Source organism: Streptomyces sp. NPDC015346, assembly GCF_043078785.1.
In the GTDB taxonomy this organism is placed as follows: domain Bacteria; phylum Actinomycetota; class Actinomycetes; order Streptomycetales; family Streptomycetaceae; genus Streptomyces.
On sequence record NZ_JBIBTW010000002.1, the window covers coordinates 282,527 to 397,869 of the forward strand.

93 protein-coding genes, 2 tRNA genes and 2 pseudogenes (2 of these 97 running past the window's edge) are annotated in these 115,343 nt (G+C 71.6%); 44 read left to right on the plus strand and 53 right to left on the minus strand.

The annotated features are described in order from the left end of the window. Positions 1-374 carry the 5' portion of an antibiotic biosynthesis monooxygenase gene (locus tag ACF06X_RS07275; protein WP_392286231.1) on the minus strand. The gene continues 202 nt to the left of window position 1, outside the view, so the window shows 374 of its 576 coding nt (coding positions 1-374); its start codon is at positions 372-374; the stop codon falls past the left edge of the window. Between the two features lie 203 nt (positions 375-577). Between ACF06X_RS07275 and ACF06X_RS07280 the strand changes: the two genes are divergently transcribed. Beyond that, positions 578-994: a CBS domain-containing protein gene (locus ACF06X_RS07280; protein ID WP_392286232.1), complete on the plus strand. Its 417-nt coding sequence runs from the start codon at positions 578-580 to the stop codon at positions 992-994. Between the two features lie 98 nt (positions 995-1,092). Here ACF06X_RS07280 and ACF06X_RS07285 read toward each other — a convergent pair whose 3' ends face one another. Further along, the gene (locus ACF06X_RS07285; protein ID WP_392286233.1) at positions 1,093-2,241 is read right to left on the minus strand and encodes a hypothetical protein; all 1,149 of its coding nucleotides are present in this window, start codon (positions 2,239-2,241) and stop codon (positions 1,093-1,095) included. Between the two features lie 783 nt (positions 2,242-3,024). Between ACF06X_RS07285 and ACF06X_RS07290 the strand changes: the two genes are divergently transcribed. The 5 genes from ACF06X_RS07290 (at position 3,025) to ACF06X_RS07310 (ending at position 9,924) form a co-directional block, all read left to right on the plus strand. Continuing rightward, complete coding sequence (locus ACF06X_RS07290) at positions 3,025-3,276, plus strand: hypothetical protein (protein ID WP_392286234.1); 252 nt, start codon at positions 3,025-3,027, stop codon at positions 3,274-3,276. Positions 3,277-3,427: 151 nt separating this feature from the next. Further along, a complete protein-coding gene (locus ACF06X_RS07295; protein WP_392286235.1) occupies positions 3,428-4,234 on the plus strand; it encodes an HlyD family efflux transporter periplasmic adaptor subunit in 807 nt (268 codons plus the stop codon). A 242-nt stretch (positions 4,235-4,476) separates the two neighbouring features. Next, positions 4,477-6,603: an NHLP family bacteriocin export ABC transporter peptidase/permease/ATPase subunit gene (locus ACF06X_RS07300; protein WP_392286236.1), complete on the plus strand. Its 2,127-nt coding sequence runs from the start codon at positions 4,477-4,479 to the stop codon at positions 6,601-6,603. Positions 6,604-6,616: 13 nt separating this feature from the next. Then, positions 6,617-9,646, plus strand: coding sequence for an NHLP bacteriocin export ABC transporter permease/ATPase subunit (locus tag ACF06X_RS07305; protein ID WP_392286877.1), 3,030 nt, complete (start codon positions 6,617-6,619; stop codon positions 9,644-9,646). A 140-nt stretch (positions 9,647-9,786) separates the two neighbouring features. Continuing rightward, on the plus strand, positions 9,787-9,924 hold the full coding sequence (locus ACF06X_RS07310; protein WP_392286237.1) for a hypothetical protein: 138 nt from the start codon (positions 9,787-9,789) through the stop codon (positions 9,922-9,924). 78 nt (positions 9,925-10,002) lie between these two features. Here ACF06X_RS07310 and ACF06X_RS07315 read toward each other — a convergent pair whose 3' ends face one another. The 3 genes from ACF06X_RS07315 to ACF06X_RS07325 form a co-directional block, all read right to left on the minus strand. After that, positions 10,003-10,512: an Hsp20/alpha crystallin family protein gene (locus ACF06X_RS07315; protein ID WP_392286238.1), complete on the minus strand. Its 510-nt coding sequence runs from the start codon at positions 10,510-10,512 to the stop codon at positions 10,003-10,005. A gap of 150 nt (positions 10,513-10,662) precedes the next feature. Further along, a complete protein-coding gene (locus tag ACF06X_RS07320; RefSeq protein WP_392286239.1) occupies positions 10,663-11,079 on the minus strand; it encodes a DsrE family protein in 417 nt (138 codons plus the stop codon). Positions 11,080-11,178: 99 nt separating this feature from the next. Then, positions 11,179-14,055, minus strand: coding sequence for a helix-turn-helix transcriptional regulator (locus ACF06X_RS07325; protein WP_392286240.1), 2,877 nt, complete (start codon positions 14,053-14,055; stop codon positions 11,179-11,181). Positions 14,056-14,311: 256 nt separating this feature from the next. On the opposite strand from ACF06X_RS07325, the gene ACF06X_RS07330 reads away from it, so the two are divergent. Then, a complete protein-coding gene (locus ACF06X_RS07330; protein WP_392286241.1) occupies positions 14,312-14,965 on the plus strand; it encodes a DUF1326 domain-containing protein in 654 nt (217 codons plus the stop codon). 41 nt (positions 14,966-15,006) lie between these two features. Next, positions 15,007-15,627 (plus strand): DUF1326 domain-containing protein, encoded by a 621-nt coding sequence (locus ACF06X_RS07335; RefSeq protein WP_392286242.1) that lies wholly within the window; start codon positions 15,007-15,009, stop codon positions 15,625-15,627. Between the two features lie 72 nt (positions 15,628-15,699). On the opposite strand, the gene ACF06X_RS07340 is transcribed toward ACF06X_RS07335, so the two are convergent. The 3 genes from ACF06X_RS07340 to ACF06X_RS07350 all read right to left on the minus strand — a co-directional run bounded on the left by ACF06X_RS07340 (position 15,700) and on the right by ACF06X_RS07350 (position 19,072). Next, positions 15,700-16,524 carry a DUF2182 domain-containing protein gene (locus tag ACF06X_RS07340; RefSeq protein WP_392286243.1) on the minus strand — a complete coding sequence of 275 codons (825 nt, stop codon included), beginning with the start codon at positions 16,522-16,524 and terminating at the stop codon, positions 15,700-15,702. A gap of 253 nt (positions 16,525-16,777) precedes the next feature. Beyond that, a complete protein-coding gene (locus ACF06X_RS07345) occupies positions 16,778-17,890 on the minus strand; it encodes a lytic polysaccharide monooxygenase (protein ID WP_392286244.1) in 1,113 nt (370 codons plus the stop codon). Between the two features lie 45 nt (positions 17,891-17,935). Further along, positions 17,936-19,072, minus strand: a complete 1,137-nt coding sequence (locus ACF06X_RS07350) for a cellulose binding domain-containing protein (RefSeq protein ID WP_392286245.1) — start codon at positions 19,070-19,072, stop codon at positions 17,936-17,938. Between the two features lie 284 nt (positions 19,073-19,356). Here ACF06X_RS07350 and ACF06X_RS07355 point away from each other — a divergent pair, with 284 nt between their 5' ends. Together ACF06X_RS07355 and ACF06X_RS07360 are read left to right on the plus strand one after the other, a co-directional pair. Next, positions 19,357-21,597, plus strand: a complete 2,241-nt coding sequence (locus ACF06X_RS07355) for a glycoside hydrolase family 9 protein (RefSeq protein ID WP_392286246.1) — start codon at positions 19,357-19,359, stop codon at positions 21,595-21,597. Between the two features lie 142 nt (positions 21,598-21,739). After that, the gene (locus ACF06X_RS07360; RefSeq protein WP_392286247.1) at positions 21,740-22,147 is read left to right on the plus strand and encodes an FKBP-type peptidyl-prolyl cis-trans isomerase; all 408 of its coding nucleotides are present in this window, start codon (positions 21,740-21,742) and stop codon (positions 22,145-22,147) included. A 51-nt stretch (positions 22,148-22,198) separates the two neighbouring features. Here ACF06X_RS07360 and ACF06X_RS07365 read toward each other — a convergent pair whose 3' ends face one another. Both ACF06X_RS07365 and ACF06X_RS07370 read right to left on the minus strand, forming a co-directional pair. Then, positions 22,199-23,050 (minus strand): DUF72 domain-containing protein, encoded by an 852-nt coding sequence (locus ACF06X_RS07365; RefSeq protein WP_392286248.1) that lies wholly within the window; start codon positions 23,048-23,050, stop codon positions 22,199-22,201. Between the two features lie 104 nt (positions 23,051-23,154). Next, positions 23,155-23,631, minus strand: a complete 477-nt coding sequence (locus ACF06X_RS07370; protein ID WP_392286249.1) for a hypothetical protein — start codon at positions 23,629-23,631, stop codon at positions 23,155-23,157. A gap of 374 nt (positions 23,632-24,005) precedes the next feature. On the opposite strand from ACF06X_RS07370, the gene ACF06X_RS07375 reads away from it, so the two are divergent. From ACF06X_RS07375 to ACF06X_RS07385, 3 genes and pseudogenes are all read left to right on the plus strand, one after another. Then, entirely contained in the window at positions 24,006-25,160 is a 1,155-nt protein-coding gene (locus ACF06X_RS07375; protein ID WP_392286250.1) for an oxygenase MpaB family protein, read from the plus strand. A gap of 1,630 nt (positions 25,161-26,790) precedes the next feature. Further along, on the plus strand, positions 26,791-27,174 hold the full coding sequence (locus ACF06X_RS07380) for a hypothetical protein (RefSeq protein WP_392286251.1): 384 nt from the start codon (positions 26,791-26,793) through the stop codon (positions 27,172-27,174). A 94-nt stretch (positions 27,175-27,268) separates the two neighbouring features. Further along, positions 27,269-28,028: pseudogene (locus tag ACF06X_RS07385) on the plus strand (transposase). Between the two features lie 762 nt (positions 28,029-28,790). Here the strand turns inward: ACF06X_RS07385 and ACF06X_RS07390 are convergent. Then, a complete protein-coding gene (locus ACF06X_RS07390; RefSeq protein ID WP_392286252.1) occupies positions 28,791-29,597 on the minus strand; it encodes a hypothetical protein in 807 nt (268 codons plus the stop codon). A gap of 107 nt (positions 29,598-29,704) precedes the next feature. Here ACF06X_RS07390 and ACF06X_RS07395 point away from each other — a divergent pair, with 107 nt between their 5' ends. The 4 genes from ACF06X_RS07395 (at position 29,705) to ACF06X_RS07410 (ending at position 32,863) form a co-directional block, all read left to right on the plus strand. Then, complete coding sequence (locus tag ACF06X_RS07395; protein WP_392286253.1) at positions 29,705-30,130, plus strand: hypothetical protein; 426 nt, start codon at positions 29,705-29,707, stop codon at positions 30,128-30,130. 213 nt (positions 30,131-30,343) lie between these two features. Continuing rightward, entirely contained in the window at positions 30,344-31,450 is a 1,107-nt protein-coding gene (locus ACF06X_RS07400) for a hypothetical protein (protein ID WP_392286254.1), read from the plus strand. A gap of 594 nt (positions 31,451-32,044) precedes the next feature. Further along, entirely contained in the window at positions 32,045-32,455 is a 411-nt protein-coding gene (locus ACF06X_RS07405; protein WP_392286255.1) for a RidA family protein, read from the plus strand. A 210-nt stretch (positions 32,456-32,665) separates the two neighbouring features. Further along, positions 32,666-32,863: a hypothetical protein gene (locus tag ACF06X_RS07410; RefSeq protein WP_392286256.1), complete on the plus strand. Its 198-nt coding sequence runs from the start codon at positions 32,666-32,668 to the stop codon at positions 32,861-32,863. Here the strand turns inward: ACF06X_RS07410 and ACF06X_RS07415 are convergent. The 6 genes and pseudogenes from ACF06X_RS07415 to ACF06X_RS07440 all read right to left on the minus strand — a co-directional run bounded on the left by ACF06X_RS07415 (position 32,840) and on the right by ACF06X_RS07440 (position 37,934). After that, positions 32,840-32,995 (minus strand): hypothetical protein, encoded by a 156-nt coding sequence (locus ACF06X_RS07415; protein ID WP_392286257.1) that lies wholly within the window; start codon positions 32,993-32,995, stop codon positions 32,840-32,842. The two genes, ACF06X_RS07410 and ACF06X_RS07415, sit on opposite strands and share 24 nt — an antisense overlap. Before the next feature lie 142 nt (positions 32,996-33,137). Further along, entirely contained in the window at positions 33,138-34,529 is a 1,392-nt protein-coding gene (locus ACF06X_RS07420; RefSeq protein ID WP_392286258.1) for a prolyl oligopeptidase family serine peptidase, read from the minus strand. Then, a complete protein-coding gene (locus ACF06X_RS07425; RefSeq protein ID WP_392286259.1) occupies positions 34,526-36,019 on the minus strand; it encodes an MFS transporter in 1,494 nt (497 codons plus the stop codon). Before ACF06X_RS07425 ends, ACF06X_RS07420 begins: the two co-directional genes overlap by 4 nt. 274 nt (positions 36,020-36,293) lie before the next feature. After that, a complete protein-coding gene (locus tag ACF06X_RS07430) occupies positions 36,294-37,097 on the minus strand; it encodes a PaaX family transcriptional regulator C-terminal domain-containing protein (protein ID WP_392286878.1) in 804 nt (267 codons plus the stop codon). A gap of 98 nt (positions 37,098-37,195) precedes the next feature. Then, positions 37,196-37,348 (minus strand): annotated as a pseudogene (locus tag ACF06X_RS07435) (chloramphenicol phosphotransferase); the annotation flags it as partial. Between the two features lie 34 nt (positions 37,349-37,382). Next, positions 37,383-37,934, minus strand: coding sequence for a PadR family transcriptional regulator (locus ACF06X_RS07440; RefSeq protein WP_392286260.1), 552 nt, complete (start codon positions 37,932-37,934; stop codon positions 37,383-37,385). Positions 37,935-38,034: 100 nt separating this feature from the next. Here ACF06X_RS07440 and ACF06X_RS07445 point away from each other — a divergent pair, with 100 nt between their 5' ends. Both ACF06X_RS07445 and ACF06X_RS07450 read left to right on the plus strand, forming a co-directional pair. Further along, positions 38,035-39,675 carry a carboxylesterase/lipase family protein gene (locus ACF06X_RS07445; RefSeq protein WP_392286261.1) on the plus strand — a complete coding sequence of 547 codons (1,641 nt, stop codon included), beginning with the start codon at positions 38,035-38,037 and terminating at the stop codon, positions 39,673-39,675. Between the two features lie 159 nt (positions 39,676-39,834). Beyond that, on the plus strand, positions 39,835-41,079 hold the full coding sequence (locus ACF06X_RS07450) for a PucR family transcriptional regulator (RefSeq protein ID WP_392286262.1): 1,245 nt from the start codon (positions 39,835-39,837) through the stop codon (positions 41,077-41,079). A 29-nt stretch (positions 41,080-41,108) separates the two neighbouring features. Here ACF06X_RS07450 and ACF06X_RS07455 read toward each other — a convergent pair whose 3' ends face one another. From ACF06X_RS07455 to ACF06X_RS07475, 5 genes are all read right to left on the minus strand, one after another. Continuing rightward, the gene (locus ACF06X_RS07455) at positions 41,109-42,068 is read right to left on the minus strand and encodes an esterase/lipase family protein (protein WP_392286263.1); all 960 of its coding nucleotides are present in this window, start codon (positions 42,066-42,068) and stop codon (positions 41,109-41,111) included. Positions 42,069-42,082: 14 nt separating this feature from the next. Further along, positions 42,083-42,940 (minus strand): SGNH/GDSL hydrolase family protein, encoded by an 858-nt coding sequence (locus ACF06X_RS07460; RefSeq protein WP_392286264.1) that lies wholly within the window; start codon positions 42,938-42,940, stop codon positions 42,083-42,085. Positions 42,941-43,063: 123 nt separating this feature from the next. Then, entirely contained in the window at positions 43,064-43,615 is a 552-nt protein-coding gene (locus ACF06X_RS07465; RefSeq protein ID WP_392286265.1) for a hypothetical protein, read from the minus strand. Then, a complete protein-coding gene (locus ACF06X_RS07470; protein ID WP_392286266.1) occupies positions 43,612-45,099 on the minus strand; it encodes a sensor histidine kinase in 1,488 nt (495 codons plus the stop codon). The genes ACF06X_RS07465 and ACF06X_RS07470 overlap by 4 nt, the downstream gene beginning before the upstream one ends. After that, the gene (locus ACF06X_RS07475) at positions 45,096-45,800 is read right to left on the minus strand and encodes a response regulator (RefSeq protein ID WP_392286267.1); all 705 of its coding nucleotides are present in this window, start codon (positions 45,798-45,800) and stop codon (positions 45,096-45,098) included. Before ACF06X_RS07475 ends, ACF06X_RS07470 begins: the two co-directional genes overlap by 4 nt. A gap of 379 nt (positions 45,801-46,179) precedes the next feature. Between ACF06X_RS07475 and ACF06X_RS07480 the strand changes: the two genes are divergently transcribed. The 3 genes from ACF06X_RS07480 (at position 46,180) to ACF06X_RS07490 (ending at position 50,041) form a co-directional block, all read left to right on the plus strand. Next, a complete protein-coding gene (locus tag ACF06X_RS07480) occupies positions 46,180-46,989 on the plus strand; it encodes an SGNH/GDSL hydrolase family protein (RefSeq protein ID WP_392286268.1) in 810 nt (269 codons plus the stop codon). Between the two features lie 104 nt (positions 46,990-47,093). After that, a complete protein-coding gene (locus tag ACF06X_RS07485) occupies positions 47,094-48,368 on the plus strand; it encodes an acyltransferase family protein (protein ID WP_392286269.1) in 1,275 nt (424 codons plus the stop codon). A gap of 1,121 nt (positions 48,369-49,489) precedes the next feature. Further along, on the plus strand, positions 49,490-50,041 hold the full coding sequence (locus tag ACF06X_RS07490) for a tellurite resistance TerB family protein (RefSeq protein WP_392286270.1): 552 nt from the start codon (positions 49,490-49,492) through the stop codon (positions 50,039-50,041). 303 nt (positions 50,042-50,344) lie between these two features. Here ACF06X_RS07490 and ACF06X_RS07495 read toward each other — a convergent pair. After that, positions 50,345-50,418: transfer RNA gene (locus ACF06X_RS07495), tRNA-Pro, on the minus strand. A 165-nt stretch (positions 50,419-50,583) separates the two neighbouring features. Here ACF06X_RS07495 and ACF06X_RS07500 point away from each other — a divergent pair. After that, entirely contained in the window at positions 50,584-51,054 is a 471-nt protein-coding gene (locus tag ACF06X_RS07500) for a DUF309 domain-containing protein (protein WP_392286271.1), read from the plus strand. A gap of 6 nt (positions 51,055-51,060) precedes the next feature. Here the strand turns inward: ACF06X_RS07500 and ACF06X_RS07505 are convergent, their stop codons facing one another. The 3 genes from ACF06X_RS07505 to ACF06X_RS07515 all read right to left on the minus strand — a co-directional run bounded on the left by ACF06X_RS07505 (position 51,061) and on the right by ACF06X_RS07515 (position 53,460). After that, positions 51,061-52,317 carry a cytochrome P450 gene (locus ACF06X_RS07505; RefSeq protein ID WP_392286272.1) on the minus strand — a complete coding sequence of 419 codons (1,257 nt, stop codon included), beginning with the start codon at positions 52,315-52,317 and terminating at the stop codon, positions 51,061-51,063. A 136-nt stretch (positions 52,318-52,453) separates the two neighbouring features. After that, a complete protein-coding gene (locus ACF06X_RS07510; protein WP_392286273.1) occupies positions 52,454-52,828 on the minus strand; it encodes a DUF488 domain-containing protein in 375 nt (124 codons plus the stop codon). 29 nt (positions 52,829-52,857) lie between these two features. After that, a complete protein-coding gene (locus ACF06X_RS07515) occupies positions 52,858-53,460 on the minus strand; it encodes a TetR/AcrR family transcriptional regulator (RefSeq protein ID WP_392286274.1) in 603 nt (200 codons plus the stop codon). A gap of 165 nt (positions 53,461-53,625) precedes the next feature. Between ACF06X_RS07515 and ACF06X_RS07520 the strand changes: the two genes are divergently transcribed. The 4 genes from ACF06X_RS07520 to ACF06X_RS07535 all read left to right on the plus strand — a co-directional run bounded on the left by ACF06X_RS07520 (position 53,626) and on the right by ACF06X_RS07535 (position 58,059). Next, positions 53,626-54,486: a phosphatase PAP2 family protein gene (locus tag ACF06X_RS07520; protein ID WP_392286275.1), complete on the plus strand. Its 861-nt coding sequence runs from the start codon at positions 53,626-53,628 to the stop codon at positions 54,484-54,486. A gap of 8 nt (positions 54,487-54,494) precedes the next feature. After that, entirely contained in the window at positions 54,495-55,622 is a 1,128-nt protein-coding gene (locus tag ACF06X_RS07525) for a DMT family transporter (protein ID WP_392286276.1), read from the plus strand. A gap of 464 nt (positions 55,623-56,086) precedes the next feature. Next, on the plus strand, positions 56,087-57,094 hold the full coding sequence (locus ACF06X_RS07530) for an SPFH domain-containing protein (protein ID WP_392286277.1): 1,008 nt from the start codon (positions 56,087-56,089) through the stop codon (positions 57,092-57,094). Further along, positions 57,091-58,059, plus strand: a complete 969-nt coding sequence (locus ACF06X_RS07535; RefSeq protein ID WP_392286278.1) for a hypothetical protein — start codon at positions 57,091-57,093, stop codon at positions 58,057-58,059. The genes ACF06X_RS07530 and ACF06X_RS07535 overlap by 4 nt, the downstream gene beginning before the upstream one ends. 115 nt (positions 58,060-58,174) lie before the next feature. Here ACF06X_RS07535 and ACF06X_RS07540 read toward each other — a convergent pair whose 3' ends face one another. Beyond that, on the minus strand, positions 58,175-58,996 hold the full coding sequence (locus ACF06X_RS07540) for a hypothetical protein (protein ID WP_392286279.1): 822 nt from the start codon (positions 58,994-58,996) through the stop codon (positions 58,175-58,177). A gap of 501 nt (positions 58,997-59,497) precedes the next feature. Here ACF06X_RS07540 and ACF06X_RS07545 point away from each other — a divergent pair. Both ACF06X_RS07545 and ACF06X_RS07550 read left to right on the plus strand, forming a co-directional pair. Further along, positions 59,498-61,198: a S8 family serine peptidase gene (locus ACF06X_RS07545; protein ID WP_392286879.1), complete on the plus strand. Its 1,701-nt coding sequence runs from the start codon at positions 59,498-59,500 to the stop codon at positions 61,196-61,198. 205 nt (positions 61,199-61,403) lie between these two features. After that, positions 61,404-64,319 carry an AAA family ATPase gene (locus ACF06X_RS07550; protein ID WP_392286280.1) on the plus strand — a complete coding sequence of 972 codons (2,916 nt, stop codon included), beginning with the start codon at positions 61,404-61,406 and terminating at the stop codon, positions 64,317-64,319. A gap of 57 nt (positions 64,320-64,376) precedes the next feature. On the opposite strand, the gene ACF06X_RS07555 is transcribed toward ACF06X_RS07550, so the two are convergent. Continuing rightward, positions 64,377-65,222 carry a caspase domain-containing protein gene (locus ACF06X_RS07555; protein WP_392286281.1) on the minus strand — a complete coding sequence of 282 codons (846 nt, stop codon included), beginning with the start codon at positions 65,220-65,222 and terminating at the stop codon, positions 64,377-64,379. A 139-nt stretch (positions 65,223-65,361) separates the two neighbouring features. Between ACF06X_RS07555 and ACF06X_RS07560 the strand changes: the two genes are divergently transcribed. The 8 genes from ACF06X_RS07560 (at position 65,362) to ACF06X_RS07595 (ending at position 80,513) form a co-directional block, all read left to right on the plus strand. Next, on the plus strand, positions 65,362-66,255 hold the full coding sequence (locus ACF06X_RS07560; RefSeq protein ID WP_392286282.1) for a DNA/RNA non-specific endonuclease: 894 nt from the start codon (positions 65,362-65,364) through the stop codon (positions 66,253-66,255). Positions 66,256-66,348: 93 nt separating this feature from the next. Beyond that, complete coding sequence (locus ACF06X_RS07565; RefSeq protein ID WP_392286283.1) at positions 66,349-71,823, plus strand: trypsin-like peptidase domain-containing protein; 5,475 nt, start codon at positions 66,349-66,351, stop codon at positions 71,821-71,823. Between the two features lie 25 nt (positions 71,824-71,848). Continuing rightward, entirely contained in the window at positions 71,849-73,006 is a 1,158-nt protein-coding gene (locus ACF06X_RS07570) for a trypsin-like serine peptidase (protein ID WP_392286284.1), read from the plus strand. A 109-nt stretch (positions 73,007-73,115) separates the two neighbouring features. Further along, entirely contained in the window at positions 73,116-73,535 is a 420-nt protein-coding gene (locus tag ACF06X_RS07575) for an SseB family protein (protein WP_392286285.1), read from the plus strand. Next, positions 73,535-74,185, plus strand: a complete 651-nt coding sequence (locus ACF06X_RS07580) for a hypothetical protein (RefSeq protein ID WP_392286286.1) — start codon at positions 73,535-73,537, stop codon at positions 74,183-74,185. The genes ACF06X_RS07575 and ACF06X_RS07580 overlap by 1 nt, the downstream gene beginning before the upstream one ends. A gap of 3 nt (positions 74,186-74,188) precedes the next feature. Next, positions 74,189-78,922 (plus strand): putative T7SS-secreted protein, encoded by a 4,734-nt coding sequence (locus tag ACF06X_RS07585; protein ID WP_392286287.1) that lies wholly within the window; start codon positions 74,189-74,191, stop codon positions 78,920-78,922. A gap of 29 nt (positions 78,923-78,951) precedes the next feature. Further along, complete coding sequence (locus ACF06X_RS07590; protein ID WP_392286288.1) at positions 78,952-79,596, plus strand: pentapeptide repeat-containing protein; 645 nt, start codon at positions 78,952-78,954, stop codon at positions 79,594-79,596. An 83-nt stretch (positions 79,597-79,679) separates the two neighbouring features. Further along, on the plus strand, positions 79,680-80,513 hold the full coding sequence (locus tag ACF06X_RS07595) for a class II glutamine amidotransferase (RefSeq protein WP_392286289.1): 834 nt from the start codon (positions 79,680-79,682) through the stop codon (positions 80,511-80,513). A gap of 17 nt (positions 80,514-80,530) precedes the next feature. Here the strand turns inward: ACF06X_RS07595 and ACF06X_RS07600 are convergent, their stop codons facing one another. The 18 genes from ACF06X_RS07600 to ACF06X_RS07685 form a co-directional block, all read right to left on the minus strand. Continuing rightward, positions 80,531-81,217, minus strand: coding sequence for a hypothetical protein (locus ACF06X_RS07600; RefSeq protein ID WP_392286290.1), 687 nt, complete (start codon positions 81,215-81,217; stop codon positions 80,531-80,533). 13 nt (positions 81,218-81,230) lie between these two features. Beyond that, the gene (locus ACF06X_RS07605) at positions 81,231-81,746 is read right to left on the minus strand and encodes a hypothetical protein (protein ID WP_392286291.1); all 516 of its coding nucleotides are present in this window, start codon (positions 81,744-81,746) and stop codon (positions 81,231-81,233) included. Positions 81,747-81,751: 5 nt separating this feature from the next. Then, on the minus strand, positions 81,752-82,951 hold the full coding sequence (locus tag ACF06X_RS07610) for an MCE family protein (protein WP_392286292.1): 1,200 nt from the start codon (positions 82,949-82,951) through the stop codon (positions 81,752-81,754). Continuing rightward, entirely contained in the window at positions 82,948-84,279 is a 1,332-nt protein-coding gene (locus ACF06X_RS07615) for an MCE family protein (RefSeq protein ID WP_392286293.1), read from the minus strand. Before ACF06X_RS07615 ends, ACF06X_RS07610 begins: the two co-directional genes overlap by 4 nt. After that, entirely contained in the window at positions 84,276-85,433 is a 1,158-nt protein-coding gene (locus ACF06X_RS07620; protein ID WP_392286294.1) for an MCE family protein, read from the minus strand. The genes ACF06X_RS07615 and ACF06X_RS07620 overlap by 4 nt, the downstream gene beginning before the upstream one ends. Next, complete coding sequence (locus ACF06X_RS07625; protein WP_392286295.1) at positions 85,430-86,413, minus strand: MCE family protein; 984 nt, start codon at positions 86,411-86,413, stop codon at positions 85,430-85,432. Before ACF06X_RS07625 ends, ACF06X_RS07620 begins: the two co-directional genes overlap by 4 nt. Further along, complete coding sequence (locus ACF06X_RS07630) at positions 86,410-87,438, minus strand: MCE family protein (RefSeq protein WP_392286296.1); 1,029 nt, start codon at positions 87,436-87,438, stop codon at positions 86,410-86,412. Before ACF06X_RS07630 ends, ACF06X_RS07625 begins: the two co-directional genes overlap by 4 nt. Beyond that, positions 87,435-88,688, minus strand: a complete 1,254-nt coding sequence (locus ACF06X_RS07635; protein WP_392286297.1) for an MCE family protein — start codon at positions 88,686-88,688, stop codon at positions 87,435-87,437. The genes ACF06X_RS07630 and ACF06X_RS07635 overlap by 4 nt, the downstream gene beginning before the upstream one ends. Positions 88,689-88,693: 5 nt before the next feature. Next, complete coding sequence (locus ACF06X_RS07640) at positions 88,694-89,512, minus strand: MlaE family ABC transporter permease (RefSeq protein WP_392286298.1); 819 nt, start codon at positions 89,510-89,512, stop codon at positions 88,694-88,696. A gap of 3 nt (positions 89,513-89,515) precedes the next feature. Then, positions 89,516-90,286, minus strand: a complete 771-nt coding sequence (locus ACF06X_RS07645) for an MlaE family ABC transporter permease (protein ID WP_392286299.1) — start codon at positions 90,284-90,286, stop codon at positions 89,516-89,518. Further along, a complete protein-coding gene (locus tag ACF06X_RS07650) occupies positions 90,283-91,215 on the minus strand; it encodes an ABC transporter ATP-binding protein (RefSeq protein WP_392286300.1) in 933 nt (310 codons plus the stop codon). Before ACF06X_RS07650 ends, ACF06X_RS07645 begins: the two co-directional genes overlap by 4 nt. A gap of 99 nt (positions 91,216-91,314) precedes the next feature. Beyond that, positions 91,315-92,394, minus strand: a complete 1,080-nt coding sequence (locus tag ACF06X_RS07655; RefSeq protein ID WP_392286301.1) for an RNA polymerase sigma factor — start codon at positions 92,392-92,394, stop codon at positions 91,315-91,317. A 60-nt stretch (positions 92,395-92,454) separates the two neighbouring features. Next, a complete protein-coding gene (locus tag ACF06X_RS07660; RefSeq protein WP_392286302.1) occupies positions 92,455-93,528 on the minus strand; it encodes a lytic transglycosylase domain-containing protein in 1,074 nt (357 codons plus the stop codon). A gap of 250 nt (positions 93,529-93,778) precedes the next feature. Continuing rightward, positions 93,779-94,348 carry a HutD family protein gene (locus tag ACF06X_RS07665; protein ID WP_392286303.1) on the minus strand — a complete coding sequence of 190 codons (570 nt, stop codon included), beginning with the start codon at positions 94,346-94,348 and terminating at the stop codon, positions 93,779-93,781. Positions 94,349-94,391: 43 nt separating this feature from the next. After that, positions 94,392-95,810 (minus strand): Re/Si-specific NAD(P)(+) transhydrogenase subunit beta, encoded by a 1,419-nt coding sequence (pntB, locus tag ACF06X_RS07670; protein WP_392286304.1) that lies wholly within the window; start codon positions 95,808-95,810, stop codon positions 94,392-94,394. A 1-nt stretch (position 95,811) separates the two neighbouring features. Continuing rightward, positions 95,812-97,338 carry a Re/Si-specific NAD(P)(+) transhydrogenase subunit alpha gene (locus tag ACF06X_RS07675; RefSeq protein ID WP_392286305.1) on the minus strand — a complete coding sequence of 509 codons (1,527 nt, stop codon included), beginning with the start codon at positions 97,336-97,338 and terminating at the stop codon, positions 95,812-95,814. Between the two features lie 208 nt (positions 97,339-97,546). Further along, the gene (locus ACF06X_RS07680; protein ID WP_392286306.1) at positions 97,547-99,055 is read right to left on the minus strand and encodes a DUF4246 domain-containing protein; all 1,509 of its coding nucleotides are present in this window, start codon (positions 99,053-99,055) and stop codon (positions 97,547-97,549) included. A 45-nt stretch (positions 99,056-99,100) separates the two neighbouring features. Then, entirely contained in the window at positions 99,101-100,030 is a 930-nt protein-coding gene (locus tag ACF06X_RS07685) for an ROK family protein (RefSeq protein ID WP_392286307.1), read from the minus strand. Between the two features lie 159 nt (positions 100,031-100,189). On the opposite strand from ACF06X_RS07685, the gene ACF06X_RS07690 reads away from it, so the two are divergent. Next, positions 100,190-100,975, plus strand: a complete 786-nt coding sequence (locus tag ACF06X_RS07690) for a DeoR/GlpR family DNA-binding transcription regulator (RefSeq protein WP_392286308.1) — start codon at positions 100,190-100,192, stop codon at positions 100,973-100,975. Between the two features lie 29 nt (positions 100,976-101,004). Here the strand turns inward: ACF06X_RS07690 and ACF06X_RS07695 are convergent, their stop codons facing one another. Genes ACF06X_RS07695 through ACF06X_RS07705 form a run of 3 tightly spaced genes read right to left on the minus strand, consistent with a single transcriptional unit; the run spans position 101,005 to position 104,011 of the window. Beyond that, entirely contained in the window at positions 101,005-101,844 is an 840-nt protein-coding gene (locus ACF06X_RS07695) for a carbohydrate ABC transporter permease (protein ID WP_392286309.1), read from the minus strand. After that, positions 101,841-102,719, minus strand: a complete 879-nt coding sequence (locus ACF06X_RS07700; RefSeq protein WP_392286310.1) for a carbohydrate ABC transporter permease — start codon at positions 102,717-102,719, stop codon at positions 101,841-101,843. The genes ACF06X_RS07695 and ACF06X_RS07700 overlap by 4 nt, the downstream gene beginning before the upstream one ends. Positions 102,720-102,754: 35 nt before the next feature. Then, the gene (locus ACF06X_RS07705) at positions 102,755-104,011 is read right to left on the minus strand and encodes an extracellular solute-binding protein (protein ID WP_392286311.1); all 1,257 of its coding nucleotides are present in this window, start codon (positions 104,009-104,011) and stop codon (positions 102,755-102,757) included. Positions 104,012-104,354: 343 nt separating this feature from the next. On the opposite strand from ACF06X_RS07705, the gene ACF06X_RS07710 reads away from it, so the two are divergent. Together ACF06X_RS07710 and ACF06X_RS07715 are read left to right on the plus strand one after the other, a co-directional pair. Further along, on the plus strand, positions 104,355-107,462 hold the full coding sequence (locus ACF06X_RS07710) for a TIM-barrel domain-containing protein (RefSeq protein WP_392286312.1): 3,108 nt from the start codon (positions 104,355-104,357) through the stop codon (positions 107,460-107,462). A gap of 166 nt (positions 107,463-107,628) precedes the next feature. Beyond that, complete coding sequence (locus ACF06X_RS07715; protein ID WP_392286313.1) at positions 107,629-108,141, plus strand: ATP-binding protein; 513 nt, start codon at positions 107,629-107,631, stop codon at positions 108,139-108,141. 10 nt (positions 108,142-108,151) lie between these two features. Here ACF06X_RS07715 and ACF06X_RS07720 read toward each other — a convergent pair whose 3' ends face one another. Continuing rightward, positions 108,152-108,784 (minus strand): TetR/AcrR family transcriptional regulator, encoded by a 633-nt coding sequence (locus ACF06X_RS07720; protein WP_392286314.1) that lies wholly within the window; start codon positions 108,782-108,784, stop codon positions 108,152-108,154. A gap of 220 nt (positions 108,785-109,004) precedes the next feature. Here ACF06X_RS07720 and ACF06X_RS07725 point away from each other — a divergent pair, with 220 nt between their 5' ends. Continuing rightward, a complete protein-coding gene (locus ACF06X_RS07725; RefSeq protein ID WP_392286315.1) occupies positions 109,005-111,224 on the plus strand; it encodes a SpoIIE family protein phosphatase in 2,220 nt (739 codons plus the stop codon). Between the two features lie 14 nt (positions 111,225-111,238). On the opposite strand, the gene ACF06X_RS07730 is transcribed toward ACF06X_RS07725, so the two are convergent. Beyond that, complete coding sequence (locus tag ACF06X_RS07730; RefSeq protein ID WP_392286316.1) at positions 111,239-111,706, minus strand: TetR/AcrR family transcriptional regulator; 468 nt, start codon at positions 111,704-111,706, stop codon at positions 111,239-111,241. A gap of 175 nt (positions 111,707-111,881) precedes the next feature. Here ACF06X_RS07730 and ACF06X_RS07735 point away from each other — a divergent pair, with 175 nt between their 5' ends. Next, a complete protein-coding gene (locus ACF06X_RS07735) occupies positions 111,882-112,409 on the plus strand; it encodes a VOC family protein (protein WP_392286317.1) in 528 nt (175 codons plus the stop codon). A 288-nt stretch (positions 112,410-112,697) separates the two neighbouring features. Here ACF06X_RS07735 and ACF06X_RS07740 read toward each other — a convergent pair whose 3' ends face one another. Beyond that, complete coding sequence (locus tag ACF06X_RS07740; protein WP_392286318.1) at positions 112,698-113,918, minus strand: alpha/beta hydrolase family protein; 1,221 nt, start codon at positions 113,916-113,918, stop codon at positions 112,698-112,700. A gap of 303 nt (positions 113,919-114,221) precedes the next feature. On the opposite strand from ACF06X_RS07740, the gene ACF06X_RS07745 reads away from it, so the two are divergent. Next, the gene (locus tag ACF06X_RS07745; RefSeq protein ID WP_392286319.1) at positions 114,222-114,773 is read left to right on the plus strand and encodes a lytic polysaccharide monooxygenase auxiliary activity family 9 protein; all 552 of its coding nucleotides are present in this window, start codon (positions 114,222-114,224) and stop codon (positions 114,771-114,773) included. 119 nt (positions 114,774-114,892) lie between these two features. On the opposite strand, the gene ACF06X_RS07750 is transcribed toward ACF06X_RS07745, so the two are convergent. Then, positions 114,893-114,966, minus strand: a tRNA-Pro gene (locus ACF06X_RS07750). Between the two features lie 126 nt (positions 114,967-115,092). Between ACF06X_RS07750 and ACF06X_RS07755 the strand changes: the two genes are divergently transcribed. Next, positions 115,093-115,343: the 5' portion of a transketolase gene (locus ACF06X_RS07755; RefSeq protein ID WP_392286320.1), read on the plus strand. The gene runs 511 nt beyond the window's last position; only the first 251 of its 762 coding nucleotides appear in the window; the start codon lies at positions 115,093-115,095; its stop codon lies beyond the right edge, outside the window.

Consider the following 115,343-nt stretch of genomic DNA (forward strand, 5'->3'; position numbering starts at 1 on the left):
GGCGCCGGCCGGGTCGAGCCCGGCTTGGCGAACCAGGTCTCCATTCCGGTCAGTTCACGCCGCGCGATCTCGGTGTGGTGATGCCCCTCGCAGTCGGCGAACCACGCCGCCCGCTCCGGCGACTCCTGCCAGGCCCGGCAGGCCGCCGCGTCGCGGAAGCGATGGACGAGGAACCAGGGGGCGTCCCCGCCGGAGGAGCGGAAGAGCCCGTAACCGAGATGGCCGGGGAATTTCGCCGCGCTGTCGAGGATGCCCTTCGCCCACCCCTCGAAGGCGGCTTCATGGCCGGGCTCCACCCGACGGGCTATCAGCAGCGTCACCTCACCGGAATCGGCGGGGACGGTGTTTTCATGCTCAAGGCTCACCGCAGTCACGAACTCGTACTCCTCATGATCACGCCGCGCCGCTGTCCACTGTACGCGGCCGCCTCCGTGCCGCCTCCGCGCCGCCATCGCGCCGCCATCGCGTAGGCCTCCGGCTCGGACATGCTCCGTTCGCGGTGGATTGTCCGGCGGAAGACCGGGCACGCGCCCCTCAGGGCCACCCCCCACACGCCGAGAACGAGCAGGGAGATCTCATGACCACAGCACGCGACATCATGACGCCGGACGCCACGTGCGTCCGCTGGAACGAGACCATCCTCGACGCCGCGAAGAAGATGACCGAGCTGGGCGTCGGAGCGCTGCCGATCTGCGGCCCGGACGAGAGGCTCAAGGGCATGCTGACCGACCGCGACATCGTCGTGAAGGTGCTCGGCGAGGGCAAGGACCCGGCTTCCTGTCAGGCCGGCGACCTCGCCCAGGGCGAGGTGATCACGATCGGCGCGGACGACGACGTCACGGAGATCCTGCGCACCATGAGCGAGCACAAGGTCCGTCGGCTGCCCGTCATCGACGGCCACACCCTGGTCGGGATCGTCGCCCAGGCCGATGTGGCGCGGGCTGTGCCGGACCCCCAGGTCGGAGACCTGCTCGAGTCGCTGTCCTCCGACTGAACGGCGACTGAACGGACGGACGCACGCACGTACGGTCGTACAGCTGACGTCTCGGGCCCGCGGCGAGAAGCCGCGGGCCCGACGCTGCTTGCAGGGACTCACGCGGCGGTGTACCGCACCAGGACCGCCAGGCCGTTCTCCAGCTCCAGCCGGTTCCGGCGTACGACGATCAACTCGGCGTGCGTCCCGACGGCCGCCCGGATCAAGGCGGCGCCGGCGGTCCGTTCCTCCCAGTAGTCCGCCAGTCCGAACGCGTTCAGGTCTTCGCCGGAGAGCGCGAGATGGGTGGGCGCGGTGCCGACCCACAGGGGGTCGGAGAGGTCCACCGGCTCGTTGAGGATCAGCGTGCGGGCCTGGCCCCGCTGGAGGGCGGAGACCGTGGCCGCGAGGCCCTCGGCGTGCTCGACGTGCCGGGCGCGGCGGCCGAGGTAGGCCTCGACCTGGGTCGTGTCGTGCGCGGACAGCCGGTCGGCGAACAGGGCGCCGAGCTCCTCCTCCAGCAGTGCGCGGCCGGGCTCCGGTCGCCGGCCGTGACCGTCCTTGAGCTTGACGAAGTGGCCGTGGGGGTGGTGCGGGGCGTGTCCCATGAGGGTGTTGACCGCCCAGGGGTCACCGCAGAGCACGATCGTCTCGGGGCGTTCGGCGCGCACGCCGTCCGTGAGCCGGGTGAGGAGCCGGCCCGCCTCCTTCGGCCACTCGTGCACCGGCATACGACGGTGGGACCGGTGCCCGGAGGCGACGCGGCTCGTCGGCCATCTGCCGGGCTCGTACGTGAGCTCCAGTTCGTCCTCTGCCCCGCCCGGCTCCGCGCCGGGGCCGTGTTCCCGGTGGCCGTGTTCCCGGTGGCCGTGTTCGCGGTGGCCGTGCGTGCGGCGCAGGACGACGGCCGCGTACGGGATGTCCGGGGCGCGCTGAAGGGCGAGGGGCAGGGCGTCGGGCAGCATCCCGTACCGGGCGCTGTCCCGGGCCGGCGGTTCGGGCAGGCGCTCGGACAGGAGGAGGCGCCCTCCGGCGGCGAAGATCGCCCGTCCGTGGCGGCCGGCCACCTCGGTGTCCGCGTCGATCGCCTCGTCGACGGCGTCGACGGTCGGCTCGTCGGCGTCGTGCGCGAGCAGACCGCGCCGCAACCGGCCCCATCGCAGGTCGATGGCTCGGGCGGGGTCACCCACGTCCTGGGAGGTGTCGAGGTAGACGGAGGCGACGGGGCCCGGCTGCTCGTAGAGCGGGGCGAGGAACTGCAGCTTCACGGCTTCCTCCGGGGTCCGCGTCAGATGACGGGTTCGGGGGCCGGGACGGGCCCGGGCAGGGGGCCGGGCTTCGGGCCGGGTTCGGGCCGTGGGGCAGGGGGCGGCTCGGGATCGGGCTCGGGCTGCGGCGGCCCGGGCGGCACCGGATCGGGCCCGCCCGGCCCAGGCACGGGCCCAGGCACCGGCCCCGGCTCCGGCCCGGGACCCGGCCCGGGCGCCGGGGTAGGACTCGGGGGTACGGGATCGTTCGGTGGGGTCCCCAGGTTCGGAGGGCTGCCCATGGTCGCCTCCTGACACGTCGGGCCGGACCTCGCAGAGGGCGGCTACCCGTGCGCGCTCCCCTGACACGGAGGCCGCCGGGCGCACCCCGCACCGCCACGGCCACTCCCCGTCACCGCACCACACCTGACGAAAACCTGCACATTGTGCGGGCAACGCGGAACGCCCTCCTCCGGCCTTCCTCGATCAGCTCCGCCGAACCCGCCCATTTCTTACCGATTCAGCCCGCTATCGTCCCCCCGCGCGACGGACCCGCCGTAAGTGTTACTCCGTCTTGAGGAGAAGCTGTCACCATCCGGTGAAATTAGCCGTCGGCCGGTCATCCGAGGTACACATTCACCCCCCGAGAAACGTCAACCGAATTAGCCGGGTCACCCGTTCGCATGCTTTGATCTTGCGCACTGCGACGGTCGAGAGAACAGCGGCCGATTTCGGGCCCGACGGCCGCCGGACCTTCGCAGGAATGGATTCCCCCTCCCCCCAAACACACGAAGGGTGCGCATCATGCGTGACAACCTCGAGACCCGTGAGATCGCCGACGCCGAGCTGGACGCCGTTTCCGGCGGTCTCGTCAGCGTCTCCGGCGGTCTCGCCGGCGCCGCGACCAGCGATGTCACCAACGTCCTGGGCGCCGTCGGCTCCCTCCAGACCGTCCAGGGCGTCGAGGGCCTCGCCGCCGGCGCCCCCGGCCTGGCCATGGGCATCACCGGCGTTTCGGTGAACACCTCCGCCGTCGCCGGTATCGCCGGTCTCTGAGTGGAACACGACCATGAACCCCGGAGCATTCCCAGCTCCGGGGTTCATGGTCACGCCCGTGTCCGACCTCGGCAAATGCTCCTCATTGCGGCTCATCCGGCACATGCAGCCGATGCGGCCGATGCGGCCAATGCAGCAGAAGGAATAGTCCGTGCAGTTCCGCCAAAAGGCACTTTCCAAGCTGCAGTCCCCCGAAGAACTCGACGTGCCCGTGCGCTTCGCACGCCCGCAGGGCCGCCTCGTGCTCGCCGTCACCCTCGTCGTCATGGCCGCCGCGACTTACTGGGCCTTCGCCGGCACGGTGTCCTCCAAGCTGAGCACCCCCGGCGTCCTCACCCACGCCGAGGGCAGCTATCTGCTGCAGAGCCCCGTCGCCGGACAGGTGACCGAGGTCCTCGTCGAGGAGGGCCGGCAGGTGGCCGCCGGTGCGCCGCTCCTCACGATCCGTACCGAGCAGGGCGACCGGCCCGTGCGCGCGGTCGCGGGCGGCCGGGTGACCACCCTCTTCGCCAGGATGGGCGCGGTCGTCAGAACCGGCGCCGACGTGGCGACCGTCGAGCGCGTGACCCGTCCCGACGACCCCCTGATGGCCGTGTTGTACGTACCGGGCGGCAGCGCGTCGACGGTCCCGGTCGGCGCCGCGGTCGACCTGACCGTGCAGTCCGTCCCCCGCGACCAGTTCGGTGTGCTGCGCGGCCGGGTGAAGGCCGTGGGCCGTGCGCACCAGACGGAGGCGCAGATCGCCGGCTTCCTCGGCGACAGCGGGCTCGCCGCGCAATTCACCCGCCAGGGCAATCCGGTGGCGGTGCTCGTGACGTTGGAGCGTTCCGCCTCCACGAAGTCCGGCTACGCCTGGTCCTCCGCGGACGGACCCCCGCACGCCGTCGACTCCGGTACGCCGGTCACCGGCTCCGTCCATCTCTCCGCGCAACGCCCCGTCGACTGGCTGCTCCCGTGACCGCTCCCCACGAACCCGCCCCGGCCCACGTCCCGGCGCCCGCGCCTTCCCCCGCCCCCGCGCCTTCCCCCGCCCCCGCGCCTTCCCCCGCCCCCGCGCCTTCCCCCGCCCCCGCTCCCACCCCGTCCCGGGCGGCGGCCCGCCGCGTCCCGCCCGCCGGCAGCCGGCGCCGCCGGCCCGCTCCCCGAGACCGCCGCCCCGCTCCCCGAGGCCGCAGGCCCCGTACCGTACGCACCCCCACCGTGCTGCAGATGGAGGCGGTGGAGTGCGGCGCCGCCGCGCTCGCCATGGTGCTCGGGCACTACGGCAGCTTCGTCCCCCTCGAAGAGCTGCGCATCGCCTGCGGCGTCTCCCGCGACGGCTCCCGGGCCAGCAACCTCCTGAAGGCGGCCCGTGGTTACGGCCTCCAGGCCAAGGGCATGCAGATGGACCTCGCGGCACTTGCCGAGGTCAGCGCCCCCGCGATCCTGTTCTGGGAGTTCAACCACTACGTCGTCTACGACGGCATGGGGCGCCGGTTCGGGCGCAGGGGCGTGTACGTCAACGACCCGGGCAAGGGCCGCCGTTTCGTCCCCATGGACGAGTTCGACACCAGCTTCACCGGCATCGTGCTCACCTTCGAGCCCGGCGCGGACTTCCGGCGCAGCGGCCGCAAGCCCAGCGTCCTGGGCGCCATGCCGGCCCGCCTGCGGGGCACTTCGGGCACCATGGCCGCCGCCGTGATCTCCAGCCTCCTCCTGGTGGCCGTCGGCGCGTCGGTGCCCGCGCTGAGCCGTACGTACATCGACATGTTCCTCATCGGCGGGCAGACGTCCCTGCTCGGCGTGCTCTTCACCGCCATGGCGACGACGCTGGTGCTCACCGCGACGCTCACCGCGCTGCAGCAGACCAATCTGCTGCGCGGACGCGTCATCTCCTCCACCCTCGGCAGCGCCCGGTTCCTGCGGCACCTCCTCAGACTTCCCGTCACCTTCTACGCCCAGCGCAATCCGGCCGACCTCGTCCAGCGACTCCGGTCCAACGACGCGGTCGCCGAGACCCTCGCCCGCGATCTGTCCGCCGCCGGCGTGGACGCCGTCGTGGTCGTGCTCTACGCCGTACTGCTGTGGACGTACGACCCGCAGCTCGCCGTCCTCGGCGTGCTGGTCGCGCTGCTCAACGTGGTGGCGATGCGGATCGTGATCCAGGTGAGGGCCACCGACACCAGGAAACTGCGGGCGGAGAGCGCCCGGCTGACCAACACCTCGTACAGCGGCCTCCAGCTCATCGAGACGATGAAGGCCACCGGTGGTGAGAACGGTTTCTTCCGGCGCTGGGCCGGACAGCACGCGGTCACCCTCGACGTACAGCAGCGGCTCGGCGTGCCCAGCGCGTGGCTGGCGATCGTCGCGCCCACCCTCGCCGCGCTCAACAGCGCGCTGATCCTGATGATCGGCGGCCTGCGGGCGGTCGAGGGGCATCTCACCGTCGGTCTGCTCGTCGCCTTCCAGGCCCTCGTGACCAGCTTCACCGCGCCGATCACGCGCCTCAACGGCGTGGCCGGCCGGATCCAGGACTTCGCGGCCGACGTCGCACGGCTCAAGGACGTGGAGAACTTCCCCGTCGATCCCGTCCACACCCGGCGCGAGCCCGCCGTCGGCAGCCGCCGGCTCTCCGGCCATGTGGAGCTGGACCACATCACCTTCGGCTACAGCCCGCTGGACGCCCCGCTGCTCAAGGACTTCTCGCTGTCGGTCGGTCCCGGGCAGCAGGTGGCCCTCGTGGGTGGCTCCGGCAGCGGCAAGTCCACCGTGTCCCGGCTGATCGCCGGGCTCTACGCCCCCTGGGAGGGCACCATCCGCATCGACGGGATGCGTCTCGACGACATCCCCCGCAGCGCGCTTGCCGCCTCCGTCTCCTTCGTCGACCAGGACGTCTTCCTCTTCGCGGGCACCGTCCGCGACAACGTGGCGCTGTGGGACCCGTCCATCACGGACGAGGCCGTCGTCGCCGCGCTCGAGGACGCGGCCGTGTTCGATGTGGTGTCCCGCCGCCCCGGCGGCATCCACAGCCGCGTCGAGCAGGACGGCCGGAACTTCTCCGGCGGTCAGCGCCAGCGGCTCGAGATCGCCCGGGCGCTGGTGCGCGACCCCAGCGTCATGGTGCTCGACGAGGTGACAAGCGCCCTGGACGCGGTGACCGAGCGGGTCGTCATCGACAACCTGCGGCGTCGCGGCTGCGCCTGCGTGGTCATCGCCCACCGGCTCAGCACCGTGCGCGACAGCGACGAGATCCTCGTGCTCGACCGGGGCGCGGTCGTGGAGCGCGGGCGGCACGAGTATCTGGTGGCCGCCGGGGGCCCGTACGCCCAACTGGTCAAGGAGCACTGAGGTGAGCGCCGAGATGACGCCCTCGCACCCGGTCGTCGCGGCGACGGACCCGGCCGTCGTGCCACACGTGCCCCACGTGCCACAGGACCCGGCCGTCGCGGTCCCGGACCCGGTCGTCGCGGCCCTGGGCCAACTGGGCTCGCCGGTGGACTGCGCGGGCCTGTCCAGCCTCTCCTTGGAGGGCCCGTCCGTGCTGTGGCTCGTCGTCCACGGCGAGCTGGACCTGTTCGCCGTCGACGCCGCACAGCTCGGGAACTGGCACTTCCTGGGCAGGCTGGAGGCGGGCGCCCTGCTCCTCGGCCCCGCCGAGGGCCCCGAGCACACCCTCGTCGGCCGGCCCGCGCGGGGCTGTCTGCTGCGCCGTATCGAGCTGCGCGAGCTCGCCGCCCAGGGACAGCAAGGCCAGTGGTACGACGGGCAGTGGTACGAGGGCCATGGGTCCACCGGTCAGTGGCACGAGGGTCAGTGGCACGAGGGTCAGTGGCACGAGGGCCAGTGGTACGAAGGGCAGTGGTACGCCGACGAGGCGACGTACGGCGGCGGCGCCGCCCAGGGATACCTGAGCCCCCTGGAGACCGCCTTCGCGCGCGGCGTCGGCCGCGGCCTGCGCGTGCTGTACGAGGCCCCGCTGGACGGCGGCGACGGGGGCAGGGGCGCCGCCGGCACAGGACAGGCCGGCTCGGACGACGACATCGTCTGGATCCAGGTCTCCCCCGGCAGCGTGCGGTACGGCGCCGCTTACGCGGCGGAGGCGGCCGGGGCCCTGCTCGTCGACCCGACGCTGTGGCAGACCATGGTCGAGCAGCAGTACCGCCTGCTGTACGCCCTGGGCCGCTGGATCGAGCAGCGCGAACGCGCCCACGAGGACCGTGCGGCGGCCGGCGCCGAGGCCGGCCGGACCGCTCGTACCGAAGCCGATCAGGCTCTGCTGGCCTCCATCGGCAGCACCGGCGCGGGGAGGACGCGCCGGGGCGCGGGCGTCGACGCCACCTTCGCCGCCTGCCGTCTGGTCGCGGAAGAGGCGCGCATCAGCCTGTCCACGCCGACCGAGACGGGCGCCGACGCCGAGCGGACGGACCCCGTCGAACGCATCGCGCTCGCCTCCCGGATCCGTACCCGTGTCATCGGCCTCGGCGGGCGCTGGTGGCGTGAGGACAGCGGGCCCCTGGTCGGCCGGCGCGAGAAGGACGGGGCTCCGGTCGCGCTGCTGTGGCGGCGCGGCGGCTATGTGGCGGTCGACCCGGCGACCGGCGGGCGCGAACGGATCCGGGACGCCGACGACGCCGCCGCCTTCGAGCGGCAGGCCGTGATGCTGTACCGCCCGCTGCCCGACGGCCGGCTGAGCCTGCCGGCGCTGATGCGGTTCAGCGTGCGGGGCACCCGCCGGGAGCTGCGCGGCATCGTCCTGGGCGGCCTTGTCGCGGTGGCCCTCGGCTCCCTCGTCCCCATCACCACCGGCACGGTGCTGGGAACGTACGTCCCCCAGGCCGAGAGCGGCCTCATCGTGCAGGCGGCGATCGCGCTGATCGCGACCAGCGTGGTCTCGGCCGCGTTCATGCTCCTGCAGAACGTCTCCATCCTGCGCATGGAGGGCCGTATCGAGGCCACGCTGCAGCCCGCGGTGTGGGACCGGCTGCTGAGGCTGCCGACCACGTTCTTCGCGGGCCGCTCGACGGGCGAACTGGCCGGCGCGGCCATGGGTATCAGTTCGATCCGCCGCCTGCTGTCCGGCATCGGATCGGTCTGCGTCCAGGCGGGCACGGTCGGCACGATGAACCTCGTCCTGCTGCTCGTCTACAGCGTGCCGCTGGCGATGGCGGCGCTGGCCATGCTGTTCCTGATCGCCGTGGTCTTCCTGGGCCTCGGCATGTGGCAACTGCGCTATCAGCGCCGCCTGATCAAGATCAGCCACCGACTCGACAACCAGGCCTTCCAGACCCTGCGCGGACTGCCGAAACTGCGCGTCGCCGCGGCCGAGAGCTTCGCCTACGCCGCTTGGGCGCGGGAGTTCGCCCGGACACGCGTCCTGCAGCAGCGCGCCGGCCGGCTGCAGAACGTCATCACCGTGCTCAACGCGGTCTATCTGCCGCTGTGCACCCTGGTGATGTTCATGCTGCTGGCCGGACCGGCCCGAGGCACCATGTCCGCCAGTGAGTTCCTCACCTTCAGCACCGCCGTGACGCTGCTGCTCGCCTCGGTCACGCAGGTGACCGGCGCGCTCCTGTCCGCCGCCGCCGTACTGCCCATGTTCGAGGAGGTGAAGCCCATCCTGCGGGAGGTCCCCGAGGTACGCGGCGCCGCCGCCCGGCCGGGCGTACTGAGCGGCGCCGTCGAGGCCCGGCAGCTGTCCTACCGCTACACCGAGGACGGCCCGCTGGTCCTGGACGAGATCGACTTCAAGGTCCGGCCGGGGGATTTCGTCGCGATCGTCGGGGCGAGCGGCTGCGGCAAGTCGACCCTGCTGCGCCTGCTCATCGGCTTCGACAAGCCGACCTCGGGCAGCGTGCTGTACGACGGCCAGGACCTGTCGGCCCTCGACCAGGCGGCCGTGCGCCGGCAGTGCGGCGTCGTCCTGCAGAACGCCCAGCCCCTCACCGGCTCGATACTCGACTGCATCCGCGGCGCCGAGGCGTTCTCTCTGGAGGAGGCGTGGGAGGCGGCGGCGATGGCGGGCCTCGCCGAGGACATCAAGGCCATGCCCATGGGCATGCACACCATGTTGTCCGACGGCGGGGCCACCATCTCGGGCGGCCAGCGCCAGCGGCTGATGATCGCCCAGGCCCTCATCCGCAAGCCCCGCATCCTCTTCTTCGACGAGGCGACGAGCGCGCTGGACAACGAGGCTCAGCGCGTGGTCATCGAGTCGACCCGCGCCCTGGCCGCGACCCGCGTCGTGATCGCCCACCGGCTGTCGACGGTCATGGACGCCGACCGCGTGATCGTCATGTCGGAGGGGCGCATCGTCCAGCAGGGTCCCCCGGCCCATCTGCTTGCCGACACGACCGGCCTCTTCCACGAGCTGGTCCGCCGCCAGCTCCGCTGACCGCCCGGCCGAGGCGATGGCGGTCGATGTGACGAGGATTATGGCGAAAGCTCCCCGCCGGGCGTTGTGGCGGCCGACCCGGCGTGTCCACAATGAACGCCACTCCGCCACTTCGGGGGCTTTCAGAAAGTTATGAGCGCATGGGTGAACATGTACACGTCCGGCTGAAGGCCGACGTGCGGATCTCGGCGAGCGGTGAGCTGAGCGAGCTGTACCGCTGCCGCTGCGGCGAGACCTGGACCAGGACGTACGGCGTGGAGGGCACGGAGCCGGAGTAACAGCGGCCCCGCCCCCCAGCGCGCGGCCCCCAGCGCGCATTCGCCGGTCCTCATTCCCCCGGCTCTATTCCCCGGCTGTCACTCGCCGCCTGCCTGCGGGTCCATCCGTGTGGGCTCGGTCTCGCCCGCGATGGTGCGACGGGTTCCGATCTCGATCTTCCGGCGCTCGGCCCGTTGTTCCCTCTTCGGGACGGTGACGGTGAGGATGCCGTTGTCGAGCTTCGCGTCGCACTGCTCGCTGTCGGCGCCCGGCGGCAGCGTCGTGCGGTACATGAACTTGCCGGTTCTGCGGCTGAGGACCTTCCCCGAGTGCTCCTCGGCCAGCTCACCGCTGATGACCAGTTCGTCCCCCTCGACCTCCAGATCGATGTTCTCCGGCGGGAAGCCGGGCAGCTCTACCTTCACGGTGTAGGCGTTGTCGTCCTCCCGCTCCTCCGCCATGGGCATCCAGGTGCCCCCGCCGGCCGGCGTGGCCGCGCGCTCGAGCATCCTGCCCATCTCGTCCCACATGCTTTCGAAGTCCCGGATCGGGTCCCACATCGCCCCTCGGCTCAGGGCTCCGCCGCCCCGCCGTATCGGCAGTCCCATGGTGGACACCTCCTGCGTCTGTACGTGTCCGGCGGCCGAAGCGGCCCCCGGCGTACGCGCGGCTAACCCACCACGCCGACGGCAAACACCCCCTCGCCGACCGCCGCGAAACGTGACCGCCGACCGCCGACCGCCTCCGAAGTGACCGCCTCAGAAGTACTGGCAGTGGTCCGCCCGGGTCGCCTTCTCCTCCAGGAACCAGGTGGCGTCCACGATGCCCTCCGCCTCGGGAATCAGGTTCGACTCGTCGACGCCGAACGACCCCGCGGCCGCCCGGCACCCGTAGAAGCGCACCTTGCCGGTTCCCTTGAGGTACGTGAGGTAGTCCATGATCTCGGTGGGCTCCCCATCCTTGATCATCTGCTCGCGCAGCGCGCCCTCGTCCGCGGCGTGGCGGCCTTCCACGCGGAGCGAGCCGGCGCCCTCCTTCGTGAGGACCCGGACCGCCCAGAGCACGAAGAGCATGTCCACCTCCACGCCCTTCTCCGCGCAGAGCCAGGCGAACGTGAGGGGCGTGAGGATCTTGTCGTACGCGTCGTCCCTGACGACGATGGCCAGCTTCTCCATGACCGCTGTCTCCTCTCCCGCCCCTTCTGGTTGCCCGCACCCCACGGTAGGGAGCGGAGCGGGAGAGAACATGCGCCGTACTGCCGTATTTCCGGCGGGCTACCGCCGTACTTCCGCCTCTCGCGCGGGGGCCGGGTCGTCGGTCAGGCCCAGCTCGGCGGCGCGGCGGGCCGCCGCCGTCCGCGAGGAGCAGTGGAGCTTGTCGAGCACATGACGGACGTGCATGTCGACCGTGCGGGGGCTGAGGAAGAGCTCCCGGGCGATGTCGCGGTTCGTCAGGCCGTCCACGAGCAGGCGCAGCACCTCCTTCTCGCGGCGGGTGAGACCGGCGGGTTCGAGCGAGCGGGCGGCGAGCCGGCCGAGGCGGCGGTCCACCCGCTCGCCCATCTCCGCGAGCGCCGTCGCGCACTCTCGTTCCAGCGGTCTGGCACCCAGTCGGCGGGCGGTCCGGTACGCGCCGGTCAGCAGGGAGACCGCCGTCTCCCGCTCACCGGCCGCGGCCAGTGCCGCCGCCCGGCGCCGCTGGGTGAGCGCTTTCTCGAACGGCGCCGGGACACCGTGCAGGAGGTCCACGGCCCGGCCGAACCGCGCCGCCGCCCGCCGCGCGTCTCCGTCCACCAGGGCGAGCTCTCCCCCGGTGTGCGCGAGGGCCGCCAGGACCTTGGACGAGCCGGTCCGTGTCGCGGCGGTGGCCAGCAGCCGGTGGCAGCGCGCGAGGCCGTCGTGGTCGCGCCGGTCCGCCAGGAACGTGGCGCTCCAGCGCAGAGCCGGCAGCGCGTAGTGCCCTTCCTCGTTGGTCCGGCAGCGTTCCAGCAGGGTCGTCACGGAGGCGAGTGCCGCGGCCTCGTCCCCGTCGAGGCCGGCGACCACGGCCAGCCCCCAGAGGGCGCCCACCTCCATGCCGAAGATCCCCTGGGCGTGGCCGAAGGCGGCGGCGCGGCGCAGCGGCCCTCTGGCCCGGCGCCGGTCTCCCCGCAGCGCGTGGATGAGTCCCATCTCCTCCTGCGCCACCATGCGCATCGGCTCGGCCGCGTGTTCGTCGGCGAGCGTCGCGGCGCAGATGGCCAGCGAGCGGTCCCAGTCGCCCATGAGCCGTACCACCGGTGACGTACAGGTGAAGCAGACCTGTGCCAGCTCGGTGGCGCCCTGCTCGCGGCAGAGTTCGAAGGCCTTCTGGTAGACGTCCGCCGCCGCCGCGTAGTCGGCCGCGTACTCCAGTGCCTCGGCCAGTTCGTAGTACGTCTCGCCGGTCGACGCTCCCGGCCGGGCTTTCAGGGCCAGTGCCAGACCGGAGCGGGCGAGGGCGACTCCGCGCGGACCGTCTCCCAGTGCGGCGACCAGCGCGCCCCGCAGGGCGAGGGCGTGGGCTCTCAGGTCGCCTCGGTCCGCCGCCTCGGCGTCCTCCGCGGCGGCCACCGCCTGCTCCAGCGCTCTGGTGAAGTGCGCGGCGGACTTCCAGTGGTCGGCGAGGGCGAGACGTTCGCCCGCCGCCTCCCCGCGTCGGCCCGCCGCCGCGAAGGCCTGCGCCGCCGCCTCGCGTGCGGCGACCACGCGGGGCCGGTCGCCCATCAGCCCGGCGGCGTTGGCCAGCCTCCGCTGGGCGGCCGCGGCGCCGGCGAGATCGCCCCGGGCGCGGCGCACCTCCGCGACCCGCGCCCACGCCGTCGCGGCCGGCTCCGGCTCCCCACTGAGCTCGGCGCACTCGGCCAGCAGCTCCAGGGCGGCGATCCGGCCGGCCGGGTCGACGTCCTCGGGCCAGTCGTCCAGGGCCTTACGAGCCGATGCGGCGGCGTCCCGGTAGGCGTGGGCGGCGCGGTGGCGCTCGGCCGCGGCCAGCAGCAGCGGCCTCGCCCGCCGGTGTTCGTGCGCGGCGCTCCAGTGGGCGGCGACCTCCTCGGGCGCCGCTCCACGGGCGCTGAGCTCGGCGGCGACCCGCTGGTGGTGGCCGCGCCGGCGGGCCCACGGGATGGTCCGGTACAGCGCGTCCCGTACGAGCGCGTGCCGGAACACCGCTGATCCGGGGCCCTCTTCGCGCAGCAGCCCGGACTCGAGCAGCTGGTCGACGCCCTGCGGTTCAGCGAGGGCGGCCAGCACCGGGAGATCGACGCGTACGCCGAGGACGGCGGCGAGTTCGACCGCCGTTCCGTGGCGCTGCCGTAGACCCTCCGTACGGAGCAGTACGGCGTCCACGACGCTGTCGGGGACGGCGAGCGGCGCGTCCGGGGCCGGGGCGACGCGGTCGCCCGTGCGGCGCAGGCCGCCGGACTCGGCCAGTGCGGCGGCGAGTTCCTCGACGAAGAAGGGCAGTCCTTCCGCCCGGTCGTGCACCGCCGCGGTCAGTTCCGGGGTGGGTCTGGCGTGCAGGAGTCCGGCGAGCAGTTCCCCGGTCTCTTCGGCGGTCAGCGGCCGCAGCGCGATTTCGGCGAAGTGGCCGGCCCTGCGCAGTTCGGCGCGCAGGCGCCGGACGGGATGGGAGCGTGGGAGGCCTTCGCCGCGGTAGGTGGCCAGGATCAGCACCGGCTCCCTCACCAGCGCCGCAGCGAGGTCCGGGAGCCGGTCGACGGCCGCGGCGCCGGCCCAGTGGAGGTCCTCCAGGACGACGATCGTCGGCCGGCGCCGTCCGAGGGCGCGAAGAGCCCGCCGCATGTTCCCCGCCCATGGCGACCGGTCCGCCACGGCGCCGCTGTCGGCCACGGCACCGCTGTCGGCCGTACCGACTCCGGCGTGCTCCGGTGGCGCCGTGTCGCCGATCTGTTCGCCGAGGGTGCTCCACACGTCGGCCCCGGGGGTGGCCGTGGCCTGCAGCAGACCGCCGTCCCAATCGGCGAGGACCTCCCGGACCAGCCGGCTCTTGCCGACGCCCGCGTCCCCGCTCACCAGGATCAGACCGCCCGCGCCGGCCCGGCACCGCGCGAGCCCCTCTTCCAGCGCTGCCCGCTCGACCACCCGGCCGACCAGCGGCGACTGCGTCACCACACCACAGACGTTACCGCCACGAGCGGTCCGCGGCCCGGGAGGAGGGCTGTAGTTCCGCGCCGGAGAGGCGCATGCTGGACATGAGGCCGCTCCGCCCTCGCGGCCGTCGGGCCCCTGTCGGCGGGCACCCCCTTCCGGGCACCCGCCTGGTGCACCCGCCTGGTGCACCCGCCTCGGGCGCCCGCCTCCGGGCACATCGCGGGACGACCTCGCTTTCCTGAAACCTTCCGGTAGCAGGATCGAGGAGGTCAGCGAGATGACCGAAACAAGCACCGGTCCCGCCTGGCATCTGGTCGGCGACTGGTTCGACACCTGCAAGTGCGCCATCCCTTGCCCGTGCACGTTCGCCCAGCCCCCCACCGAGGGGGACTGCGAGGGCGTCATGGCCTGGCACATACGAGAGGGCCGATACGGGGACGTCCGGCTCGACGGACTGAACGTCCTGATGCTCGCTTCCTTCACCGGCGACGTATGGGCCGGCACGCATACGGACCCCTACGCCGCCGTCTTCGTCGACGAGCGTGCCGACGACGGGCAACGCGCCGCTCTCGGAGCGATCTTCGGCGGTGAGGCAGGAGGCTGGCCGCAGCAGTTCGGTGAGGTCTTCGGCCCCGAGATGCGCGGCATGGACATCACGCCCATCACCATCGAGATCGACGACGACCTCGGGTCGTGGAGCGCCGAGGTCCCGGGCCGCGTCACCGCCCGCGCCGAGGCCCTCACCGGCCCGACCACTCCCGAGGGGGCGAGGGTCCAGGTCCACAACGCTCCCGGCTCGGAGGTCGGTCCCGGCCAGATCGCCACGTGGGGCCGCGCCACCACCGACCGGGCCGACGCGTTCGGCTTCACCTGGGACCGCAGCGGCAGGTCCAGCAAACACTTCCCGTTCGACTGGAGTGGCCCCGACTGACTCCCCGAGCTCGCCGGGACGCTCGCGGAAAGGAGCAGGTCATGACATGGGACATATCCGGTAACTACGTCGCCGGCTGCTCGTGCGCGATCGTGTGCGGGTGCGCCGTCGACGCCAAGCCGCGGGACCCGCAGGGCAAGGAGGGGTGCCTCGGGGTGGGCGTCTTCCACGTGGCCGAGGGCCGACTGGACGAAGTCGACCTGTCCGGTGTGGACTTCGCGCTCTACAACGAGTTCCCCTCGAACCTGACCTCGGGCGACTGGAAGGTCGGGATCGTCGTCGACGAAGGCGCGAGCGACGAGCAGGCCGAGGCGATCGACACCATCGTCTCCGGGCGGGCCGGCGGACCGTTCGGGGACCTCTCGCAGTTCTTCGGTGAGTACCTCGGCGTGGAGCGGGCGGAGGTCTCCCTCTCCGACGGGGAGACTCCCCGGCTCACGGTGGGCGGCCGCAGCGACATCGAGTTCACGCCACTGCGGGGGCCCGACGGCACGCCGACGACGGTCAAGAACGCGCTGTTCGGCTTCTCCCCCGAGTTCACCCTCGGGACCGCCAAGGGCCGTTCCGAAGCCTTCGGGCTCTCCTTCGACAGCACGTACGGCGAGATCGGCGACTTCTCCTTCGCCTCCGAGCAGGCCGAGGGTGCCGCTACCGGCCGCTAGGGGCGTCGACGGGCGCGTCGAACGGCGCGCCCATGGGGCCCATGAGCCCGTGTGGCCCATGGGCCTCATTCATCACATCGGCCCCATCGGCCCCATCGACGGCTCGTCCGCGGCGAGCCCCGGCAGCAACCAGTGCTGGAACGGCGCGAGCACACCGAGCACGAGGAACGTGACGCCGACCGCCCGGGTGAGCCAGGGCCCGTACCTCCACAGCTTCTCCAGGAAGATCACCGCGGCGAGCCCCGCCATGGCCGCCACGTTCATCACACCGAGCGGGATGAGCACGATCATCAGGCCCCAGCAGCAGCCCAGGCAGTACAGCCCGTGATGCGCGCCGACCCTCAGGTCCCGCAGCCAGGGGCGGAAGCGCGCGTACTGCAGCAGCTGCAGCATGGGGGACCGGCAGTGCCGGAGGCACACCCGCTTCAAGGGGCCCAGCTGTTGGAGGCCGGCCAGGACGAACACCCCCGCGCCGATCCACCGCCCGGCGCCGGGGTGGTCCCGCACCGCCTCGCCGGTGAGCGTGAGCAGGCCGTACGCGACGAGGCCGAAGGCCGACCAGACGAGCAGATAGCCTCCGACGAACTCGGTGGTGCGCACCGCGCGCGCCGCCCCGGAGGAGCCGCGCCCGATGGAGCGCGCCCAGGTGAGGGCGACGGGGGCCACCGAGGGGAACATCATCGCCACCATCATGGTGAGCCACAGCAGGAGGAAGAGGGGCAGCGCCAGCCCCATCGTGCCCGGCCCGACGCCCATGCCGCGCGCTTGGCCGACGGTCAGCACCCACGCCAATGCGGCGATGAGCACCATCAACGACCAGGCGACCATCACGTCGCGCCTGAGCGGCGACGCGGGTGGGCGGACGGGTGCCGGGGCGGTGATGTGAAGGAGTTGCATGACGCTCCTCCCGCAAGGTCGCGCGGGATGTCGCTGACACCTCCAGCACACCACAGATGTCGAGCGCCCGTCCCGTGGGGGCGCGTCCCTTGGGGGGCGGCTACGTCGCGTCGCCCAGCATTCCGAGCGCAGCGGTGAGAGTGAAGATCTCCGCCACGGCCTTTTGACTCGGGGCCCGACCTAGTACGCACCAGGGACGACGGGTCGGCGCCGGTTCCCGCGTGATGCGGGGAACCGGCGCCTCCGTCCGCGGCTACGGGCCGACGCAGCCGATCGAGCCGACCGGAAGGTTGTTGCCGGTCGATGTGGCCGTGAACCCGAAGGTGACGCTGCCGTCCGGCGGGATGGTCCGGTTGTAGTCGAGGTTCCTGACCGTGAGCGAGCCGTCGGATCCGGTGGTCAGCGCGCCGTTCCACACACTGCTGACCTTGGTGCCCGCGCCGGGCGTCCACCTGACGGCCCAGCCGTCACGCGCGGCCGTGTTGTGGTTCATGACCTCCACGGAACCCTGGAAGCCGCCGCTCCAGGAGTTGGTCACGCTGTAGACGGCCATGCAGCCGGTGTGGGGGTTGGTCGGCGTGGGGGTGGGTGTGGGAGTCGGGGTTGGCGTGGGAGTCGGGGTCGGGGTGGGGGTCGGGGTGCCGCCCGAGCCTCGGATGCCGGTCACCTCGCCGTTGCCGCCGTCGAAGACGATGTCGGAGCAGGAGAAGAAGTTCTCCTGGCTGTCCGAGCGCACCCACTGGATGAACATCACGGCGTCACCCGAGCGGCCCGAGGGCAGATTCAGACTCCAGTGGTAGTGGCCGCCGTCCGTGCCCGGCGAGCCGCTCTGCGGTGGGTCGGTGACGGTCTGGATCAACTCCAGGTCGTCCCAGCCCAGTTCGGTGCTCGGCAAGTAGCCGGCCTTGGACAGGTACACCCGGAAGGAGCCCGGGTGGGCGGCCCAGTTGCTGTGCTTGATCTGGATCGTCTTCCCGGACGTCAGGTGCGTCCGGGGCCAGTCGGCGCGTGCGGCGTTGTATCCGGTGAAGTTGTACGGCGATCGGTCACCGGCGCTGCACAGCTTCCCGTCCGGGACGTAACCGGGGCCGCGCCCGCCGGCGTTGGAGTCGAGCACGGCGAACCAGTTGTAGAGCGCGGTCGCGCCGCTCTCGGCGAGTGCCGCCTTGCACGCCGGGTTGGTCGGGTCGAGGGCGCCGGTGCTGGTCTTGGCGTCCAGCCAGCAGAGGTAGGTGCGCGATCCGGGCGTCATCGTGACGCCGTGCGCCTGCGCGCTGCCCTGGCCCAGCAGGATCAGGCCGAGCCCACCGAGCAGGGTCGCGAGCACCGCCGCCAGGGAGGCGAGGCGCTTCTCGCGTCCAGCCATCATGTCTCCTGTGTGTTCGTTGGGGTGGTCGTCCGGTCGGTCGGATCACGCGCAGGCGGTGCCGTTGAGCCGGAACCCGGACGGCTGGACGAACGTGCCGCTGTGGGTTCCCTGGAAGCCGAAGGTCTGGCCGGCGCCGGGCGCGATCCGCGCGTTGTGCGCGAGGCCGGTCGCCGTCACGGCCCCGGAGGCCGGCGTGACGGCGGCATTCCACGCGTGGGTGATCCGCTGCCCGGAGGGCAGGGTGAAGGACAGCTTCCAGGGGTCGACAGGGGTCGAACCGGTGTTGGTGACGGTGACGTCGGCGGTGAAGCCGCCGGTCCAGACGTTCGTCGCGTACGTCACCTTGCAGGACGTCGCCGGGGCGGGTTCGCCGGGGCCGGGTTCGCCGGGACCGGGCGTACCGAGGTTCACGGCCGAGGAGAAGGAGTTCACCGTGAGCCCGGCGCCGTTCTGCCACGGCTCGAAGCCGGCCTGGACACTGGTCAGATACCAGTTGTTCTGAGCCATGCCGCGGGAGACGGTCTCCCGGACGAAGTCCATGACGTCGAAACTCCAGCCGGCGATGGCTGACGGGGCGACGAAGGAGATGACGTCGTTGGAGCCGTTGCTGCCCGTCCACACCTGCCAGGCGCGCCCGCCGACGGTGGCGGTGCCGACCTGGGAGCCGATCGGCTGGATCGGGCCGACCTTGTTGAACCAGATCATGATCTCGGTCCGGTTCACCCCGTCGGTCTTGGGCGTGGGGTCCAGCCAGATGTCGTACGAGGCGTTGTAGACCGCGTCGCCGACATAGCCGTACGAGATGCTGCTGGGGGCACTGGCGATGCCGCTGAGCTGCGCGGGGAGGTTGGTTCCCGGCGAACAGTTGGTGTAGTGGCAGCCGTTGAAGACCGAGGGGTACGACTTCGGGGCGCCGTTGGTGGGAACCGAGCCGTCGGCCCGGGTCACCCGGAAGCCGGTGTCGGTGGCGGTGACGCACTGGGGGGCACTCGTACCCCAGCGGTTGTTCTGGACCACGTAGCGGCCCTGGATGGTGGTCGAACCGTACTGTTCGCAGATCAGGGTGTCCGCCCGGGCCGCCGGGGCGGCGGCCAGGAGAGCGGCGACGGTGGCGAGAGCGATGAGCAGCGCGCCGAGCATGCCGCGCGCGGCGAGGGGGCGGTGCGGTGACGCTCGCATGGGGGGAGCCTCTCCGGGAGTGATGGGAGGGATGGGGGGATGACCGGGGGTGCTGATCTAGGTCGGGAGCGCTCCCCGTCACCCACTGTTGGGAGCGCTCCCACGTGCGGTTGCCGGGGACTGTAGGAGTCCCACGGTGTTCTGACAACCCATCGGAACCGAATGAATCGAGCGCGGTCCGGGCCGTTGACGACTCGCCGCTTCAGCCACAAAGATGTCCACGCCTTCATGGGAGCGCTCCCAATAGCTGAGTCGTACCGCACCTGCCGACGAGGAGCCCAGACGTGAACAGACGCAGAACGGCCCTGCTGTGCCTGACGGCCCTGCTGGCGACCGCCCTCACCGCCGTGCCCGCCGGCCCGGCGGGGGCGGACGAGGTCGAGCAGGTCAGGAACGGCACCTTCGACACCACCACCGACTCGTGGTGGACCGACAACGTCACCGCCGGACTGACCGACGGCAGACTGTGCGCCGATGTGCCGGGGGGCACGACGAACCGCTGGGACGCCGCCGTCGGCCAGAACGACATCACGCTCGTCAAGGGAGAGTCGTACCGGTTCAGCTTCCACGCGACGGGCGCCCCCGAGGGCAACTCCGTCCGCGCGATCGTGGGCCTGCAGGTGTCGCCGTACGACACGTACTACGAGGTCACCCCGCAGCTGAGCGTGTCCGGCAAGACCTACACCTACACCTTCGCCTCACCCGTCGACACGACCCAGGGGCAGGTCGGCTTCCAGCTCGGCGGCGCCGCCGAGCCCTGGCGGTTCTGCCTCGACGACGTGTCCCTGCTGGGCGGGGTGCCGCCGGAGGAGTACAAGCCCGACACCGGCCCCCGGGTCCGGGTCAACCAGGTCGCGTACCTGCCCCGCGGGCCGAAGAACGCCACCCTCGTGACCGAGGCGACCGGGCGGCTGCCCTGGCAGCTGAAGAACGCCTCCGGCACCGTCGTGGCGCGCGGCTGGACCGTGCCGCGCGGTGTGGACCCCTCCTCCGGGCAGAACGTCCACTCGATCCACTTCGGTGACCACCGCGCGGCCGGGACGGGTCTCACCCTGGTCGCCGACGGTGAGACCAGCCGCCCCTTCGACATCGGCACCGCCGCCTACGACAAACTCCGCCTGGACGCCGCGAAGTTCTACTACACCCAGCGCAGCGGGGTCGCGATCCGCGACGACCTGCGGCCCGGCTACGGCCGCGCGGCCGGTCACGTCGACGTCGCCCCCAACCAGGGTGACGGGAACGTGCCCTGCCAGCCCGGCGTGTGCGACTACACGCTCGACGTCACCGGCGGCTGGTACGACGCCGGCGACCACGGCAAGTACGTCGTCAACGGCGGCATCTCTGTCTGGCAGCTGCTCAGCACCTACGAGCGCGCCCTGCTCGCCCGCACCGGGCAGGCGGAGAAGCTCGGCGACGGCACGCTGGACATCCCCGAGAGCGGCAACAAGGTGCCGGACATCCTCGACGAGGCCCGCTGGGAGCTGGAGTTCCTGCTCAAGATGCGGGTGCCGGAGGGTCAGCCGCTCGCCGGCATGGTCCACCACAAGATCCACGACGAGAAGTGGACCGGCCTGCCGCTGATGCCCTCCGACGACCCGCAGAAGCGCGAGCTGCACCCGCCGACCACCGCGGCCACCCTGAACCTCGCGGCGACCGCCGCCCAGGCGGCCCGCCTGTACAAGCCGTACGACCCCCGGTTCGCCGCCACCGCGCTCGCGGCGGCCCGGACGGCCTGGGCCGCGGCCGTCGCCCACCCCGACGTCCTCGCCTCCGAGAGCGACGGCATCGGCGGCGGCGCCTACGCCGACCGTGACGTCAGCGACGAGTTCTACTGGGCGGCCACCGAGCTGTACCTGACCACCGGCGGGAAGGAGTTCCAGGACCACATCCTGAACTCCCCCGTCCACACCGCCGACATCTTCGGGCCGATCAGCTTCGACTGGGCGCGCACGGCCGTCCCCGCCCGGCTCGACCTGGCCACCGTCCCGAACCGGCTGCCCGGCCGCGACAAGGTCCGCCAGTCCGTACTCCAGGGCGCCGACCGCTATCTGGCCACGCTCCACGCCCACCCCTACGGCATTCCGTACGCCCCCGAGGGCCACAGGTACGACTGGGGCTCCACGCACCAGATCCTCAACAACGCCGTCGTCCTGGCCACCGCCTACGACCTCACCGGCGGCGCGAAGTACCGCGACGGGGCCGTCCAGAGCATGGACTCGATCCTGGGCCGCAACGCCCTGAACATCTCCTACGTCACCGGCTTCGGCGAGGTCAGCGCGGAGAACCAGCACAGCCGCTGGTACGCCCACCAGCTCGACCCGAAGCTGCCCCGCCCGCCGGCCGGCTCGCTGTCCGGCGGCCCGAACTCCAGCATCCAGGACCCGCTCGCGCAGAGCCGGCTCCAGGGATGCGTCGGTCAGTTCTGCTACATCGACGACATCCAGTCCTGGTCGACCAACGAGCTCACCATCAACTGGAACTCGGCCCTGACCTGGATGGCCTCCTTCGTGGCCGACCAGGGCTGACCGGGTTCACACGGTCCCAGAAACGGACTCGAGGCCGTGTCGAATACTTTCGATACGGCCTCTGACCTGCATAGGCTGCCATGGAGAGTCCGTGTGTCCGGATGGTCCGTGCGGGTCGCCTGCGGAGAGTGATGAGGCTGTGATGGGTGAGCAGACGAAGCCCGAGGTCGACGTTCCGAAGGGTGCCGCTCCCACCGAGCTGACCATCCGCGACCTGATCGTCGGGGACGGGGCCGAGGTGAAGCCGGGCATGGTGGTCCGGGTGCACTACGTAGGGGTGACCTTCGAGTCCGGGACGCAGTTCGACGCTTCCTGGGACCGCGGCGAGCCGTTCAAGTTCGCCCTGGGCGGCGGCAGGGTCATCAAGGGGCTGGACCGGGGTGTGCGGGGGATGAGGGTCGGCGGGCGGCGCGAGATCGTCATCCCTCCGCGTCTCGGCTACGGCAAGGAGGCGCCCTCACCGTTGATCCCGGCGCACTCGACCCTGGTCTTCGTGGTGGACCTGCTCGACTCGTACTCCCGGACCGCCGGGTGGAGCAGCACGTCCTGAGATGGGCCGACTTCCCCGCGACCGGCGCGGCGCGGTGACCGGACCGTCGCTTCAGGAACCTTCCAGCAGACCGCTCAGCGTCTCGGCGGCGCGTACCGCGGCGTCACCGCAGCAGTTGTTGAACAGGACGTGCAGCTGCTCGGTCCGGTCCGCCATAGAGCGCAGGCGCGGCAGCCAGGCGGCCAGTTCCTCCCGCGTGTAGGAATGGCGGAAGCGGTCCTCCTTGCTTCCGGTCCCCCAGGCGGCGCTACGGCCGTGAAAGCGGACCACTGCGAGCCTCGAGGACGTGACGGGTGTGACGGCGGGCATCGAGGTGGGCAGCCCTTGGGCCGTGTCGACGGCCACCGCGGTGGCGTCCAGGTCCCTCAACAGGGCGGCAGTGCGCTCCCGCCGGTCCTCGCGCCACCAGTCGGGATGGCGGAACTCCACGGCCATCGGCCACTGGTACGCCCGTTTCCTGGTGGCATGGAGCACGGTCTCCGCCCGCGCGCCCGGACCGAACCACGGCGGGAACTGGAACAGTACGGCGCCCAGCCGGCCGGACTCGCGAAGGGGCCGCAGGGCCGCCCCGAAACGATGCCAGACCTCGTCGAGCAGCTCCGGGTCGCCGAGGGTGTGGCCGCGCAGGTCGGCGGGGAGGGCGGTCTTGCGGGTCGGGTGGCCGGTGAGGAGGGAGAACGCCTTGACATCGAACCGGAAGCTCGGCGGCGTGCGTTCGCTCCAGAGCAGACTGTTGCGCACGCTGGGGAGTGCGTAGTAGCCGGCGTCGACCTCCACGACGGAGAAGCGTTCGGCGTAGTGCCGCAGCCTCCCCTCCGGGTCACGCCGCCCGGGTGGGTACCATCCGCTGGCCACCAGCGCCTTGTCCGTCCATGAACACGTCCCGATCAACAACTCACCCATACCGGCCGTCCTTTCTTCTCGGCCCCTCTACCCGGGAAAGCGCTCACCGCCCTCTTAACTTGTCGTTCATGGTCCGGCGTCGATCGCGGTCTCCCGTGGGGATGTCAGTCCCACGCGTTGAAGAGCACTCCGCCCAACGTGGTGATGCCGTAGAGGCGCACCTCACGCCACTCGCCCTGTGTGAGCACTGATGTGTCCACGTTGGAGAGTGGTGTGGCGAGCTGTTCACGACCAAGGACCACGAAGCCCGCGTTGGTGAAAGCGTGAGCCCACGGCGGCGGAGCGAGGAACTCCTCTCCGTACCAGTCCCGACGCGACTGGGCGAAGGCGATCCATGGGTGATGAGCGTGACACAGGACGATGTTCTCGCCTGCGCGTGTGACGATCGTTGCGGTGTGGAAGGTCCGGGGGTATGCCTGTTCCTCCACCTCGCCCACTTCGCCTCCGACGACGCGGGCAGCGGCATACAGAGCGGCGCGGAACGCCCGCAGCTCAGTCTTCGGGAGTGGGCCGTCCTTCGGCCGGAAGAAGCCTGTCGCCCCCCGCGGCAGCGTGAAGCCGATGTTCCCCTCGTTGCCCATGCCGCTCATTTTGCCCGGCGCGAGGCGCAGCCGAATCCGCGCGCACGGAGGGACGACGCGGCTGTCCCGGTCAGCCCATGTGGCCTCCGTGAGGCTCGGAACGGCCAAGGGGCACCGATCCGACAGACCGGCCCCAAAAGCCAAGCTTTACGCGCCTTCAGTGCGCGGGGCGCACTCCTGTGTGCCTCGAATGGGGCATCGCGGACTCACCCCGATCAGGGAAGGATCACGGACGGTGATCTTGCTCTAGAGGCGGGTGCTGTGTCGTCCCTGCTCCGTGGGGGCGTGGCACAGCGGGCGGGATTCGCCTGCCGCCCAGCCAGGGACCTGGCTCAGCGGCCCACAGTCCTGCTCGACGAAGGATGGAGTTTGCTGTGCCATTGACGACTGCCAACGCCGCGGCCGAGATGGAAGCCGCAAGCAAGGTCGGTGATCCAGAGGCTGACGCGCTGGTGTCCGACCTGATCGACAACCGGGAGGTCGACGGGGTCAATCATCTGTTCCGTACCATCAACAAGCTGGGCAAGGGGCAGGACTACTCGCAGCTGCCCGAGCGGCTCGCCGAGTTCATGAGCCGGGCCGAGGCTGATCCGCCGGGCTGGAGTCCGGCGGACGTCAAGGCGGCCGAAGGCTTCTTCGCCCACCACCACGGCGAAGTGTCCATGCTCCAGGGCACCGTCGGTTTGATCGGCACCTACCTCGCGCCCACCGGGGCTTTCACCCTGCGCTCCACTGGCCGACTCGGCGGTGTGGAGGGACCGGGCCGACGCCTGTCGCAGTCCTCCCGCCTGTTCGTCGACATGGGCAACAAGGGCGCCATGACGGACGGAACTCTGCGAGCGAGCGTGACCAAGGTGCGCCTGGTGCACGCCTCGGTGCGGCAGCTGCACAAGAAGAGCGGCGAGTGGGACTACGCCAAGTGGGGCGAGCCGGTCTCCCAGAAGTACACCACCGGCGCGGCCTGTGTCTTCTCCACCCAGATCCTCCAGGCCATGCGCAACCTCGGCATCGACGTCTCCAAGGATGACGCCCACGGCTTCATGTGTGCCTGGCACTACGTCAACCACTACCTCGGCACCCCCGAGAAGTGGCTGCTGCCCAAGAACGCCGACGACGTCGAGCAGGTGTGGAACCAGGAGCGGGACAAGGAGTGGAAGAAGACCGACGACGGGCTGTTCATGACCGCGCAGGCCATCAAGTTCTACCGGGAGTTGCTCCCGCCCGCCGTCAGTGACGCGTTCATCGCGGTGATCCGCGTGGGGCTCGGCGACAAGTACGCCGACATGGCCGGTGTGCCGAAGAGCCCCCTGGACCTGGCCGGCAAGCCCCTGGCCGAGGGCCACAAGGTCGTCAGCGGTATCGGCGGCGGCCTGCTCGGCGGCAGCGCCAAGAAGACCGTCGGCGTCAACCCTTACAAGGAAGTCCTCGGGGTCGCTTCCAAGCACTTCAACGCGATCGAGAAGTACGCGCTCACCCACGACAAGGACGACCAGCCTCAGATGCACCAGGAACTGGGCGACAACCGCTGACCGCAGGGCCGGATCCGGCTGCCGTGCTTCCCCGCGAGTGGCCGTCGCGGCGGCGGCTCGGCAGAGCACGACAAGGCGGCCGGGCCCGCGCCTGCAAGCCCGGCCGCCGTCGGGGGGTTCGGTCGTTCAGGCCGCCGTTGTCATCGACGGTCGTGATGACTACACGGCCGACCTCGATGACGGCGGCGTGGGTGTTGTCCAGCAGCACCCAGCCGTCACAAGTTGCCGCTGCCGCTCTGGGCGGTGCCGTCGGCTCCGATGTTGCCGTAGACGATCCGCAGGCCGGTGGGGACATTACCTCCGCCCTGCCGGGGCTGGTGGGGGTGCCGGAGGTGCGGCGCAGGTGGAGGGCGGTGCCGTAGTCGTGACGCAGCCAGATGCGACGGTTGTCGGCGACGCTTTTGAGGACGGGGTTGTCGAAACGTGGGGGTTGTCGCTGTCGGGGTTGACCGTGACCTTGGCCCGGCTCCAGGCACCAGCCGTCGGTGTCGTTCCCGCCGCCCAGGCGGATGCAGACGGGGTACCGGTCGAGGTCGGCGGTATCGAGCCGGGGCTTGCGAGGGTCGTTGTACTCGGCCTGGAGGACGTTGGCGCCCTCGCCCAGGACGAACTCGTCCGTCGTGCCACGATTGAAGTCGTCGCCTGTGGTGTCCAGGTAGGAATCGCGGCCGGCGATGCCGAGGTAGACGTAGTTGTCGGCCCGGTGATGCAGCGTCGGAGGACCGCGTGCCGCGGCCTGCGGTACGCGCGCGGCGGCTCAGGGGGAGCCCTTGGCCACCGCCGACACCACGCCCCAGCGACCACTGTGCGTCTGGCAGGTCATGCCTGAAGCCACAGGCGAAGGGCAGCAACGGTCACGGTGCCGTGGAAGACGTAGGCCCCGCTCGTCGAAGCTCATGGCTTCCATCCGGTTGACCTTCGACTTTCCGATCAGTCGTTCCACTTGGTTCCTGCGGACGTAGCAGACCTCATCGAGGTTGGGGGTCCGGCCGCCTCGGCTGCCGCGTTGGAGGCGGTCGGTCCGCTGGTTCCTCGGATCGAAGATGGTGTGCTTGATCTGTCGGCGGCGCAGGAAGCGGCGGTTGTGCCGAGAACTGTTGGCACGTCGACTGAGTGGCTCGGCTTCGACCGCCCGCACACCCTCACGCCGGCGGCCGGCTTCAGCCGGTGGCCGGCCGGGCCTCTCGCATGTTCCGCCCCATGGCGCAACGACCCCTTCACCTGTGCGAGCGCGGCCGAGCGGCGGCAGCGGCTGAACCTGGGGCGTGAACCCGGCGAGGAGGTCCAGGGCGCGGCGGTGGTCCTCCGGCGACGTGTCCGGCCTGCACCGCACATGCCACAGAGAAAGCCAAGCCCCGGCGCATCGAGATCACCAGCTGACCCCCACCGCGCAGACGCAGGAGGTAACCGGCCCGGCCGCGGGCATGGAGTCCTCCAGGCCCCCCGAAAGTCGGACCTGGCCAAGGCTTGTCCCGTAAACGATCTCCGAGGCGGCGCGGATGTGCGTGGGTCGTGGGCTGAGGTCGAGAAGGGGCTCGACACGTTTTTGCGCACGGCAGCGGCGTCGTGCGACTTCACCCTTCGGATACTGCTACGACAAGACCTTCGACGTGGGCTGAGGCTGATCACCTTGAGCGAATGCAACATCTACGCCGGCCACCGGGAGCAGCAGGTCCCGGGGGTCACCCTCGCGAAGACCCTATGGGCTGACCTCGAAGCGGCCTTCGGCATCAGGTTCTCCGGCGACGCCGATGGTCAGCCCCCCTCCTTCACCTGGGGGAACAACGAGCGCTGGCTGAGCGTCTGGGTTGCGGTACCGCCGGACCTGGACGAGCCGCACCACTCCCACCCGGCAAGGGTCACCGCCAATCAGCCTGACTCGGACGCCTGGGCCCACCGGGTCTTCGACGCCCTGGACGCAACGGGCCGGTACTCGCTGTTCATGATTGAGGACGACCATGACCTGGTCCGGACGAACTCGGAGCTGGCCCGCACCCAGTGGGAAGACCGCTGATCCCCTGACCCGCAACCGAGATCTATGCCCGTCCAGGAAGTGATTGGCTCGCCAGCGCCGGCGGGAACCGTGTGAGGATCTCGCCGTAGCTGGTGTGATCACGCGTCGCAGCCGTCCCGGATAGCCCCGTTCACGGGGCTCAGCACGCGCTGCTTCGGCACGTTGCTGACGATACTGCGGCGTGAAGGCGCGGACGCGGTCCGCAGGGGCCGGCCGTGGAGCCTGCCGCTGGAGGACCGCGTGCTACTGGTCGCCGCTTAATGGCGCACCAACTTGACGCTGCGCCAGCTCGCCCCGTTCTTCGGCGTCTCCAAACCCGCGGCCGACCGCATCATCAACCACCTCGGACCCCTGCTTGCACTTCGGCCCCTCAGGCGGTTCCGCAAGAACACCGTGCTCATCGTGGACGGCACCCTGGTCCCCACCCGTGACCACACAGTGGCTGAGCAATCCAAGAACTACCGCTACTCCACCAACCGTCAGCTCGTCATCGACGCTGGCACCCAGCGCGTTGTCGTGGTCGGTCGACCCTTGCCCGGCAACCGCAACGACTGCAGGGCATGGGAGCCCTCCGGCGCCAAGGACGCCGCCGGCAACACCACCGTGATCGCTGACGGCGGCTACCGCGGCACCGGCTGATCATCCCGCACCGCCGCGAGGGCGGACAGCGTGAACTGCCCGCCTGGAAGGAAGAAACAACACCTCCCACCGCAAGGTCCGCGCCCGCTTCGCAGCACGCCTTCGCCCGCATGAAGATCTGGTAGATCCTCCGCGACTGCCGCTTGAAGGGCGACGGCGTCCATCACGCCATGAGCGGCATTGCCCGTCTGCACAACCTCGCCCTCGCTGGTTGATCGAGCAGCCCGAACCACGACATCCCCACCGGATCAGAGATCGTTTACGGGACACCCCTTAGGCAGACCGGAGCTGTGATCGCACACCCATTTGCGACTGGCCAGCGGCCCGTGACCACGACGCGCAGGGTGTACGGGCGGCCGGTGCTGATCGCCTCTGCCTGCTCCCGGAGATCGGCGGGCGTGAAGCCGAGCAGGGCCCGGTCTGCGGCCGCGCGTAGCAGCGGGAAGCTCTCCGCCGGGGGCCGGCCGCGGTGAGTGTCGGCGAGCTCGGCGAACGTCTGCTGATACGGCGTGCCGTAGGTGCTGGCTGTTCACGCTGATCTCGCCCATGTCCCGCTCCCGTGCTCCGGTAGCCGGCAGGGCCCGGCCCACGCTCACGACGCTACGAGGGGGGTCTGACAGTGAGTTCCGGGCGCACGCCTGCGCCCTCCCGTGGGGAGCCGGGAGGGGCGGCGCGGCCCCGCCAGCTCGGGACAGGCGGGGCCGGGGCGCGGTTCCTCTCCGGGGGGTCGCGAGGACCGCGTGGGCACAGCCTGGCACCGGTGGGCTGTGCGCAATAGGGTCGTGCACGAACCCGAGGCATATGCACAGTGCCCGTCCCCTCTGCTGCCGGGTGGCGGGCACTGGCTCGTGGGCCAGGGGGCGGACGTAGGCCGGACGGCGCAGGATGATGACCTGCCCTCGGCCTGCGCGTCGGCGTCTGCGTCGTTGCCCGCTGGTGGGCGGCCGTGGCGAACAGGATCGACAGAGCGAACGAATTTAGAAGAGCTCGACCACGATGGCGACGCTCACGGCGGTGATGGCGAGGCCGACGAGGAGGATGACCAGCCAGAAGGAGGTGAGCCACACCTTGCGGAGCCACGAGTACACGAAGGTCGATACGCCGGGACGTCCCGGGCGATAGGCGACCTGGACGGTCGGGGCAGTGCTCCTCCCGAGCAGGTCGATCCTGCTGTGGGTCGCGCCCTGCATGTCGGTGTACACGTAGCTCACGCCGTTGCGCTTCGCCTCGACGGTGATGCCATGCCGGGGCAGATACCAGATGTCGTACATGTGCGACAGCAAACCGGCCCCGAACGCGGTGATCCCCACGCCGAACGGGGTGACCAAAAGGAACAGGACCGCCATCTCCATCGGCCCCAGGATCCCGATGACCACGGTCATCGCGACGATCAGGAGGCCGGCGGTCCACGCCCAGAACGTGAATTTGCGGAACCAAGCGTCCTCGTCGGACTCCGTCAGCGTGCTGACGGTGACGAGGGCCGAGCCGTCGGCAGCTTCCGCGGACTCGTCCGCGGACTCGGGCAGGCTCGCGTTGACCGCGTCGGCGAACATCGTGGCCGCCGCCTCGCTCACGCCCCCGACCCGGTGGACGGCCGGGGTCGATCCGGCCGGGGCGGTGAGCTCCACGGCGACGGCACGGCCCTCCGCCTGGACCGTCCGGACGGCCTGGAGCGGGATGCGCGTCTCCTCGCGCCCTCGGGTCAACACGAGGTCGTCCTCCTCGGCTTGGAGGACGACTCCGCCGGAGCCGCGCAGGACGGGTATGGGTGAGCTGATCGACATGGGCATGATCGTAGAGGGCGGCCATCCGATCACCAAGGCCGCTACGGCGTCAGGACCCCGTTCAGGTACGGCTCGACGGTCTTGCTCCAGGCCCTTGGGGGCTCGTAGTGGAGGAGGTGGCCGGCGTCGGGGATCTCCGCGTACGGGCAGAATCCCGGCTGGCAGCGTTGCTTCCCGCCTTCCCGCCTACCGGCCCACGGCCGATGCTGGCGATGGCGGCCGGCTTCTGCGTCGAGCACGGGGCCGATCCGGCCGACTGCGCCGAGCCGATCCTCGGCGGTGTCCACCAGGACCTGCTCGACGCCCTGGAGTTCGCCCGCCGCTGGGCCTCCACCTGCGCGGCGGAGGGGACGGCCGGCTTCGTTCACGAGAATGGGTTCTGGCTCGACTTCTGTGAAACCGGACCCCGGCGCTTCTGCTCAGGTCTTCCGAAGACATCCGGCCTGGGCGATGTCTGGCACTGCGAGCCGAAGGACCACGTCGCCCGCCCGTCACCCCAGAAGTTGAGCCAGAACCCGAGAATGGGCAGCTGATGTTCACCACTTCGGCAGGCGCCACGGGGCACCCGGGAACTCGAGCACTGCGTGAGTCGCTTGCCGTCGTCGGAGGCCGAGGACGAGCACTTGCCCGCGCTGCGTTGATACCCCACGGCGGTGGCAGGTGCCGTTCCCGCGACGGATGAGAAAACAGGTTGGCTTACTGTTGGCGAGCTGCGACGATGCCTCTGTTTCCCAGGCGGAGGGCATTTGTTCGTTTTCGTGTGTGCGGGATGCGGCGCTGAGCTGACTACCCCTCTGTCCCAGGTCTCACTGCCAATCCACGCCCGTCAGAAGTACGGGAACGGTGCCCAGCTTCCGGTGCTCATGGAGTCGGGGACGTTCGCCGTGGACCCGGACCCCTGGGGAGGGCCGTGGCGGATGTGGGACGAGATCGATCCGGGCGAGGCGGAAGCGCGCGGCATCTACGCGCCGGTCTACGCCCTATCCGACAGCACGCCCGGGGCGAGCGTCATCGCGCCCGGCGACACCCGGGGAACCCGGCTGATTCCTGAGAAGCGCGGCGGTGCCTGCTGCGGCCTCGACGGAGCCGACGGGCCCAACATGGCCTGCGAGACGTGCGACCTCCCCGTGGCGACCAGGGTCGACGACTGCTCGCTCTGGCAGCAAGTGCGGCTCAACCCGGAAGCCGTGCACCGCGTCCCCGTCGACGGAGTCCACGCTGCACCCCTCTCCTGGGCGGAGCTGGCAGAGAAGGGGGAGAAAGTGCCCCCGTTCGAGCCGATTGCCACATGGGGAGGACGGTTGTGGTCGGACCACTACTGGTCGTGGAGCCCGCAGTGGGAGGCGGCAGCCGGCCAGGCGCTTGCCCACCTCCTGGTTGCCTCCCAAGGGCAGCCGGTTGAGGTCCCAGGCGGTCTGACCGCGGACGTGTTCCAACGCGCGCTTGACACCCTGCTGCCGGCATGCCCCCCGAAGCGGCGCGCCGTCCTGGCTGGACCGGGACAGCCCTCCCCAGGTGCGGGCGTCGACATCCTCTTTGTACCGGTCCACCCCCAGACAGGTGAGACCTGGACCCCCGTCGGCCCGACTGCGTCTGCATACCCCGTGCCTCTGCCGCTGGGGGTGTGGCTGTGGTTGGTCTCTCCCCAGCCATACCTGCCGGTTCCAGCATCAGGCCGCATACCCAAGGACGTACTCCGCGACGACCCGCTCCCGCCGCTCCCCAACTACTCGTTCCGAGCTGACCGAGGAACGTTCCAGCACACCTTGGTCCGGCTACCAGCCGTTCGCAGCCCTTGGCTACGAACGATCCTCGAGAACCCCACACAGGGCACCTCGGCCGACATCTTCTAACCGTCTGACAATCGAACAGCACCGGACTCCCGTGCCTCCCCTCGACAGCATGGCCCGCGGTGAACGCGACACTCTCGGAGAAGCGGACCTGGTGGCGTGCAGGTCGGTGATCGTCGTACCGCGCTCCTCCGCCAGCAGCCGCAGCCGGTCACGGACAGCCTCACTGATCTTGATACTCGTCGGCTTGCTCATACGGCGATTCTGCCGCCGGTAGATCTCCGTAGTCACGGCTTGCCGTCGCGGCCCCTTCGGCGTCCCGTCAGCTGTTCGGCGAGCGTGGTCACGTTTCGGATGATCTTGTCCCGCGTGTAAGCGCGGCGGACGATCCGGTCCAGTACCAGCACACTCCCGGCGTCCCGGTCCTCGTCCGGCCTCCTTAAGGATCACGTCGAGCATCGCGCTGATCACCCGCAGCAGGCTGTTGCCGTTCCGGGTCCGGACCCAGGTGGAGTCAGTGGGTGATCATCCGGTCCAGGAGTGTCGACCAGAAACGACGGCATTGCCGAGGGGCGGCGCGAAAACGGGAGGCGGGTGCCACCGGGTCGTTGACAGGATGTCCGCGCTCAACTTCCGATGGGAAAGGACCCGACGACCGTGGCTCGTGCCATCACGCTGATCCGCTCCGCCTCCCTGTCCGACATCGCCGAGTATGCCTATGCAGCCACGGCGCCCGCCGATTCCCGCCTGATCTTCCTCGCAGGGGCGTGTCCCCTCAACGACGACGGCTCGACGGCAGCGGTCGGGGACTACGCGGGTCAGGCATTGAAAGCAGTCGAGAACATGCAGGCTGCTCTCGCTGCCTCCGGCGCATCACTCCAGGACGTCATCAGTACCAGGGTTCTCGTCGCATCGGCGCGGCGGGAGGATTTGGTGGCTGCCTGGGGGGTAGTCCGGGACTCGTTCGCTGACCATGACGTTCCCAGCACCTTGATGGGCGTCACCGTGCTCGGTTATGAGGACCAGCTCGTCGAGATCGAGGCCGTGGCCGCCGTGCTCGACTCTTGAGGCCCATTGACACACCGCGGCGACTGAGCTGGCTGGACCGGAAGTACCTGACAGGCACCACGAACGTGAGACCGCTAAGCGGTGTCTTTCGGATCATGCCGTGCCCACAGCGCCCAGCCCCGCCTGGCCGTCTGATCGGGGCGTGGGGTACTGGGGTACCCCGTCGACCGACGCCTCTCTGGGCGTGACCGGCCATGCCATGATCTGCGAATGAGCGAGTACGCCTGGCCCGGGGAGAACGGCAGGCGCACGCCTGACGCGGCCTCGGCCTGGACCGAGACCGTCCGCGTTCTGCCCGTCGGTATCCGCATCACCGGTGAGGTCGTCGGCCGGCAGCCCTTCGGTGTCTTCCTCTCCATCGACGGCCGCCCCGACGCCGTCGGCCTAGCCAGGATGGCGCCGCTGTAGTCCGTAGTCCGCGATCATTTCGAGCGTGGACTCCACCGAGTTGAGCTCGGTGTTCAGGTGCTTGACCCACCGGCCCTTCGGTTGCAGCGCGGCGTGCGGGGCGACGGCCCCCGTGATGAACCGGCGGGACACGGTGAGCTTCTCGCGGATCGCCGCGACCTCGTAGGCCTGCAGCTCGACCAGGTCCGAGCAGAACTTGTAGCCGTCCGCCCAGGACGCTCCTGACGGCCACTGGCACGGTTGGTTCCCGCGCGGAGCGGGCCCGACCGCGCCGTCACTTGCGGGTGTCCCCCGGAGGGGCCAGGTCGTAGGGGCGGGGATAGGCGGTCGGTCGCGCGGAGACGAAGCGGGGATCGGTCCACGGAACCTCCTGCTGGGCATGGGCGTTGAGGTCGGCCGGGGATGTCTTCCAGTGGCCGGTGGTCAGGCGCTCCTCCAGGGTGTGGACGGCTGCGAGGTTCTCCCCCAGGGTGAAGGTGCAGTGTCCGGGTGCGTCGACGTACGCCTGGCGCAGGAGCGCGGCCGATCCGCCGGCGGTCGCGGCCCGGCGGTAGGCGCTCTCGGCCTGGACGGGAATCAGCTCGTCGCCCGTCGTGTGAAGGTTCAACTGCGGGTCGGAGAGCCGCCCGGTGAAGGTGCTGGTACGCCGCATCCAGGCCACCGCCTGCGGGTCGGCGTCGATCCGTGGGGCGCGGTTCAGGGTCGTCACGTCCTGCCGCAACGACAGCCCGGCCTTCTCGTAGAGCTCGGTCACCTCCTTGTACACCGAGGACCGGCGCAGCATCGCGGCGTAGTCGACGTTCGTGTTCCAGGACGGGTTGCCGCCGGCGCGGGACTCGGCCTCCTGCCGCCAGGCGAACGCCGCGGTCTGCAGCAGGCCGGTGACGGCGGCGTACTGGTTGGCCTGCTGCCCTTCCCAGTCCGTCGGAGCGGGCTCGGGCTGTGCGGCGTCGTTGTAACCGGGGATGTTGTGGAGCGCGGCGGCGAGCGCGATCCGGGCGCGGCCCTCGGGGGTCTGCTGGGCGGCCGCCACCTCACGGGTGAGAGCGCGCGCGGCGTTCCTCGCCTCCGTCTGGTCGGCGAAGCCGGTGAGGGGGATGTCCAAGTCGGGCGCCAGCAGCGCCTTGAGGGCGAAGACGGGGTCGAGAGTGTTGTTCCAGTTGGCCACGCCGCCCTGCACCAGCCCGCACAGCGACAGCGACCCGTCGATCCGATCCGGGTGGCGTTCGACGATCGCCGTGGTGACAAGTCCGCCGTACGAGGTGCCCCAGGCGATGGTCCGCCGGGCCGACCCGAACTTCTGGGCGAACAGTTCCAGGGTGGCCAGTTGGTCGGGAACCGCGTCGCTGACGGCCCAGCCGGTCGTGGCGTAGGAGGAGCCGATGAGGGCGTAGCCCTTCTCCAGGAGTCTCCCGCGGGTCTCCTGGTCAGGCGCGTTGCGGGCGGGGTTGGGGGCTCCCGACGGCACGTAGCCGTGGCTGTACAGCAGGACGGTGCCGTTCCAGCGGGCGGGTACGTCCATCGTGTACGCGGCCCCGGATGCCAGCCGCCCCTCCAGGTGCGTGTCGTCGCGGGGCACGGCCGACGCCTGTGCGGGCAGGTTGGTGGTGAGGGCGAGGACGGCGGTGACGGCCAGAGCGGTCTGGGTGCGGTGACGGTGGTTCACGGACGAGTCCCTTCCTGGGCGGGGCCGTTGAGCTCGGGGCCGCTAACCTTGGGGCCGTTGACCTTGGGGCCGTTGACCTTGAGGGCGTTAACCTCGGGGGCGCTGACCTCGGGGCCGTTGACCTCGGGCGCGTTGACGTCGGGCGCGGGCGAGTCGAGCGAGTCGCCGTGCGTCTCGCGCATCCGCCACACGGTGAGCGCGGTGATCAACGCCCCACCGCACAGCAGGAGCGAGATCGGGGTGGAGCTTCCGTCGTACGTCGCCAGCAGGCTGCTCGCGATCATCGGGGAGAAGCCCGCTCCGACGAGGGTCGCCGCTTGGTACCCGAGCGAAGCCCCGGTGTACCGGACACGGGTGCCGAACATCTCGGAGAGCAGCGCTCCGAGGGGCCCGTACATGGTCGACTGCGCGACACCGTGCCCGAGGACGAGGGCGAGGATCAGCAGCCCCGGGGAGCCCGATCCGACGAGCGCGAGCACGGGGAAGGCCAGCGCGGCCGATGCCAGGGCGCCGGCGAGGACGACCGGACGGCGGCCGACGCGGTCGGACAGCGCGGAGGCGGCGGGCAGGACGGCGAGGGCCACGAAGGAGGCGGCGGTCACGGCCGTGAGCACCTGCGGCCGGGTGTAACCCTGCTCCACCGCGTACGAGATCATGAAGCTGGTCAGCAGGGCCTGCGCGGTGAAGGCCCCGATGCCGACGCCGCAGGCGAGCAGCAGGGGCTTGGGGCGGCGCAGGACCTCCGCGACGGGCGGCCGGGACGCCCGGCGAGGCGCCTTCTCCGCGCCCGCCTCAGCGTCCGCCTCAGCCCCCGCCTCCGCTTCCGCGTCCGCCTCCGCTTCCGCTTCCGCGAAGAGCGGGCTCTCCGCCACCTTGAGCCGTACGAAAAGCCCGACGGCGAGCAGAGCCACGCTCAGCAGGAACGGCACGCGCCAGCCCCAGGTGCGGAACTCGTCGTCCGGGAGGGTCGCGACCAGGGTGACGACGCCTGCCGACAGTACGGAGCCGAGCGGTGCGCCGAGTTGGGTGAAGCTCGACCACAGGCCGCGGCGGCGGCCGGCTCCCTGGGTGCGCTCGGCGTGTTCGACGACCATGAGCGTGGCGCCGCCCCACTCCCCGCCGATCGCGATGCCCTGCACCACGCGCAGCGCCACCAGCAGTACGGGGGCCCAGACGCCGATGGCGTCGTAGGTCGGCAGCAGTCCGATGAGGAAACTCCCCGCCCCCATCAGGACCATGGTGAGCAGCATCATCGATTTGCGGCCGATCCGGTCACCGAAGTGGCCGAAGACGATGCCGCCGAGCGGCCGGGCCACGTATCCGGCCGCGAACGTGCCGAACGCTGCGATGGTGCCGACCGCCGGGTCGGCCGTGGGGAAGAACAGTTCCCCGAAGACGAGCGCGGCGACCGTGCCGTACACGAGGAAGTCGTAGAACTCGACGGCGGTGCCGAGCAGTCCGGACAGCGCGACACGGCGCAACTGCCGCATGTCTTGAGCGGGTTGATGGACTGCGGTGCCGGAGGCGGAGGTACGGGATGGCTGCACGGGGAGCTCCCAGACGCGGTGAGGACGGCATCCTGACGGTGCCGATGCCCGGCGAAGTTAGGCATTTATTTCACAGCCGTCAAGATCCTGCACAACATCACGCGACAGAAGCCCCCCGTGGAGAAGCTCCGGGCACCAACCCAGGCCGGTCTTGGCCACCTTCAGCAGCAGGGCGTAGTGGCGCAGGCGGAGTCCGGACCGTCGTGGTCGCTCCGGCTCAGGCGTCCCGCTCCGCCTCCGGCCGTACCGGTACGACGTCGAGCAGCCGCTCCGCCGTCGCGCGCGCCCCCGGGGTGAGGCGCTCGTGCACCGCGCGGAACGTCTTCTCCGCCTGCTCGGCCGGCCAGTCGTCCGGCAGGTGCCCGACCGGCAGCCGGGGGTCCCGCCGGATGATCCGCAGCCACTCGGCGGACAGCCGCGACCGTACCGCCAGCGGGTCGTCGCCGTCGGGGTCAGCCGACTCCGCCGACTGCCACCGGCGTACGAAAAGGCCATACTGATCGGCCAGTTCGGCCAGCTCCCAGGCCTCCTCGATCATCGCGCCGATGTCCATGCCGGCGTCGGCCTGGGCACGGAACACCTTCACGTGCGCGTCGAGGCCCAGCGCCGTGACGATCGGGTCCACGTCGACATGGCCCGGCGCGATCCACACCCCTCCGAACAGCGGACCGAAGCCGCTCCAGGCCAACCGCGAACGCAGATCGTGGCGTTGCCGCTGCCAGCTCTCCGGCAGGGAGAACCCCAGCAGGGTCCACGTACCGTCCCAGTGCCGATTGACCGCGCCGCTCCCCCAGATGCGGCGCTCACCGTCCCGCAGCACCGCCTCCGAGCGCTCGGTGAGCCCGAAGTACATCCGCCGCCCCTCGCGCTGCCGCCGCAGCAGGCCACGCCCGACCATGCGCGTCAGCGTCGAACGGGTCGCCTGCTCACCGACCCCCACCCGACCGAAGAGCTCGATGACGCTCCCCGAGTACACGCACACGTCCCGGCCCAGCACCCAGTCACCCAGGAAGGTGAGCATCAGCTCCTGGGGACGCGGAATGTCATCAACGGTGGCCACGCTCACCACCGTACGCGCCCCTGGGGGCGGGGCCGCCGAGGAGGTCCGGGGCTGGCCCGCAGCTGGTCGGGGGTGAGGTCGTCGCGGCGGGCCCGCAGGGCGTGGAAGACGTCCACCGCGAGGTAGAAGTACAGGTCATCGAGGATCGCGAGCAATTCCCCCGCGATGCTGGACTTCCCAGAGCTTGATGTGCCGTTCAGGAAGGTGATCAGGCCCTGGGAGTGGGTGGCGTAAGGGACTGGTGAGTCATGTCGTCAATTCCTTGAGGATGTCTTCCAGCCAGCGCACGTGGGACAAAAGGGCGCGCCCCTTGCCGTCATGGACGTGGTCCAGGAGACGCACCATGCGGGTGCGGTCGATCCCCGGCAGCCAGGGCTCCTCGCGGATGTCCCGGGCGAGGAAACGCTCGTACTGGGCGCGGCGTGCGTCCAGTTCCGTGCGGACGAGAGCGATCTGCTCTTCCTTGGTGAGGAAGACGGTGAAGAGGTAGCGCATCAGGAACTCGGGGTCGGCCGGGTCCGGGGAAGGGACGTACGGCTCCGCAAGCCGTCGGCGCAGCTCGTGTTCGCCCGCTTCCGTCAGCCGGTAGACCTTGGCGTCCGGGCGCCCCTCGTTGCGCTCCAGGGTGTAGTCGATCCAGCCGTCGGCGCACATCCGGTTCAGGGTCCGGTAGATCTGGCTCTGCTGACCGGGCAGGCCGGTCATGCGGCCCATCTCGCTGGCCAGCCATCGCTTCAGGTCGTAGCCGGTACAGGGACGCATGGCCACGAATCCGAGCAGAACGTGCTCGAGCTTCATTTCCCTTCACCGACTTCCCGCATATGGCACTAGTCACCTATGGCACTAGGCACCTATCCTCTGGCCACGCAACGCCACGCCACGGCCCGGAGGAGACCCTATGCCACTGACCTTGAGACCCCCGCTGCGCGCACGAAGAGCGGCACGCGCAGGTCAGAGCGCGCTGGCGCTGATGCTGGCGCTCGTAGCCACCTGGCTGACCCCGGCCCCATCCCAGGCCGCGACGGATCGGCCGGCGGACCGGTCGCCGATGGTGCACACCGCCAACGGCTGGATCCGCGGCCGGGCCACCGCCGACGGCCACCAGTTCCTGGGCATCCCCTACGCCCAGCCGCCCACCGGTGAACGGCGCTGGACGGCGCCACTGCCCGCGCGAGCCTGGCGCGGCGTACGGGATGCCACCCAGTACGGCGACTATTGCGCGCAGAACACGTACTGGGCCCCCGGCTTCGAGGAACGCCACACCACTGAGGACTGCCTGACAGCCAACGTCTACACCCCGCCCGCCGGTCAGCGGCACGGAGACCGGGGCCGGCTGCCCGTCATGGTCTGGGTACACGGCGGCGGCAACGTAGGCGGCGCCGGTCGTGACATCGTCCCCGATGAGTTCGCCCGCCGTACCGACACAGTGGTCGTCACCTTCAACTACCGCCTCGGCGCCATGGGTTTCCTCACCCTGCCGGACACCTCGGGCAACTTCGCCCTCCTCGACCAGCAGCTGGCCATGCGCTGGGTCCAGAGCAACATCCGCCGCTTCGGGGGTGATCCCCGGCAGGTGACCCTCGCCGGTGAGTCGGCCGGCGGCCGTGCCGTGTGCACTCAGCTGGCCTCGCCGTCCAGCCGGGGCCTGTACCGGGCCGCCATCATCCAGAGCGGCGCCTACGGCGACTGCGCCGGCACCCCGCGGAAGCAGGCCGTCGAAGCCGGCCTGGCCTTCGCCGCCAAGGTGGGGTGCACCGATCCGGGCACCGCGGCCGCCTGCCTGCGCGCCAAGCCCACCGAACAGATCCTGGACGCCCAGCAGGACACGCGCAGCTGGGGCTACACCGTCGGCGGCGCCGGGCTCCCGCGCCAACCCGCCGAAGCCTTCGCCACCAAAGAGGCCGTACGGGTACCCGTCATGAACGGCGCCAACAGCAAGGAGGGACTGGTCTTCGCGTACGACTCCTTCGACCGCTGGGGCAACACCCTGACCGCTGACGCCTACCCGCAGGCCCTCATCGACACCTTCGGGCAGGAGGCCGGCACCCGCGCCCTGGACCGCTACCCGCTCAGCGCCTACGAGCGGCCCGCCTACGCCTACGCCGCCGCCTTCGGTGACCGCCTCTTCGCCTGCCCGGCGCTGCGCGTCAACCCGCTGCTCGCCGAACGCGGACGCGTCTACGGCTACGAGTTCGCCGACCGCACATCACCGCTCTTCGCCTCCCTCCCGCAGAACACCGACTTCGACTTCGGCGCCACCCACGCCGCCGAGCTGAACTACCTCTTCAAGCCCTACGGCCGCAGCGTGGAGTTCAACGCCGAACAGCGTGCCCTGTCCCGGCAGATGACCGCGTACTGGGGCTCCTTCATCCATGGCGACGCCCCCAGCGCCGCCGGCCAGCCCACCATGCCGGAACAGGGTTCCCAGCCCGGCCGCGTGCTTCGCTTGCGTACGAGCGGCGCCGGTGGCAACGCCACCACGGCCGAACTGCCCGGTGAGCACCACTGCGACCTGTGGGGCCCGGAGACATCCGGCTAGGGCCTGTGCCGAATTGAGATCACTGGTTCGCTGTTTCGCCGTCCCGACCGGGCCGGGACGGCATACAGGCGGGATGACCCGGGGCTCGCGACTGTCATGATGTGTCACGTACGACTCGGTCGACCGCCGGCGGGACGCCGGGATCCGGGAGTGAGTGGCGTGGCGGATGACAGGACCGGAGAGTTCCGGATCGGGGGACGGCCGCTGCACGAGCGGCTGACCGCGGATCTGCCCGCCTTCACCCGGCTCGTACTCGGCGAGATCACCGAACGCATCCCCGCCTACGGGGTGCTGCCCTCCGAGGAGCTCGCGGGCGACATCACGCGGGTCATCGAGCAGACCGTGCGGTCCTTCGTCTCCGTGCTGCGCACGAGCTCGCTGCCGCACCGCGAGGAGCTGGAGTTCCTGCGCGAGTCCGCGGCCCGGCGGGCCGAGGAGGGCATCCCGATCGACATCGTGCTCACCGCGTACCACATCGGCGTCCAGGTGGTGTGGCGGTCGCTGACCCCCGAGGTGCGGCCGGAGGAGGTCGGGGACGTGATGGCCGTGAACGCGCTGGCCCTGCGCTATCTGGAGCTGGTCACGCCCGCCGTGGCCGCGGGGTACCTCGACGAACGGCAGACTCGGTACGACGACGAGCGTTCGGCGCGCCACGCCCTGCTGCGGGCGCTGCTCGACGGAGGTCCGGCCGAGGCCGCGGCCGAACGGGCGGGGCTTCGGCTTCCGCCGTGCTACCTGGTACTCGCCGTCGACGTGGGCGCGCATCTCGACGAGACGACGGGAAAGGTCGACAGTGCGGTGGCCGGGCGCCGTAAACTGCGGCGGCTGCGGACGGAGTTGGAGCGGCAGGCGCGCGATACGGTGCTGTTCTCGCTCACCGCGGAGGGCGGCCTGGTGTTGCTGCCGCACCCGGTGACGGCCGACGCGCTCACGCCCGGCGACTGGGCCCGCCTGGAACGCACCGTCGCCGACGTCGGCCGGGCCGCCGGGGCGGTGGTGACCGTGGGAGCCACGGCCGGCGGGCCGCAAGACGTGGCCGGGGCGGCGGAGACGGCTCGGGAGATTCTCGACGTGGCGCTCGACCGCGGCCGCCCGGCCGGCCTCTACCGCCTCGACGACGTCCTGCTGGAGTACCAGCTGTCGCGCCCCGGTGTCGCCCGCGACCGGCTCGCGTCCTTGCTGCTGCCCCTCGACGGCAACGACGAGCTGCTGCGGACCCTGGAGGTCTATCTGCGGTGCGGAAGCCGGCGGCCCACCGCCGCCGACCTGCACGTCCATCCGAACACGGTCGACTACCGGCTCCGCCGGATCGCCGAACTCACCGGTCTGGACCCCACGCGGGTCACGGACGTCGCACTGCTCACCGCCGCCCTGGCGGCCCGCTCGGCGGCGGGCCGCCGCTGACGCTCTTCGACGTCTGCCGACCGATGTGGTCAGCCGCCGAAGACCGGCAGCACCGGGGTGGAGCAGTCCGGGGCGCGGGCGGTGGCCGGGTCGAGGGCGTTGAGCACCTCGCGCAGCGCCACATGATCGAAGGCGAGGGCGAGATGGTCGGCGAAGTCGTTGGCGCACCGCTCCTGAACCGTGATGTTGCGCGCGCCGGGCCCGTCCAGGAACTGTGAGGTGTACGGGGTCACCACCTGGTCGTAGCGGGTGGCGATGGTCGTGTACCGCACGCCCGGGACGGTGTCCGGCACGGAGTTGAGCTTGTTGACGAAGTCCGAGCCGCGCAGTTGCTGGCGCGCCGCCGGATCCGTGGCGTCGGCGATGTCCTCCACCACGGGGAAGACCTGGAACAGCGCGCTGATCCACCGGTCGAGGCCCAGCGCGGTCGACCCGTGGCTGGTGGGGGCGAGGCCCACGAGGTCGTGCACCTTGTCCGCGCCGCCGAGGAACTTCACGTAGTACTGGGCGAGTGTGCCGCCCTGCGAGTGGCCCACCAGGTCGACCTTCGCGGCGCCGGTCCGTTCCCGGACCTGGTCGACGAAGGCGGCCAGCTGGCCGGCGGAGGTGGGGATGTCTCCGGTGCCGCCGACCTGGCCGAGCCTGAGGCCGCCGTAGTTGAGGGCGAAGACGCAGTAGCCGTGGTTCTTCAGCAGGGGGGAGAGCGTGTTCCAGTTGATGAGCATGTTGACGTGCGTGCCGTGCAGCAGGATCACCGGTCGGGGATGGCTCGCGCTGCGGCAGGACCAGTCGTTGGCCCCGGGCGGCGCGGCGCCCGGGTGGGCGAGGGAGGCGAGCACACCGGGGACCGAGTGGTGGACGACGGGCAGCTGCCCGTCGTCCTGCGGCGCGGCGGCGGCCGCGGCCGTGGTGGGCGTGAGTGTGAGTGTGACCAGGAGCGTGGCGAGTACGCCGAGACAGGCGGCGGCGACCCGGGTACGGAGCATCATGGCGGGTCCGTCTCTCAACGCGCCGCTGCGGCGACGGCGTTGCCCACGACGGCCATGCCCTGCTCGTTCGGATGCAGAGGCGCCGCCGCGTGCGCGGGCACGATGCCTTCCAGATAGCGGTCCTCGGGCGCGGCGCAGATGTCATGCCCCACCGTGAGCGCGGCGACGTCGACGAAGCGCGCGCCGTGCTTGGCCGCCTGCTCGCGTGCCGCCGCGCTGATCTTGTTCATCACGCTCTGCAGGTAGTCGCCGTCGCGGGCCCACACCGGCTGGGCGGGGTGGCAGCCACCCGCGCGGATGTACGTCCCGTAGCCGGTGACCACGATCGTCGCCTGTGGGGAGCGCTTCTTGATCTCGGCGAGCGCGGCGCCGAACGTCGGCGCCCACTGCGCCACCGACTCCGCGAGCCGGTCCCGGCCGCCCGACGTGAGCCGGTCGGAGCAGGACAGACCGAAGGGTTCGGGCAGGAAGTTGACGCAGGTCAGTGCCGTCTGGAAGAGCCCGCTGTCGTTCGCGCCGATGGTGACCGAGACCAGGTCGGTGCTCGGCTTGAGCGCGTCGAACTGCGGGGGCAGCACCCCGAGCCTTCTGCTGCCGAAGTCCTCCGTCGTGGCCCCGGAACAGCTCACGTCGGTGAGCTTCGCGCCCAGCGCTTCGGCCGCCACGGCCGGGTAGTTGCGGTCCGAGCGCAGGCAGAGCAGATTGATGTCCTGCTGCGGAATCAGCGGCCCCGCGGCCGCGGAATCGCCCAGGGCCACGTACTCCAGAACCTCCTGGTCCGTCACCGCTTGCGCGGGCCCCGCCGCGGCGGCCACGGCCGCCCCCACCGCCACCATGGCAAGCCCTGCCTTGATCCGTGCGCCCAGTCCCATGGTGCCTCCGTCGTCGTTGTCCGAGGTGCAGCGCCTCACATACTGAAGTGACAGCACGGGGAACGACGCTGGGCGCGTTCCAGAATCACCGGCCACATCTTGTGACGTGTAACAAAGCACCGCCTAGGCGGTCACCGGTGTCACGGTGCCGTTGGGTCCGCAGCGGACGGTCCAGGGGGTCTGGGAGGGGGCGAGGTTCTCGTGGATGCGGATGTCGACCTGGCTGGCGGGGCGGTCGCCGGGGACCTGGGCGTGGGCGGCGGTGCAGGCGAGTTGGGCGACGGCGGTGACGTCGAGGTCGCCGCTGCTGACGGTGCGGGGGACGTAGAGGTCGACGGCGCCTTCCGTGGTGGTGGCGGTGAGCTGGCCGGCCATGGGCGGTACCCGGGTGATCAGGCCCCGTTCGCGTTCGGCGGGGGTGGGGCCTTCCAGGAGGAGGTCGAGGGCCTGCTGGGGGCTGAGGGGGCGGTCGGTGGGACGGTTGACCGCGCGCAGTCCGTACGGGCCGGCGAAGTAGAGCTGGACCCTGCGGGCCTCGGTGCCGGGCTGCTGGATTCCGGACGCGGGGGCTCCGGCCGGGGTGGGGCCGGTGGGCGTGATGCCACAGCCGGCGGCGGTCAGGACGGCGATGGCCGCCGCGAGGACCGCTGCTGAGGCACGGGTACGGGGTGTCATCGGGTTTCCGGCGGGGTGGGGTCGAGCGGGAGGGTGAGGGTGAAGACGGCTCCGCCGCCGGGTGCGTTGGCGGCGGTGAGGGTGCCGTCGTGCAGCAGAGCGTTCTCGCGGGCGAGGGCGAGGCCGAGGCCGCTGCCCTCGGAGCGGGTGCGGGCGGTGTCGGCCTTGTAGAACCGGTCGAAGACGTGGGGCAGGGCATGGGCGGGGATGCCGGGGCCGTGATCGGTCACGGTGAGGACCGCCCGGTCCCCCTCGGTGCGGGCGCGGACGGTGACGGGCGGGTGGCCGTGGCGCAAAGCGTTGCCGACGAGGTTGGCGAGGATGACGTCGATGCGCCGGGGGTCGGCGTGGACGGGGACGGGTCCGGGTCCGGGTCCGGCGAGGTCGGCGGTGACACGCGGATCGGTGTCCCAGCCGCGCAGGTGCAGGGTTTTGGCGATCAGCGTGCGCAGGTCGACGTGCTCGGGCCGTAGGGGTGCGGTCTTGGCGTCGAAGCGCGAGACCTCCATGAGGTCCTCGATCATGCGGGCGAGGGTGCGGGTCTCGTCGCTGATGAGGCGGACGGCGTCGGCGGTGTCGGGCGGCAGGGTGCCGGAGGCGGCGTCCTCGTCCAGGACTTCGGTGACGGCGGTCATCGCCGCGAGGGGGGTGCGTAGTTCGTGGGCGACGTCGGCGGCGAAGCGGCGCGCGCCCGCCTCCATGCGGCGCAGTTCCGCGTCGTCCTTCTGCAGAGTCGCCGCCATGGTGTTGAACGTACGGGTGAGGTCGGCGAGCTCGTCGTGACCGTCGGCTTCGAGGCGGGTGCCGAGTTCGCCGGCGGCGATGCGTTCGGCGCCGTCGTGGAGCCGGCGTACGGGACGCAGGACGCGGCGGGCGGCGAACAGGGCGGGGACGAGAGCAAGGGCGAGGGCCGGGACCGCCCCGGCCTGGGCCGCGGTGCGGAGGGCCGCGATGTCGGCCTGGTCGTCGTCGAGCGGGAAGGAGGCGTAGACGGTCAGCCCGGAAGGCCTGCTCATGCCGTCGGCCGGTGCTCGGTCATCGGCGTACGAGACGGGCATGGCGAGCGCCAGCCAGGGGCGGCCTTCGTGTTCGATGCGCTGGTACGCGGCCTCGCCGTCGTCCCGTACCGCCTGGCGGAGTCGGGACGGGGGCGGCGGGCTGCCGGGAGACGCGGAGACGAGCGGGCCATCCTGGTAGGCGGCGGAGGTGTGCCAGGTGTGGGCGCCGCCGGCCCGGTCGAGCTGGCGGGCCAGGTCGCGCAGGTCCTCGGTGCGGGGCGGGAAGGGCAGGCCGGGGGCGAGGGAGTCGAGCTGGGCGCGCAGGTCGGCGACGGCGTTGTCCTGCGTGCGGTCCAGGAGCGCGGAGCGGGCCTGCAGGAAGGTGAGTCCCGCGGTGAGCAGGGAGCCGAAGGCGACGGCGAGCAGGAAGGCGGCGACGAGCCGTGCTCTCAGGCCGCGCGGGATGATGCGGAGCCGGAGGGTCATGTGACGGGCCCGAAGCGGTAGCCGAAGCCGCGCACGGTCTGCACGTACACAGGGGTACGCGGGTCGTCCTCGATCTTGGCCCGCAGGCGCATCACGCACGCGTCGACGAGGCGGGCGTCGCCGTAGAAGGAGTGCTCCCAGACCTGCTCCAGGAGTTGCGGCCGGCTGTAGACCTGGCCCGGCGTGGCGGAGAGGAACAGCAGGAGCTTCAGTTCGGAGGGGGCGAGGGCGAGTTCGCTGCCGTTCTTCGACACGATGAGCGCCGTACGGTCCACGGCCAGGTCCCCGTACCGCTCCGCTCCCGTCTGCGCGGGCTCGGCGGTCTCACCGCCCTGGGCGGGGGCGACCCTGCGCAGGACGGCCTTGATGCGGGCTTCGAGGACCTCTCCGCTCGCCGGTTTGACGATGTAGTCGTCGGCGCCGGCCTCCAGCCCGACGACCATGTCGATGTCGTCGCCCCGGGCGGAGAGGATGACGATCGGGACCTGCTTGCTCTCGCGGATGCGCCGGCACACCTCCAGGCCGCTCATCCCCGGCAGCATCAGGTCGAGCAGCACCAGGTCGGGACGGTGGCGCTCCAGCGCGAGCAGGCCGGTCTCACCGCTGGCCGCGACCTCCACCTCGTGTCCGCGGCGCTTGAGCGCGAGGGTGACGCCCTTCTGGACGGCGAGGTCGTCTTCGATCAGCAGGACTCGTGCCATGGCGGGGGTGTTCGTCTCCTGTCCACGGGGACTTGGGTGTTCTTCGACCAGGGTGCTCGAAGCGTATGACGGCCGGTTCCGCTTTTCGTGATGAAACGATGACAGCCTGCCGTTCTCGTCGCTCGCGACGGTTCCGTCGAGGGCATGAGCGATGCGCGGCACAGCAGGATCGAGGACAGGAACGGCCGCGGGGCGGCCCGGACGAACGCCTTCGTAGGGCAACCAGGCCCAGTCGATGCAGGCACTGGGGCACTGGGGGCGACTCCTGCCCGGCAGACCGTGACCAGGCCGTACGCCGCTCATGACCGCTCGTCTCGCGACACGTGACGAACCGATGACGAGCCCGCCACCCACCTCCCCGAAAGGCTCCGCTGGAGACATGAACATCACCACCCCTCGCCCCGCCCGCCGCACCGTCGGTCTCGCCCTCGCGGCCACCGCGGCCGTCCTCGGCCTCACCGCCTGCCAGGGATCCACCTCCGGCACCGACACCACCGGTACCCCGGTCGGCGGCCGGAGCCACGCGGCCGGGACCGAGACCGATGACACCAAGCCGCGCAGGCTGCTGTGGATGGGCGACTCCATCGGCGAGGCACAGGCCCCCGCCCTCGGCGCCGCCATCAAGGCGGGCGGCGCCGAATTCGCCTCGATGGCCGCCGCGGGAGGCGGCGGCGTCATCGGCGAGACAGCCGCGCCCACCTGGGAGGAACTCCCGAAGAAGCTCGCCTCGTTCAAGCCGGACGTCGTGGCCTACCAGGTCACCACCTACGACTGGGGCACCGCCGACGAACAGCGTGCCGGATACGAACGCCTGGCCAAGACCGTGAACGACGCCGGCGCCGATCTCCTCATCGTGTCGGCCCCGCCGTTCAAGATCGACGACTTCTACAAGGAGCACGAGGCCGCCATCAAAACGGCCCCCACCTCAGCCCGCGGGGTCGCCGACAAGCACCCGGACACCGTCCACTTCCTCGACGCCACCGCCCTGTGGGGTACTGACAGCACCGCCGCCACGGCACAGCGCAGCAAGGACGGCATCCACTCCTGCCAGCAGGGATCAGCCGCCTTCGCCGCCTGGTTCGGCACGGAGCTGAACAAGCGGTACGCCTTCACGCCCGCCGCCCTGGATCAGTGGGCCGACGGGCCGTGGACCGGCGACAAGGTCTACGGCCGGCTCGGCTGCGCGTAGCACTCGGCACTCGACGCACACCGACGCCCGACCGCGAGGCGGCTCCTCTACTCCCGGACAGCCGGCCCGAGCCGCCTCGCTCCCCCTCCCCCGGGAAAGAACCCTTGGCCACGCAGACATCCACCCCTCACTCCCACCGCCGCCCCCGTACCGCCCCGACACCCGTACGCAAGCACCACATCGCCGCCCTGGACGGCCTGCGCGGGCTGGCGGTCCTCGGTGTGCTGCTCTTTCACGCCGGACACTTCGGTGGCGGATTCCTCGGCGTGGACCTCTTCTTCGTCCTGTCCGGCTTCCTCATCACCGGGCTGCTCTTGAACGAGGCCCGGACCCACGACGGCCGCATCGACCTGGTCGCCTTCTGGGGACGGCGCGCGCGCCGCCTCGCGCCCGCCCTCGCCGTCCTGGTGGCCGGCACCCTGCTCCTCGTCTGGGCTTTCAGCACGGCATCCGTCCTGCGGCAGGCCCTCGACGACACCCCATGGGTCGTGGCCAACCTGGCCAACTGGCACTTCGTCGCCGATCAGGTGGGCTACTGGCAGTCGTCCGACACGCAGGTCTTGAGCCACCTGTGGAGCATCGCCGTCGAAGAGCAGTTCTACCTCGTCTGGCCACTACTGATCGCCGTACTCGCCCGCGGCGGCAGGGCCGGCTCGGCCGACCGGCGCGTCGCGATCGCGGCCGCGACCGGGGCCGTCCTCTCCCTCGCCCTCATGGTCACGCTCGCCGATCCGGTCGACACCACCCGCGTCTACGAAGGCACCGACACCCGCGCCTTCTCCCTTCTCCTCGGCTCCCTCATGGCCACCGAACCGGCCTCGCGGCTCCTCAACCGCGCCGGCGAACGAGCGAGCGGCTGGTGGAGCCTCGCCCTGGCGGCGGGGATCGCGGCGTACTGGATCACCGCCGACGGCCAGAACTCCCCCGGCCTCTTCCACGGCGGACTCTTCCTCCACGCCCTGGCCGCCGCCCTCCTCATCGCCTGCGTCGCCCGCTCCCCGCGCACCCCCCTGGGCCGCGCCCTGGCCACGCCTCCGCTGCGCGGCCTCGGCCAGATCTCCTACAGCCTCTACCTCTGGCACTGGCCGATCTACCTGCTGTTGAACGAAGACCGCCTCGGTCTGACGGGGTGGAGCCGAACGGCCGTGTTGCTCGCCGTGTCCCTCGCCGCCGCCTGGCTCTCCAAGGTCCTGGTGGAAGACCCCGTCCGGTTCCGCGCGCGTTGGGCTCACGGCCGGACCGGCGCCGCCGCCCTCCTCGCCACCGTCGCAGCACTCGCAGCCCTGTGGGCACTCCTACCGCGGCCGGAGCCCGGCGCGGGCTCCGTCGACATCGACCGACTGACCGCCGGCACTCCGCCGCAACCATTCACGCGCTGAGGCGACGTGAATGCGGTGCCCGCCAATGCCGGCGGGCACGCTCATCTCATGCTGCGGCCGTCGGATTGGATGACTCGGCGGCGCGGCGGTATGCGGCGTTGATGCGCTGAGCCTCTGCGGAACGCATGGAGGGGCCCTGGTGCCGTACGGCACCAGGGCCCCGAAGGAACTGCTACACCATCGGCCGACCCTGATCCTGCGTCGGCCTTCTATGTCCGCAGACCCGACCCAATCGCTGTCGGGGGTGCGGGGATCGCGGATGCGTGACCGGAGACCACCTCACTATCGATGTCCTGCGGTACCCGGGCTCAAGGCTTCCGCCCGGGCGATCCTGATGGCGCTCGGCTCCTCCGTTCTTTCCTCTGGATCAATCACCTAACACACGGGAACTGCGTACTGCTGTTACTGCGAACTGCTTGTACTGCTGGTGGCCTCTCACAGCGCCACTTCGGCAGCCAGCCCCGTCGCCCATCCTGCGTCTGCTCCGGCTTAGAACCCCACTGCCGAACCTCCCGGTGCGCGCGCCCGCAGCCGACGCCTTCACCGAGGTACTGCCACTGCGTTGACTGCGGTACTGCTCACGGCGGCCCCTGATCACTGCGGGCCACCCGGTCCGGTCACCAGTCCCGTCGCCGTCATGCAACAACCCTGGCTTCGAAACTCCGTCACCGAACCGTCGTGCGAACTGCAACTGCGGGTACTACTGCCTGGCAGTTCATCTCTGCCAGGCCCTGCTGTCCCTCTGGGCTACGACAGAAACCATAACCGTGACACCACCCAATGTCTACTCTGGCCAACACAGATTTTTGCGTGTTCGACAGTGAGGTAATCGAACCTCGAAGGTCCCCGTTCGTGGTGCGTCGACATGAACCGGCCGATGACTCCTGGACGTTGGCCGAGCCGTTGCCGGCGCCGTGCAAAGGGAGGGCGAAGCACTCGGGCGCTCCTGGGGCGGACTGACCAGCGAGCACCGCCTCGCCTGCGGCGGACACGGGCGGCCCTTGAAGCCTGTAGGGGGCCAGTGCATTTTGTGGAACCTTTACCCGGAGGCGGCCGTTGGCCAGGTGAACGCGCGAGCGGAATCGCGACCGATGACTCAGAGGAATACCGAGGTGGCGTCAATGGCCATGTGGGACCGGCTCAAGGACCAGGCCAAGAACCTGCAGCAGGCCCAGCGCGGGGGCGGTGCAACCCACGGGGGACCCAGCCGCGGCGCAGGCTCCGGCGGTGGTCCACGCGCCCAGCTGGTCAGCGCGTTGAAGACGCAGCTCGGCTCCCTCAAGACCGAGCTGAAGAGCGGTGCGTACCGGGACGCGAGCATGGCGATGTGCGCACTGGTCGCGGCCGCGGACGGGCACGTGGACCCGGCCGAGCGGCAGCACGTCGAGTCGATGATCCTCAGCAATGAGGTGCTGCAGAATTTCCCGTCGGAGCAGTTGCGCCAGCGCTTCAACAAGCATGTGGACCAGCTGACGCACAACTTCCAGCAGGGCAAGGCCGAGGCGATGCAGGACATCGCCAAGACCGCCAAGAAGCCGACCGAGGCGAGGGCGGTGATCCAGATCGGCATCGTCATCGCCGGCGCCGACGGCGATTTCTCCCAGGCCGAGCAAATGATCATCCGGGATGCCTGCACAGTGCTGGGAGTGTCTCCGGCCGAGTTCCAGCTCTGATCTGCCCGCGGTCCGGATCCCCAGGCGGCTGACGCAGGGTCACGCCAGGGGAGCGGACGCCCGGCGTGCCGGCCGATGGCCAGAAGCGGCGCTCGGGAGGCCGATGAGGATGCCGGGCGCCGCTCGCGGCGACCCCGGTCCTGACCATCAACCTGGTCGTCACCGGTTCGCCCGCTGCCCAGCCCGATCGTCGTCGCCCGCTGACCGGGTCAAGGTGAACTGGTCCCCAAGGGGCCCCCAGAAACGATCAAGGGGCCGTTTCAGATTGCTCTGAAATAGCCCCTGACCTGCGACTTCGAAAAGTCGGGACGACAGGATTTGAACCTGCGACCCCTTGACCCCCAGTCAAGTGCGCTACCAAGCTGCGCCACGTCCCGGTGCCCGTCCCGCCGGTTGTTTCCCGGTGGCGGCGTGCAAGAGAACATTACCTCACTCCACGGGGCCGATCGACGCACGGGGTGTCACCGCGGCCGTGTCCTGGCGGTCGGGGCCGCAGGTCGGGGCCGCAGGTGGGGGCGGGGCGGGGTGGGGACAATGGGGGTGTGGACACGACGCCGAGGGACCGGGACGAGGAAGGGCGGGCGCGCAGTGCGCGGCCGCGGGACGGGCTGGGGCGGCCGTTGCCGTACGGGGCCGAGGGGGTGCCGCGGCAGCCCGAGGGGGTGGCGCGGACGCCGGCGGAGACGCTCCGTGAGGCGCAGCGGCTGCTGGACGCGGGGATGCCGTTCCACGCGCACGAGGTCTTCGAGGACGCCTGGAAGACCGGTCCCGGCGAGGAGCGCGATCTGTGGCAGGGGCTCGCCCAGCTGGCGGTCGGGCTCACCCATGCCGCCCGGGGCAACGCGGCGGGCGGGGCTCGGCTGTTGCTGCGCGGTGCCGCACGGATCTCCGGTCTGGGTGATCCGTACGGCATCGACATCGACGGACTCGTCCGGTGGGCGCGGGAGTTGGCGGCGCGCGCGGACGGGGTGACGGACGCGTCGGCGGAGGCGCCGCGTCTGGTGGCGTCGTAGCGGCGGTCACCAGGTCAGGTGCAGCTCCTCGGGCGAGCGGTGGATCATGGTGGGCCGCATCACGACCTCGTGGTCCTTCCTCAGCCGTAGGCCGGGGAGGCGGCGGGTGAGCAGCTCCAGGGTCAGGCGGAGTTGGGTGCGCGCGAGCTGCGAGCCCGGGCAGCCGTGGGTTCCGCGGCCGAAGCTGACGTGGCGGGTGGGTGTCGGGGGCCGGGTGATGTCGAAGACGTCGGCGTCCTCGTGGCGTGCCTCGTCGCGGTTGGCGGAGCCGTAGGCGACGAAGACGGTGGCCCCGGCGGGCAGTTCGGTGCCGGCGAGGATCACGGGCCGGGTGGTGGTGCGGCGGAATCCCTGGACGGCGGTGTCGTAGCGGGCCGCTTCCTCCACCGCACCGGGTATGAGTTCGGGCCGGGCGCAGAGCAGCTCCCACTGGTCCCGGTGGCGCAGCAGGTGGAACAGCGCGGTGCCGATCAGGGCGGTGGTGGTGAGGTGCCCGGCGATGAGGAAGTTCTGCAGGTTGGAGACGAGTTCGCCGCGCTGGTCCGGGGTGAGTTCGCGGGTGCCGGGCCCGAGCCCGGTGTCCGGGGCCAGGGCGGCGACCATCGCGGAGCAGAGGTCGTCGCGCGGCTCGGCGCGCCGGGCGCGGGCGTAGCGGTCGAGGAGGTGCTGGAGGGCGACCACGTCCTCGGCGGCGGCGATCTGTTCCTCCTCGGGCAGCGGCCGGAAGAGGAGCTGTTCGGCGCGGTGTCCTCCGTGCACCGCGACGGGGACGTCCTCCGGAGCGAACCCGATGAGCCGGCCGATGACCGCGCCGGGGAGCCGGCGGGCGTAGGAGGACATCAGCTCCGTGTGCCCGTCCGCGGCGAAGCCGTCGACGAGGCCGGTGGCCACCTCGGCGGCGTACGGGGTGAGGGCCGCCACCCGTCCGGCGGAGAGGCGGCCGTTGATCGGGGCGCGGTGCCGGCGGTGGGCGGCGCCGTCCGTGGAGACGACGGTGGGCCGTTTGCCGAAGCCGCGCGCGAGGACGCCGAGGACGGCGGCCGTCGGCATGACGTCGGGGCGCAGGGCCTGGGCGGAGGAGAAGTCGTCCGGCCGCAGCAGGACTTCGCGGACGTCGGCGTCCCGGGCGACAAGCCAGGCGTCGAGTTCGGGGACGAAGGTCAGTCCGGCGGTCTGTCGCGCACGTGCGTAGAGGGGGTACGGGTCTCGCTGCAGCTCGTCGAGGCTGAGCCGTTCGTGAGGTGCGTACTGTTTCGGGTCCACGCGTCGCCTCCGTGGCGGGAAGGTGCGGAACTCGGTCAGGTGCGGTTCACGGGCAGGTGCGGGTCGTGAGCAGGTGCGGTGCTCGGGCGGGAACGCGGTGCGTCCGGCCATGGTGACCGGCGCGGCGGGCCCCTGGCTATGCCCGGGAGGCGTTCAGCGCGCGCAGCAGTACGGCGGTGTGGCTCGCCGACGGGTCCTTGGCCGCGGTCAGGAGGGTGACGGGCCCCTCCGCGGCGAGGGCGCGCAGCCGGTCGAGGGCCTCGGCCGCGGCGGGCTCGGCCAGTTCCTCCTCGTACCGCCGGCAGAACTCGTCGTACGCACCGTCGGGGCCGTGGTACCAGCGTCGCAGTTCGGTGGAGGGGGTGAGCGCCTTGGGCCATTCGTCGACGCGGGCGTCGGTCTTGGCGAGGCCGCGCGGCCAGAGGCGGTCGACGAGGACCCGTACGCCGTCGTCGGCCGCCGGGGGCTCGTAGACGCGCCGGACGCGCACGTCGGGAGTGGGGGCGGGCATGCCCCCAGGGTGCCGGACGGGTGGGGCCCTCACACGTCGACGCGCAGGGCGGGCAGAAGGACGGAGTCGACGAAGGCGCTCATCGCCGCCGCGTCCGCGAACCGCTCCTCGAAGAGCCGCTCGACGCGGAGCATGCCGAGGAAGCAGGGGGCCACGAAGCCGATGGCGGGGTTGTCCGCGTCGATCTCGCCGCGCTCCACGGCCCGCCGGAGCATCTCGTCGAGCGCCGCGACCTCCGGGTCGATGACGGTCTCGCGCAGCGCCTCGCGCAGGTCGGGGTGTTGGATGTACGCCTGGCTGACGGCCTCCATCAGCTCGGTGTCCCGGTCGCGACGGGAGGCGGCCAGGCGGGCGGCCTCGCGGAGGTCCCCGGCGAGGGTTCCCGTGTCGATGCCGGTGAAGAAGGCGCAGCGCCGCTTGTCGAGGGCGGCGGTCACGAGCCGCGCCTTGGTCCCCCACTGCCGGTAGAGGGTCGCCTTGCCGCACTTGGTACGGGCCGCGACGCCCTCCATGGTCACCGCGTCGTAGCCGCCCTCGCGGAGCAGGTCGATCACGGCCTCGTACAGCTCGGTCTCCCGCTCGGGCGTGATCTTGCCGCGGCGGGCGGCGGCGGTCGCGGCCTGCGTGGACATCGGTTCCTCCCCGGTCGCCCCGGTCGTGCCGGACAGCTCTCTGCACGTACGAGGGTAGGGGGCGGCTCATCGAGACGCAAACGTATCGAGACGCTTGCGTCTCGATAAATTCGGATCTAGGCTTCCTCCGTTTTGCTGACGATTCGATGGAAAAGGGGCCGCGCGATGGCTGCCGGGATACGCGGGATACGGGGGACACGTCCCGCAGGACCGGGGCCGACCGCCACGGTCACAGCGGTCCCCGTCGCAGCCACCGACCCCGCCACCGCTCCGAGACCGCCCCTCGTGCGCGAGCTGCTGCTCGTCACCGCGCTCTTCCTCGTCTACAAGTCGGGCCGGGCGTTCGCGAACGGCCACGAGCTGCGCGCCTTCCACAACGCGGAGCGGATATGGGACGCGGAGCGCGCCGTGCGCCTGCCCGCCGAGGGCGCGGTCCAGGCCCTGCTGCTGCACGGTGAACCGCTCGTCCGGGCCGCCAACACGTACTACGCGGCCGTGCACTTCCCGGCCACGCTCGCCTTCCTCGTCTGGCTCTACCTGCGCCGCCCCGGCCACTACCTCTGGTCCCGCCGGGTCCTCGCGCTCCTCACCGCCGCCGCGCTCGCGCTGCATCTGCTGATGCCGCTCGCGCCGCCCCGGATGCTCGCCGCCACCGGACTGGTCGACACCGCGCGGGTCTACGGCCCCTCCGTGTACGGCGCGACCCCGCGGACGGACTCGATGGCGAACCAGTTCGCCGCGATGCCCTCGCTCCACTTCGGGTGGGCGCTGATGCTCGCGATCGGCCTGATCGCCGCCGGCCGGAGCCACTGGCGGTGGCTGTGGTCGCTCCACCCCCTGGTGACGCTGCTGGTGATCGTCGGCACGGCCAACCACTATTGGTTCGACGCGCTCGCCGCGGCCGCGCTGCTCGGCCTCGCGCTCGCCGTCGTACGGCCGCCGGGCGCCGGACGGGCCGGTCCCTACGCCGGTCCCGACGCCGATCTCGATGCCTCTGGGCCCGTTCCGGCGGGAGCTCTGCGGTGAACGGCCCCATGAGCACCCTGGACGGCGACGGCACCGTGCTCGCGGTGCTTCTCTCTCTCCTCTCCGCCGCCGGATACGCCCTCGCCGCCGTCGCCCAGGCCCGGCTCGCGGCGGCCTCCGACGGCGGGCGCGGCGCACTGCGGGCGCTCCTCGCCCGCGGCGGATGGTGGTCGGCGGTCGGTCTCAACGCGGCGGGCGCGCTCGCCCATGTGGCCGCGCTGCACTACGGCCCGTTGACGCTCGTCCAGCCGCTCGGCGCGCTCACCCTCGTGGCGGCGCTGCCCCTCGGGGCGTACCGCGCGCGGCGGCGGGTGACCCGCTCGGAGTGGCGCGGGGCGCTGTGGACGCTCGCCGGGCTCGTCGGCCTGATCTCGGTCACCGGGCCCGCGAAGCCGGGTGAGGCGCTGGACCTGAGCGAGGCGCTCGTCGTCGCCGCGGCGACGGCGCTGCTGATCGTGGCGCTCGCCTCGGGGCCGCTGTACGGGTCGGGGCTCGGCGGCGCGGGAGCCGGCCGGACACGGGCGGGAGCCCGGGGACGGGCGCCGGGGCGGGCGCGGGGGCTCGGGCATGCGACGGCCTCCGGGATCGCCTCGGGCGTGGCCTCCGCGCTGACCCAGACCGTGACCGCCGCGCTCGCGCGCGAACTGCCCGTTGGTATCACCCGTTGGTGGCAGACCGCCCTGCTCGCCGCGCTGGTCTCGGGCTTCGCGGTGGGCGGCCTCCTGCTCTCGCAGACCGCCTACCGCGGCGGCCTGGCCGCTCCCCTCGCCGTGGTGAACCTCGCCAACCCGGCCGCCGCCGCGGTCATCGGCGTGGCGCTGCTCGGCGAGACGTTCCGCGCCGGGGCGTGGGGCTGGCTCGTCGCGGCCGCCGCGTCGCTGGTGGCCGCGCGCGGCGTGGTGCTCCTGACGACGGGCCCCGGCCCGGCCCCGGACGCGACCCCGGCCTCGGCCCCGGACTCGCGGGGTCCCCGTGACCGCCGGTTCCCCGCCGTCGCCCGTGAAGTGGCCGCGCCACAAGGCACGCTGGGCGGGGCGGTGGCGCCGGCCGGAGTCGGCGGCCCCGCGCCCGTGCTGGACGATGGTCACCTCGAGACGATGGGAACGGTGAACACCTTCTGCACCTCTCCGAGTTGACAGTCGCGGCGGCGTGTCCGTGGCGACGGTGAGGCTCGCGGAGCTGGACTGGCGGGTGTGCGACGAGGCGCCCGCGCCGGCCGCGCTGACCCGGGCGGTCGTCACGCTGCGCTCGCTCGGCTACGAGGGCGGCATCGACCACATCCGGCGGTACGCCCTCACGATGCACCCGATCGCGGCGGAGGAGTACGCCGCGCTCGAGCGGTATCCGGTCCTGGAGGAGGCGATCGAGGCCACCGTCGCGTACACGAACGCTCTACGAGCCGATTCTGCTCGCGCTGCGGCACCTGGCGCACGAGGACGCCTCCGCCCGCCTGCACGGCATCGCGCACTCGCCGCCTCCGTCCCCGCCCGCGCCCCCGTCCCCGTCCCCGCCCCCGCCCCCATCCCGGGAAGCACCTATTTCGTCACCTTGACGAGAAGCGAACGACCCACTATCGTCAAGGTGACGACAAGGGGGTTTCATGGCCGACATCACCCGGCGGGCCGGCTGGCGCCATCTGCGCTCCGCGCCCACCAGCCACATCCGCCACCACCGTCGCGGGCGGCTCGTCCACGACGGCGTGGGGCTCAGCTTCTGGTTCCGTTCGCTGTCCGCCGCGCTGTCCGAGGTGCCGGTGAACGACCGCGAGCTCGCCATGGCCTTCCACGCGAGGACCGCCGACTTCCAGGACGTGAGCGTGCAGTCGACCGTCACGTACCGGATCGGCGAGCCGGACGCGGCGGCCACCCGGCTCGACTTCTCGATCGACCCCGACACCGGCACGTGGCGAGGTGCGCCGCTGGAGCAGATCGCGACGCTCCTCACCGAGACCGCCCAACAGCACGCCCTCGACGTCCTGGCGCGCACCCCGCTCTCCTCGGCCCTCGTGGACGGTGTGGCGGCGGTCCGCGACCGGATCGCGGAGGGGCTCGGGGCCGAACCCCGGCTGCCGGCCACCGGTATCGAGGTGGTGGCGGTACGCGTGGTGGCGATCCGTCCGGAGCCGGAGGTCGAACGGGCCCTGCGCACCCCGGCGCGCGAACAGATCCAGCAGGAGGCCGACCGGGCCACCTACGAGCGGCGCGCCGTGGCCGTCGAACGCGAGCGGGCCATCGCCGAGAACGAGCTGGCCAGCAAGATCGAACTGGCCCGGCAGGAGGAGCGGCTCGTCGACCAGCGCGGCACCAACGCGCGCCGCGAGGCCGAGGAGTCCGCCGCGGCCGACTCCGTACGGGCGGAGGCCGAGGCGGTACGCAAGATCCGGCTCGCGCGGGCCGAGGCGGAGGCGGCCCGGGAGGTCGGCGAGGCACGCGCGGCGGCGCAGTCGGCGTGGCTGCGGGTGCACGGGGAGGCCGACGCGGCGACGCTGCACGCGCTGGCCGCCACCCGCGCGGCGGAGAACCTGCCTCGGATCGAGAGCCTGACCCTGTCGCCCGATGTGCTGACCGGCCTGCTCGCCAAGCTGGCCGGCGGCGGGACTCCGTCGTGAGCCTGGCGCCGCGGGCGGTCCTCGTCCACCGGGTCACCGAGTACGAGGAGCTGCTCGCCCGGCACGGCACGCACGGGCAGGCCGCCTTCTTCCTCTCCCGCCGGGGCCGCGACATCGAGGAGGTGCGGCGGCGCCACGAACGGACCCGGCGGGCGATGGCGGAGGTGGCGTCGGCGATTCCCCTTCGGTGGCGGCAGGCCAGGGTGGAGCGCGCCGACCTGGACCGCTTCCTGTTCGGCCCCGAGGACGTGGTCGTGGTGGTCGGGCAGGACGGGCTCGTGGCCAACGCCGCGAAGTACCTGAACGGGCAGCCGGTCGTCGGGATCGACGCCGACCCGGGGCGCAACCCGGGCGTCCTGGTGCGGCACCGGGCGGCGGACGCGGGCGCGTTGCTCGCGGCCGCCTCCGGTACGGCGACGAGCGGAACGAAAACGGCCGCACGGGCGACCGGAACGGCGACGGACAGGGCGGCCGGGACGGTCGTGGAGGAGCTCACGATGGTGGAGGCGGTCACCGACGACGCCCAACGGCTCGTGGCCCTCAACGAGATCTACCTGGGCCCGCCGGGCCACCAGACCGCCCGGTACACCCTCGGCCTCGACGGCGAGCGCTCCGACGCGGCGCCGCCCGAACCCCAGGCGTCCTCGGGCGTGCTCGTCGGGACCGGCACGGGGGCCACGGGCTGGCTCCGGTCCCTCCGGGAGCAGCGATCGAGCGGTCTGGGCATGCCCGTCCCGACGGACCGGCGGCTCGCCTGGTTCGTCCGCGAGGCCTGGCCGTCCCCGACGACCGGCACCACGCGCGTGGAGGGCCTGCTGAGCCCTGGGGAGACCCTGCGGATCACGGTCGAGTCGGACCGGCTCGTGGCCTTCGGCGACGGCATGGAGTCGGACGCGCTGGAACTGACCTGGGGTCAGACGGTACGGGTCGGGGTGTCGCAGACGGCCCTGCGGCTCCTCGCCTGAGCCGACGCGGCCCGGCCCGGCAGGGAGGGCAGGGCAGGCCAGGGCCGGGCAGAGCAGGGCCGGGCAGGCAGGCAGGGCAGAGCCCCCTACGACACACCCGCCGTCGCCGCCCCGCTCAGAAGCCGTCCCGCCAGGCGCCCCAGGTCCAGAAGACCGCAAACCCCGTCCAGAGGATCGCGAAGGCCCAGACGACGACGTGTCCGCCGAACAGGGCCATGGAGCCGAGCCAGCCGACGCCGACGGCCACGAACAGCAGGCCGAAGTTCGGGAACGCCAGAAGTCCCGACAGCCGGCCGCTCACCGCGCCCCACACCCCGATGGCCAGGATCAGCGCGGCGATCGCGAGCCACATCCCCACGCCGCTCTGCGAGGAGGGCGGGTACGTGTGGGTGTGGCCGCGCAGCTCCAGCCGGACGACCTCGCCCTGCCAGAGCCCGAGCTTCGCGCGGTCGCCCTTCTCGGCCTCGTCGTACGTGTCCGAGCCCACAGAGAGCCACGCGGTGCGTTCCGGCCACTCGACCTCGACGCGGTAGTACCGGGTGCAGGTGGTGCCGCCCCCGCCGCCCGCGGTCACGCCGCCGGTCACCGTGCCGCCCATGCTGCCGCCCGCGGTCGCCATGCCACCGCCCGCGGTCACGCCGCCGACGGTCACGGGGGCGCCCCCGCCGCTCGTGCCGCTGGACGTGCAGTTCTCGCCCGTCCGGCGGTCGGTCACGGTGCCCACCGCGGTCCGTACGCACCCCTCGCCCCGACCCCAGCCCTCCCCCTCCCCCGCGCAGACCGGCGCGTCGCGATACACCATCGTCGCCCGGTATCCCTCCACGACCTGCTGGCCGCAGAAGAAAACGCCCAGTCCCGCCGCCAGGACGAGCAGCCCCCGTAACGGCAGGGGCAGCCGCCGCCCGTACGAACTCCGCCTGTATCTTCTCGACTTCACTCACCGGTGATGCCCTTCCGAGGGGCCCGGCAAGCCCTCCCCCTCTCCCTCCCCCCACCCCCCTCGGGGGGTGACAAGGGTTTTCCCCGTATCGGGTTCACCTGCTCGTTCCCTACTGTCTGCCGCACCGGCAGATCCCATCCCCCGAACCACGCCCCCCGCAGGAGCTCAGGCCCTGTCAGGTGCATGAGGGGAGGAGGGTGGTGTCCGCCGGTGGCGGCCTTGACCCGGGCCGTCGCGCCGGTGGCGGCGCACGGGCCCCCCAAGCCCAGGGACCAGCGGACCGCGACCCCCCACTTCGCACCGCGGCTCCCGCGCCGCCGCCACTGCTCCGCACCTACGTCGTGCTCGAAAGGGAACACCTTGAACAGTTCCAGGCGGAGAGTCATATCCGTCGTGGTCGCGAGTGCCGCGATCATCGGCGCCGCTGCCACCTCCACCGGGGCGTTCGCCGCCGCCCCGGCCGCTGCCACCCCGAAGCCGGCTCCGGCTTCGCAGGCGATGACCGCGCTGCCCAGCGCTCCTGTCGAGAAGGTCATCGTCACCTACAAGTCCAAGACCGCCGAGGCCGGCTCCAACGCCGCCGCGAAGAGCGACGCGGCCGCCAAGGGCGCCGAGACCGGCGAGAGCCTCTCCTTCGAGCGCCGCCTCGCCGGCGGTGCCGCGCTGGTCGACCTGGGCGACAGCGCCACGAAGCAGGACGTCGCCGAGGTCATGGCCGCCTTCCGCGCCGACCCGCAGGTCGCCACGGTGGAGCCCGACATCCGCGCGTACGCGATGGCGGTCACCCCGAACGACACGGACTACGCCAAGCAGTGGGACCTCTTCGAGGCCACCGGCGGCATGAACGTTCCGCCCGCCTGGGACAAGACGACCGGCTCCGGTGTCACCGTGGCCGTCATCGACACCGGCTACGCGGCCCACTCGGACCTGGCGTCCAACGTGGTCGCGGGCTACGACTTCATCTCCTCCTCCGCCGACGCCCGCGACGGCAACGGCCGTGACGCGGACGCCAAGGACGAGGGCGACTGGAACGCCACCGACGGTGAGTGCGGCACCGGCTCGCGGGCGTCGAACTCCTCCTGGCACGGCACCCACGTGGCCGGCACCATCGGTGCGGTCACCCACAACACCAAGGGCATGGCGGGCATCGCGTACAACGCGAAGATCCAGCCCGTGCGTGTCCTCGGCAAGTGCGGCGGCTCGTCCTCGGACATCGCCGACGCCATCACCTGGGCGTCCGGCGGCTCCGTGCCGGGCGTCGCGGCCAACCCGACCCCGGCGAAGGTCATCAACCTGAGCCTGGGCGGCGCCAGCTCCACCTGCCCGAGCGTCTACCAGACCGCGATCAACGGCGCCGTCTCGCGCGGTACCACCGTCGTCGTCGCCGCGGGCAACAGCAACGCCAACGCGTCCGGCTTCACCCCCGCGAACTGCTCGGGCGTCATCAACGTCGCCTCGACCAGCCGTGAGGGCAACCGGTCGTACTACTCGAACTACGGCACCATCATCGACGTCTCGGCTCCGGGTGGCGAGACCCGCCGCGCCACCGACACGCCCGGTACGGTGACCACCCCCGAGAACGGCATCTACTCCACGCTGAACTCGGGCACGACCACCCAGTCGCTGGAGAACTACAAGCCCTACCAGGGCACCTCGATGGCCGCGCCGCACATCGCCGGCCTCGCCGCGCTGCTCAAGTCGGCCAAGACCAGCCTCACCCCGGCCGAGATCGAGTCCGCGATCAAGGCCAACGCCCGTCCGCTGCCGGGCACCTGCACCGGCGGCTGCGGCGCCGGTATCGCCGACACGGCGAAGACCGTGGACGCCGTCACCGGCACCACGACCCCGCCGGCCGGCACCGTCTTCACCAACGCGACGAACGTGACGATCTCCGACAACACCACCGTGTCGTCCTCGATCGCCGTCACCGGCCGCACGGGCAACGCCCCCGCCACCCTCAAGGTCGGCGTGGACATCAAGCACACCTGGCGCGGGGACCTGGTCATCGACCTGATCGCCCCCGACGGCAAGGTGCGCAACCTGAAGGCCTCCTCGTCCTCGGACAGCGCCGACAACGTACTGACCACGTACACGGTCGACGCGTCGAGCGAGGTCGCCAACGGCACGTGGAAGCTGCAGGTCCGCGATGTGGCCTCGGGTGACACCGGCTACATCGACTCCTGGAGCCTGACCTTCTGATCACCACCTGACCCACCCCCCACAACAGCATCATTGCTGGTCAGAGGCGCGCTCGTGGTCTACACCACGGGCGCGTCCTGGCGTCGGCGACCGGCACCGGCTGTCCGTATGCCGGACAAGAGGCCTGGACGGCACCGGTACGCTCCGTATTCTCTGCCCCACGGGGCTCACGGGCAGGCCCCGAGTGCCGGAGGGTGGTGGATACGTGACGACTGCGCCGCACCTCCCCGTACGCCCTGCCGGCGTGGGGGGACCCCCGGCCCCGGTGGGCCGGGAGGAACTGCTCTCCCGGCTCGAACGCGTGCTGCACGCCCGCGGGCGTGCCCTGCTGACCGGACCCGCCGGCGTCGGCAAGACCGAGGTGGCCCTGGCGGAGGCGGCCCGGGCGGAAGCCCGCGGCGAGACCGTCCTCTGGCTCGCGGCCCTGCCCGCCGACCGTGACATACCCGGCGCGGCGGCGGCCGCGCTCGTGGCCTCGGTGGCGGCGACGGTGACCTGGCCGGGAGTGGCCGGAACCGGCGCGGCGACCGACGTCCCCGGTCCGGCGGGCTCGGGGCCCGACGCCCCGGCCGCCGCGCGGGCCGCGATACCGCGCCAGGTCCCCGGACCCGGCGCGTCCGGGGTCTTCGACGGGCTGCCGGGCCCTCAGCGGACCGCCGTCGCCATGCTCTGCCGCGAGGCGCCGCTGCACGACGGCGGCTGGGACCCGATCGCCCTGCGCCTCGGCATCGCCCAGATCCTGCGGGGCCTCACCGCCCGCGGGCCCGCGCTGCTCGTCGTCGACGGGGTCCAGCACATCGACGCCGACAGCGCCGACCTGCTGCGCTTCGCCCTCCACCTGGCGCCGCCCGCGCTGCGGGTCGTCGCCGTGGAGACCCCGGAGGCGTACGGAGCGCAGGAGGCGCACGACATCCACCTCTGGGTGCCGTCGGAGGCGGACATCCTGCTCGTCCCGCCGCTGCAGGCGGACGAGATCGCCGAACTCCTCATCCACCACCGGCTGCCCTCCCGGATGGCCGGCCGCATCCACAAGGCCAGCGGCGGCAACCCCCGGCTCGCGCTCGCGGTGGGCCGCTCGCTGGCCGACGCGCGGACCCCCGTCCACCACGCGGAGGCGCTCACCCTGTCCGGGCGCGCCCGCGAGCTGGCCCGGCAGCTGCTCGGCACCGCGCCGCCCGCCGTCCGCGAGACGCTGCTGCTCGCCGCCCTCGCGCTGCGTCCTTCGGCGGCGCTGATCCGCCGGGCCGGGCGGCCGGACGCGGAGGCCGACCTCGCGGCCGCCGAGCGCGCCGACCTGGTCTCGCTCGCCGAGGACGGCACGGTCACCTTCACCGCCGGGCTCCTCCCGTCGACGCTGGTCCACGACGCGTGCTGGGCCGAGCGCAGCGCCGGGCACGCCGCGCTCGCGAAGGTCGTGGACGACTCCGTCGAGGCGGTACGGCACCGGGCGCTCGCCACCGACATCCCCGACGAGGCGCTCGCCGCCGAGGTCGCCGCCGCCGCCGATCTCGCCCGGCGCCGCGGCAACAGCGCGCTCGCCGCCGAACTGGCCCTGCTCGCCGCCGAGTCGACGCCGATGGAGCACGCCACGCAGCGGATCGCGCGCCTTGTCGACGCCGCCGAGGAGGCGGCCCGCGCCGCCCGCGCGGACCTCGCGATGCGGGCCGCCACCGATCTGCTGGCCAGGGACGCGAGCCCGTCGGACCGGGTACGGGCCAGGCTCGCCGTCCTCGACACCGCGGGCCAGGGGCTCACCGGGCTCGACGAGATGTACGTCCACGCCATGGAGGACTCCGAGGGTCACACCGCGCTGCGGGCCGCCGTACAGCTCCGTCTGGCCGTCAAGTACGTCCTGGCCGACGGCGATCCGCTGCGTTCCCGGGCCGCGGCCGTCGAGTCCGCCGCCCTCGCGGCCTCGATGGGCGACCCCCGGACGGCCGCGCAGGCACTGACCGTCCAGGCACGAATGGACCGGGCGCTGGGCGCGTCGGAGGCGGAGGCGGTACTGGCCCAGGCGCGGGGCCTGGAGATGGCCGAGCGACCGCTCGGCATCCGTAACGCCGCACAAATCCTGACGATCCGTCATGCCCTCTTCGACGACCGGCTGGCCGACGCCCGCGACCAGCTGAACGCGCTGCTGCCGCTGGTGCGGCGGCGCGGTTCGGTCGAGGACACGATCGAGCTGTTCTCCACCCTGGCGGCGATCGAGTCCCGGCTCGGGGCCTGCCCGGCGGCCCTCGCGCACGCGGGGCAGTCCCTCGCGCTGACCCTGGAGGCGGGCCTCTCCCCCGGGCCGGCCTGGTACACGCTCGCGCTCGCCGAGACGGCCGGGGGCAGCTTCGGGCGGGCCGCGAGCTACGCCCGGCGCAGCGTCCAGGCGTCGGAGGAGGAGGGCGACCGGGTCTTCCTCTCCCGCAGCCTGTACGCGCTCGGCCGGGTCCAGCTCATCAACGGCGACGTCGCCTCGGCCCTGGAGACCCTGCGCCGGGTCCAGGCCAACGAGCGCGCCCAGTCGACCGTCGACCCGTCGATGCTGCGCTGGCACGAGGAGCTGGCCGAGGCGCTCCTCGCCAACGACGCGGCCCAGGAGGCGGCCGGCCTGCTCGCCGAGGTGCGTCCGGTCGCGGAACGCCTGGGGCGTACGACCGTGCTGCTGGGGTGCGACCGGGCGTACGCCCTGTATCTGGCCGCGGGCGGGAAGACGGACGAGGCGGCGGAGCTGCTCACCCGCACCGCCGAGCGGTTCGCCGAGGCGGGGCTCCCGCTGGAGCACGGGCGGGCGCTGATCGCGCTCGCCCGGGTGGAGCGGCGGCGCCGTCGCCGTTCGGCCGCGCAGAGCGCCCTGCAGGCGGCCGCCGCGGTCTTCGAGCGGGCCGGGGCGGCTCCCTGGCTGGCCCTGACGAGCGAGACCCCGGCCGGGGAGGACACGCTGCCGGCGCTCTCCTCGCTGACGGACGCGGAGCTGCGTCTGGCCCGTCTGGTGGGGCAGGGCGCGAGCAATCAGGAGGCCGCGGCGAAGCTGTACCTGAGCGTGAAGACGGTCGAGGCGCGGCTGACCAGGATCTACCAGAAACTGGACGTCCGCTCCCGCGCGCAACTGGCGAGCGCGCTGCGCGGCTGACTCCGGCGGCGCCCGCGGCCTGGTGGACCCGGTCGGCCCGGTCGCCCGCCGGCCCGGTCAGATCGTGAACGGCCGCTGCCGCAGGAAGGCGGGCGCGGGGCTTCCCGTCAGATAGAGGTTCGGGCTCTGGGTCGGCGGGAGCCGCCGCTGGATCGCGCGGTGGAAGGAGCGGTACCCGCCCCGGAAGGCCCCGTCCTGCCAGACGTCGAGCAGCGCGCCCGTGAAGGCGCCGTTGACCGGGCCGTCGGAGGCGAGCTGGTTGTCCTGGCAGGCCGAGATGAGGATCGCCGACGCCTCCCGCGCCTCCCGTGCCCCTCGCGCCTCGCCGAACGGGCCCGCCGCCTCCTCGGCCGCCGCTTCGAGGGAGCGCTGCAACTCCTCGAAGAAGCCCCGGTCCCTTTCGTAGATCTGCCGCTGCCTCGGTACGGGCATCATGCGGATCCCGGTCTCCGGGAGCGGCGCTCCCGGGAGTTCGGTGCCGCTGCCGCTGTGGCAGCAGTCGAGCAGCACCAGAATCCTGACGCCCTCGGCGAAGCCGCGGAGTTCGCGGTGGAGCTCGTCGTCGAGGAACTGCCGGTCGTAGAGGACGAGGGTCTCGTCGAGGGCGTCGGGCTCGTCGTCGGAGCCGGTGACGTCGGGCACCTGTCCGCCGTGGCCGGAGTAGGTGAGCAGCAGGATGTCGTCGGGGGCGAGCGTGACGGCGGCCTCGCGCAGCGCCGCGGTGAGGTTGTCGACGGTGGCGTCGGCGGTCATCAGGACGGTCTCGGAGAACCCCGCGGAACGGGCGATCCGGGCCATGTCCCGGGCGTCGTTCTCACAGGCCAGCAGAGCGCCGTCCCAGCCTTCGTAGCGGGCGGGGTCGACCGTGTTGAGTCCGGCGTGGACGGACAGACCGGCGGGCATGGGTGCCTCCTTGGTCCGAAGCGTGGTCCGAAGCGTGGTCCGAAGGGTGGTCCGAAGGGGGGAGGGCACCGGAGCGTCTGATCGAGTGGCCTGCCGCCCGGCGCCGAGCGCGACCCTTCATGCGCGGTAGTTACATCGTATGAACCCCTCCGATCGCCCGCCCACTCCGCCGCCGCCGCGGGCCGGCGGACCGCGCCGTGACTCGCTGGCCGACCGCACCGGCTACGACGAGGGCTTCCTGGGTCCCGTCGTGCCGCTGCCGCTCCCCGCCCGCACCTCGGTGGAGACGGTGCTCCTGCCGTACACCCACTTCACCGTGGTCTTCCGCCCGGACCGGCGCCTCGCCGCGTCGACCGCCGTCTGCGTCGAGGGCGACCAGCTGCTCGACGACGTACCCCGGGAGGAGGCCTGGGAGTTCGACCCCCGCCTGCCCGCGGAGCAGCAGGCGGGCGGGGACGTCTACCGCAACAACAGCCTCGACCGGGGTCATCTGGTCCACCGCCTCGACCCGGTGTGGGGCCCCGCGGCCGTGGCGGGCCAGGCCAGCACCGACACGTTCTACTACACCAACGCCGCCCCCCAGTCCGGCGTCTTCAACCAGGGCAAGCGGCTCTGGCAGGGCCTGGCGAACTACCTCCTGGAGCACGCCACCGAGTACGACCGGAGGATGACGGTGCTCACGGGTCCCGTGCTGCAGGACTCCGATCCGCCCTTCCGGGGTATCCAGGTGCCGCTCCGCTTCTGGAAGGTGGTCGCGTTCATGCAGGACGGGGCGCTGGCGGCGACCGCGTACGTCCTCGACCAGAGCCCCGATCTCAGCCGTGACGCCGAGCGCGCGCTCGCCGGGGCGAAGGCGGGCGCGCCGCCGCTGGGCCCGTTCCGGACGTACCAGGTGCCGGTCTCGGACGTCGCGGAGATCACCGAGCTGGAGTTCGGGCCGCTGCCGGACGTCGATCTGATGCCGCCGACGCGGGCGCCGGAGGACCGCTGGCGGCGTCTGGAGTCGTACGACGACATCGCCATGCAGGGCTGAAGCCCCGTTTGCCACCGCCACCACCCGGTGAAACCATGACAGGTATCAGTCAGTCCGTCCGACGCCGCGCAGGAACCGCCGGGCAGGTGCGGTATGCCGCTCACCGAAACGGAATGGGGCCTCGTCACCGGTTGGGTGCGGGACCACCTCCTCGCCACCCCGGATCCCCACACCCGGCTGCGGCGCAGCGGCCTCTCGGCGGACTTCGTCGAGGACCTCCCGCTCACGCCGGACCGTGACGAGAACGCGCGCCTCGTCGTGCGCGGCGCCCGCGCGGACATCGCCCACCAGCGCCGGCTCCTGGCCGCCCTGGCCGACCTTGACACCCTGACCGCCGCCGACCCGCCCGCGGCCGTGGAGGCGCGAGCCCTGCTCACGCGGTTGCGGGCCGACGAGGAGTCGCTGCGCTCCGCCCGGGACCCCTTCCGCGCCCTCGTCCTCGGAAACGGTACGGAGGTCTTCATCGACCGGGACGAGCTGCGCGAGAAACTCCGCGGCTTCGTCGCCGATCCCGAGCAGACCGTGCTGGTCGTGGACGGCGAACCCGACAGCGGCCGCTCGTACACCTACCGCCTCATCCGCCATCTCGGCCAGCACCGCGGCTTCCGTCCGGTACGGGTGACCCTCTCGCGCACCTCCACGGCCGCCCGTCTGGTGACGCGGCTCGCCGAGTTCGTGGCCGGGCCCGAGGCGGACGGGTTTCCGTCGAACCCGTCGAACCCTTTGGATCCCACACAGTTGAACGATCCGCTGCCCTCGATCGACGACGCCGTGCACCGGATCGTCAGCCGCGCCACGGCCGCGCGGGAACGGCTCTGGCTGGTGCTCGACGAGTGCGACGAGCTCGATCCGAACGCGGACGTCTGGGACTGCATCGGCAAGCTGGCGCTCGCGATCTACGAACACACTCCGGTACGCGCGGAGGCCGTGCCGCGGCTCGTCCTGCTCGGCTACTCCCCCACCATGCGGCAACTCCCCTACGACATCCGCAAGAACGAGTGCCGCGACACGGCGCGGATCGTGGGCGAGGAGGATCTGCGCGCGTACTTCCGGCAGTTCTTCGCCGAGGAGCGGCCGGCGCCGGACGCCGCACTGATCCCCGAGCTGGTGGAGAGGTCCGTCGCCGGGGTGATGGCGGCGGTCGATTCGCCGGGTTCGGACGAGAGTTACATGCGGCGGGTGTGCACGGCGGTGGAGGAGACGGTACGGCTCCACCGCTCCGGTGACGGAACCGGGACGGGGGCGGGGGCGGGCATCGGCGGCGCCGGCGGTACGTCCCACGGTGCGGTGCCGGCGCCCGGCGCGCCGCCGGTCCTCCCGGAGCTGCGGCAGGCCTACCGCGAGGCTGCCTGTCTCCTGGAGGAGTTCGACCCGGCCCGGCTCCGGCTGCCCGGCGAGAGCGAGCCGACCGGGCGCGCGGCCCTGGCCCTCGTCGACGACTGCACCGCGCTCGCGCCGCACCCCTCTCAGGCGTGGGTGCTCAAGCCGGAGATCCGGGAGCGGACCCTGAGCGGCCTCGCGGGGCCGGAGGCCGCACGGCGGGCCCTGGAGGCCAATCTGGGACTCCTTCCGGAGGGGCCCGGCCCCGAGCGGACCGCACTCGCCCTGCTGTCCGGCGGCGCGGCCGGCCCCGCCCCCGACCTGGCGGCGCAGGACGTCGAGGCGCTCGCGGACACCCTGCGGGCCGTGCTCTGGCTGAGCCGTGTCCCCGGGACCGCCGGGCTCGGGCTGCCCGACGCCGACGATGTGCAACACCGCCTGGAACGGGCGCGGTTGCTCCAGCCGATGGAGCGGCTCGTCCGGGGCGCCTTCCACGGTCGCCGACGCGAACTGGACTCCCTGCGCACGTACATCGCGCTGCCCGCAGAGCCGGCCGAGCCTCCGGTGCTCATCCACGGCATGGGCGGCGTCGGCAAGAGCACCCTGCTCGCCAAGTTCCTCGTCGACAGCCTCCACGACGCGCCCCGCCCCTTCCCGTTCGCGTACATCGACTTCGAGCGGCCCACGCTCTCCATCCACGAACCGGCCACGGTGATCGCCGAGATCGCCCGGCAGCTCGGCATCCAGTACCCGGACCACCGCACCGCGTTCGACGCGCTCGCCGACGAGTGCGAGGAGACCGCCGCGGCGCAGCGCGGCGAGCGCAACCAGCTCGACGAGCTGCAGCAGGTCTCGGCCACCCGAGCGACGCTCGGCCGCGACTACTCGGCCGGATTCCACGCCCGGGCCAGCGCGCGGGAGCAGGAACTCGCCCGGAAGGTCGCCGGTCTCGTCGCCACAGCCGTCCGCACCCCGGCGGGCCTCGACACGAGCCCGGACGCCGACCCGGACCCGGACGCCGACCCGGGCCCGGATCCGGCGCCGCGGACGGATCCGGCGCCGCGGACGGATCCGGGGCCGCGGACGGATCCGCCCCTGGTGATCGTCTTCGACTCCTTCGAGGAGGCGCAGTACCGCGGCTCGCCGGTCATCGGCCGGATGTGGGCCATCTGGACGGCCCTGCGCGACGCCTACCCCCGGCTGCGCTTCCTCGTCTCCGGCCGGGCGCCCATCGACCATCCCGCCCGCGTCCTCACACCCCGCGTCATGGAGCTGGGCGATCTGGACGAACAGGCGGCCGTGGAGCTCCTGATGTCCTGCGGTGTCGACGACGAGGAGATCGCACGGGACCTCGTCGACCGCGTGGGCGGCCACCCCCTCAGCCTCAAGCTCGCCGCACGGACGACCGTGGCCCTGGGGGCCGGCTCCGCCTCGCTGAGCGAGCTGCTGCGGAGCCTGCCCTCGCGCAGGCGGTACTTCCACCACAAGGTCGACCAGATGCTCATCCAGGGCACGCTGTACGACCGGATCCTCAAGCACATCGCGGACGACGACCTGCGCGCCACCGTGCAGGCGGGCCTGGCCCTGCGGTTCATCACCCCGGAGCTGATCCGGGACGTCCTCGCCGGACCGGCCGGGCTGCGGGTCGACTCCTCCGAGCAGGCCCGCGCCCTTTTCGGCCGGCTGGTGTCGCGGCTGGACCTGATGGAGTCGGCCGGGCCCCAGGCGGTACGGCACCGGGCGGACCTGCGCTCGATCATGCTGCGGCTCTCGGACAGCGCCCGCACCGATCTCATGCGGGCCGTCGACCGCAGCGCGGTGGCGTACTACGCGGCCCGCGAGGGCGCCGGGGCGCGCGCCGAGGAGATCTACCACCGGCTCAGGCTCGGTCAGAACCCCCGTACGGTGGAACGCCGTTGGGAGTCCGGAGTCTCGGTCCACCTGACCGGGGCGGACCGGGACATGCCGCCCCGTTCGGCCGCGTTCCTGCTGGGGAAGATCGGCGGGCACGTACCGGACCGGATCATGGCCGAGGCGGACCAGGAGGACTGGGAGCGGATCGCCGCCCGCGAGGTCGAGGACCTGCTCACCCAGGGGTACGTGGAGGCGGCCGCGGAGCGGCTCGCCGAGCGGCGGCCGTGGACGCCGTGCAGCAGGCTGCACGGACTGCTGGTGGAGACGCTGGCGAGGTCCGGGCGGGTGCCGGAGGCGCGGGAGAGCGCCGAGCGGGCCGTCGACCGGGCCGGCGAGGCGGGCTGCGTCGAGCGGCAGCTGGAACTGCTCCAGCTCTCCGCCCGACTCGCCCAGGACGAGGGCGACTTCGCGGACGCCGACCGCGATCTGCAGCAGGCGGAGGACATCGCGGCCGGCCTCGGTCTCGCCCATGAGTCGATGGGCGTGCTGGTGGCCAGGTCGCGCCTGGCCGCCCTCTCGGACGAGGGCTCGGCCGAGATGGACCTGCGGCTGGCCCGCTCGCTGCGCGAGATGCCGGACGAGGAGCTGGCCCGGCAGCCCGCGCTGGCCCGCGCCGCCGCGGCCTCGGCCGCCCGGGCCGATCCGCGGCTCCTGGAGCACACCCTGCGGCTCGTGGGGCTGCCGGCCGACGACCGAGCGGTGGTGGACGCCCTGGCCCGCTGGATCGACACCGCCATGGCCGACGAACCGCAGTTGCGGGAGCCGCTGACCCGCATCCTGGCGTCGGCGGCGGGAGCGCCGGCACGGACCGGCGGGGCGGACGCCTCGGTCGAGGAGGCCCTGTGGGAGGCGCGCAGGCGCGGGACGCTCGACAGCCTCGCCTGGCGGGCGCTGACGCTCCGCGACCGCAGCGGCGACCTGGTGGAGGGTGTGGCGGCCGCCATGGACGTGGGCGCGCCGGCCCGGGTGCCGTGGCCGCACGCCGGCCACCCCGCCGGGCCGGTCGCGGGCCCGGCCTTCCCCGGCGGTGACGGCGGTGACGGTGGTCCCGGAGGTCCCGGAGGGCTCGGAGGTCCCGGAGGTGGCGGAGACGGTGTCGGGGACGGTGGGCACGGGGGCCGTGGCCGGGCGGGCCTGTGGTCGCAGCCGCCGCCCGGCGCCGCCGAAGGCGCGGTGCGCTCCGTCCCGTACCTCTCCGCCGAGGGCGTCGTCCGGGTCCGCAACGCCGCCCTGGACGCGGGGCTCGCCGACACCACCGTCCGGCCGCTCCTCTTCGCCGGCACCACCGCCCGCTTCCGGGCGAGCCTGCCGACGATGGACACGCCGCTGCGGCAGATGCACTCCGACCTGCACACGATGAACCAGATCGAGCGGCTGATCGACGGCACGGTGCCGCTGGAGGTCTGGCTGCGCAACGCGATCGCCCAGACCGTCGAGCCGGGCCCGCTCAGCGTCCTGCAGCGCGCCCTGGACGATGTGGCGCGGGACGCGGCGGGCGAGCCGGACCTGCCGCCCGGGGCGATGCCGGAGGAGACCAAGGAGGAGATCATCTTCCGGGACGACACCGTGCCCTTCGAGTTCCTGCACGGCGGCGTCCAGGCCGGTTCGTCGGTCGCCCGCCTGAAGGTCCCGCCCTACGAGTCGGGCGCACCGCTGCGGCCCGCGTACCCGCACGCGGGCACCGGATGGCTCATCGCCCCCGGCCTGCTGATCACCAACCACCATGTGGTGAACGCCCGGACGCGCTCGCCGGGGGTGCGGCCCCGGGTGACCGAGGACGATCTCCAGCTCCAGGTGCGCAACTCCCGCTCGCGGTTCGACTACGGCGCCGACGAGGCGGAGACCGAGGAGGCGACCGCACGGGCCCTGGTCGCCTGGGACGAGGCGCTCGACTACGCGATCCTGCGGCTCTCGGAGGGGCTGCCGCCCCGGCCGATGCTGCGGATAGCGACCGCGCCGCTGCGGACGGACGGGCCCGAACCGGTGGCGGTGAACATCATCCAGCACCCCGGCGGACAGCCCAAGCGGGTGGCGCTGCGCAACAACCTCGTCTTCGAGGCGGACGAGCGCGACGTCCGCTACTTCACCGACACCCGCAGCGGGTCCTCGGGTTCACCCGTCTTCACGGACGACTGGACGGTGGTGGCGCTGCACCGCGGCACGCGTCGGGTCGAGGAGGTCAACTACCAGGGAAGGAACACGGCGTTCGTCAACGTCGGCACGCAGATGAGCCGGATCCTCGCCCATCTCCAGGAACACCGGCCGGAGTTGTACGAGGAGATCATGCGGGCGCAGTCCGCGCCGGCCCACGAGGAGCACGTACGGGCCGCATGAGCAGCAGAGGAGGAGGTGGCGGGAGATGCCGTACGGATCACCGGTCGCGACCGAGCCCGGTCAGGTCTTCGACAACCTGCGGGGCGTCGCCGAACGGGTGCGCAGGCACCTGGAGGAGGAGATCTCCGAGTCGGTGGAGGAGTCCTCGGCGCAGGATGCGCCCGCGGACCAGATCTCCCGCTTCGCGCAGGAGGAACGGGCCCGGGTCCTGGAGGCCGGGGTCACGGGCCTGGAGAAACTGGCCGGGAACCGCGCGGACGAGATCGACGAGGACGAGTACTTCGGCGTGGAGGCGATCGTCCTCCTGGAGGGCAGGCCCGCCCTCCTGGTCCAGGGGCAGGACTTCGTCGCGCCCGAGGGCGACTGGTCGGCGCCGCTGGACGCCGGCCGGGCCGCGATCCGCGACGCGCTCGCCCGGGTCGGGCGCGTGGAGGTGACGGGCCATCCGAGCCTGGACTGGGTCGGCACGGCGTTCCTGGTGGGCCCGCGGACGGTGATGACCAACCGGCACGTGGCCGTGGAGTTCAGCCGCGCCGAGGAGGCGGGCTGGTCCTTCCAGCAGGGCATGTCCGCCCGCGTGGACCCCGGCGAGGAGCTCCCCGCCGCCCAGGCCCCGGGACCGGGCCTCGCACCCGGCCTCGCACCCGGCCTCGTACCCAGCCTCGCACCAGGCCTCGCGCCCGGCCTCGCACCGGGCCCTGGGTCAACGGCCGCCGCACCGCCCCCGTACGAGATCACCGAGGTGATCGGCGTCCATCCGGACGTCGACATGGCCCTGCTGCGGGTCGTGCCGCCCGACGGCGCCCCGCTGCCCGCCCCGCTCGCGGTGGCCGCCGACGCGCCCGCGACCCTGCCCGGGCGGCCGGTGTACGTCATCGGCTACCCGGCCTGGGACGGGCGCCGCAACGAGCCCGAGTCGATGCGGCGGATCTTCATGGACGTCTACAACGTGAAGCGGCTCCAGCCCGGCACGGCGACGGAGTTCACCCCCGGCGGCCTGGTGATGAAGCACGACTGCTCGACCCTGGGCGGCAACAGCGGCTCCCCCGTCCTCGACCTCGCCGACCACCGGGTGCTCGGCCTGCACTTCGGCGGCCGCTACCGGCTCGGCAACTTCGCGGTACCGCTGTGGGAGCTGGTCGACGATCCGCTGCTGGCCCGGGCCGAGGTCAACTGGGTCTGACACGGGGAACTTCAACCTTGGGAACCATCAGCCTCATGTGTGGTGTCCTAAGAACGAGTTCGGGCAGAGTCCCCACGCAGATTCCCAGTCATTTTTTGAGGGGGAGCCGATGACGGACGGTACGGCGCTCGCTGAGCTGATCGCCGAGCGGCGCGACGGGGCGGGTGAGCCCATGGCCATGGTCGGGGAGTTCCGCCGGGCCTTGGTCCTCGTCCCCGTCGAGGCGGGCGGTCTGTGGACAGCGGAGTCCGGCGGGGTGCGCTGGATCTGCGCCTTCACCGAAGAGGCCGCGCTGGCCCGGTTCGCCCGCGCCCGGGACACCGGCGACGGGCGGGAGACGGGCCGTTCCTGGGAGTTCGCCCGGATGCGAGGCGCGCGCCTGCTCGACGAGATCGTCCCCGCCATGGGCGTACCCGCCGGTGTGGCCGTCGACATCGCCGATCCGGACGGGTCCATGGTCTTCCCGCCGGTCCGCGGCATCGTGCCGGACGCCGTCGCGGTGGACGCGCCGGCCGAGGGCGGGGCCTGATGGGCGGCAGTGGCGGCCGCGAGGACCTCCGGTTCGACGCGGAGAGCGTCAACCGCATCACGCAGGGCATCCGGTCGGCGATGGCCGAACTGCGCGACATCGGCACGGGTACGGGTGCCGTGCTCGGCAAGGGGTTCTCGGACCTGGCGATGACCGGCATGGAGGCCGGGCACCACGGTCTGTCGGCGGACTTCGAGGACTACTGCGAGCGCTGGGAGTGGGGCGTGCGGGCCTTGCTCCAGGACGCCAACACGCTCGCGGCGGCGCTGGGCCTTTCGGCCGGGCTCGTCTGGGAGGAGGACCAGTACCTCCAGGGCACGTTCAAGATCGCGGTGAACGCCGCCGTGGGCAATCCGCACGCCTCCGAGGCGGACATCGTCAAGCAGAACTGGGGCGATGTGTTCACCCCCGACTATCTGAACCCCGACTGGAGCCCCGAGTCGTTCGAGCGCGCCGGGGACGACATCGAGCAGACGTGGAAGGACACCGGCCGCACCGTGCTCACGGAGGGCAACGGCGGCCGCCAGTCGCGCATCCTCAACGAGGCCCTCGGCGTGGACCAGGCCGCCTTCGACCGTGCCGTGGACGACACCTTCGGCCCGTCTCCCCAGGAGAGGGCCGCCCAGCAGCGTGACACCGGGGGGAACTGAGCCGTGGGCTTCGGAGATTTCGTCAGCGACATCACCCCGGACGTCGTCGAGGACGCGGTCGAGGACGGTGTGGAGTGGGTCGGCAACCGCGTCGAGGACGCCGGCAACTGGACCGCCGACCGGCTGGAGGACGTGGGCTGGGAGTCCGGGGCGGACTGGGTGCGCGAGCAGTCCCGCTCGGTGGCCAACCGGATGGGCGCCGAGGTCGACGAGATGGACCTCGGGCAGACCGAGGACAAGACCAAGTTGATCTACGGCAGTCCGGCCAAGCTCCGCTCGACCGCCTCTCACCTGCGCGACCTCCAGTCCTCGTTCGACCAGGTGGGCAAGGGCCTCAAGGGTCTCGACTCGTCCGCCGTCAAGGGTGAGGCCGCGGACGCGTTCCGCGAGAGCGTGGCGATCGAACCACCGAAGTGGTTCAAGGGCGCGGACGCCTTCGGGAAGGCCGCCGACGCGCTCGCGAGCTTCGCCCTGACGGTGGAGTGGGCCCAGGGGCAGGCCCAGACCGCCATCGACAAGTGGAAGGCCGGCACCAAGGCGTCCGCGGACGCGGCCGACGCGCACAACAAGCGGGTCGACGACTACAACAAGGCGGTCGACCGGTACAACGCCCAGCCGTCCGACAAGCGGGACCCGTCCTCGCTGCCGCCGAAGCCGGGCGCCTTCAGCGATCCGGGCAAGGCGCAGATGGAGGAGGCACAGGAGATCCTCGCCGAGGCCCGCAAGCAGCGCAACTCCGCGGCGGAGACCGCGCGCACCGCCGTACGGGCCGCGAGGGACGCGGCCCCCGCCAAGCCCTCGTACGGCGAACAGGCCATGGACGGCCTGGAAGAACTGCAGGTGATGCAGACCCACTTCGGTGCCGGCATCGTCAAAGGCACCGCCGGCCTGGTCAGTTTCGTACGGAGCGTCAACCCGACCGACCCGTACAACCTCACGCATCCGGCGGAGTACGTCACCAGTCTGAACAGCCTGGCCTCCGGTCTGGTCCTGGCCGCCAACGACCCGTGGGGCACGGGCAAGCAGATGCTCGACAACTTCATGAAGGACCCCGCGGAGGGGTTCGGCCGGCTCGTCCCCGACGCGCTGCTGACCGCGGCGACCGGCGGTGCCGGGGGCGCCGTCAAGGGCGTGCGCGTCGCCGCGGAGGCGGCGGACATCGCCGGCGACGCCAACCGGGCCCGCAGGCTGCTCGACAACGCTCCCGACGGCACGCACAACCGGACCGACGGCCAGCGGCTCGTCGACGAGACCGACCCCGTCGACCTCGCCTCGGGCCGGATGTTCCTGCCCCAGACCGATGTCGTCCTGCCCGGCACGCTGCCGCTCGCCTTCACCCGGCGCGTCGAGTCCGGGTACACCGCCGGGCGCTTCTTCGGCCCGTCCTGGTCCTCCACCGTGGACGAACACCTGGAGATCGACGCGCGCGGTGTCGTCCATGTCACCGACGACGGCCTCCTGCTCACCTACCCGCATCCCGTACCCGGGGTGGCCACGCTCCCCGAGTCCGGCACCGTGCGCCGGATCCTGACGCGCGACGAGAGCGGCGACTACACGCTCACCGACCCGGGGAGCGGGCTTGCCCGCCACTTCACCGCGCCGTCCGGTGCCGAGCCGGGCGGCGACGGAGAGGCCTGGCTCGCCCGGATCACCGACCGCAACGGCCACCGCGTCACCCTCGACCGCGCCGAGGACGGCACACCGTTCGCCCTGGTCCACTCGGCGGGCTACCACCTCGCCGTCGCGACGCAGGACGGTCTGGTGACCGGCCTGGCCCTGCGGCTCCCCGACGGCACCGCGCAGGAGGTCATGCGCTACGGCTACACGGACGGCAATCTCACGGCTGTCACCAAACCCTCGGGCGCCACCCTCACCTTCGCGTACGACGACCGGCGCCGGGTGATCACCTGGATCGACTCCAACGACAGCCGCTACGACTACGCGTACGACGATCTCGACCGGGTGATCGGCGAGGGCGGCCAGGCCGGCCACGTCCAGCTCACCCTCTCGTACGGCCTCCCCGACCCCGCGACGGGCCACCGGGTCACCACGCTGACCACCGCCGACGGCCGCGTCATCCGCCATCTCATCGACGGCGCCTGCCGCGTCGTGGCCACCACCGATCCCCTCGGTCACACCACCCGCTTCACCCACGACGCCCGCGGAAACCTCCTGACCCGTACCGACGCGCTGGGCCGTACGACCGCGTTCTCGTACGACGAGGAGGGCCGGCTGCTCTCGGTCGTCCGCGCCGACGGCAGCCGGATCGGCACCGTCCGCGACGAGCGGGGCCTTCCGGTGGAGTTCACCGACGCGGACGGGGCGACGGTACGTCAGGAGTTCGACGACCGGGGCAACCTCACGGCCGTCACGGACGCCGCGGGCCTCACCACTCGATACGCGTACGACGACCGCGGCCATCTCGTCTCCTCCGTCGACAGCCTGGGAGCCGTGACCACGTTCCGCTGCGACCCGGCCGGACTGCCCCTGGAGGTCACCGAGCCCTCCCCCGCCGCCGGTGGGGAGACTCCCGGCGGCACCACCCGGTGCGAGCGCGACGCCTTCGGCCGGCTCACCCGCATCGTGGATCCCCTCGGCGCCGTCACCACCCTCGAGTGGTCCCCCGACGGCGAACTGGCCAGACGTACCCGCCCCGACGGCAGCACCGAGTCGTGGGAGTACGACGGCGAGGGCAACTGCACCGCCCACACCGACCCGGCGGGCCTGACGACACGTTTCGCCTACACCCACTTCGACCTGCTCGCCGCCCGCACCGGCCCGGACGGCGCACGCCACACCTTCGCGTACGACGCGGCGCTACGCCTCACCGAGGTCACCGACCCGCAAGGCCTGACCTGGTCCTACACCTACGACCGGGCCGGCCGGATGGTGTCCGAGACCGACTTCGACGGGCGTACCGTCGACTACACCCTCGACGCGGTCGGGCAGGTGACGGCCCGGCGGAACCCGACCGGCGAGACGGTGTCGTACGAGCGGGACGCGCTCGACCGGGTCGTCCGGAAGGACGCGGCGGGCGCCGTCACCACCTACGCGTACGACCGTGCCGGGCGGATGATCCAGGCCGCCGGCCCGGACTGCCAGCTGGTGCGGCAGTACGACCGCCGCGGCAACCTCAAGGCGGAACTCGTCGACGGCCGACCCCTCACGTACGGCTACGACGCCGCGGGGCGCCGCTCGCGCCGGGTCACCCCCACCGGGCACGTCACCACCTACGGCTACGACGCGTCCGGTCGCCTCACCGATCTGACCAGCGGTACGCACCGGATCGCCTTCGCCCACGACGCGGCGGGACGCGAGCTGCGGCGCGTCTTCGGCGACACGCTCGCGCTGGCGTCGACGTGGGACGAGACCGGCCGGCTGGTGGGACAGCACCTCACCGCCGGCGCCCGCACGGTCAACCGCCGCGCGTACACCTACCGCGCCGACGGCCACCTCACCGCGCTCGACGACGCGCTGCGCGGCTCCTTCCGGTACGGCCTCGACGCCGCGGGCCGGGTGACGACGGTGACCGCGGCGAACTGGGCGGAGGCGTACACCTACGACCCGGCCGGCAACCAGACCCTGGCGTCCTGGCCGGACGGCCACCCCGGCCACGAGGCGACCGGCCCGCGGAGCTACACCGGAACCACCATCACCCGGGCCGGAGCAGTGCGGTACGAGCACGACCTCGGTGGCCGGATCACACTGCGCCGGCGCACCAGGCTGTCCCGGAAGCCCGACACGTGGTGGTACACCTGGGACGCCGAGGACCGCCTGACGGCCGTCGTCACCCCCGACGGGACCAGGTGGCGCTACCGGTACGACCCGCTGGGCCGCCGTACCGCGAAACAGCGGCTGGCCGACGACGGCGAGACGGTCGTCGAGGAGGTCCGGTTCACCTGGGACGGCTCGACCCTGTGCGAACAGACCTCCACCGCCCCGGAGCTGCCCCGGCCGGTCGTCCTGACCTGGGACCACCGTCACGCCCGGCCGCTCGCCCAGACGGAGCGGATGCTCGCAGCGGACGCCTCCCAGGAGGCGGTCGACGAGCGCTTCTTCGCGATCGCCACGGACCTCGTGGGCACCCCCACCGAACTCGTCGACGAAACGGGCGAGGTGGCCTGGCACAACCGCGCCACGCTCTGGGGCACCACGACCTGGAACAGGGGCGCCACCGCCTACACGCCGCTGCGCTTCCCGGGCCAGTACTACGACCCGGAGACCGGCCTCCACCACAACTACTTCCGGCAGTACGACCCGGAGACCGCCCGCTACCTCACACCGGACCCGCTGGGCCTCACCCCGGCGCCCAACCCGGCCGCGTACGTCCACAACCCGTTCACCTGGTCCGACCCGCTGGGCCTCTCGCCGTACCGCGGACTGGGCCTCAGCGACGACGCGATGGCCGCCATCCAGAAACTGGAGAACATCAAGGAGGACCCGATCGGCCGCATCAACTCCGATCCGAACCACAACCACTACTCGGCGGCCCGGCGTGAGGCGGCGGGCGAGGTGGTGGCGCGCAAGGCGGACGGGACGCCTTTCGACCACGTCCAGGACCTCACCCAGGCGCAGCAGGGACTGGAGAACGTCCGCAAGATCCTCTGGAAGGAGATGGAGCGGCTGCCGGAAGGTATGACCGAACGAGGTCTCGAGGTCCTCCTCAAGAAGCACGACGAGACCGTCTACCACCTGGACCGTGTGAAAGGCTTCCTGCATCAGATCCAGAACCGGTGACGGAACGAGACGAACGGAACGCCTGACGCATGACCCCTCCCTCCGACGCGTCCGACGCGTCCGACGCGTCCGACGCATTCGACGAGAACAGTCACGCGACCGAGGTACGGGAGCGGTGGGCCCGGCCCGAGAACGGCTCGGTCCTCGCCGCCGTCCGGGACGCCCTGACCGGGGGCGGGGACTGGCGCGGCCTGCTGCGTGACTGGACCCAGCCGTGGGGCACCGACAACGACCTGGCCGGCATCCCGCTGGCGGGGGCCGACCTCTCGGGCACGGACCTGACGGGCGTCCACCTCGGCTACGCCGATCTGCGCGGCTGCGCGCTGACCGGCTGCGATCTCACCGACGCGTCGCTGACCGGCGCGGACCTGCGCGGAGCGACCCTGGTCGACGCGACGCTGACGCGGGTGAACGGCGGCCTGTGCGACCTCACGGCGGCCGACCTCAGCGGCGTCCACGCCGACGACGCCGTCCTCTCCCGCGCCCGCCTGGTCGGCACGTCCCTGCGGGGCGCCTCCCTGCGGGGCGCCAAGCTCGTCGGGGCCGACCTCACGGACGCGGACCTCTCGGAGGCGGACCTGTCGTCGGCCGTGCTGATCGCGGCGAGGACCGAAGGGGCGGTCATGACCGGCGCCCGCCTGGAGGGCGTCCGCCGCGGGACCCTGCGCCCCTGAGGTCGCGTGGCGTCCCTCAGGGAGGGAGCCGAGAATGAGAGCTGTAGGGATACAGGTGGTCACGGGGATGCAGGTGATCATGCATGTGCCGATGGCTCGCGTACTCGGGAACGCCCATGCTGCTCGACACCATCCTGTACAAACCCGACCACTCCCTGATCGATCAGAGCCTGCACGCCAAGATGGGTGTGGAGACCACGAACGGCGACGGGTTCGGCGTCGGCTGGTACACCCGGGAGGACACCACCCCGGCGCTGATCAGGGACATCGGCCCCGCCTGGAACAACCGCAATCTGCGGGAGATCGCCAATCACGTCCGCTCCCCGCTGTTCTTCGCCCACATCCGGGCGTCCACCGGCACGGCCGTGCAGCAGTCGAACTCCCACCCCTTCCGGTACGGCCGCTGGATGTTCATGCACAACGGAGCCATCGCCGAGTTCTCCCTCGTCCGCCGCGACCTCACGATGCTCGTCGACCCCACGCTGTTCTCGAGCATCGAGGGGACGACCGACTCCGAGGTGATGTTCTACCTGGCCCTCACCTACGGCCTCGAGAAGGACCCGCCGGGCGCCGTCGCCCGGATGGCGGGAGTCGTGGAGGACGTCGGCCACGACCACGGCGTGGACTTCCCGCTCCAGATGACGCTCGCGGTGACCAACGGCGAACGCCTGTGGGCCTTCCGCTACTCCAGCAGGCGCGCTTCCCGGTCGCTGTTCTACAGCAGCCGGGTGGACGCCCTGCGCAAGCTCCACCCCGATGTCGCGTTCCTCCGCGACATCTCCGAGGAGACCCGGCTCATCGTCTCCGAACCGCTCGGTGACCTCCCCGGCGCCTGGAACGAGGTCCCGGAGAGCACCTACGGCGTCGTCCAGCCCGGCACGGACGAGATGCGCCCCTTCGCCCCCCAGCCGGTATGAGGAGGGCGGGACGGTCGCTACAGCGCGTCGACGGCGCTCACCTTCCAGCCCCGCTCGGTGGGTACGAGCGTCATCCGCACGCGGTTGAGGTCGAGGCGGGGTGTGGCGACCTGGGTACTGATGGTGACCTGGTTCATGAAGAGCAGGACCACGACCTTCTCCGGGGAGGCCGACACGACCGAGGCCGCCGGGGCCGCGTCGCCGGTCGGGGGCTTGGCGACCGTGGCCTTGACGACGCCGTGGTACGTCCTGGCGGTGGGGGCGACCACGGTCGAGGTCGTCTTGCCGTACTCGTCGAGGAACGGGCCGGTGAGGTGGGCACGGGCGGCGGCGAAGTCGCGGTCCAGGTGGCGGTAGTCGTACGACAGGATCGCCGGGGCCGCCTTCCGGGCCGCGGCCAGCGCGGCCGTGCGCGCGGAGGCGGTCCGGTCGGCCTCGCGGTACTCCCAGCCGAGCGTGGCCGTGGCGGCCACGGCGAGCAGGACCAGGACGGCGAGCACCGCGCCGAGCATGCCGGGGCGCCGCCCGACCGCCTGTTCGGTGTCGGCGGCATCGGCCGCCTCGGCCCGTTCAGCGGTACGTTCAGCGGTACGTGCCGGCTCGACGCGGTCGGAGCCGGGCCGGCTGTCGTCCGCCTGACGGGCGCGTTCGGCGCGCTTGGCGGCGGCGCGGACGGTCGCGGATCGGAGGGTCTGGTTCGCCACGGTGGGTCTCCTGTCAGCCGACGAATTCGACGTTGGACGTCAGCCAGCGACCGTCCTCGCGGACGAGGTCGAGCTGAAGACGGTAGTTGCGGGACGTGCCCTCGGGCGCGGCCACGTTGGTGACCTTGCTGTCGGCCACCACCAGGACGCGTGCGGACCGGTCGTCGGCCCGGGCGATGCCCGCGTCGAGGACCTGTCCCTCGGAGACCGACTTGTTGTCGGCGACGATCTTCGTCAACTGCTTGGTCTGGGCCGCGAACTGCTTCTTGAAGTCCCCGGTCGCGCCGTTCAGGACGTTCTCGCTGTCCCGGGCGTAGTGCCGGTGGTCCAGCGAGGTGAAGTTGAGCGCCGACTGGCGGGCGGCGGCCAGGATGTCCTGGTTCCGCCGGTCCTCCTCGTGCCGTTCGTACACCCGCAGGCCGAGCCACGCGGAGGCGGCCGTCAGGGCCACGGCCAGGACGCCGAGGACGGCGACGGTCCCGCGGTGGCGCAGCGGCCGGGCCACGTGGGTGAGGAGTACGCGGATCATGCCGTTCATGCCATGGGTCCCACGAGCAGCCATTGCCAGGAGTCCTTTCCGAATACGGTCTTTGCCCCGCCCGTGGAGCCCATCCGCACGGATCGGCTCGACGCGGGAGCGGGGGCGTTCTGGGCGCCCCGGACGGAGGTTTCGCCGCCGCGTGGGGCGGCGCAGTGGGCGCCGGTGTTCGCCGGCCGGTCGGAGGTGTCGGCCGGGTCGCGGCGCTGGGTCCCGTACCCCTGGCGGCAGGGCGGGGGATCGTCGGCGTTGACGACGAGGCCGAAGTGGGTGGTGCCGTCGCCGGGGACGACGGTGTAGCTGCCGGAGACGACGACGGGGAAGGTGACCAGCGTCTGCTCCACGCCGGGCAGCCGGGCGAGCGTGATCTGGCCGCCGCTGATCAGGTTGCCGAGCAGGACCGGGAGGTGAGGCCGGTTGTCCTTCATCAGCGACTCCACCTCGCGGGCGGCGGAGGTCCCGTTGCCCATGAGGGCGCGCAGGTCTCCGTCGCTCGCCTTCAACTGGGCGGTGAGCGCGGCGAGGTCGCGGGAGAAGGAGGTGATCGAGGAGCCCTGGTCGGCCTGGGTCTTCAGGACCTTCCGGGAGTCCTCGATCAGCGCGATCGTCTCGGGCAGCGATCCGGACGCCGACTCGACGAGCGCGTTTCCCGAGTCCACCAGACGGGTCAGATGCGGACCGGTGCCGGAGAACGCCTTGCCCAGCTCGTCGACGGTGACCCGCAGGTCCCGCTTGTCCACCGACTCGACGAGCCGGTCCAGGCTCAGGATCATCTCCGTGGCGGGCACCGGCACGCGGGTGTGGTGGCGCGGGATGGTGCTGCCGTCGCGCAGTTCGGGGCCGCTCGCGGAGCGCGGCTGGAGATCCACGTACTGCTCGCCGACGGCCGAGCGGTTGGCCACCACGGCGAGGCTGTCCGCCGGGATCCTCGGGGAGTCCTCCAGGAGGAGCGCCACCGACACCCCGCCCGACTCCGTCAGGCGCAGGTCGCCGACGCGGCCGACGGGGACGCCCCGGTAGGTGACCTCGGCCCCCTCGTAGATGCCTCCGGAGTCGGCGAAGTCGGCCCGTACGGTGTATCCGCGGTCGAGGAGCCGGTCGACGAGACCGGTGTACTCGGCGCCGACGTAGGAGACGCCGACCGCGGTGACCAGGGCGAACGCGAGCAGCTGCGCCTTGACCGTACGGGTGATCACAGGACCAGCCCCTTCATCAGCAGCTCGGCGAGCGCGACATCGACGCCGGGCGGGAAGCGGCTGTCGCCCTGCGGCCGGTACGCGACGGGGTCGGTGGGGGCGCAGAGCGGCAGGCAGCCGAGGTCGGCGTCTCCACCGCCGCCCGTCCCCGGGGGCACCGGCGTGCCGGGGGTACGGGAGGGCTGCGGAGCACCGGGCAGCTCCGGGGCGGGAACGCCGGGGAGAGCGGGGTCGGGGAGCCCCGGCAGTCCCGGAAGCCCCGGCTGGGTCGGCAGTCCCGGCTGGGACGGTGTCCCCGGATTCGTGGGCGTCCCCGGAGACGCGGGTTCGTCGGCCAGGTTTCCGTACACACTGCGCAGGTCGAGGTCGGCGGTGACCTTGAGGTTGACGTAGTCGCCCTTGATCGCGTCGACGACGTTGCGCGGGAAGGGGTAGGTGGTGAGGAGCTCCAGCGCGTTGGGCAGGTCGGCACCGGCCTTGTTCAACTGCCGCAGGATCGGCTGGAGCGCGCGCAGGTTGGCGATCAGGTCGGCGCGCGAGGCGTTGATCACCTTCGTGCCGGTGGTGCCGAGCGCCGACAGCGAGGTGAGCATGGCGGTGAGCTTGGTCCGCTGGTCGGCGAGCACTTTGAGCGCGGGCGGCACGGTGGTGAGGGCCTGGGCGATCGTCGTCTTCTCCTTGGCGAGGGTCGCGGACAGCTTGTCGATGCCCTCCAGCGCCCGGACGATCTCCTTCTTCTGCGCGTCGAGGCCGCCGATGAAGGTGTCGAGCTCGGTGAGGAGGGACCTGACCCGGTCCTCGCGGCCTTCCAGGGCCTTGTTCAGCTCGGTCGTGACGGTCTTGAGCTGGGCGACGCCACCGCCGTTGAGCAGGGCCGACAGCGCGGAGAGGACCTCCTCGATCTCGGGGTTGCGGCCGGAGCGGGCCAGCGGGATCCTCGCGCCGTCGGTGAGCCTCCCGACCGGCTTCCCGGTCGGCGGCGCGGACAGCGACACGTACTTCTCGCCGAGCATGCTGGTCTGCCGCAGTTCGGCGACGGCGTTGCCGGGGAGCGTGACCGATCCGGCGACACGCAGCCGCACGCGCGCGTGCCAGCCCACCAGTTCGACCTTCTCGACCGCGCCGACGGTGACGTTGTTCACCTTCACCGTGGACTGCGGTACGAGGTCGAGGACGTCGCGGAACTCGACCGTGACCCGGTAGCTGTCGCCGTCGGCGGCGGCGCCGCCGGGCAGCGGAACGTCGTAGAGGCCGTTGAACTCGCAGCCGGTGGTCAGCAGGAGCGAGCCGGCGGCGGCCCACAGCGCGGCCTTACGGGGAGCTCTCATGTACGGGCCTCCAGGATTCCGCCGAGGGTCTTGTCCGTCGAGGGCGCTCCGGCCGCGGGGAGCGCCGCTCCGGTGACCGGGTCGGCCTCGGGCAGCTCGGGCAGGGAGTCGAACAGCTTCTTCAGGTTCCGGCAGTCGGCGGCCTTCCCCTTGCCCTCCTCGCCCGTCGTCTTCAGCAGCGAGCAGAGCAGGTCGGCCGGGTCGTGGAGCTGCTCGGGGTTGCCGCGGGTGTCGAGCGTTCCGGAGGCCGGGTTGTAGGCGTTCTGGAGGTTGGAGAGGCCGGCGGGGACGACTTCGAGGAGCTCTTCGAGGGCGGCGCGCTGGGTGACCAGCACGTTGGTCACCTTGGCGAGACCCTTCACGTCCGCGGTCAGTGCCTTCTTGTTCTTCTTCACGAAGTCGGACACGTCGGCGAGCGCCGCCGCCAGGTGGGTGATCGCGGCGGCGAGGTCCTTGCGCTCCCCGGCGAGTTGTTCGGCCACCTGGGCGAGGCTGGCGTTGAACGACCGGACGGAGGCGTCGTCGGCCGCCAGCGCGGCGGTGAACACCTGCAGGTTCCGCACGGTCCCGAACAGGTCCTGCCGGCCGTCCGACAGGGTGGTGACGGCCTGCGAGAGGTCCTTGACGGTCTGGTGCAGCTGTCCGCCCTGGCCCTGGAGGTTGTCGGCGCTGACGGCGAGGAGCCGGGACAGCGAGCCGTCCTTGTTGGCGCCCTGGGGGCCGAGCGCGTCCGACGTCGTGCGCAGGCTGTCGAAGACGCGGTCCAGTTCGACCGGCACGGCCGTGCGGTGCAGGGGGATGACGGCGCCACTCCTCATCGCGGGGCCGCCGCGGTGGACGGGCAGCAGCTGGAGGTAACGGTCGCTGACCACCGAGGAGTTGATGATCGCGGCCTTGGCGTCCGGCGGGACCTTGTGCTCGGCGGCGTACTCCAGCACGACGCGCACCCGGTCGCCCTCCGGCGTGATCTCCTTGACCTCGCCGATGCGGACGCCGAGGACGCGTACGTCCGAGCCGGGGTAGATGCCGACCGTACGGGGGAAGTACGCGGTCACCCGGACGCTGTCCTCCCGGGACAGGTGGACGACGGCCAGGACGGCGGCCACCGCGAGGAGCGTCGCCAGGGCGACGTGGCGAACGGTCCGCCTGGTCATCGTGAGCCTCCTGTCCGTGGGGCGACCGGCGCGGGTGCGACCAGGTTCTGGATGTAGCTGTCGAACCAGCGGCCGTTGCCGAGGGTGTTGGTGAAGACCCGGGCGAAGGGGGCGAGGAGCTGGACGCTGCGGTCGAGACTCGCCTGGTTGCGTTCGAGCATCCTCACCACGGTGTTGAGCCGGGTCAGGGCCGGTCCGATCGCCGCACGGTTGTCCCGTACGAGACCGGAGAGCTGGATCCCGAGGGCGACCGAGCTGCGCAGCAGCGCGTGGATGACCTGGCGCCGCGCGTGGATCTCCCGGAACAGCTTGTCGCCGTCCTTGACCAGCGTGGTGAACTGGCTCGATCTGTCGGCCAGTACACCGGTGACGCCGTTGGCGTGGTCGAGCAGTTCACGCAGCGCCTGGTCGCGGGAGGCCACGGTCCGGGAGATCTTCGACAGTCCCTGAAGGGAGGCCCTGACCTCGGCCGGCGAGTCCTCGAAGGTGGTGGAGAGGGTGTCCAGGGCGGTGGCCAGGCGCTCCTTGTCGATCTGTTCGGTGGTGGTCGTGAGGTCGCTGAACGCCTCCACCACGTCGTACGCGGGCACGGTCCGGCTCAGCGGGATCTCGGCTCCCGGCTCCAGCCGGCCGGACCCCTTGGGCTCCAGGGCGAGGTACTTCGCGCCCAGGATCGTCTTGATACGGATGGAGGCGCCGGTCCCGGCCCCGAGCTCCGGGTCGCCCTCGACCCGGAAGGTCACCTTGACGTGGTCGCCGGCGAGCTCGACCTCGTCGACCTTGCCGGTCTTGACGCCGGCGATCCGGACCTCGTCGCCGGGCCGCAGCCCGCCGGCTTCGGAGAAGGCCGCGCTGTAGGTGTCCCCGCCGCGGATCAGCGGCAGGCTCTCCACGTTGAACGCGGCGGCGATCAGCAGCGCGAGGGTGGTGAGGCCGGCGGCGCCGATCACCACGGGGTTGCGTTCGCGGAAGGGGATCATCGTCCGCACCTCGCCCGGGCGACGTGGAGTTCGGGGGTGATGACCTCGTTCGTCCTCGGCAGCACGATCCGGCCGTCGAAGTCGCAGAGGTAGAAGTTGAACCAGGAGCCGTACGACGCGGTGCCGGTCAGCTTGTCGAGTTTGTTCGGCAGCCTCTGCAGGACGCCCTCCACGGTCTTCTCGTGGTCGTTGAGGGTGCCGGTCAGGCGGGCCAGTTCGGCGATGTCGGTCTTCAGGGGCGGCCGGGCGTCCTTGAGGAGGCCCGACGTGGCCGCCGCCAGAGCGTCAATGCCGGCCAGCGACTCACCGATGGGCTTGCGGTCCGCCGAGAGGCCGGAGATCAGCCGCTGCAGCTGCGTGATCAGGTCCGAGAAGCGGGTGCTGCGCCGGTCCACGGTCGTCAGCACGGTGTTGAGGTGGGTGATGACCGAGCCGATCAGCTTGTCGCGTTCGGCCAGCGTCGTCGTGAGCGAGGCGGTGTGCGCGAGCAGGCTGCGGACCGTGCCGCCCTCCCCCTGAAGGGTCTTGACGATCTCGGTGGCGAGCTGGTTGACGTCCTCGGGGCTCAGCGCGGCGAACAGCGGCTTGAAGCCGTTCAGGAGCGCGTTGAGGTCGAGGGCCGGTTCGGTGCGGGAGAGCGGGATCCGGCCGCCCGGGTCGAGCCGCCTGCCGTTCCCCGCCCCTTCCGTCAGCGCGATGTACCGCTGCCCGACCAGGCTGCGGTAGCGGATGACGGCGCGGGTGCTGGTGAGCAGGGGGCGGTCACGGGAGACGGTGAAGGTGACCTCGGCCAGGGTCCGGTCCTTGATCCGGATCTCCTCGACCTCACCGACGCGGACGCCCGCGACCCGGATGTCGTCGCCCTCCTCCAGGCTCGTGACGTCGCTGAAGACGGCGGTGTACGTCTCCTTGGGAGTGAAGGAGAGATTGACGATGGTGGCGGCCAGGAGCGCGGTCGCCGCGATCGTCACCACGGCGAAGACGCCGAGCTTGGTCAGCTGCGGTGCTGTGGAGCGGGCGTTCACGCGTGACTCACCGCCGTTCCCCGTGCCAGCGGGCCGAAGAGAAGGGTGGCGACGGCCGGGACGTCGTCCGCGGCCACGCCCATGACGGGTGCCACCAGCGAGGCGACGGCGCGGTGTTCGGCCGGCGTGCCGGAGACCGGCCCGGCCGGAGAGCCGGGAGCGGCCGAACTCTCCGCCGACGTGCCGTCGTCGAGCTTGACCGGAGGAGCCGGTACGTGGGGGTGGGGCAGTCCTCGGCAGTTCGGGCCTGAGCGGTCGGCATAGCGCGGTTCCTCGCCGGGTCGGTACGGGGGTCGGGGGCGGACGAACTCCAGGGTGATGCGCATCTTCCCGCCCTTGAACGCCTCCTCGGACGCCGCTTCCTGGCGTACGAGTCCGGCCAGGAGACAGGGGTACTCCGGGGAGTAGCGGGCGAAGAGCGCGAGGGTGGGGCGGGAGACGCGCCCCAGGGTGATGATCCGGTCGGCGTTCTCGTCGAGTACGCCCTTCGTGGTCCTCGCGGCGGTGGTGGTCGAGCCGAGCAGCGAGGAGAGCTGGTCCTGCTTCTCGACGACCGTGCGGCTGGTGGTGAGCGTGTTGTCCAGGATCCGCAGCAGGTCGGGCGCGGCCTCGCCGTACACCTCGGCCACGTCGGCGAAGCGCGAGATGTCCTCCTTGAGGGACGGCAGGTGCGGGTTGAGCCGGCGCAGATAGGCGTCGAGGCGGGTGAGGTTCTCCCCGATGTCGTCACCACGCCCTTCGAGCGCGGTGGCGAACGCGGAGAGGGTGGCGTTGAGCTTGGCGGGCTGCACGGTACGGAGCAGCGGCAGCAGGTCGTTCATCAGCCGCTGCAGCTCGATGCCGACCGTGGTGCGGTCCTGGGTGATGACGTCGCCCGCGCGGATGTGCCGCGCCGAGGGTTTGCCGGGCGGCGCCACCAGATCGACGTACTTCTCCCCGAACAGGGTCTTCGGCAGCAGCCGGGCGTGGACGTCGGCCGGGATGAGGGTGACGTGCTCGGGCTTGAGCGCGATGCCGAGCGTCGCCTTCTCGCCGTCGGCCCGCACCTCGCGGACCTCGCCGACGAGGAGGCCGCGCAGCTTGACGTCGGCGCGGGGTTCGAGCTGGTTGCCGAGGGTGTCGGCCTCCAGGGTGATCCGTACGACGGGGGTGAACGCCTGCTGGTAGACCGCGACGGAGAGCGAGAGCAGCAGGGCGATGGAGGTGACGAAGACGATCCCGTACAGCCTCAGTCTGATGGTGCGACGCATCGGCCCTACCCCGCTATCCGTACGGTCGTGTTGGCGCCCCAGATGGCCAGGCTGAGGAAGAAGTCGAGGAGGTTGACGGCCACGATGGAGGTCCGCACGCCGCGGCCGACGGCGACGCCGACGCCCGCCGGGCCGCCGCTCGCGTAGTAGCCGTAGTAGCAGTGGACCAGGATGATCACGAGGGCGAAGACGATCACCTTGCCGAAGGACCACAGCACGTCGACCGGGGGCAGGTACTGCTGGAAGTAGTGGTCGTACGTCCCCGCCGACTGCCCGTAGTAGCCGGTGGTGATGGTCCGGGCGGCGAAGTACGAGGAGAGCAGGCCGACGACGTACAGCGGGATCACCGCCACGAAGCCCGCGATCATCCGCGTGGTGACCAGGAAGGGCAGCGACGGGACGCCCATCACCTCCAGCGCGTCCGTCTCCTCGCTGATCCGCATCGCGCCGAGCTGGGCGGTGAACCCCGCGCCGACGGTGGCGGAGAGCGCGAGCCCGGCGACGAGCGGGGCGATCTCCCGGGTGTTGAAGTACGCGGAGAGGAACGCCACGAAGTTGGAGGTGCCGAGCTGGTTGAGCGCCGCGTACCCCTGGAGGCCGACCTCGGTGCCGGTGAAGAAGGAGAGGAAGGCGATGACGCCGACCGTGCCGCCGACGACGGCGAGCGCGCCGCGGCCGAAGCTGACCTCGGCCAGCAGCCGCAGGACCTCCTTCTTGTAGCGGCGCAGGGTGCGGCCGGTCCAGGCGAGGGAGCGGCCGTAGAAGACCAGCTGGGTGCCCAGCTCCTCGAGGGAGCGCAAGGGGCGGTCGAGAAGTCCTCGCACGACTCAGCCTCTCTGCGGGACGATTTGGAAGTACACCGCGGTCAGCACGAAGTTGGTCACGAAGAGCAACATGAACGTGATGACCACGGACTGGTTCACGGCGTCGCCGACGCCCTTCGGCCCGCCCTTGGCGGTCAGCCCCTTGTACGAGGCGACGATCGCGGCGATGGCGCCGAAGACGAGCGCCTTCAGCTCGGCCGCCCAGAGGTCGGAGAGCTGGGCGAGGGTGGTGAAGGAGGCCAGGTAGGCGCCGGGGGTGCCGTTCTGCAGGACGACGTTGAAGAAGTAGCCTCCGGCCACGCCGACCACGGAGACGAGGCCGTTGAGCAGGACCGCCACGAGCATGGTGGCGAGCACGCGGGGGACGACGAGGCGGTGGATGGGGTCGATGCCGAGGACCTGCATGGCGTCGATCTCCTCCCGGATCTTGCGCGCCCCGAGGTCCGCGCAGATCGCGGTGCCGCCGGCCCCGGCGATGAGCAGGGCCGTGACGATGGGCGACGCCTCGCGCAGGACGGCGAGCACGGAGGCGGCGCCGGAGAAGGACTGAGCGCCGAGCTGGCGGGTCAGGCTGCCGATCTGGAGGGCGATGACGGCGCCGAAGGGGATGGAGACCAGGGCGGTGGGCAGGATGGTGACGCTCGCGATGAACCAGGCCTGCTGGATGAACTCCCGCACCTGGAAAGGGCGTCGGGGAAGGGTCCGCAGGACGTCCAGGGCCATGGCGAAGAGGCTGCCGGAGTGGCGCAGGGCGCTGGTCGGGGAGAGGCTCACGCGTCCGCCACCTGCCTTTTGCGGAGGACCGCCTCGCGGTCGGCGATCGCCTGCCAGCGGGGCGGCCGGGTGACTCCGGTGCTGGGCAGCAGCCTCGGAGTCATCGCCGGGCGGAGGTCGTCCCCGCTGTCGAGGCCCGCGAGCTCCTGCTCGACCTGGGCGGCGTCCTTCTCCTCGGCCATGCCGATCGGCCCCTCCATCCGGCCGTTGAGAAACTGCCGTACAACCGGCTCGTCGCTGGTGAGCAGCTGCTCGCGCGGGCCGAACATCACCAGCTCGCGGCGGAAGAGCAGGCCGATGTTGTCGGGGACCTGGCGGGCCGAGGCGATGTCGTGGGTGACGATCAGGAAGGTGGCGTCGATCTGCGCGTTCAGGTCGACGATCAGCTGGTTGAGATAGGCGACGCGCACCGGGTCGAGACCGGAGTCCGGCTCGTCGAACAGGATGATCTCCGGGTCCAGGACCAGTGCCCGCGCCAGGCCCGCCCGCTTGCGCATGCCGCCGGATATCTCGCCCGGCAGCTTCTCCTCCGCGCCGATCAGACCGACCATGTCCATCTTCTCCAGGACGATCCGTCTGACCTCGCTCTCCGGCTTGCGGGTGTGCTCGCGGAGCGGAAAGGCGATGTTGTCGTAGAGGTTCATGGAGCCGAACAGGGCGCCGTCCTGGAACAGCACGCCGAAGAGCTTGCGCACCTCGTACAGGTCGTGCTCGCGGAGCTTGGTGATGTCCTGTCCGGCGATCCGGATCGATCCGCGTTCCGGCTTGAGCAGGCCCACGAGCGTCTTCAGGAACACCGACTTCCCGGTGCCCGAGGGCCCGAGCATGACCGACACCTCGCCGGCGGGCAGCGTCAGCGAGACGTCCTGCCAGATGACCTGGTGTCCGAAGGATTTGGTCAACCCTTCCACGCAGATCTCGACACCCATCCGGTTCACCCTTCAGCGGGGAGCAGCTCGTACGTCTGCTCTACGGCGAGGGGCGCCGGGTCCGTCGCGGGAGAACGAAGTTTTTTTACGTGGCCGACATCAGGGGTGCACGGGGAGGTGCGGCAGGTCCGCCGGCAGCGGGGGCGGCGACGCGGGCGGTACGGCGGGGGTGGCCGGAGGGGCGGGCAGCCGGGAGGGCAGCGGGCCGGGCACCTCCGGCAGGGGGACCCCCGGCACGTCCGGCACGGCCGCGGGGGCCTGCGTGGGCACGGCTATCCGCACCGGTACGAGCGTCGGCACCGGCACCGGCGGGAGGACGGTGGGTGAGGCCTTCGCGTCCGGCCGCGGGGAAGACGCGGGAGAAGCGGAGGAAGGCGAGGAAGGCGAGGAAGGCGAGGGGGGAACGGAGGAGGGCGAGGGCGCGGGGGACGGTGCCACGAACCCCGCCTTCTCCTCCCCCACCGCCTCCGACGTGCCCGGGCGGCCGGGCCGCGGCGCGTCCCGGTCGTAGGCGAAGGGGGCGAGCAGGCCCACCACGGCCAGGGCCGCCGCCGCCGACGTCGCGGCGAGGGCCTGGACGGGGACGCCCGCGTGGCCGGCGTGCCCGGCCTGATCCCGCCCGCGCCCGATCAGCCACAGGGCGAGCGCGAGGGTGCCGGCCAGCGAGTTGCGCAGGGTGCGCCGGGCCCTGGCCAGCAGGGACTCGACCGCCCTGCTGCTCAGGCCCATCTCCCGGGCGATCTGTTCGACGTCCCGGTCCTCCGACTTCAGCCGGAGCGCCTCGGCCTGCCGGGCGGGCAGTTCCCTGCTGCGGTACGCCACCCAGCTCGCCTCCGCCCGGTCGCACACGATCTCCTCGACGGGGACCGGGCCGGGGGCCATGAGCTTCGGCGTGCTGCCCACCTCGGCCTCCCGGCGGACCTGCCGGTGCCGGTCGACGCAGAGACGCATGGTCACGGTCGTCAGCCACGCGCCGAGCCGCGCCTCGTCCAGGTGGGCGTTCTGCGCGCCGCGCAGCATGGCCTCCTGGACGGCGTCCTCGGCGTCCTCCGCGCTCATGGACCTGCGGCGGGCCACCTTGAGCAACTGCTCCCGATGGCTCCACATGCGCTGCCACCGCAGGTGAGCCGCGCGGTCCCCCGGTCCGGTCGAGTGGGCAGGGTGCATGTCCGTCGTCATGGCCGGGGAGGTTACCGCCGAGTATCGGCTGTTGTGGAGGGGGTGACGCGGGAGTGAGGCCTAAACGTTGCCCGGGAGGCCGTCCGGCTCCGTCGGCACGCCGCCGGTGGGCAGCCCCACGTCGGGCACGGTGACCCGGGACGGAAGGGGCTTCGGCGCCGAGGGGGAGGGCTTCGGCGTCGGGGACGACGAGGCCGGGGGTTCGGGTTCCGCCGGTCGCGAGGGCGAGCGCGTGGGCGACGGCGCGGCCGAGGAGGGCGAGGGCGACGGTGACGGCGCGCCGGTACGCGGGCCCGTACGCGCACCTGTACTCGTACCGCTGCCCGTACCCGTGCCGGAATCCGTACCGGAGCCGGTGCCGCCCGCGTCCGGAACCACCTGGTGGCCGCCCCGGTAGTAGCCGTACCAGGCGAGGACGACCCGCAGGTACGCCCGGGACCGGTTGTAGGAGAGGATCGCGCGGTCGAGGTCCCCGGGCACGGAGAGGTCGCGGCCGCCCGCGCAGAGGTAGCGCGCCGCCGCGAGCGCCGCGTCGTGGACGTTGTGGGGGTCGGCCCGGCCGTCGCCGTTGCCGTCGGCGCCCCACCGGGCCCAGGTCGAGGGGATGAACTGCATGGGCCCGACGGCGTGGTCGTAGGCCGGGTCGCCGTCGTAGGCGCCGCCGTCGGTGTCCCGGATCAGGGCGAAGCCACGGCCGTTCAGCTGCGGACCGATGATGGGCGCGTACGTGGTGCCCTCCGCGTCCACCCGGCCGCCCCGCGCCTGGCCCGACTCCACCTGTCCGACGGCGGCGAGCAGTTGCCAGCGCAGGGCACAGCCCGGGGCGCTCCGCGCGAGCGCCGCCTCGGCCCGCCGGTAGGCGGCCAGGACGGTGGCGGGCAGCGCCCCGCGCTCGGTGACGAAGCCGGAGCCCGCACCGGAGCGCGCGCCGGGCACGGCGGGCGCCGACGACGGGAACGGCACCGGGTTGTGCACCCGGAGCGGGGGCAGCTCGCTGAAGTAGTACGTGTCCCCCGGAGTCTCCGCGTCCGATGCCGAGCCGGCCGGGGGCGCGACGGCCCGCGCCGCGAGCCCGGGCGCCTGTGACCCGGTCAGCGCCGCCATGGCCGCCGCGGCGACCGCCGTGACCCCCACCCGTCTGCGTACTCGTCCGGAAATCCGCCGCGCCATATCCCGGTCCCCTCCCCATCGCTCGGCTTCTGCCGTCTGCTCTACGGGGTGAGGGGCCGCGTCCGTCGCACGCGTGACCGGAATTCTTCCGGGGCGCCTCCGGGCTGTCGCGACCGGGGGAAGCCCGCCGCGGGAGCGGGGCCTCCGGGGCGTCTCTCATGGCCGGCGCGGACGTGTGCGCGCCTTGCCGCCGCCGGGCGGCGGCAAGGCGTACTCACCGCACGGGCGTGATGTCCGCCCACAGGGCGACGGCGCCGGGCGAGAGCGGTGTGACCGCCCGGCCGGGCGCGACGTCGTTCCCGTCCCACCACAGGCCCTGCCCCACGGTCAGGGGGCGCGCTTCGGCATCCGTCCGCCAGTGGCCGCGCAGCACGTGGAACACCCCGGCATGGCCGGTGGGCACCACGACGGGACCGGTGGCCCGGTCCACCCGAGCGGCCCGACGGCCGCGGCGCACCATGATGTTCAGCACCCGGCAGCGGCCCCCGTCCGGCAGTTCGGCGGTCAACTCCAGGTCACCGGAGAACACGAGCGGCTCCCCCGCGCGCGCCGTCCGGTCGAACGTCCCGGGGGCCGTCAGCCGCACGCCGTCGCCCGACAGGAGAGTGAGCGTCCGGTCGACACCGGGAAAGGCCGAGAACGGCCCGTCCCGGTCGATGTCGGCCACGCTCGCCCGCCACTGGAACTCCTCGGCGCCCGCCGGCCAGGAAACGATCTCCCGCGTGGAGCCTCCGCCGTTGCGCCACCGGCCCGCCGTCAGGGTCTCGACATCGAAGGGGTGCATGCGGGCTCCCGAGCTGCGTGCGGCGGTACGGGTGCGGATCGGTTCAGAGGGCGCCGACGATGTCCTCCACCCGGGCCTTCGCGTCGCCGAAGAGCATCGCGGTGTTCTCACGGAAGAACAGCGGGTTCTGCACGCCCGCGTATCCGGAAGCCATCGAGCGCTTGAACACGATGACCTTGCCGGCCTCCCAGACGTTGAGCACCGGCATGCCGGCGAGGGGGCTGCTGGGGTCCTCCGCTCCGGCCGGGTTGACGGTGTCGTTGGCGCCGATCACGAGGACGACGTCGGTCTTGGCGAAGTCGTCGTTGATCTCGTCCATTTCGAGCACGATGTCGTACGGCACCTTCGCCTCGGCGAGGAGCACGTTCATGTGGCCGGGCAGCCGGCCGGCGACGGGGTGGATGCCGAACCGTACGTCGACGCCCTTCGCGCGCAGTTTCGAGGTGAGTTCCGCGACCGGGTACTGCGCCTGGGCGACGGCCATGCCGTACCCGGGCGTGATGACCACGGACCGGGCGGAGCCCAGGAGTTCGGCGGCGCTCTGGGCGGTGGTCTCCTGGTGCTCGCCGTAGTCCACGTCCGAGCCCGACGGCGCCTCGATGCCGAAGCCGCCGGCGATCACGGAGAGGAACGAGCGGTTCATCGCCTTGCACATGATGTAGGAGAGGTAGGCACCCGAGGAGCCGACGAGCGCACCGGTGATGATCAGCAGATCGTTGCCGAGCAGGAAGCCGGAGGCCGCCGCCGCCCAGCCGGAGTAGCTGTTGAGCATCGAGACGACGACCGGCATGTCGCCGCCGCCGATCGAGGCCACCAGGTGCCAGCCGAGGGCCAGCGCCAGGACCGTCACGGTGATCAGCAGCCACAGCTCCGGTGTGATCACGAACCACGCCGTGAGGGCGAGGAACAGGACCAGCGAGCCGAGGTTCAGGGCGTTCTTGCCCGGCAGCACCAGCGGCTTGGAGTCGATCTTCGCGGCGAGCTTCAGGTACGCCACGATGGAGCCGGTGAAGGTCACCGCGCCGATGAACAGGCCGATGAACACCTCGGCGTGGTGAATGCCCAGCGTGCCGAGCGCGTCCAGGGCCTTGGCCTCGTGGCCGTCCGGGTCGTGCTCGACGTTCAGGTAGCCGTTCCAGCTGACGAGCACGGCGGCCAGACCGACGAAGGAGTGCAGCAGCGCGATCAGTTCCGGCATCCCGGTCATCTCGACGCCGCGGGCCCGCTGGATGCCGATCAGCGCGCCGATCAGCATCGCGACGGCCATCAGGCCGAGGCCGGCGCCGCTGACGTCGCCGGCCAGCGCGAGCACGACGGTCGCGACGAGCGCGACGCCCATGCCGAGCATGCCGAACGCGTTGCCGAGCCGTGCCGACTCGTGCTTGGAGAGTCCTGCCAGCGCGAGGATGAACAGCAGCGCGGCAACAAGGTAGGCCGCCTGTGCGGCGAGGGTCGCAGACATGTCAGCTCCGGTTGAACATGGCGAGCATGCGACGCGTCACCGCGAAGCCGCCGAAGATGTTGATACTGGCCAGAAGGATCGCGACGAACGAGAGCGCCGTGACCGCCGTGCTCGTGTGGCCGATCTGCAGGAGCGCGCCGACGACGATGATCCCGGAGATCGCGTTCGTCACCGACATCAGCGGCGTGTGCAGCGCGTGGTGCACGTGCCCGATCACGTAGTAGCCGATCACGATCGCGAGCACGAAGACCGTCACGTGAGGGAGCAGCGCCGCGGGGGCGAACGCGGCGGTGAGGAACAGCGCCAGCGCGCCGAGGGCCACGCCGCCGAACTTCTGCCCCGCCGTCATCGGCGCCTTCTTCGGCGCCGGCTCCTTCGCGGCCGCCGCGGGCGCGGCGGCCGGGGCCGCGGAGACCTGGACCGGCGGGGGCGGCCACGCCGACTCGCCCTCGCGTACGACGGTGATCGAGCGCTGCACCGGGTCCTCCCAGTCGAGGACCAGGCGGCCGTCCTTGCCGGGCGTCATCAGCTTCAGCAGGTTCACCAGGTTCGTGCCGTACAGCTGCGAGGCCTGGGCCGGCAGCCGGCCCGCCAGATCGGTGTAGCCGATGATCGTCACGCCGTTGTCCGTGACGGTCTTCTCGCCCTTCACGGTGCCCTCGACGTTGCCGCCGTTGGCGGCCGCCATGTCGACGATCACCGAACCCGGCTTCATGGTCGCCACCATCTCCGCGGTGATCAGCGTCGGCGCGGGACGGCCCGGGATCAGCGCGGTGGTGATGACGATGTCGACCTCGCGGCACTGCGCGGCGTAGAGCTCGACCTCGCGCGCCTTGTAGTCGTCGCCCATCTCCTTGGCGTAGCCGGTCTTGGAGACCTCCACCTCGGGGGACTCGATCGACAGGTACTCGCCGCCCAGCGAGCGGACCTGGTCGGCCACCTCCGGTCGCGGGTCGGTCGCCCGTACGATCGCACCGAGCGAGCCGGACGCGCCGATCGCCGCCAGACCCGCCACGCCCGCGCCCGCGACGAGCACCTTCGCCGGCGGAACCTTGCCCGCCGCGGTCACCTGGCCGGTGAAGAAACGCCCGAACTCGTGCGCGGCCTCGATGACGGCCCGGTAGCCGGCGATGTTCGCCATGGACGACAGCACGTCCATCGACTGCGCCCGGCTGATGCGCGGCACGGCGTCCATCGAAAGGGCCGTGAAGGGACGCCGGCCCAGCTCCTCGACCATCGCCGGGTCGAAGGCCGGCGCGAACAGGGCGATCACCGTCGCCTCCGGTCGTACCCGGTCCAGCTGCGACGGGGTCGGGGCGTTGACCCCCAGCACCACGTCCGCGGCCGCCGCGTCACCGACGCTCGCGCCGGCGGCCTCGTAGGCACTGTCGGTGAATCCGGCCGCGACCCCCGCGCCGGGGGCGACGACCACGTCGTACCCCAGTCTGCGGATCTGCTCGATCGTGGCCGGCGTGGCCGCGACGCGACTCTCACCTGCCCGCGCTTCCTTGAGGACTCCGACAATCACGGGTGTTCTCCGTTCGCTGCTCTGGCCGCACAAGGCGTGTTCTCGACTCGATCAGAGGTGCGCTTCGGTGATGATCCGGAGCACGCCGCTCAGCTTGACCGGCAAGTGCTCACCTTGAACAGCACCCACCGGTGAGGTACACGCAACACTCGACAAGGCCCACGTCCCATGCTTCACGTGCGTCGGCGCGCCCGGCGCCGCCCTGGGCTCAGTGCTCGCAGAGGGAGAATTCGCGTTCGTAGAGCTGCTCGTTGTGTTCGTCGACGAAGAACTTGCGCTCCCGCATGAGTTCTTCGCGGTACTTCTCAGCCTGTTCGAGCGTCATGGTCGAGGTGTCGGACCATGGCTGCTGCGGGGGCACATCGGATGTCGAGACGATCCTTTCCGACGGGTCGACCAGGAAGAACGCGAGGATCTTGCGATGTCCCGGGCGGGTGGGGTCCGTGAGGCGGAATGAGCCGACGCGGTGCTGCAGGATGTTCGGGAAGGCCAGACAGCGGCCCGCCGGCGTCGATGTCGATCCCAGCGTCTGGTTCAGTGCGTCTTCGTTCTCCAGGCCGTAGACCTCACGCAGACCGTTGTCGTCGTTCTGTTCGTAGTCGGGGTCGTCGAGTGCCGTCCGGAAGCTCAGCCGGCTTTCGGTGATGTTCTCGCTGTCCCAGTAGTAGATGCCGGTCGAGACGATCCGCTCGTTCACCATGCCCTCGACATGCCAGGAACCGCCGGGGTACTCGGGCTTGTCCGGGGTGAGATGAATGGTGGCGAGCTTGACGATGATCTGGAGGCGGCGCCCGCGCAGGTCGACGCGGGCGGATTCGTCGGGCAACGCGGGCGGGGTGAATTCCGGGGCGTCCGGGACGACCGGGCGGCGGTTTTCCCACCAGTCGTCCTGGGCCGCTCCCCATGCCCGGACGGCTTCCGCATAGGCCGCGTCATCGCTGTAGGAGGATTTGTCCGGATACTCGGGCTCCGAGTCGTACCAGCCGTAAGGATCCGCCTCGATCCGAAGGGGCCGGGGATGGCGCAGGTCGGTGAGCACGTTCTCAAAGAGCGGGCGGAAGCGCGCGAACAGGTCCGGCAGGACGGCGGCCAGTTCACGATGGGTCTCGGGGTGGACGTTGTTGACGTAGGAACGGAAGGCGACATCGCCGTCGTCACTGACGTCGACGTCCGTGGGCAGCCACTGGAATCTCTCCGAGAATTCGTACGTCGAGTAGCGGTCCGTCGGGTTCTGCCACGCCCGCTCGGGCGCGCCGCTCACCCCTCTCACCAGGCAGAACAGCGAGGGATGGACCAGATCCAGCACCTGGCCGTCGGATCCGGGATGCCAGTCCTTCTCGGCTTCGGGGATCTGTTCCAGCACCCGAACCGCCTCGCGCAGCCGGGCTCTGAGCGTGTCGTCGACCAGCGTGTCCGACTGCCATACCCCGTCGACGGCGGACACCTCGACGCCGGTTCGCCCGTCCCGCAGCGCGGCGTAATGCACGAGTTCGGCGAGCACGTACCGAACCTGCGCTTCGGTCAGGCCCTGGGCGACCGCTTCTCGCGTCCACCTGGCGACGACGCCGGCATCGTTCATCTTCTCGAACCACCCCGGCTTCGCCCGGATGTGTGCGCTGCACCGCATCATCTGAAGTTCCCGCAGTGTGCGGGGTGTCGCGAACGACAGGGAACGGGAAGCGTGAAAGGGCAGCGGGAAAGCGGACAGGCCGGTCACTTCTCTTGGTCCCCCCAGTCGGTGTGCGGTGGCGGGAACGATACGTCAGCGGACTGACACGAGGTCATGCGCGAGGAGCGCCGCTCCCATGCATCCCGCCCGCTCCCCGAGCCGGGCCTCGGTGACGTGCGGGACGGCCTGGAAGGTCAGACGCCGGGCGAGGGCGTCGCGCACGGGCGCCAGGTAGGCCTCGCCCGCGCGGGCGAGGCCGCCGCCGAGGACGATGCGCTCGGGGTCGTACAGCGTGACCGCGACGGCCAGGGCGTCGGCGAGCGCCTCGATCGCTTCGGTCCAGATCCCGGCGGCGACCTCGTCGCCCGTGTCGGCGCGACGCTGGACATCGCGGGCTGTGATGCCGTGCCAGCCGGTGGCTCGGGCGTAACGGCGGGCGACGGCCGCGGCTGACGCCACGGTCTCCAGGCAACCGCGCCCTCCGCAGCGACAGCGGGCGCCGCCGGGCCGGACGACGACGTGCCCGAGCTCGCCGGCCCGGCCGTGCGCGCCGGCGAGCGGGCGGCCGCGGCTGAAGGCGGCGGCGGCGATGCCGGTGCCGACGGGGACGAAGAGGAAGTCGGCGCAGCCCCGGGCCGCGCCGAGGCGCGCCTCGGCCAGTCCGCCGGCCCGGACGTCGTGACCGAACGCGACGGGCAGGTCCAGGTGTTCGGCGAGCCAGTCCTGGACGGGCACGCCGCGCCAGCCGAGGTTCGCCGCGCGGACGGCGAGTCCGGATTCCTCGTCGACGATGCCGGGGACGACGATCCCGGCCGCGTGCGCGTCGGGGCAGCGTTCCAGGAGTGTCGAAGCGCAGGTCAGGACGGTCTCCAGGACCGCTTCGGGGCCGCGGTCGGCGTGCGTGTACCAGCGGTCGGCGCGCTCGAGGGTGGTGGCGCCGTCGGTGAGGGTGCCGCCCTTGATGAAGGTGCCGCCGACGTCCAGGGCGATAACCGTCCGTGCGGCCGTCCTCGCGGTGCTCATGGCGCTCCCAGTGCTCTTGTTTCGTCGTCGATGTGATTGAAGGTGATCTATTTATGGTTGCTTTGCTCAATTCCGAGCAAGCGTGTGCACGATTGATCATCCGGGAGCAGACACGGGATACCCTCGGCTCCTGGATGTCGCGAGACGAGGAGAACGGTGATGGGCACGCACGAGCGGTGGACGCGGCTGCTCGACGCTCTGGGCGAGCGCGGCAGCATCGAGGTCGGTGAGGCCTCCGAACTGCTGGACGTCTCCCCCGCCACCGTCCGCCGCGACCTCGAGGAGCTGGCCCGTCAGCAGCTGTTGACCCGCACCCGCGGCGGCGCCGTGCTCAGTGGCGTCTCCTACGACCTGCCGCTGCGCTACAAGACCGCGCGCAAGGCCGACGAGAAGCAGCGCATCGCCCGTGCCGCCGCCGCGCTCATCCCGCCCGGCGCCGTCGTCGGACTCAACGGCGGCACCACGACGTCCGAGGTCGCCCGCGAGCTGGCGACCCGGGCCGACCTGGCCGAGCATGGCGGGTCCATCGCCCTGACGATCGTCACCAACGCCGTGAACATCGCCAACGAGCTTGCGGTCCGCCCGTACGTGAAGACCGTGGTGACCGGCGGGGTCGCCCGCCCCCAGTCGTACGAACTGACCGGCCCGCTGGCGACGGCGGTGCTCCAGGGTCTCTCGCTCGACTACGCCATCCTCGGCGTCAACGCCGTCGACCCGCGCTTCGGCGCCGCCACCCACGACGAGGGCGAGGCCAGCGCCAACCGCGCCATGGCCGAGCGGGCGGAGAAGGTGATCGTGGTCGCCGACTCCACCAAGCTCGGTCAGCGCGCGTTCGCCCGGGTCTGCACGATCGCCGAGATCGACACCCTGGTCACCGACCACGACGCCCCCGACGAGCTGGTCGAGCAGCTCACGACCCGGGGCGTCGACGTCCACTGCGTATAGGACGCGGAGCCGGACGCCGGCGTACAGGGTCACTTGACCGAACCGGCCGTCAGTCCGGACACCACATGGCGCTCGATGACCGCGAACAGCACGATCACCGGCACGATGGCCACCAGCGACGCGGCGAACACCTGGTTCCACTGCACGCTGTAGGCACCGATCATGTTGTTGATACCGACGGTGAGGGGCTGCCGCTCGGGTGAGGTGGTCAGCGTCAGGCCCATGATGAACTCGTTCCACGCCGCGATGAAGGTGAAGATCACGGCGGTGACGATGCCGGGCATGGCGAGCGGCAGGGTCACGCGGAACAGCGCGCGCACCCGGCCGCAGCCGTCCATCATCGCGGCCTCCTCCAGCTCGACGGGGATCGAGCCGATGTACGCGCTGATGATCCAGACCGCGAAGGCGAGGTTGAAAGCCGCGTTGGCCACCATCAGGACGGTCGTCGTGTCCAGCATGCCGAGCGCGTGGAACTCCCGGTAGAGGCCCACCTGCAGGGCGGTCGGCTGGAACATCTGCGTGACCAGGACGAGGAGCAGGAAGGCGCCGCGTCCGCGGAAGCGGACGCGTGCCGTGCAGTACGCGGCGGGCAGCGCCACGAGGAGTACGAGCAGCGTCGAACCGGCCGCGATCAGCAGGGAGTTGGACAGGTTCTGGCCGAGTGTGGTCTCGCTCCAGACGCGGATGAACGTGGACCAGTCGAAGCGGGAGGGCAGATAGCCGTTGTCGCGCAGCTCGTCGGCGGGGCGCCCGGCCGTGATCACCATCTGGACGTACGGCAGCAGGAAGAGCGCGGCCAGCGCCCAGGCCGTGACGGTGAGCAGCACGGTCTTCGTACGGGGGCGCGGGCGCGGGGTCGCGGTGCTCATCGGTCCGCCTCCTTCCAGCCGCTGACCTTGAGGAAGACCAGGACCATGGCGATGACGGCGGCGAAGTTGACCACCGAGAGCGCGGCCGACTCGGCCACGTCGTGACTGCGCAGCATGTACATGAACACCGTGGTGGTGGCGGTGTCGGCGTTGGGGCCGCCCTGGGTCATGCCCCAGATGACGGGGAACGAGTTGAAGACGTTGATCAGGTTGATCACCAGGGCGACGAGGAACGCCGGCCGCAGCAGGGGGAGCGTGATCCGGCCGTACGTCTGGAGGCGGGAGGCGCCGTCGACGCGGGCCGCCTCGTACACCTCGGCGGGCACGGTCTGGAGCCCGGCGAGCAGCGTGTACGTGGTGAACGGGAGGGACACGAAGACGGCGACGGCGATCAGCCATGGCTTCGCGTGCGCGGCGTCGCCGGTCCACGCCTCGGCCGAGTCGATCAGGCCGAGGTCGAGGAGGAGCCGGTTGAGGACTCCGGCGACCTGGTCGAGCATCCAGCGGAAGCCGATGGCGGTCATCAGGACCGAGGCCGCCCAGGGCGCGATGAGCGCCCAGCGGGTGATCCGGCGGCCGGGGAAGCGCTGGTTGAACAGCTGGGCCAGGGCGAGCGAGATCAGCATCGTCAGTGCGACGACCGCGACGGTCCACACGGCGGTCCAGGTCAGGACGTCGGGGAGCCGGGGGTCGGCGAACAGCTTGCGGTACTTGTCGAGTCCGGCCGGGCCCAGGTCCACGCCGGAGGTGTCGATCCTCCGCAGCGAGGTGCGGACCATCTCGACGACCGGCCAGACGACCACGGCCAGGATGAGCAGGACGGAGGGCGCGATCCAGGGCAGGGCGCCCAGGCGCCGGAACCAGGTGGTGGACACGTGCGTTCTCGTTTCGGACGTACGGCCGCGGCCCGTCACCGCCCCGCCTGCTCGGCCGCCTTCTGGAGGGTGTCGAGGCTCTTCTGCGGGTCGTCGAGGGCGCTGCCGATCTGGGTCTTGATCTGGGCGGAGACGCCCGGCCAGGTCGGGTCGCTGAGCGGGTAGAAGGTCGCGGTCGGCAGGATCTCGAGGAAGGGCGCCAGGTCCTTTGTCGCCGGGTCGGTCGCGAGCGCCGTGCGGGCGGACTGGGTCACGGGCAGCAGGTTGTAGGTCTTGGCGAACCTGACCGTGTTCTCCGTGGCGTAGACGAAGTCGAGGAAGGCCTTGATCTCCTTCTTGTGGCCGCCCTTCTTGAAGGCCATGACCCAGTCGGCCACGCCGAGGGTGCTGGGGCTCTTCTCCTCGGCTCCCGGCATCTCGGTCCATGTGACGTCCATGCCCTTGAGCTCCGTGAGCTGGCCGGGGAAGCCGTTGAGCATGCCGACCTTGCCGGAGGCGAAGTTCTTGGTGAGGTCGGTGCGGTTGACGGCGGCCGGGCTCTTCTCCGTGAGGCCCGCGTCGACCCACTTCTTGAGCTGGGTGAACGTCTCCACGTTGGCGAGGGAGTTGATCGCGTACGCGCCGCTGGAGTTCTGGTAGCCGCCGCCGTTGCCCATCATCCAGATGAACGCCTCGGCCTGCGCCTCCTCCTTGCCGAGGGGCACGCCGAGGGGCACCTCGACGCCGGCCCTCTTGAGCGCGGTCGCGGCGGCGGTGACCTCGCTCCAGGTCCGCGGCGGCTTCTTCGGGTCCAGGCCGGCCTTCCGGAACAGCTCGTTGTTGATCAGGAACATCCGGGCACTGGAGACGAACGGGATGCCGTACGCGGTGCCGTCCTGGCGGCCGGCATCGGCCATGGCGAGGATGAGGTCGCCCTCGGTGGCGACCGACAGCACCTCCGGAGCGGGGTACAGCAAGCCGCTCTTGGCGAAGTCCGCGTAGCCGCCGGTCTGGAGGACGTCCGGCTGGTTCCCGTTCTGGACCATGGTCTTGACCTGGGCGTCGATGTCGTTCCAGTTGATCACCTGGAGGTCGACCCTGATCTTCGGGTTCTTCTTCTCGAACGCCTTGATCAGGTCCTGCCAGTAGGCCTGGCCGGGGTTGTCGCCGTTGGAGCCGTAGTCCGCCGCGACGAACTTGATCGTGGTGACCCCGTCCGCGCCGGTCGAGGCGCCGGATCCGCCGCCGCAGGCCGTGAGCACGAGTGCGCCGACGATTCCGGCGGTGGACAGGGCGAAAAGACGTCGCTTCATGGCAACTACCGCCTGATTCACGAAGAGAGAGATTGACGCGCGAAACTGAGCAAGTCGGCGCGTAACGCTCAACTTAGAGCATCGAATGCGCCTCGTGTCACCTGAGAACCCCGCTCAGTTATGCACTTGTGACCGCCAAGCCGCAGCCGATGCCTCATGCGCACTTCTGATTCTTTTTGATTGGAAGACGTCCGAACCACGCACTTGACGTCATTCAAAGGCGACTGCTGTCATGTCGCGCACCACTCTCGGCAGTGTCGGCGAGCGAAAGGCGACAGCGATGCGAGCACGGTCTTCCATACGAATCAGGGGCAGAGGGCGGCGACCGGTCGTCCTCTGCCTGGTGGCGGCCCTGGTCGCGGCCGTCTTCTCCGTCGCCGGTCCGGTCTCGCCGGCCGCGGCGGCGACCGCCGGTGATGCCACGGGGGTCAGCCAGACCGGCAACACCTTCACGATCAGCACCTCGACGGCGGCGAAGGCCCGGATCACGGTCGCCCGACAGGACATCTTCCGGATCTGGCTGTCGCCGAACGGCGGCTTCACCGACGACCCGGCGGGCAACGCCCTCGCGATCGACACCGACTTCGGCGCCGTGACGGCGACCGTCGCGGACGCCGGCACGTACTACCGCATCACCACCCCGGCCCTGAACATCCGGGTCAACAAGTCCCCGCTGCGCTTCTCGGTCTACCGCGCCGACAACTCCACCCTGGTGTGGGCGGAGACCCAGCCGCTCTCCTGGACGGGCACGCAGGCCAGTCAGTACCTGGCCCAAGGTACGGACGAGCAGTTCTACGGCACCGGCCTCCGACTCGGCGAGTGGGCGCTGCGCGGCAAGACCGTACCCATCTCCGGCAGCAACAAGTGGCTGGAGAACCACAACGCGAGCCCGGCGCCGTTCTTCATGTCGACCAACAACTACGGCGTCATGCGGAACACCTGGGCCCCGGGCACGTACAGCTTCGGCGCGCCGGGCACGTTCACGCACAACGAGAACCGGTTCGACGCCTGGTACTTCGTGGGCGACTCCCTCAAGGGGGTCCTCGACGCGTACACCGACGTGAGCGGCAAGCCGTTCCTGGCGCCGATGTGGGGCTTCGAGCTCGGCAACGCCGACTGCTGGAACGCCTCGAACCCCGACTACACCGGCGACCACAACCGCCTCCGTCACCAGACCACGAAGGATGTCCTGGGGTACGCGACGGACGCCCGCGCCGCCGACATGCCGTCGGGCTGGTTCCTGCCCAACGACGGCTACGGCTGCGGGTACACGGACCTGAAGACCGTCGTCGACGGGCTGCGGGCCAAGGGCTTCCAGACCGGTCTGTGGACCTCCACCGGCCTGGCGGACATCGACACCGAGGTGGGGGTCGCGGGCAGCCGTGGCGTCAAGACGGACGTCGCCTGGATCGGTCCCGGTGGCAAGTTCGCCTTCGACGGCGTGCAGCAGGCCGTGGACGGCATCGAGAAGAACTCCGACGCCCGCCGGTATGTGTGGACGGTCGACGGCTGGGCCGGCACGCAGCGCAACGCCATCGTCTGGACCGGTGACACGCCGGGCAACTGGGACGCCATGCGCTGGCACGTCCCGGCGATCACGGGGGCGGGCCTGTCGGGGTTCAACTACGCCGCCGGCGACGTCGACGGCATCTTCCAGGGCAGCCCCAAGACGTACGTCCGCGACCTCCAGTGGAAGGCGATGACGCCCGTCTTCATGACGATGTCCGGCTGGGGAGCGACCAACCCGGAGCCGGGATACCAGGACAAGCAGCCCTGGCGCTTCCCGGACCCGTACCTCTCCATCAACCGCAAGTACCTCAAGCTGAAGATGCGGCTGATGCCGTACTTCTACTCCATGAGCCGCGTGGCGACCGAGACCGGTACGCCGACGCTGCGGGCCATGGTCCTCGAGTACCCGAACGACCCGGTCGCGCGCGGCAACCAGACGAGCGGTCAGTTCATGTCCGGCGACTCGCTTCTCGTGGCCCCCGTGGTCACGGACACCACGAAGCGTGACGGCATCTACCTGCCCGCCGGCACCTGGACCGACTACTGGAGCGGCAAGACGTACCGCGGTCCGGGCTGGCTGAACGGCTACGACGCCCCGCTCGACCGGTTGCCGATGTTCGTGAAGGGGGGCGGAATCGTGCCGATGTGGCCGCAGATGAACTACACCGGCGAGAAGCCGGTCTCCACGCTCACCTACGACGTGTACCCGCGCGGCTCGTCCACCTTCACGCTGTACGAGGACGACGGGCGCACCCGCCAGTACCAGACCGGCGCGTACGCCAAGCAGAAGGTCGACGTCACCGCCCCCACCTCCGGCACCGGCGACGTCCGCATCGCCGTCGGCGCGAGCAACGGCGCGTACAACGGCAAGCCCGCGTCGCGGGGTTACGAGTTCACCGTGCACGCGGCCGGCGCGCCGACCGGCGTCACCGTCGACGGTACGGCCCTGCCGGCGCTGACGTCGAAAGCCGCGTACGACTCGGCCACGACCGGCTGGTTCTTCGACCCGGCCGACCGCTCCGGCGCCCTGTGGGTCAAGACGGGCTCGAAGTCCGGGGCCTTCACGGTGACCGCGTCCGGTGTGACGCTGCTCCCGGCCGCCGAGGTCCCCGCGTCCGGTTCCCCGCTCTCCAAGGCCGCCTGGAAGATCGCGTACACCGACAGCCAGGAGACGTCGGCCGAGAACGGGGCCGCCGCCCACGCCATCGACGGCGACCCGGCCACCAAGTGGCACACCGCCTACTCCGGCGGCACCGCCGCGCAGCTTCCCCATGAGGTCCAGATCGACCTCGGAGCTCGCTACGACGTGGACAGCCTGTCGTACCTGCCGCGGCAGGACGGTGGAAGCAACGGCCACATCGGGTCGTACGAGGTGTACGTCTCCGATACCACGGCGAGCTGGGGCAGCCCGGTCGCGACCGGGCTGTGGGCCGACACCGCCACGGAGAAGAAGACGACCTTCGCGCCGAAGACAGGCCGCTATCTGCGGCTGAAGGCCCTCACGGAGGCCGGCGACAGCGGCCCGTGGACCAGCGCGGCCGAGATCTCGGCCACCGGCCGGGCCACACCCCCGCCGGTGAACGCGACGCTGGTGAACGGAGCGTCCGGTACGTGCGTGGACCTGCCGTACAGCGCGACGGCACCCGGGACGGAACCGGCGCTCTACACCTGCCACGGTGGCGCGAACCAGCGCTGGACCTTCACCACCGCCGGGACCCTGACCGGCAAGGACGGTGTCTGCCTCGACGGCTCCGGCGGCACCGTCACCGTCCAGGCGTGCGACGGCTCGGCCGGCCAGAAGTGGCAGCTCGGAGCACAGGCGGCGATCACCAGCGGCGGACGCTGTCTGAGCCCGGTCGGGGCAGGCACGGCGAACGGCACGAAGCTGGCCCTCGCCACGTGCTCGGGCACGGCGGCCCAGCGATGGACGCCCACGGCCTGACGGCTGTCACCTGAGGAGGGGAACCGCGCCCCCGACCGGCATCTCGGTCGGGGGCGCACCCATATCCACCAAAACCTAGACACCCAAAGTTTTCGGTTTTACGGTGGTACGACCGGCTGGCTTCCAGCCACCACCGCGCCCCGCCCCCAGGCGCAGAGGAGCCCCCATGTTCACCCCCACGCAGAACACCTCCCCCGACCACTCCCTCGACCACTCCCCCGGCCTCGTCGCGCGCCGGCCCGGCCTACGCCTTCGGGACGAACGACGAGCCCTGTGCGTGATGCCCGCGACCCTCGCGGCGGTCCCGCTGCTGCGCCACTTCGTCCAGGAGACGGCCCGCCCGTGGGAGCTCGGTGACGAGACGGACGACGCGCTCGGCGTCGTCGCGACCGAGCTCGTCGCCAACGTCGTCCGGCACAGCGGCAGCCAGGACGTGGCCGTGCTCCTGACCGTGACCGGCCGCACGGTCACCCTCCACGTCCAGGACACCGGCAGGTGGCGCCCCCGGCGCCCCCGTCTCTCGGGTGACGACGCCGCCGCGTGCTGCGGCCGCGGCCTGCAGCTCGTACGCGCGTACGCCCTGGAATGCGCGATCGTGCGCACGGCACGCGGCACGCGGGTGTCCGTGACCCTCGCCGCCGACGCGGCGATCGAGCGGAGACCGCCGGTCCCGGACTAGGGGTCCCGGACTAGGGGGTGTCCGCAGGCCCCGGCTGCCGCTCCCGCTGCTTGTCCAGCACGTCCAGGAGCACGTCCCGCAACCGGCCGATGTCCCCGGCCATGTCGATCGACGGCTCCAGCAGCCACTGGAGCTGCAACCCATCCGTCGCGGCCAGCAGGATCCGGCCCGCCCACTCGGCATCGGCGTCCGCCACCGGCCCCGCGGGGCCGAGCCCCGGCGGCGGACCCGCGGCCAGCAGTGCCGCGATCTGAAGCCTCAGGCCACGGTAACGCTCCGTGAAGAACGCGTGCCCCGGGTGGTCGGGGTCGGCCGAGGCGGCGGCGATGTCCAGGAACAGCTTGACCAGTCCCGGCGTGGCGGCGTTCTGGGCCAGCAGCTCCGTCCGCCAGAGGACCGTCTCGGGAGAGTACGTTTCGGACGCGGCCGTGTCGCGGGCCTCGATCACCGCCGTGAGCAGCGCCTCACGGCTCCCGAAGTGGTGCAGGACGCCGGCGTCGGTCATGCCCACCCGCTGCGCGATGTCCCGGACGGACACGCCCCGGCTGCCGGCCTCGGCGTAGGCGGCCAGGGCGGCGTCGAGGATCTCCTGACGCTTGGCGGCGGTCTTGGCGTACGGGCCCCGGGTGCGTCGTGTGGTCACCCGAGCACTGTAGCCAGGGCCCGGAGGAAAACCTCGCACGCCTACCTTTTGACCGGTGGGCGATCTCAGTTCTCCGGAGCCGCGCCCCGCCGCGCGTTGCGCCGGCTTCCGTTGACCAGGTCGTTGAGACGGTCAATGGTCCAGATGATCCGTCAAGGCCCCCTCGCCGACGGAAGCGCCCGAACAGGCAGGCGACCGGGTCCTTGGATACGTTTCAGTCATGGAGAAGGACGTCTCCGCGTTCCTCGGCCGCCTGGCGCGGGAACTGAGGCCACGCTCGAACGAGTGGGCCGACATCCTCATGGAGCGCATGCGCGTCGAGCTTCCGGAACTGTGGCACCACATGGATCTCGGCCCGCTCGCGTTGCGGGAGACGGCCGACCACGCCACGGCCTTCCTCGACGCCCTGGAGCACCATCGCGACGTGACGCGGGCCGAGGTGCCGGCCGCCGCCCTGAAACTCGCCCGCCGGTTCGCCGAGGAAGGCGTACCGATCAGCGAGCTGCTCCGCGCCTACCGGCTCGGGCACGTCAGCCTCCTCCAGTGGCTGCAGGAGGAGGCCACCCGGCTCACCGACGACCAGCGGCTGGTCAACGCCGCGACCCTCCGGCTGATCGCGACGGGCTTCGAGTACGTCGACCGCAGTTCGGAGCGGGTGGTCACCGCCTACCAGGAGGTACGCGACCGGCGGATGCAGCGCAGGCTCATCCTGACCAACGAGGCGAGCAGGCGGATCGGGACCACCCTCGACACCACCCGTACCGCTCAGGAGCTGGCAGAGGTCGGCGTCGACCACTTCGCCGACCTCGTCACCGTCGACCTCCTGGACTCCGTCCTTCGCGACGGCGATCCCCAGCCGCCCACGGACGCACCCGTGCTGCGGCGCATCACCCAGCGTTCCGCCCTGGACGACTCCCCGGACTCCCCGGTCGGCACCGGTCGGTCGCACACCTACCCGGCGGACTCGGCTCCGGCGAAGGCACTGGCCACGGGTCGGCCCATGCTGCTACGGGTCACGGCGCCGGACGCCCCCGTTCCACCGACACCACCCGGCCCACCCGGCCCACCCGACCTGCCTGTTCCACCGACACCACCCGGCCCACCCGGCTCGCCCCGCTCGCCCCGCTCGCCCCGCTCGCCCGGCTTCGGCATCCACTCGGTCCTGCTGCTGCCCCTGCACGCGCGAGGGGCCACCCTGGGCCTGGCCCAGTTCGCCCGCGACCGCACCGCCGCGCCGTTCGACGACGACGATCTGCTGCTGGCCCAGGAGATCGCGGCCCGGGCGGCGGTGTACATCGACAACGCCCGCCGGTACACCCACGAACACGCCACCGCACTCACCCTCCAGCGCAGCCTGCTCCCGCAGGGCCCGGTGGAACAGTCCGCCGTCGAGACCGCCGCCCGCTACCTTCCCAGCGGGTCCCGGGCGGGCGTGGGCGGTGACTGGTACGACGTGATCCCGCTGTCCGGCGCCCGTGTCGCCCTCGTCGTGGGTGATGTCGTGGGCCGCGGCATGTACGCCGCCGCGACCATGGGCCGACTGCGCACCGCCGTTCGCGCCTTCGCCGACATCGACCTGATGCCCGACGAACTGCTCACCCATCTCGACGACGTGGTCATCCGCCTCCAGAGGGAGGAGGCCGGCGAGGACGTCGAGATCAGCGCCACCTGCCTGTACGCGGTCTACGACCCCGCCACCCGCCTCTGCTCCCTCGCCAGCGCCGGGCACGTACCGCCGGCCGTGGCGACTCCTTCGCCCGCTTCCGGGGCGGTCGGCTTCCCGGAGCTGCCGATCGGTCCGCCGCTGGGACTGGGCGGACTTCCGTTCGAGACGGTTCAGTGGGAACTGCCGGAGGGCAGTCTGCTCGCCCTCCACACCGACGGTCTCGTCCAGGGCCGCGCGCGTGACGTGGGCGCCTCGCTGACGCTGGTGAGCGACGTCCTCGCCCAGGCGTCACAGTCCGCGCTGCCACCGGACGAGATCTGCGACCGGCTGCTGACCACCCTGCTCCCGGGACGCCCCGCCGACGACGTGGCGCTCCTGGTCGCACGCACCCGGGCGCTGGACCCCGGCCACGTCGCCACGCTGCGGCTCCCCTCCGACCCGGCAGCCGTCTCCGGCGCCCGCCGCTTCACGACCGAGACCCTGACCGCCTGGGGCCTGGACGAACTCTCCTTCGCCACGGAGCTGATGGTCAGCGAACTGGCGACGAACGCGATCCGCTACGGCAAGCCTCCCGTCCACCTGCGGCTCATCGTCGACTCCACCTTGACCTGCGAAGTCTTCGACACCAACAGCACCTCCCCCCACCTGCGCCGCGCCCGGACCTTCGACGAGGGCGGACGCGGCCTGCTGCTGGTCGCCCAGCTCGCCGAGCGCTGGGGCACGCGGCACAGCCGCGAGGGCAAGGTCATCTGGGCGGAGCAGGCGCTCTCGTAGCCGCGCCTGTCGGTCTATGCGGCGTACGTCTCCAGGTACGCGGTGACGAGGCGGCGCGCTTCGTCGATCGTGGCCTCGTCACCGGCCGGCGAGCGCCGGAACGTGATGTCGAAGAGCCCCGTGCCCACCTCGAAGGCGAGAAGCAGAGCCAGCAGGGGCGTGTCGGAGGAGACGAGGCCCCGCTCGACGAGGTGGTGCCAGAACCGTTCCGCCTGCGCTTCGTCGAAGGCGCGCACCAGTTCGTCGAGCGGGGCGTGACGTCCCGCGAACCAGAGCTCCGTGCAGCTCCGGTGGCGGCGGAGGTAGTCGACGAGCAGGTCGATCATGACGTCGACGGCCTCGCGCAGCGTCTGGGCCCTTGGTTCCTCCAGGGCGGCACCGATGAGCTTGTCGAGCTCGCTCAGGTGCCGCTGCAGCAGCTCGGCGTCGACCTGGTATCTGTCGGCGAAGTAGTGGTACATGGAGGCGCACGGCGGCCGCACGCCGTGACAGCCTGGGCCCCGGCTTCCTCCACCGCGCCGCGGTTTTTCGGCGCACGTGGAGCGGCCGGTGACCCCTCCACGCTCCCGGAAAGCCCGCTCCATCTAGGAACGAAGCTGTCCTAGATGGGTCCTACTGTCGTCCCACCACGAAGAACCACGCGAGGGGACAAGAGCGATGAGTGACACCACACCCCAGGGCTACACCACCGTCGCACCGTGGGTGGTCACCGACGACACCGGGGCCCTGCTCGACTTCGTCACCGCCGCGTTCGGCGGAGAGGAGATCGAGCGGGTGCGGGTGGAGGACGGCACCATCGGCCATGGCGAGATCCGGATCGGCGACACGGTCGTGCTGGCCTTCGACCGGCGCCCCGACTGGCCGCGGATGCCCGCGCTGCTGCGTGTCTACGTCCCGAACGCGGACGCCGCCGTGGCCGCTGCCGTCGCCCACGGGGCGCAGGTGGTCACCGAGGTCTCCGACAGCGCGTGGGGGGACCGCGGCGGCAGGGTGCGGGATCCGTTCGGCAACATCTGGTGGGTGATGAGCCGGGTCGAGGACGTCTCCCCGGAGCTGGCATGGCAGCGCATGTCCGAGCCGAAGTACGTTGAGGCGATGCGTACGGCCCAGGAGACCCTGGACGCCGTGCTCAGCGGCCGGGAGACGGGGGTGGCCAGCGCCCCGCAGCGCCCGCGTCCCTCCTGAATTACGGGAGGCAGCCAGGTGCCACCGCGCTCAGCTGCGACGGGCGTGTTCGACGGTGCAGGTGGTGCCGTTCGCCATTCGCCGGGCACCAGTGGGTGCGGCCGCCGACCAGATGCGGTTCGAAGTCGGCGTCGGCCATCCCGGAGCGGTCCAGGGCAGGGTGCCGCGGCTCGGCGTGGGCGGTGTCCCACGGCGCGCTGAACCCGAGGCGGTTCGGGTAGAACTCGGCCCAGTCGTCCTGCTCTCTCAGGCGCCTGTGACGGGCCGCGGCGCCATGGCCCCGGGGCCTCAGGGGAGGAACGTCACGGCGGGGAAGACCGGGGACGGCCCGTCGAGCAGGTGTCCCCGGCGGTGGCGCAGGTGTTCGTCGAAGAACGCGAGCGGGTACGCCTGCTGGATCTTCACCGCCTGGTCGGGATCGAGGGTGCCGATCACGTCTCGGAGCTGCTGCTCGCTCCACCCGAACCGCTTCGCCACCTGGGGGAACAGTGCCTCGTTGTCGCCGTACGAGATATGGGCGGCGCCCTGGGCCTGGATGTTCAGCCGCCAGCCCCGCAGGTGCGACCAGAACGCGGCGGCTTCGGGATGCGTGGCCCGAGTGAACTCGGCGGACATCATCATGAACGGCCGGTCCAGGTCACCGGCGAGCGGCGGGTTCATCTGCATCGGGCCGTCGAGGCTCAGTCCGGCCCGGATGCGCTCGTCCGCGAGCGTGGCGCAGGCGGCGGCCGTCCCGCCCTTCGACCAGCCGAAAGCGCCCATGCGCCGCGGGTCGAGGGAGCCGAGCAGCCCGGCGGGCAGCTCGCGCCGGTCGGCGCCCGGATTGCACCCTGCGGCGAGCTGCTCGACGCAGTCGAGGACGAAGCGCAAGTCAGCGGCGAAGTCCCCGGGCAGTGTCGGCGCCTTCGGATCACGGAGCGGGACGGCGACCCGGCCGTCGGGGAACTCGGTGTACGTGTCGTACTGGTGAGCCACCGTCACCGCCGCGTATCCGTGGCTGGCGAGCTCCTGGACCATGATGGTGTGGTCGCCCTGGTGGCTGTGCGCGCCGTGCGAGAACACGACGACGGGCAGCCGTCGGCCCGACCTCCGCACCGGAGCGCCGACGTGGCCGGCAGTGAGCGGCGCCAGGGGGACCAGGTCGCTGAACCCGGCGTCGGTGAGGAACGCCTGAAGGGCGCCGGCCGGCATCCATGGCGCCACCGGGTAGTGCTCGACGTCCCGGGCGGGGTACCAGACGGTGGCCATCAGCTCGCGGAAGTGCCCGGGGCCCGCGATGCCGTCCGGGCGTGACCGGTCGACGAGGTGCAGGGGGACCGTGCCTACCGGGTGCGGCCCGGTGGGCACGGGCAGCGTGAGCCGCTCCGGGGCGGGGCCGGGCCTGTCCGCATCCGCCCACGCGGGGCCCGCGATGGCGGCGAGCGGCACGGCGGCCCCGGCGGCCAGCGCGGCTCCCAGCATGCGGCGGCGTGTCAGGCTCCTGTGGGCGGTGAACGGCGAGACGGTCATGGGACCTCCGTGTCACGGATCGTCAATCGTGCCGCCACGGCCGGTCCGTGGGCACAACGGGACGCTGTCACATGCCCCTCCCGTACGGCATCGGCCCACGGGTTTACACCCCGGGGCTGATGCGGTCGGCGGTGCCGTACTCCGGTTGCTTGGGGCCGAATCGACTGAGACGGGACAATCCCGAACTCGTCGCCACGCGCCGCGAGCCCGCGGAGTACTGGATGTGACTGCGCCCCCAGGAACGCCTTGTGTAGCTTTACGCGTACACGCAAGCACACAGCGTAAGGAACCCCTCTGGACGTCATGCACGTAGCAGTCAGCTCCCCCGCCCCCCGGGCCCAGCTGCACCTGGGCGACGCCAGCGGCCTGGATGCCGGCAAGTTCTTCCCCCATGTCCAAGCGGGCCTGCGTGATCCCGTCGCCCCGGACGACGTGGTCAGCGCCCAGCCGCCGGCGGACGGGAAGATCGCCAGCGCTGGGAAGAGCTTCGCCGCCTCTTTGGACGAGGCCGGCAGCGACTGGAAGAAGCACCCGGTCATGTCCGACCAGGACCTGGAGATCACCTGGGAGGCGAACGCGAAGGTCAAGGCCCGCCGCTTCAACTACTTCCTCACTCGAGCCGACTGGGAACCCCGCCAGGCCCTGAGTCGCGCACAGTTCGAATCGGAGCCCCTCCACAGCGTCCAGCTCACCGAGCAGCCGTACTGGGAGCACGAGCTTTCGCCCGGCAACCCCGTCTCCCACACCGTGCGCCTCCCGGAGCGCCGCTCCGGCCATCAGGTTCTGCTCGCGGTGTGGGAGACCCCCGATACCGGCAACGCCTTCTACCAGGTCATCGACCTCGACTACAGGTAGAACAGCCACAACCTGGAGCGACCGGTCAAGGTGAGCTGGTCCCCAAGTGGTCCCCATAAACGATCAAGGGGCCGTTTCAGATCGCTCTGAAACGGCCCCTGACCTGCGACTCTTTCAAGTCGGGACGACAGGATTTGAACCTGCGACCCCTTGACCCCCAGTCAAGTGCGCTACCAAGCTGCGCCACGTCCCGTTGCCCGTCTGACCTGGGGTTTCCCCCGGCCGGACGTGCATGAGAACAATACCGCACTTCCCCGAGTGGTCACGAACCCCTTTACGGCTTGACCTCAACCTCGCTTGAGGTAGCACGGTGGGGCACATGACGAACACAGCAGACATGGCGAAGACGGCAGACCCCGCGGACCTGACAGACGCCCTCGTCCCGCGCGATCCCGGTCCCGGTCCCGACCTCGACCGGCTTCAGCGGCTCATGGGGCTCATGACCGGCGACGAGAAGCATTCGCCCGCCGCCACCTCCACGCTCGACGCGCTCTGGGTCCTCTACGACCGCGTCCTGCGGGTCTCGCCCGAGACCTTCGAGGACAAGGGGCGGGACCGGTTCCTGCTCTC

Coding starts and splice junctions, on each gene's coding strand:
- ACF06X_RS07470 (WP_392286266.1), bottom strand. CDS start 45,099: ATGACCCTCCGGCTCCGCATCATCCCGCGCGGCCTGAGAGCACGGCTC.
- ACF06X_RS07465 (WP_392286265.1), bottom strand. CDS start 43,615: ATGACACCCCGTACCCGTGCCTCAGCAGCGGTCCTCGCGGCGGCCATC.
- ACF06X_RS07455 (WP_392286263.1), bottom strand. CDS start 42,068: ATGATGCTCCGTACCCGGGTCGCCGCCGCCTGTCTCGGCGTACTCGCC.
- ACF06X_RS07280 (WP_392286232.1), top strand. CDS start 578: ATGACCACAGCACGCGACATCATGACGCCGGACGCCACGTGCGTCCGC.
- ACF06X_RS07515 (WP_392286274.1), bottom strand. CDS start 53,460: ATGTCCACGCAGGCCGCGACCGCCGCCGCCCGCCGCGGCAAGATCACG.
- ACF06X_RS07560 (WP_392286282.1), top strand. CDS start 65,362: ATGAACCCCTCCGATCGCCCGCCCACTCCGCCGCCGCCGCGGGCCGGC.
- ACF06X_RS07445 (WP_392286261.1), top strand. CDS start 38,035: ATGCCACTGACCTTGAGACCCCCGCTGCGCGCACGAAGAGCGGCACGC.
- ACF06X_RS07370 (WP_392286249.1), bottom strand. CDS start 23,631: ATGGGCAACGAGGGGAACATCGGCTTCACGCTGCCGCGGGGGGCGACA.
- ACF06X_RS07740 (WP_392286318.1), bottom strand. CDS start 113,918: ATGACCGTCTCGCCGTTCACCGCCCACAGGAGCCTGACACGCCGCCGC.
- ACF06X_RS07580 (WP_392286286.1), top strand. CDS start 73,535: ATGGGCGGCAGTGGCGGCCGCGAGGACCTCCGGTTCGACGCGGAGAGC.
- ACF06X_RS07365 (WP_392286248.1), bottom strand. CDS start 23,050: ATGGGTGAGTTGTTGATCGGGACGTGTTCATGGACGGACAAGGCGCTG.
- ACF06X_RS07410 (WP_392286256.1), top strand. CDS start 32,666: ATGAGCGAGTACGCCTGGCCCGGGGAGAACGGCAGGCGCACGCCTGAC.
- ACF06X_RS07475 (WP_392286267.1), bottom strand. CDS start 45,800: ATGGCACGAGTCCTGCTGATCGAAGACGACCTCGCCGTCCAGAAGGGC.
- ACF06X_RS07735 (WP_392286317.1), top strand. CDS start 111,882: ATGAGTGACACCACACCCCAGGGCTACACCACCGTCGCACCGTGGGTG.
- ACF06X_RS07570 (WP_392286284.1), top strand. CDS start 71,849: ATGCCGTACGGATCACCGGTCGCGACCGAGCCCGGTCAGGTCTTCGAC.
- ACF06X_RS07510 (WP_392286273.1), bottom strand. CDS start 52,828: ATGCCCGCCCCCACTCCCGACGTGCGCGTCCGGCGCGTCTACGAGCCC.
- ACF06X_RS07335 (WP_392286242.1), top strand. CDS start 15,007: ATGACATGGGACATATCCGGTAACTACGTCGCCGGCTGCTCGTGCGCG.
- ACF06X_RS07330 (WP_392286241.1), top strand. CDS start 14,312: ATGACCGAAACAAGCACCGGTCCCGCCTGGCATCTGGTCGGCGACTGG.
- ACF06X_RS07425 (WP_392286259.1), bottom strand. CDS start 36,019: ATGCGGCAGTTGCGCCGTGTCGCGCTGTCCGGACTGCTCGGCACCGCC.
- ACF06X_RS07635 (WP_392286297.1), bottom strand. CDS start 88,688: ATGCGTCGCACCATCAGACTGAGGCTGTACGGGATCGTCTTCGTCACC.
- ACF06X_RS07620 (WP_392286294.1), bottom strand. CDS start 85,433: ATGACCAGGCGGACCGTTCGCCACGTCGCCCTGGCGACGCTCCTCGCG.
- ACF06X_RS07590 (WP_392286288.1), top strand. CDS start 78,952: ATGACCCCTCCCTCCGACGCGTCCGACGCGTCCGACGCGTCCGACGCA.
- ACF06X_RS07555 (WP_392286281.1), bottom strand. CDS start 65,222: ATGCCCGCCGGTCTGTCCGTCCACGCCGGACTCAACACGGTCGACCCC.
- ACF06X_RS07530 (WP_392286277.1), top strand. CDS start 56,087: ATGGCCGACATCACCCGGCGGGCCGGCTGGCGCCATCTGCGCTCCGCG.
- ACF06X_RS07745 (WP_392286319.1), top strand. CDS start 114,222: ATGCACGTAGCAGTCAGCTCCCCCGCCCCCCGGGCCCAGCTGCACCTG.
- ACF06X_RS07595 (WP_392286289.1), top strand. CDS start 79,680: ATGTGCCGATGGCTCGCGTACTCGGGAACGCCCATGCTGCTCGACACC.
- ACF06X_RS07725 (WP_392286315.1), top strand. CDS start 109,005: ATGGAGAAGGACGTCTCCGCGTTCCTCGGCCGCCTGGCGCGGGAACTG.
- ACF06X_RS07705 (WP_392286311.1), bottom strand. CDS start 104,011: ATGAAGCGACGTCTTTTCGCCCTGTCCACCGCCGGAATCGTCGGCGCA.
- ACF06X_RS07350 (WP_392286245.1), bottom strand. CDS start 19,072: ATGCGAGCGTCACCGCACCGCCCCCTCGCCGCGCGCGGCATGCTCGGC.
- ACF06X_RS07490 (WP_392286270.1), top strand. CDS start 49,490: ATGGCCATGTGGGACCGGCTCAAGGACCAGGCCAAGAACCTGCAGCAG.
- ACF06X_RS07320 (WP_392286239.1), bottom strand. CDS start 11,079: ATGGAGAAGCTGGCCATCGTCGTCAGGGACGACGCGTACGACAAGATC.
- ACF06X_RS07615 (WP_392286293.1), bottom strand. CDS start 84,279: ATGAGAGCTCCCCGTAAGGCCGCGCTGTGGGCCGCCGCCGGCTCGCTC.
- ACF06X_RS07305 (WP_392286877.1), top strand. CDS start 6,617: ATGACGCCCTCGCACCCGGTCGTCGCGGCGACGGACCCGGCCGTCGTG.
- ACF06X_RS07695 (WP_392286309.1), bottom strand. CDS start 101,844: ATGAGCACCGCGACCCCGCGCCCGCGCCCCCGTACGAAGACCGTGCTG.
- ACF06X_RS07685 (WP_392286307.1), bottom strand. CDS start 100,030: ATGAGCACCGCGAGGACGGCCGCACGGACGGTTATCGCCCTGGACGTC.
- ACF06X_RS07690 (WP_392286308.1), top strand. CDS start 100,190: ATGGGCACGCACGAGCGGTGGACGCGGCTGCTCGACGCTCTGGGCGAG.
- ACF06X_RS07520 (WP_392286275.1), top strand. CDS start 53,626: ATGGCTGCCGGGATACGCGGGATACGGGGGACACGTCCCGCAGGACCG.
- ACF06X_RS07525 (WP_392286276.1), top strand. CDS start 54,495: ATGAGCACCCTGGACGGCGACGGCACCGTGCTCGCGGTGCTTCTCTCT.
- ACF06X_RS07715 (WP_392286313.1), top strand. CDS start 107,629: ATGTTCACCCCCACGCAGAACACCTCCCCCGACCACTCCCTCGACCAC.
- ACF06X_RS07460 (WP_392286264.1), bottom strand. CDS start 42,940: ATGGGACTGGGCGCACGGATCAAGGCAGGGCTTGCCATGGTGGCGGTG.
- ACF06X_RS07390 (WP_392286252.1), bottom strand. CDS start 29,597: ATGTCGATCAGCTCACCCATACCCGTCCTGCGCGGCTCCGGCGGAGTC.
- ACF06X_RS07340 (WP_392286243.1), bottom strand. CDS start 16,524: ATGCAACTCCTTCACATCACCGCCCCGGCACCCGTCCGCCCACCCGCG.
- ACF06X_RS07480 (WP_392286268.1), top strand. CDS start 46,180: ATGAACATCACCACCCCTCGCCCCGCCCGCCGCACCGTCGGTCTCGCC.
- ACF06X_RS07625 (WP_392286295.1), bottom strand. CDS start 86,413: ATGATCCCCTTCCGCGAACGCAACCCCGTGGTGATCGGCGCCGCCGGC.
- ACF06X_RS07655 (WP_392286301.1), bottom strand. CDS start 92,394: ATGACGACGGACATGCACCCTGCCCACTCGACCGGACCGGGGGACCGC.
- ACF06X_RS07360 (WP_392286247.1), top strand. CDS start 21,740: ATGGGTGAGCAGACGAAGCCCGAGGTCGACGTTCCGAAGGGTGCCGCT.
- pntB (WP_392286304.1), bottom strand. CDS start 95,810: ATGTCTGCGACCCTCGCCGCACAGGCGGCCTACCTTGTTGCCGCGCTG.
- ACF06X_RS07430 (WP_392286878.1), bottom strand. CDS start 37,097: ATGCTCACCTTCCTGGGTGACTGGGTGCTGGGCCGGGACGTGTGCGTG.
- ACF06X_RS07575 (WP_392286285.1), top strand. CDS start 73,116: ATGACGGACGGTACGGCGCTCGCTGAGCTGATCGCCGAGCGGCGCGAC.
- ACF06X_RS07605 (WP_392286291.1), bottom strand. CDS start 81,746: ATGATCCGCGTACTCCTCACCCACGTGGCCCGGCCGCTGCGCCACCGC.
- ACF06X_RS07315 (WP_392286238.1), bottom strand. CDS start 10,512: ATGGGACTGCCGATACGGCGGGGCGGCGGAGCCCTGAGCCGAGGGGCG.
- ACF06X_RS07665 (WP_392286303.1), bottom strand. CDS start 94,348: ATGCACCCCTTCGATGTCGAGACCCTGACGGCGGGCCGGTGGCGCAAC.
- ACF06X_RS07290 (WP_392286234.1), top strand. CDS start 3,025: ATGCGTGACAACCTCGAGACCCGTGAGATCGCCGACGCCGAGCTGGAC.
- ACF06X_RS07650 (WP_392286300.1), bottom strand. CDS start 91,215: ATGGGTGTCGAGATCTGCGTGGAAGGGTTGACCAAATCCTTCGGACAC.
- ACF06X_RS07310 (WP_392286237.1), top strand. CDS start 9,787: ATGGGTGAACATGTACACGTCCGGCTGAAGGCCGACGTGCGGATCTCG.
- ACF06X_RS07345 (WP_392286244.1), bottom strand. CDS start 17,890: ATGGCTGGACGCGAGAAGCGCCTCGCCTCCCTGGCGGCGGTGCTCGCG.
- ACF06X_RS07440 (WP_392286260.1), bottom strand. CDS start 37,934: ATGAAGCTCGAGCACGTTCTGCTCGGATTCGTGGCCATGCGTCCCTGT.
- ACF06X_RS07565 (WP_392286283.1), top strand. CDS start 66,349: ATGCCGCTCACCGAAACGGAATGGGGCCTCGTCACCGGTTGGGTGCGG.
- ACF06X_RS07545 (WP_392286879.1), top strand. CDS start 59,498: ATGACCGCGCTGCCCAGCGCTCCTGTCGAGAAGGTCATCGTCACCTAC.